General features: G+C 71.9%; 84 protein-coding genes and 2 tRNA genes (2 of these 86 running past the window's edge). 41 read left to right on the plus strand and 45 right to left on the minus strand.

Annotated elements, in window-relative coordinates:
- Together ACTMTU_RS03950 and ACTMTU_RS03955 are read left to right on the plus strand one after the other, a co-directional pair.
- Positions 1-31, plus strand: partial view of an ABC transporter substrate-binding protein gene (locus ACTMTU_RS03950; RefSeq protein ID WP_441262031.1) — the end only. 992 nt of this gene lie to the left of the window's left edge; the window shows 31 of its 1023 coding nt (coding positions 993-1023); the start codon falls outside the window, past its left edge; the stop codon is at positions 29-31.
- A complete protein-coding gene (locus ACTMTU_RS03955) occupies positions 28-873 on the plus strand; it encodes an ABC transporter ATP-binding protein (RefSeq protein WP_441262032.1) in 846 nt (281 codons plus the stop codon). The genes ACTMTU_RS03950 and ACTMTU_RS03955 overlap by 4 nt, the downstream gene beginning before the upstream one ends.
- Before the next feature lie 63 nt (positions 874-936).
- On the opposite strand, the gene ACTMTU_RS03960 is transcribed toward ACTMTU_RS03955, so the two are convergent.
- Complete coding sequence (locus tag ACTMTU_RS03960) at positions 937-1830, minus strand: sugar phosphate isomerase/epimerase family protein (RefSeq protein ID WP_441262033.1); 894 nt, start codon at positions 1828-1830, stop codon at positions 937-939.
- 14 nt (positions 1831-1844) lie between these two features.
- The gene (locus ACTMTU_RS03965) at positions 1845-5306 is read right to left on the minus strand and encodes a ThuA domain-containing protein (RefSeq protein ID WP_441262577.1); all 3462 of its coding nucleotides are present in this window, start codon (positions 5304-5306) and stop codon (positions 1845-1847) included.
- A 221-nt stretch (positions 5307-5527) separates the two neighbouring features.
- On the opposite strand from ACTMTU_RS03965, the gene ACTMTU_RS03970 reads away from it, so the two are divergent.
- Both ACTMTU_RS03970 and ACTMTU_RS03975 read left to right on the plus strand, forming a co-directional pair.
- Positions 5528-5893: an MmcQ/YjbR family DNA-binding protein gene (locus tag ACTMTU_RS03970; RefSeq protein WP_441262034.1), complete on the plus strand. Its 366-nt coding sequence runs from the start codon at positions 5528-5530 to the stop codon at positions 5891-5893.
- A gap of 137 nt (positions 5894-6030) precedes the next feature.
- A complete protein-coding gene (locus ACTMTU_RS03975) occupies positions 6031-6771 on the plus strand; it encodes a hypothetical protein (RefSeq protein ID WP_441262035.1) in 741 nt (246 codons plus the stop codon).
- Here the strand turns inward: ACTMTU_RS03975 and ACTMTU_RS03980 are convergent.
- Together ACTMTU_RS03980 and ACTMTU_RS03985 are read right to left on the minus strand one after the other, a co-directional pair.
- Positions 6756-7676 carry a transketolase family protein gene (locus tag ACTMTU_RS03980; RefSeq protein ID WP_441262036.1) on the minus strand — a complete coding sequence of 307 codons (921 nt, stop codon included), beginning with the start codon at positions 7674-7676 and terminating at the stop codon, positions 6756-6758. The two genes, ACTMTU_RS03975 and ACTMTU_RS03980, sit on opposite strands and share 16 nt — an antisense overlap.
- Before the next feature lie 35 nt (positions 7677-7711).
- Positions 7712-8479, minus strand: a complete 768-nt coding sequence (locus tag ACTMTU_RS03985; protein WP_441262037.1) for a transketolase — start codon at positions 8477-8479, stop codon at positions 7712-7714.
- A gap of 137 nt (positions 8480-8616) precedes the next feature.
- Here ACTMTU_RS03985 and ACTMTU_RS03990 point away from each other — a divergent pair.
- Positions 8617-8690: transfer RNA gene (locus tag ACTMTU_RS03990), tRNA-Pro, on the plus strand.
- A gap of 171 nt (positions 8691-8861) precedes the next feature.
- On the opposite strand, the gene ACTMTU_RS03995 is transcribed toward ACTMTU_RS03990, so the two are convergent.
- Positions 8862-11576, minus strand: a complete 2715-nt coding sequence (locus ACTMTU_RS03995) for a SpoIIE family protein phosphatase (RefSeq protein ID WP_441262038.1) — start codon at positions 11574-11576, stop codon at positions 8862-8864.
- Positions 11577-11932: 356 nt separating this feature from the next.
- Positions 11933-12880, minus strand: a complete 948-nt coding sequence (locus tag ACTMTU_RS04000) for a methionyl-tRNA formyltransferase (RefSeq protein WP_441262039.1) — start codon at positions 12878-12880, stop codon at positions 11933-11935.
- Positions 12881-13131: 251 nt separating this feature from the next.
- Between ACTMTU_RS04000 and ACTMTU_RS04005 the strand changes: the two genes are divergently transcribed.
- The 4 genes from ACTMTU_RS04005 to ACTMTU_RS04020 all read left to right on the plus strand — a co-directional run bounded on the left by ACTMTU_RS04005 (position 13132) and on the right by ACTMTU_RS04020 (position 31705).
- Positions 13132-14481: a lysine N(6)-hydroxylase/L-ornithine N(5)-oxygenase family protein gene (locus ACTMTU_RS04005; RefSeq protein ID WP_441262040.1), complete on the plus strand. Its 1350-nt coding sequence runs from the start codon at positions 13132-13134 to the stop codon at positions 14479-14481.
- A 92-nt stretch (positions 14482-14573) separates the two neighbouring features.
- On the plus strand, positions 14574-15611 hold the full coding sequence (locus tag ACTMTU_RS04010; protein WP_441262041.1) for an iron-siderophore ABC transporter substrate-binding protein: 1038 nt from the start codon (positions 14574-14576) through the stop codon (positions 15609-15611).
- 138 nt (positions 15612-15749) lie between these two features.
- Positions 15750-31499, plus strand: a complete 15750-nt coding sequence (locus ACTMTU_RS04015) for an amino acid adenylation domain-containing protein (RefSeq protein WP_441262578.1) — start codon at positions 15750-15752, stop codon at positions 31497-31499.
- Positions 31496-31705, plus strand: coding sequence for an MbtH family protein (locus ACTMTU_RS04020; protein ID WP_441262042.1), 210 nt, complete (start codon positions 31496-31498; stop codon positions 31703-31705). Before ACTMTU_RS04015 ends, ACTMTU_RS04020 begins: the two co-directional genes overlap by 4 nt.
- 304 nt (positions 31706-32009) lie before the next feature.
- Here ACTMTU_RS04020 and ACTMTU_RS04025 read toward each other — a convergent pair whose 3' ends face one another.
- A complete protein-coding gene (locus ACTMTU_RS04025) occupies positions 32010-33821 on the minus strand; it encodes an ABC transporter ATP-binding protein (protein WP_441262043.1) in 1812 nt (603 codons plus the stop codon).
- Between the two features lie 209 nt (positions 33822-34030).
- A complete protein-coding gene (locus tag ACTMTU_RS04030) occupies positions 34031-35728 on the minus strand; it encodes an ABC transporter ATP-binding protein (protein ID WP_441262044.1) in 1698 nt (565 codons plus the stop codon).
- Positions 35729-36009: 281 nt separating this feature from the next.
- On the opposite strand from ACTMTU_RS04030, the gene ACTMTU_RS04035 reads away from it, so the two are divergent.
- From ACTMTU_RS04035 to ACTMTU_RS04060, 6 genes are all read left to right on the plus strand, one after another.
- Entirely contained in the window at positions 36010-37080 is a 1071-nt protein-coding gene (locus ACTMTU_RS04035) for a FecCD family ABC transporter permease (RefSeq protein WP_441262045.1), read from the plus strand.
- Positions 37081-37229: 149 nt separating this feature from the next.
- Positions 37230-38198 (plus strand): FecCD family ABC transporter permease, encoded by a 969-nt coding sequence (locus tag ACTMTU_RS04040; RefSeq protein ID WP_441262579.1) that lies wholly within the window; start codon positions 37230-37232, stop codon positions 38196-38198.
- Entirely contained in the window at positions 38195-39025 is an 831-nt protein-coding gene (locus ACTMTU_RS04045; RefSeq protein ID WP_441262046.1) for an ABC transporter ATP-binding protein, read from the plus strand. Before ACTMTU_RS04040 ends, ACTMTU_RS04045 begins: the two co-directional genes overlap by 4 nt.
- Positions 39026-39038: 13 nt before the next feature.
- Positions 39039-40619, plus strand: coding sequence for an amidohydrolase (locus tag ACTMTU_RS04050; RefSeq protein WP_441262047.1), 1581 nt, complete (start codon positions 39039-39041; stop codon positions 40617-40619).
- Positions 40616-41362, plus strand: coding sequence for a 4'-phosphopantetheinyl transferase family protein (locus tag ACTMTU_RS04055; protein ID WP_441262048.1), 747 nt, complete (start codon positions 40616-40618; stop codon positions 41360-41362). Before ACTMTU_RS04050 ends, ACTMTU_RS04055 begins: the two co-directional genes overlap by 4 nt.
- A gap of 135 nt (positions 41363-41497) precedes the next feature.
- Positions 41498-42349: an MBL fold metallo-hydrolase gene (locus ACTMTU_RS04060; protein WP_441262049.1), complete on the plus strand. Its 852-nt coding sequence runs from the start codon at positions 41498-41500 to the stop codon at positions 42347-42349.
- Positions 42350-42502: 153 nt separating this feature from the next.
- Here the strand turns inward: ACTMTU_RS04060 and ACTMTU_RS04065 are convergent, their stop codons facing one another.
- From ACTMTU_RS04065 to ACTMTU_RS04075, 3 genes are all read right to left on the minus strand, one after another.
- Positions 42503-44926 (minus strand): SpoIIE family protein phosphatase, encoded by a 2424-nt coding sequence (locus ACTMTU_RS04065; protein ID WP_441262050.1) that lies wholly within the window; start codon positions 44924-44926, stop codon positions 42503-42505.
- A 217-nt stretch (positions 44927-45143) separates the two neighbouring features.
- Positions 45144-46778 (minus strand): fucose isomerase, encoded by a 1635-nt coding sequence (locus ACTMTU_RS04070; protein ID WP_441262051.1) that lies wholly within the window; start codon positions 46776-46778, stop codon positions 45144-45146.
- Positions 46779-46841: 63 nt separating this feature from the next.
- The gene (locus ACTMTU_RS04075) at positions 46842-48320 is read right to left on the minus strand and encodes an FGGY-family carbohydrate kinase (RefSeq protein ID WP_441262052.1); all 1479 of its coding nucleotides are present in this window, start codon (positions 48318-48320) and stop codon (positions 46842-46844) included.
- 235 nt (positions 48321-48555) lie between these two features.
- Between ACTMTU_RS04075 and ACTMTU_RS04080 the strand changes: the two genes are divergently transcribed.
- The 5 genes from ACTMTU_RS04080 (at position 48556) to cpt (ending at position 53602) form a co-directional block, all read left to right on the plus strand.
- Positions 48556-49647: a glycoside hydrolase family 172 protein gene (locus ACTMTU_RS04080; RefSeq protein WP_441262053.1), complete on the plus strand. Its 1092-nt coding sequence runs from the start codon at positions 48556-48558 to the stop codon at positions 49645-49647.
- Positions 49648-49765: 118 nt separating this feature from the next.
- The gene (locus ACTMTU_RS04085) at positions 49766-51130 is read left to right on the plus strand and encodes an extracellular solute-binding protein (RefSeq protein WP_441262054.1); all 1365 of its coding nucleotides are present in this window, start codon (positions 49766-49768) and stop codon (positions 51128-51130) included.
- Positions 51127-52089: a carbohydrate ABC transporter permease gene (locus ACTMTU_RS04090; RefSeq protein WP_441262055.1), complete on the plus strand. Its 963-nt coding sequence runs from the start codon at positions 51127-51129 to the stop codon at positions 52087-52089. The genes ACTMTU_RS04085 and ACTMTU_RS04090 overlap by 4 nt, the downstream gene beginning before the upstream one ends.
- Complete coding sequence (locus tag ACTMTU_RS04095; protein WP_441262056.1) at positions 52079-52921, plus strand: carbohydrate ABC transporter permease; 843 nt, start codon at positions 52079-52081, stop codon at positions 52919-52921. The genes ACTMTU_RS04090 and ACTMTU_RS04095 overlap by 11 nt, the downstream gene beginning before the upstream one ends.
- Positions 52922-53080: 159 nt before the next feature.
- Positions 53081-53602: a chloramphenicol phosphotransferase CPT gene (gene cpt, locus ACTMTU_RS04100; RefSeq protein ID WP_441262057.1), complete on the plus strand. Its 522-nt coding sequence runs from the start codon at positions 53081-53083 to the stop codon at positions 53600-53602.
- Positions 53603-54586: 984 nt separating this feature from the next.
- Here cpt and ACTMTU_RS04105 read toward each other — a convergent pair.
- On the minus strand, positions 54587-55648 hold the full coding sequence (locus ACTMTU_RS04105; protein ID WP_441262058.1) for a LacI family DNA-binding transcriptional regulator: 1062 nt from the start codon (positions 55646-55648) through the stop codon (positions 54587-54589).
- Between the two features lie 445 nt (positions 55649-56093).
- Between ACTMTU_RS04105 and ACTMTU_RS04110 the strand changes: the two genes are divergently transcribed.
- Positions 56094-56453: a DUF488 domain-containing protein gene (locus ACTMTU_RS04110; RefSeq protein ID WP_441262059.1), complete on the plus strand. Its 360-nt coding sequence runs from the start codon at positions 56094-56096 to the stop codon at positions 56451-56453.
- A gap of 149 nt (positions 56454-56602) precedes the next feature.
- The gene (locus ACTMTU_RS04115; RefSeq protein ID WP_441262060.1) at positions 56603-57304 is read left to right on the plus strand and encodes a formylglycine-generating enzyme family protein; all 702 of its coding nucleotides are present in this window, start codon (positions 56603-56605) and stop codon (positions 57302-57304) included.
- A 288-nt stretch (positions 57305-57592) separates the two neighbouring features.
- Here ACTMTU_RS04115 and ACTMTU_RS04120 read toward each other — a convergent pair whose 3' ends face one another.
- Positions 57593-58060: a DUF309 domain-containing protein gene (locus ACTMTU_RS04120; RefSeq protein ID WP_441262061.1), complete on the minus strand. Its 468-nt coding sequence runs from the start codon at positions 58058-58060 to the stop codon at positions 57593-57595.
- A gap of 147 nt (positions 58061-58207) precedes the next feature.
- Here ACTMTU_RS04120 and ACTMTU_RS04125 point away from each other — a divergent pair.
- A tRNA-Pro gene (locus ACTMTU_RS04125) sits at positions 58208-58281 on the plus strand.
- 132 nt (positions 58282-58413) lie between these two features.
- Here the strand turns inward: ACTMTU_RS04125 and ACTMTU_RS04130 are convergent.
- Positions 58414-58812: a winged helix-turn-helix transcriptional regulator gene (locus ACTMTU_RS04130; protein ID WP_441262062.1), complete on the minus strand. Its 399-nt coding sequence runs from the start codon at positions 58810-58812 to the stop codon at positions 58414-58416.
- A gap of 77 nt (positions 58813-58889) precedes the next feature.
- Between ACTMTU_RS04130 and ACTMTU_RS04135 the strand changes: the two genes are divergently transcribed.
- Entirely contained in the window at positions 58890-59843 is a 954-nt protein-coding gene (locus ACTMTU_RS04135) for a zinc-binding dehydrogenase (protein WP_441262063.1), read from the plus strand.
- Between the two features lie 112 nt (positions 59844-59955).
- Here the strand turns inward: ACTMTU_RS04135 and ACTMTU_RS04140 are convergent, their stop codons facing one another.
- Positions 59956-60480, minus strand: coding sequence for a hypothetical protein (locus ACTMTU_RS04140; protein WP_441262064.1), 525 nt, complete (start codon positions 60478-60480; stop codon positions 59956-59958).
- A 259-nt stretch (positions 60481-60739) separates the two neighbouring features.
- Between ACTMTU_RS04140 and ACTMTU_RS04145 the strand changes: the two genes are divergently transcribed.
- Positions 60740-61702, plus strand: coding sequence for a LysR family transcriptional regulator (locus ACTMTU_RS04145; protein ID WP_441262065.1), 963 nt, complete (start codon positions 60740-60742; stop codon positions 61700-61702).
- Positions 61703-61917: 215 nt separating this feature from the next.
- On the opposite strand, the gene ACTMTU_RS04150 is transcribed toward ACTMTU_RS04145, so the two are convergent.
- Together ACTMTU_RS04150 and ACTMTU_RS04155 are read right to left on the minus strand one after the other, a co-directional pair.
- Complete coding sequence (locus ACTMTU_RS04150; protein ID WP_441262066.1) at positions 61918-62637, minus strand: TetR/AcrR family transcriptional regulator; 720 nt, start codon at positions 62635-62637, stop codon at positions 61918-61920.
- Positions 62638-62783: 146 nt separating this feature from the next.
- Positions 62784-63542, minus strand: a complete 759-nt coding sequence (locus ACTMTU_RS04155) for an SDR family oxidoreductase (RefSeq protein WP_441262067.1) — start codon at positions 63540-63542, stop codon at positions 62784-62786.
- 238 nt (positions 63543-63780) lie between these two features.
- On the opposite strand from ACTMTU_RS04155, the gene ACTMTU_RS04160 reads away from it, so the two are divergent.
- On the plus strand, positions 63781-64347 hold the full coding sequence (locus ACTMTU_RS04160; RefSeq protein ID WP_441262068.1) for a GNAT family N-acetyltransferase: 567 nt from the start codon (positions 63781-63783) through the stop codon (positions 64345-64347).
- A gap of 231 nt (positions 64348-64578) precedes the next feature.
- Here the strand turns inward: ACTMTU_RS04160 and ACTMTU_RS04165 are convergent, their stop codons facing one another.
- The 5 genes from ACTMTU_RS04165 to ACTMTU_RS04185 form a co-directional block, all read right to left on the minus strand.
- Complete coding sequence (locus tag ACTMTU_RS04165; protein ID WP_441262069.1) at positions 64579-65181, minus strand: DinB family protein; 603 nt, start codon at positions 65179-65181, stop codon at positions 64579-64581.
- Positions 65182-65420: 239 nt separating this feature from the next.
- On the minus strand, positions 65421-66326 hold the full coding sequence (locus ACTMTU_RS04170) for a transporter substrate-binding domain-containing protein (protein ID WP_441262070.1): 906 nt from the start codon (positions 66324-66326) through the stop codon (positions 65421-65423).
- A 9-nt stretch (positions 66327-66335) separates the two neighbouring features.
- Complete coding sequence (locus ACTMTU_RS04175; RefSeq protein ID WP_441262071.1) at positions 66336-67073, minus strand: hypothetical protein; 738 nt, start codon at positions 67071-67073, stop codon at positions 66336-66338.
- Positions 67070-67519, minus strand: a complete 450-nt coding sequence (locus tag ACTMTU_RS04180; RefSeq protein WP_441262072.1) for a hypothetical protein — start codon at positions 67517-67519, stop codon at positions 67070-67072. The genes ACTMTU_RS04175 and ACTMTU_RS04180 overlap by 4 nt, the downstream gene beginning before the upstream one ends.
- Before the next feature lie 216 nt (positions 67520-67735).
- Positions 67736-70651: a glycoside hydrolase family 48 protein gene (locus ACTMTU_RS04185; protein WP_441262073.1), complete on the minus strand. Its 2916-nt coding sequence runs from the start codon at positions 70649-70651 to the stop codon at positions 67736-67738.
- A 523-nt stretch (positions 70652-71174) separates the two neighbouring features.
- On the opposite strand from ACTMTU_RS04185, the gene ACTMTU_RS04190 reads away from it, so the two are divergent.
- The 5 genes from ACTMTU_RS04190 (at position 71175) to ACTMTU_RS04210 (ending at position 76348) form a co-directional block, all read left to right on the plus strand.
- Complete coding sequence (locus ACTMTU_RS04190) at positions 71175-72914, plus strand: glycoside hydrolase family 6 protein (protein ID WP_441262580.1); 1740 nt, start codon at positions 71175-71177, stop codon at positions 72912-72914.
- Between the two features lie 234 nt (positions 72915-73148).
- Positions 73149-74156, plus strand: coding sequence for a LacI family DNA-binding transcriptional regulator (locus ACTMTU_RS04195; RefSeq protein ID WP_441262074.1), 1008 nt, complete (start codon positions 73149-73151; stop codon positions 74154-74156).
- A gap of 38 nt (positions 74157-74194) precedes the next feature.
- Positions 74195-74725 (plus strand): SigE family RNA polymerase sigma factor, encoded by a 531-nt coding sequence (locus ACTMTU_RS04200; RefSeq protein WP_441262075.1) that lies wholly within the window; start codon positions 74195-74197, stop codon positions 74723-74725.
- Positions 74725-75435 (plus strand): hypothetical protein, encoded by a 711-nt coding sequence (locus ACTMTU_RS04205; RefSeq protein ID WP_441262076.1) that lies wholly within the window; start codon positions 74725-74727, stop codon positions 75433-75435. The genes ACTMTU_RS04200 and ACTMTU_RS04205 overlap by 1 nt, the downstream gene beginning before the upstream one ends.
- Positions 75436-75538: 103 nt before the next feature.
- Positions 75539-76348: a pectate lyase gene (locus ACTMTU_RS04210; protein WP_441262077.1), complete on the plus strand. Its 810-nt coding sequence runs from the start codon at positions 75539-75541 to the stop codon at positions 76346-76348.
- An 88-nt stretch (positions 76349-76436) separates the two neighbouring features.
- Here the strand turns inward: ACTMTU_RS04210 and ACTMTU_RS04215 are convergent, their stop codons facing one another.
- The 16 genes from ACTMTU_RS04215 to ACTMTU_RS04290 all read right to left on the minus strand — a co-directional run bounded on the left by ACTMTU_RS04215 (position 76437) and on the right by ACTMTU_RS04290 (position 98460).
- The gene (locus tag ACTMTU_RS04215; RefSeq protein WP_441262078.1) at positions 76437-80858 is read right to left on the minus strand and encodes a caspase family protein; all 4422 of its coding nucleotides are present in this window, start codon (positions 80856-80858) and stop codon (positions 76437-76439) included.
- The gene (locus ACTMTU_RS04220; RefSeq protein ID WP_441262079.1) at positions 80858-81784 is read right to left on the minus strand and encodes a PGAP1-like alpha/beta domain-containing protein; all 927 of its coding nucleotides are present in this window, start codon (positions 81782-81784) and stop codon (positions 80858-80860) included. Before ACTMTU_RS04220 ends, ACTMTU_RS04215 begins: the two co-directional genes overlap by 1 nt.
- A 204-nt stretch (positions 81785-81988) precedes the next feature.
- Positions 81989-83116 carry a pectinesterase family protein gene (locus ACTMTU_RS04225; RefSeq protein WP_441262080.1) on the minus strand — a complete coding sequence of 376 codons (1128 nt, stop codon included), beginning with the start codon at positions 83114-83116 and terminating at the stop codon, positions 81989-81991.
- An 18-nt stretch (positions 83117-83134) separates the two neighbouring features.
- Complete coding sequence (locus ACTMTU_RS04230) at positions 83135-84442, minus strand: pectate lyase family protein (RefSeq protein ID WP_441262081.1); 1308 nt, start codon at positions 84440-84442, stop codon at positions 83135-83137.
- Between the two features lie 19 nt (positions 84443-84461).
- Entirely contained in the window at positions 84462-85262 is an 801-nt protein-coding gene (locus ACTMTU_RS04235) for a rhamnogalacturonan acetylesterase (protein WP_441262581.1), read from the minus strand.
- On the minus strand, positions 85259-86599 hold the full coding sequence (locus tag ACTMTU_RS04240; RefSeq protein WP_441262082.1) for an ABC transporter substrate-binding protein: 1341 nt from the start codon (positions 86597-86599) through the stop codon (positions 85259-85261). Before ACTMTU_RS04240 ends, ACTMTU_RS04235 begins: the two co-directional genes overlap by 4 nt.
- The gene (locus tag ACTMTU_RS04245) at positions 86596-88215 is read right to left on the minus strand and encodes a family 43 glycosylhydrolase (RefSeq protein ID WP_441262083.1); all 1620 of its coding nucleotides are present in this window, start codon (positions 88213-88215) and stop codon (positions 86596-86598) included. The genes ACTMTU_RS04240 and ACTMTU_RS04245 overlap by 4 nt, the downstream gene beginning before the upstream one ends.
- Positions 88212-89051 carry a PmoA family protein gene (locus ACTMTU_RS04250; protein ID WP_441262084.1) on the minus strand — a complete coding sequence of 280 codons (840 nt, stop codon included), beginning with the start codon at positions 89049-89051 and terminating at the stop codon, positions 88212-88214. Before ACTMTU_RS04250 ends, ACTMTU_RS04245 begins: the two co-directional genes overlap by 4 nt.
- On the minus strand, positions 89048-90238 hold the full coding sequence (locus tag ACTMTU_RS04255) for a Gfo/Idh/MocA family protein (protein WP_441262085.1): 1191 nt from the start codon (positions 90236-90238) through the stop codon (positions 89048-89050). The genes ACTMTU_RS04250 and ACTMTU_RS04255 overlap by 4 nt, the downstream gene beginning before the upstream one ends.
- The gene (locus tag ACTMTU_RS04260) at positions 90235-91131 is read right to left on the minus strand and encodes a carbohydrate ABC transporter permease (RefSeq protein ID WP_441262582.1); all 897 of its coding nucleotides are present in this window, start codon (positions 91129-91131) and stop codon (positions 90235-90237) included. The genes ACTMTU_RS04255 and ACTMTU_RS04260 overlap by 4 nt, the downstream gene beginning before the upstream one ends.
- Positions 91131-92081 (minus strand): carbohydrate ABC transporter permease, encoded by a 951-nt coding sequence (locus ACTMTU_RS04265; RefSeq protein ID WP_441262086.1) that lies wholly within the window; start codon positions 92079-92081, stop codon positions 91131-91133. Before ACTMTU_RS04265 ends, ACTMTU_RS04260 begins: the two co-directional genes overlap by 1 nt.
- Before the next feature lie 123 nt (positions 92082-92204).
- Positions 92205-93929 (minus strand): L-arabinonate dehydratase, encoded by a 1725-nt coding sequence (gene araD / locus ACTMTU_RS04270; protein WP_441262087.1) that lies wholly within the window; start codon positions 93927-93929, stop codon positions 92205-92207.
- The gene (locus tag ACTMTU_RS04275; protein ID WP_441262088.1) at positions 93926-94840 is read right to left on the minus strand and encodes a dihydrodipicolinate synthase family protein; all 915 of its coding nucleotides are present in this window, start codon (positions 94838-94840) and stop codon (positions 93926-93928) included. The genes araD and ACTMTU_RS04275 overlap by 4 nt, the downstream gene beginning before the upstream one ends.
- Positions 94837-95490 (minus strand): GntR family transcriptional regulator, encoded by a 654-nt coding sequence (locus ACTMTU_RS04280; RefSeq protein WP_441262089.1) that lies wholly within the window; start codon positions 95488-95490, stop codon positions 94837-94839. Before ACTMTU_RS04280 ends, ACTMTU_RS04275 begins: the two co-directional genes overlap by 4 nt.
- Positions 95491-95764: 274 nt before the next feature.
- Entirely contained in the window at positions 95765-97294 is a 1530-nt protein-coding gene (locus ACTMTU_RS04285) for an amino acid permease (protein WP_356622565.1), read from the minus strand.
- 140 nt (positions 97295-97434) lie between these two features.
- Positions 97435-98460 carry a hypothetical protein gene (locus ACTMTU_RS04290; RefSeq protein WP_441262583.1) on the minus strand — a complete coding sequence of 342 codons (1026 nt, stop codon included), beginning with the start codon at positions 98458-98460 and terminating at the stop codon, positions 97435-97437.
- Between the two features lie 424 nt (positions 98461-98884).
- On the opposite strand from ACTMTU_RS04290, the gene ACTMTU_RS04295 reads away from it, so the two are divergent.
- The 6 genes from ACTMTU_RS04295 (at position 98885) to ACTMTU_RS04320 (ending at position 105602) form a co-directional block, all read left to right on the plus strand.
- A complete protein-coding gene (locus ACTMTU_RS04295; protein ID WP_441262090.1) occupies positions 98885-100348 on the plus strand; it encodes an FGGY family carbohydrate kinase in 1464 nt (487 codons plus the stop codon).
- Complete coding sequence (locus ACTMTU_RS04300; RefSeq protein WP_441262091.1) at positions 100345-101742, plus strand: FAD-dependent oxidoreductase; 1398 nt, start codon at positions 100345-100347, stop codon at positions 101740-101742. Before ACTMTU_RS04295 ends, ACTMTU_RS04300 begins: the two co-directional genes overlap by 4 nt.
- The gene (locus ACTMTU_RS04305; protein WP_441262092.1) at positions 101739-103016 is read left to right on the plus strand and encodes an FAD-dependent oxidoreductase; all 1278 of its coding nucleotides are present in this window, start codon (positions 101739-101741) and stop codon (positions 103014-103016) included. The genes ACTMTU_RS04300 and ACTMTU_RS04305 overlap by 4 nt, the downstream gene beginning before the upstream one ends.
- Complete coding sequence (locus ACTMTU_RS04310; RefSeq protein WP_441262093.1) at positions 103013-104410, plus strand: DNA-3-methyladenine glycosylase 2 family protein; 1398 nt, start codon at positions 103013-103015, stop codon at positions 104408-104410. Before ACTMTU_RS04305 ends, ACTMTU_RS04310 begins: the two co-directional genes overlap by 4 nt.
- 105 nt (positions 104411-104515) lie before the next feature.
- Positions 104516-105082 carry a DoxX family protein gene (locus tag ACTMTU_RS04315; protein WP_441262094.1) on the plus strand — a complete coding sequence of 189 codons (567 nt, stop codon included), beginning with the start codon at positions 104516-104518 and terminating at the stop codon, positions 105080-105082.
- A gap of 52 nt (positions 105083-105134) precedes the next feature.
- On the plus strand, positions 105135-105602 hold the full coding sequence (locus ACTMTU_RS04320; RefSeq protein ID WP_441262095.1) for a nuclear transport factor 2 family protein: 468 nt from the start codon (positions 105135-105137) through the stop codon (positions 105600-105602).
- A gap of 87 nt (positions 105603-105689) precedes the next feature.
- Here the strand turns inward: ACTMTU_RS04320 and ACTMTU_RS04325 are convergent, their stop codons facing one another.
- Positions 105690-106577, minus strand: a complete 888-nt coding sequence (locus ACTMTU_RS04325) for an NAD(P)-dependent oxidoreductase (RefSeq protein WP_441262096.1) — start codon at positions 106575-106577, stop codon at positions 105690-105692.
- Between the two features lie 76 nt (positions 106578-106653).
- Between ACTMTU_RS04325 and ACTMTU_RS04330 the strand changes: the two genes are divergently transcribed.
- A complete protein-coding gene (locus ACTMTU_RS04330) occupies positions 106654-107013 on the plus strand; it encodes a winged helix-turn-helix transcriptional regulator (protein ID WP_441262097.1) in 360 nt (119 codons plus the stop codon).
- A gap of 446 nt (positions 107014-107459) precedes the next feature.
- On the plus strand, positions 107460-107846 hold the full coding sequence (locus ACTMTU_RS04335; RefSeq protein WP_441262098.1) for a DUF6223 family protein: 387 nt from the start codon (positions 107460-107462) through the stop codon (positions 107844-107846).
- A 53-nt stretch (positions 107847-107899) separates the two neighbouring features.
- Here the strand turns inward: ACTMTU_RS04335 and ACTMTU_RS04340 are convergent, their stop codons facing one another.
- Together ACTMTU_RS04340 and ACTMTU_RS04345 are read right to left on the minus strand one after the other, a co-directional pair.
- Positions 107900-109105 (minus strand): cytochrome P450 family protein, encoded by a 1206-nt coding sequence (locus ACTMTU_RS04340; RefSeq protein WP_441262099.1) that lies wholly within the window; start codon positions 109103-109105, stop codon positions 107900-107902.
- Positions 109106-109208: 103 nt separating this feature from the next.
- Positions 109209-109949 carry a VOC family protein gene (locus tag ACTMTU_RS04345; protein WP_441262100.1) on the minus strand — a complete coding sequence of 247 codons (741 nt, stop codon included), beginning with the start codon at positions 109947-109949 and terminating at the stop codon, positions 109209-109211.
- A 346-nt stretch (positions 109950-110295) separates the two neighbouring features.
- Between ACTMTU_RS04345 and ACTMTU_RS04350 the strand changes: the two genes are divergently transcribed.
- Entirely contained in the window at positions 110296-110748 is a 453-nt protein-coding gene (locus ACTMTU_RS04350; protein WP_441262101.1) for a YbhB/YbcL family Raf kinase inhibitor-like protein, read from the plus strand.
- A gap of 187 nt (positions 110749-110935) precedes the next feature.
- On the opposite strand, the gene ACTMTU_RS04355 is transcribed toward ACTMTU_RS04350, so the two are convergent.
- From ACTMTU_RS04355 to ACTMTU_RS04365, 3 genes are all read right to left on the minus strand, one after another.
- On the minus strand, positions 110936-111166 hold the full coding sequence (locus tag ACTMTU_RS04355; protein ID WP_441262102.1) for a hypothetical protein: 231 nt from the start codon (positions 111164-111166) through the stop codon (positions 110936-110938).
- Between the two features lie 107 nt (positions 111167-111273).
- Entirely contained in the window at positions 111274-111831 is a 558-nt protein-coding gene (locus ACTMTU_RS04360) for a hemerythrin domain-containing protein (protein WP_441262103.1), read from the minus strand.
- 595 nt (positions 111832-112426) lie between these two features.
- Complete coding sequence (locus tag ACTMTU_RS04365; RefSeq protein ID WP_441262104.1) at positions 112427-113293, minus strand: GyrI-like domain-containing protein; 867 nt, start codon at positions 113291-113293, stop codon at positions 112427-112429.
- Positions 113294-113652: 359 nt separating this feature from the next.
- On the opposite strand from ACTMTU_RS04365, the gene ACTMTU_RS04370 reads away from it, so the two are divergent.
- The gene (locus ACTMTU_RS04370; protein ID WP_441262105.1) at positions 113653-114216 is read left to right on the plus strand and encodes a rhodanese-like domain-containing protein; all 564 of its coding nucleotides are present in this window, start codon (positions 113653-113655) and stop codon (positions 114214-114216) included.
- Between the two features lie 195 nt (positions 114217-114411).
- On the opposite strand, the gene ACTMTU_RS04375 is transcribed toward ACTMTU_RS04370, so the two are convergent.
- Positions 114412-115343, minus strand: partial view of a PP2C family protein-serine/threonine phosphatase gene (locus ACTMTU_RS04375; RefSeq protein ID WP_441262106.1) — the 3' portion only. The gene runs 433 nt beyond the window's last position; the window shows 932 of its 1365 coding nt (coding positions 434-1365); its start codon lies beyond the right edge, outside the window; its stop codon occupies positions 114412-114414.

Below are 115343 nucleotides of genomic sequence, written 5' to 3' on the forward strand. Positions count from 1 at the left end.
CTGGGACAGCGCGACCGCGATGAAGGGATGACGATGCCCAGGAACACCACCGTGCGGGAGCCGGACGTGACGAACGACAGACAGGGCGGTCCGTCCGCCACCACTCCGGCGGTCGGCATCAAGGACGTCGCCGTTCGCTTCCGCACCAAGAACCGCGATGTCACCGCGCTGACCGACGTCGATCTCGAGGTCCGGGCAGGGGAGTTCGTCGCCATCGTAGGGCCCTCGGGCTGCGGCAAGTCGACCCTGCTCAAACTGGTCGCCGGGCTGCTCAAGCCCTCCACGGGCGATGTGCTCCTCGGCGGCGAGCGGGTGCAGGGGCCGCGCCACGACATCGGATACGTGTTCCAGCGCGCCGCCCTCCTCGAGTGGCGCTCCGCGCGCCGCAACATCCTGCTCCAGGCGGAGATGCGGAAGATGCCGGCCGAGCTCGGCCGCAGGCGCGCCGACGAACTGATCGCGATGACGGGGTTGAGCGGCTTCGAGGACGCCCTGCCGCACGAACTCTCCGGCGGCATGCAGCAGCGCGTCGCGCTGTGCCGTGCCCTGCTGCACGAGCCGCCCGTGCTGCTCATGGACGAGCCGTTCGGCGCGCTCGACGCGCTGACCCGTGAGCAGATGAACACCGAACTCAACCGGATCTGGCGGGAGACGGGCACCACGGTGCTCCTGGTGACCCACTCGATCTCCGAGGCCTGCTACCTGGCCGACCGGGTGGTCGTGATGAGCGCCAGGCCCGGCACCATCACCGAGATCATCGACGTGGGACTGCCCGCGGAGCGGGACTACACCGAGACGATGGGACGGCCCGAGTTCCGGGAGGCCACCACACACATCCGCGGCCTGCTCGGCGCGGCCTCCGCGCAGGACTGAGCGCCAAGGAGGAGCCCCGCACCACCCACGGGGGGTGGTGCGGGGCTCCTTCCGCGTGTGCGCTCAGTACCTGAGGTTCGCCAGGTGGGTGTAGCTGTTCTGCGCGGTGGCGAACGGGTCGGCCGGCGCGTCGTGTTCGACCAGCCACTGCTTCACGCCGCCGCTCCGGGCGGTGTCGAACATCGCGGCGAAGTCCAGGACCCCGGAGCCGACGTCGGCGAACCCGCCGCTCGGCGCCATGTCCTTGACGTGCAGCGCCGGGAAGCGCCGGCGGTGCTCCACGAACAGGTCCTGCGGATCGCTGCCGCCGCCCTTGGCCGCCCAGTAGACATCCAGTTCGAAGCCCACGAGCTCGGGGTCGGTCTCCCGCAGCAGGATGTCGTACAGGTTCTCCCCGTCCACCACCTGGTGGTCGGCTCCGTGGTTGTGGAACAGCACCGGGCCGAGACCCGCGTTGCGGGCGGCGAGGCCCGCCTTGTTGAACTCCCGGGCCGCCTCGCGGAATCCGGCGGGCGTGTGCATCGCCCCGGGCAGGCTCGGCACGACGATCCACCGTGCGCCGAGGGTGTGGGTGTCCTCGATCGCCTGCGGCAGTCCGCTGCCCCGCACGATGTCGTAACCCACGTGTTCGAGGACCGCCCGCAGACCCGTCTCGTCGAGCATGGAGCGGATCGAGGCCGCGCTGTTACCGTGCCGGCCGCTCACGCCGACCGTCGCGTAACCGATCTGCGCCAGCCGGGCGAGGGTCCCCTTGAAGTCCGCCGCGAGCGGGGTGCGCATGGTGTAGAGGTGCATGCCGATCCCGGAAGGCGGGATGCGGCGGCAGCGCTGCGCCGTCTCGGGAGCCGTCCCGTCCGCCGCGGCCGTGTACGAGAGCGGGCCTGTTGCGGTGGCCGCCGCTGCCGCGGCGGCGACGCCGAGTGCCCTGCCGAGGAATGCGCGTCTGGTGCCGTTCATTCGGATGTCCCTTCTCAACTGGCGTCGATGCGGACGAAGCCGCTGGTCGTGTCGCCCTTGTCGTCGGTGACGGTGAGATGCGCGGTGTAGGCGCCCGGGCGGGCGTAGGAGTGTGTCGCCGCAGCGGTCTCCTCACCCGCGGGCCGGGTGTTGTCGCCGAAGTCCCAGTGGTAGGAGGCGGCGGTGCGGCCCTCCGGCAGCTTCACGTTGCCGGTCAGCCGCACGGTGAGCGGCGCGTCGCCGGTGGCCGGAGCGGCGGCGACCGTGACGGCCGCACCCTGGCGCTTCTCCACCCCGTGGCCGTTGAAGTGCAGCCAGTCGACGGCGAAGAGGTCCGGCTTGTCGGCACTCCAGTCCGGGTTGGTGAAGACGGCGTACAGCTTCATGGTGCCGCCGGGGTCCGTCAGTGGCGTCGTGGGGGAGACGATGTTGCCCCAGCCGCCCGTGGCAGGGACCGCGACCTTGCCGAGCAGTTCACCGGTCGGGGATCCGGCCCGGAACTCGATACTTCCGCCGATGCCGCCGGAGGCCGCCCCCACGGTCACCGAGTCGATGCCCTTCAGGCCGACGGGGTCGAAGCTGATCCAGTCGCCGTGCTCGATCTCGGTGAGCCGCTTCCCGCCGGAAGCGTCGCCGCGGCTGCCCACGACGGCTCCTTGGTTCGCCCCACCGGTCGACGTCATGTGCTCGGCCTCGCGGAACGCCGTGCGCAGGGTCAGCGAGGCGGACCCGGTGAGGGCGGGGACGCCCGGTGCTCCCTCGTCCTCGTACTGCGCGGTGATGCCGTAGTAGAGGTTCTGGCCGGGACCGTGACTGTCACCGGCGTCGGTCGTGATCTCGCCGGCGCATCCCGTGTAGTTGTCCAGCGGGTGGAGATGGGAGTCATGGCCGAGCTGCGACTGGACGACCACCCGCGAGCAGTCGATCCCCTGTCCGTCCTCCTTGTCCTTGACCTTCACGGTGAAGGGGATGGTGTCGCCGAAGCCGAACATCCCGCCGTCCGGCGGCTGCTGGATGGTGACCTGCGGCCGGGTGTTGCCCACGGTGATGTCCTGGACGGCCAGCCCGGTGAGTCCTCCGGGGCCGGTGACGGTGAGCCGGGCGGTGAAGCGGCCCTTGTCCTGGTAGACGTGGGTCGGGTGGGCCTCCGTCGAGTCGGTCGTGCCGTTCCCGTCGAAGTCCCAGGCGTAGCTGACCGGTTCGTCGTCGGGCAGCCCGGAGCCCTCGCTGGAGAATGCCACGGTCAGCGGCACGGAACCGCTGTCCGGCGTGGCTGTGGCCTTGGCGTCGGGCAGCCGGTTGTCGCCGACGTGGTCGATGCGGTAGATACCGGAGCCCTCGTTGCTGCCGCCGCGTCCGGTACCGCTGCCGAGCCCGAAGTCGATGACGTACAGCGCGCCGTCGGGGCCGAAGTCGGCGTCGAAGGGCTGGTTCCACGCCATGTCGCCGAAGACGGGGTTGATCGAGTGCAGGTCGCCGGCTTCGACCGGGGCGAAGCGCGGGTCGGTGAAGGTCTGGTCCTGCTGCTGGATGGAGAAGGTCTTGAACCACTTACGGGTCAGTTCGTAGTTGAACCACTTGCCGTCGAAGGCCGCAGGGAACTTGCCCTGGTAGGTGTTGGCCTCGTCGTGGTCGTAGACCGGTCCGCTCATCGGGCCACCGCCGCCAGTGCCGAGCTCGGGGAACTGGGGGGAGGCCGAGTACGCGTACCAGACGGTGGCCGGCTTGGCCGGGGGCAGGTCGGTGAGGCCGGTGTTGTTCGGCGAGTCGTTGACCAGGTCGGCGCAGTCGAACTTCGGGCCGGATGTCCCGGTCGCGAAGTCGTAGTCGTTGAACGGGGTGTTGTTGCCCACGCAGTACGGCCAGCCGAAGTTGCCCGCCTCGGTGATGCGCATGTACTCGACGGTGCCCTCGGGGCCGCGGGCGGGGTCCGCGGTGCGGGCGTCGGGACCGTAGTCGGCCACCATCAAAGCGCCGCTGTCCGGGTCGGTGGTGATCCGGAACGGGTTGCGCATGCCCATCGCGTAGATCTCGGCCCGCGTCTTGTCCGTGCCGGGGGCGAACAGGTTCCCTTCGGGCACCGCGTACGTGCCGTCGTCCTTGGGCGTGATGCGCAGGATCTTGCCGCGCAGGTCGTTGGTGTTCCCGGAGGTGCCCTGGGCGTCCCAGGCGCGGCGGCCCTCACGCTCGTCGATCGGTGCGAAGCCGTCGGACGCGAACGGGTCGGTGTTGTCGCCGGTGGCGATGTAGAGGTCGCCGTTCTTGTCGAACGCGATCGACCCCGCCATGTGCGAGTTGGCCCGTCCTTCGCCCCGCAGGGTCGGCACGGTCAGCAGCCGCTTCTCCGATGCCGGGTCGATGGTGTTGCCGGTGACGGTGAAGCGGGAGAGGTTCAGCCGCTTCTCGGTCCTGTCGGAGTTGAGCAGGTAGAGCCAGTTGTTCTCGGCGAAGTCGGGGTCGAGGGCGAGTCCCAGCAGTCCGTCGGACTGGCTGGTCATCTCGGGGGTGTACTCGAAGTCGAGCGCGGTGGTGACCTTCAGCGTCGACTGGTCGATCACCTTCACCTTGCCGGTGCGCTCGATGAAGAAGACCCGGCGGTCGGGCGCCACCGCCAGCTCGAACGGGTCGGCGAGGTCGCTGGTGGCGAGCGGTGTCCGCTGGAAGGCGCCCGTCTTCGTCGCCGTGCAGTCCCCGGGCTTGTTGCCCGCGGCCCACTGGATGCCGCCGAGCAGGTGCTTCAGGAAGTCCGGCTCCTGGAAAGCCGACTTGGCGTGGCCGCCGGCGGTGAACCAGGAGCGTCCGCCGTCGTAGTTCTGGCACCACGACCACGGGTGGTCGACGCCCTCGTCGAGCCCGGTGATCCCGTCGCGCACCTTGATCTGGGCGAGCGTGTGGACCTTGCCGGTCGGGTTGGTGCGCCAGTTGTACCACTCCTCCGTGCGCTCCCAGAGCTCGGGAAGGCCCTCGGTGGACGGGTGCGACCGGTCCAGCACCTTGATCCGGCCCGTCTGCACGGCGGGGTGCTTGTCGAAGATGGCGCCGACCAGGCCCTCGTACCATCCCCAGTCGCGTTCGCTCGCGGAGGCGGCGTGGAGACCGACCCATCCACCGCCGCCGCGGACGAACTTCTGGAGTGCGGCACGCTGCGCCGCGTCCAGCAGATCGCCGCTCTCCGGTGTCGAGTTGGTGTTGTTGAAGACGATCGCCTGGAAGCGGGCGAGGTTCTCGTCGGTGAAGGCCGCGGCGTCGTCGGTGGCTTCGACCTCGAAGCCGTTCTCACTGCCGAGCTTCTTGATCGCCTCGATGCCCGCGGGGATCGAGTCGTGGCTGAAGTTAGTGACCTTGGAGAAGACGAGCACGCGATAAGGCGCCGCCTCTGCGCGGGGCGACAGGGTCACCCCGAGTCCGAGAAGCAGCGCCAGCAGCGCGGTGATGACGGGGACAGGGGAAAGTGCGGTGCGACGGGCTCCCGGCAGTCCGGACGTTCGCGGCCGCTGTGGCCGCCGTGGTCCGGACCGTTCTTGTCGAAGACTTCTCATGGCGCTCCCGGTGCTGGTAGGGCTGCGGGGTTAGAAAGCGCTTTCTGAGTACGCCGGACAGCGTAGGTTCAGCCGTCGCGAGGGGTCAATGGGTCGGAAGCGTGCAGTGTGGCGCGGCAGTTGGGCCACTGTCGGTGGCAGCGCTTACGGTGGTTGCCATGGCCACAGCCGACGACGTACGCAGGATCGCGCTCGCGCTGCCGGGAGCGATCGAGAAGCTCGCCTGGGGCATGCCCACCTTCCGGCTGGAGCCCCGCGGCCGGATCTTCGCCTCACTGGCCGACGACGACCAGGTCATGGGCGTGAAGTGCCCTAAGGAGGACCGCGCCGAGCTGATCGACGCAGAGCCCGCCAAGTTCTTCCTGCGCGAGGGCCACGACGACCACTACGCCTGGCTGCGGGTGCGGCTCGAAGCGCTGGACGATGAGGAGGAGCTGTACGCGATCCTGCTCGACTCATGGCGCCAGGCGGCCCCGCGCAAACTGCTCGACGCCCATCCGGAGCTGGCGCCGCCGCGGCCCTGACGGGGAGCCAGGCGGTCGGGCCGGATGGCCGCGCTTCCGGTGCCCCGGTCGGGTGAGCGGGCGCCCCGGGCAACCGCTTCCCGGCGGCGACGGGGTACGGATGGCCCGCCGTTCCACGACGCCGGGAGGATCCGCCCATGCCCGCCATCAAGAGCGCCGGGAGCGCGCTGGCCGCCACGGTCTGCGCAGCGCTGCTCCTCACCGGCTGCGCCGACACAGCGCCCGCACCCGCCGCTGCGAAGGGCCGCGCGACTCGAGTCGCGCCCGACCCGAAGGCGCTGCCGGTCCGTCAGATCCCCGGCCTCGGCCCCGACTTCCGCTCGAGGATCCCCGGCGGTACCCGCCAGGTGCTCGTCGTGTCCGGCCCGACGGCCGACACGAGCACGTCTCAGGGCGTGCTCTACGAGCGCGACGCCCGGGGTTCCTGGCGGCCCGTCGCCGGGCCGTGGCCCGCGCACAACGCCCTGCGCGGCTGGACGAACGACCACCACGCGGGCGACCTGCGCACTCCGATCGGGGTCTTCGGCCTCGGCGACGCCGGTGGCCGTTCCCCGGACCCCGGCACCCTGCTGCCTTACGACCAGGACGAGGAGTTCGTCGCCCCTGGGACCGGCTTCCTCGGCGAGCCCCTCGAAGGGTCCTTCGACTACGTGATCGCCATCGACTACAACCGCGTCCCGGGGACCAGTCCACTGGACAAGGAGCGGCCGCTCGGGCCGGAGAAGGGCAGCGGCGTCTGGATCCACGTGGACCACGAGGGCCCGACCCAGGCCTGCATCTCGTTCCAGGAGGAGCACATGCGCGGGCTGCTGCGCGCCCTGGACCCGGCGAAGCAGCCGGTGATCGTCATGGGGCCCGCTCCTCAGCTCCGGCGGTGAGCGACCCGGGCCTCCTGCCCGGCGAAGGCCGAGATCCGGGCCCGCAGGGACGCCGGGTCCAGGCCGTGCGCGGTGAGGTGCTCGTCGATCGTGCCGTACCGGCGCAGTTCGCGCCGCGCCACACCGAGGCCCAGCACCCGGTGCGGCACGTCCGCCAGGGCGTCGTTCGCGGCCGTGGTCGACGTGCCCTCGAGATACGGCTCGACGATCACCACGTCGCCCCGGCCGCCCGCCGCCGCCCGGACCGCCTCCTGGTCGAAGGGGCGCACGGTCGTCGCGTACAGGACGCTCACGTCGAGCCCTTCGGTAGCCGCGAGGACGTTGTCCAGCATCGGGCCGACCGCGACCACCGCCGGGCCGCTGCCCTCGCGGAGGGTGAGGAACCGGTCACCGGTGACCGGCCGGGCCTCGGCGTTGCTCTGCTGCGACAGGCGCACGTACACCCGGCCGTCGCCGGTCACCGCGTGCCGGAGCAGCGCCTCTGCCTCGTCCGGGTGACCCGGCACATGGACCGTCCATCCGTCGAGGGTGTCCAGCAGGGCGACGTCTCCCGGCGACATATGGGTGAAGCCCCCGGCCGGCCAGTCGTACGACGCGCCGGCGCTCACGAGCACCCCGCCGGTGTTCTGATGACCGAAGTCGAGTTTCACCTGTTCGAACGGTCGCTCGACGAGGAAGCTCGCGAACGTATGCATGATCGGCCGCATCCCGGTGAGGGCGATGCCGCCACCCGCGCCGATCAGCAGCTGCTCGCGGATGCCCACGTTGATCACCCGGTCGGGGTGGCGGCGCTGTGCCTGCTCGAAGCCGGCGGCGCTGATCTCCGCGAGGACGAGAGCCGTGCGCGGCTCCTCGTCCAGCAGGCGGGAGGTGGTGGCGATGAAACGGTCACGCATCGTGTCCATGGTGGAGAAGTCCCCTCTCGGCGGTGGCGGTGTGCTCAGGCGTTCTTGGGCTCGACGCGGGCGACGACCGCCCGTGGCCGTCCCGGGTGCGGCGCCGTGAACGCGGCGTACAACGCCTCGTGGTCCCTGCCGTCGACCGTCTGCGCCGACCAGCCGGCCGCCTCGAACCGGGAGGCGACGCCGCCGGGCCAGCCGTGGGTCGCGGACGCGTTGTCCACGACGAGCGTGTGCAGTTGCTCGAGACCGGCCGGACCGGCGTAGGCGATGGCCTCGTGGTTGCTGCCCTCGTCCAGCTCGGCGTCACCGATCAGGACCCAGACCCGGGGGTCGGTCAGCCCCTGGGCCCGCAGCCCGTGTGCGGTGCCCACGGCCAGCGGCAGACCGTGGCCGAGGGATCCGCTGCCGATCTCGACCCCGGGTACGAGCACGCGGTCGGGGTGGTGGCCGAGCGGGGAGTCGTACGAGCCGAAGCCCGGCAGCCACTCCGTCGGAAAGAACCCCTTGGCGGCGAGGACGGCGTAGTACGCCATCGGCCCGTGCCCCTTGGACAGCAGGAAGCGGTCACGCTCCGGAGCGTCGGCGGTCGACGGGGTCACGCGCAGTACACGGTCGTACAGGACCCAGAGCGCGTCGAGCGTGGACGTCGCGGCGGGACCGTGCTTCTCGTCGCCGGTCATCAGCGCCATCAGTCGGCCGAGGTCACCGAAGCCGGGCGAGGAGCCGGGCCGGGGGGCGCCGGGCAGCCTGCCGGACGCCTCGGAGTGCGCAGCGGCGGATACGGAGGAGAGAGCCGTGTTCGTCATGACACCCACCGTGCAACCTCAAGTTCACTTGAGGTCAAGCACGCCGAACCTGGAATACGGGTTCGTGACCAGCGCCCTGAGTGCGGTATTGTTCTCATGCGCGTTCGGCCAGGGGAAACCCCAGGTCAGGCGGGCATCGGGACGTGGCGCAGCTTGGTAGCGCACTTGACTGGGGGTCAAGGGGTCGCAGGTTCAAATCCTGTCGTCCCGACTCGAAAGAGTCGCAGATCAGGGGTCGGTTCAGAGCAATCTGAACGGACCCCTCGATCGTTTTTGGGCTACCCGTGGGGGCCGGCGCACTCAACTGATCCGACAGACGCTTGATCCGACAGACGCTCGCGCGCCTCCTGAGGGCGACGGCGGTCAGCGGAAGAACCGCACTCTAGACGAGGGTACTGCCGGCGGCCGGCAGGACCTGTTCGGCCCAGATGACCTTGCCTGCCGGTGTGTACCTGGTGCCCCAGACCTCGCTGAGCTGTGCCACCAGGAACAGTCCCCGGCCTCCCTCGTCCGTGGTGGCGGCGTACCGCAGGTGCGGGGCGGTACTGCTGGCGTCCCACACCTCGCAGGTCAGGGTGCGATCACGCACCAGTCGGACGCGGACCGGCGCGGCGCCGTACCGGATGGCGTTGGTGATGAGCTCACTGAGGATCAGTTCCGTGGTGAAGGCGAGTTCCTGCAGGTCCCACTCCTCGAGCTGCTCGGCCGTGAGGCTGCGCAGGGCACCGACCGCGCTCGGGTCGAACGGCACGTCCCACTGTGCGACCCGGCCGGCTCCCAGGGTCCGTGTGCGGGCGATGAGCAGCGCGATGTCGTCGGACGGGCAACTGGGGAGCAGGGCCTCGAGTACGGCGCGGCGGCTGGCGTGCGGGTCCCGGGCGGGGTGGCTCAGCGCCGTGCGCAGCTTTTCCATGCCCACTGCGATGTCCCGGCTCCGCTCCTCGACCAGCCCGTCGGTGTACAGGACGAGCTGACTGCCTTCCGCCAGGCGCAGTTCCATGGTCTCGAACGGCATGCCTCCCAGCCCCAGCGGGGGTCCGGCCGGCAGTTCCGAAATCGTCGTCGAGCCGTCCGGGGCGACCACGAACGGCGGCATGTGGCCTGCTCGTGCCATGGTGCAGTTCTGGGAAATCGGGTCGTAGACGGCGTACAGGCAGGTCGCGCCCAGGATGCCGCCGTTCGGGGCGGCGCTGTCGCCTTCCTGGTCCATACGCTGGACGAGGGTGTCGAGGCGGGCGAGGAGTTCGTCGGGCGGCAGGTCCAAGGACGAGAAGTTGTGCACGGCCGTGCGCAGTCGCCCCATGGTGGCCGCGGCGTGCAGGCCGTGCCCGACGACGTCTCCGACGACCAGCCCGACGCGGCTGCCCGGCAGGGGGATCACGTCGAACCAGTCCCCGCCCACTCCGGATTGCGCGGGCTGGTAGAAGTGCGCGACGTCCACGGCACTCTGCTCCGGCAGATCCTGCGGCAGCAGGCTGCGCTGGAGCGTGACCGCGAGATTGTGTTCGTGGGTGTAGCGGCGGGCGTTGTCCATGGCGACCGCGGCGCGGCCGACGAGCTCCTCGGCCAGGGACAGGTCCTCCTCGTCGAAGGGTTCCGGCTTCTGCGACCGCCAGAAGTTGACCACCCCGAGCACGACGCCCCTGGCCTTCAGCGGAGCGGCGATGAGCGAGTGGATCCCGTAGCCGACGATCGCTGATGTCCGCGGCGGGTCCTGGGCGTGCCAGCCCGGCGCGTCATGGAGATCGGGCACGAGTTCGGCTGCGCCCGTGCCGTATCCGCGGGCCTGCGGCGTGGACGGCAGGAAGTCGATCAGACTGCCGAGCGGGTACAGCGGGTGATCGGAGCGGATGCCGCTGACCGCTGTGCGCCGCATGTCGGCGCCCGGGCCGGGCTCGTCGCCCTTCAGCACCGGGTCGGCCAGGTCGACCGTGACGAAGTCCGCCAACTGGGGAACGGCGACATCGGCCAGTTCCTCCGCGGTGCGCACCACGTCGAGCGTGGTGCCGATGTCACCCCCGGCGTCGTAGAGCAGCTTGAGCCGCCTGCGGGCCGTCTCCGCCCGGCTGCTCAGCAGCTGCATCTCGGTGGAGTCGCGGATGGTGACCGCCGAGCCCTGCGGGCGGCCCTGGGGGCGGGTGGGCCGCTGATTGACCACGAGGAGCCGGTCCCCGGCCTCCAGCACCTCGTCGGTGGCCACCCGGCCGGACAGCAGCAGTTCAGCCATCCGGTGATCCATGCCGACCTTGTCGACGGGGCGTCCTTCGGCGTCGTCCGGCAGGCCGAGCAGCCGTCCGGCCTCGTCGTTCGCCAGGAGCAGCCGTCCTTCGCCGTCGGTGATCAGCACCCCTTCGCGGACGGCGTGGAGCACTGCGTCGTGGTGCTCGTACATGCGGGTCATCTCATGGGTGCCGAGGCCGTGGGTCTGGCGACGCAGTCTTCGGCTGATCAGCGCCGTGCCTACGGTGGCCAGTGCCAGAGCGCCGGTGATGGCCAGGAGGATGACCGGAAGCTGTCGCTCGGCGATGCCGGTCACGTTCTCCACCGTCAGACCCGCCGAGACCAGGGCGATGACATCGCCCTCGGGCGAGGTGACCGGCACGATCGCCTGGATCTCCTTGCCGAGCGGCCCCTGCACACTCTCTGTGTGCACCTGGCCGGCGAGCGAGGGCTCGATCGTGCCGACGAACCGCTCGCCGATGCGGTCCGGCTGAGGGTGGCTGTAGCGGATGCCGCGGGTGTCCATGACCACGATGAAGTCCACCCCCGCCGGCCCGCGTGTCCCCTCGGCGAGGGGCTGCAGGACCGCGGACGGGTCCGGCGACCTCAGTGCTTCCTGCAGGCCCGGGGATCGCGCGAAGGTCTGCGCCACGGAAACCGACCGGTTGCGTGCCTCACGGTCGATGTCGTACCGCGATTGGAGTATCAGGGACAGCAGGGCACCGGCCGCGAGCAGCACCACGATCGCCACCTGAAGGACGAAGACCTGTCCGGCGACGCTTCCGAATCTTCTGCCTAGCTTCGACCGCACCGGAACGCCGGGCACGGGAGTGGAGACGGGCTCACAACCCCAGTTGTAGCACCTCCCCGCGGCCATGCTTCCAGCGCTCACGCTATGCATCAGTGCCACCACAAGGGTCACCGTCCCCAGAGGTCGGGGAGAGGGCGTTGTTCGGGCACGCGCAAAGGTCCGGGTCCCCTGCTCGCGGTAGGTGAGCACGCGGGCAGCGAGCACGCCACCGGTGACGGGGGGCGTCCCTGCCGTCATGGCGACGGTTCACATCCTGTCGTCCCGCTGTGCGGAAACGCAGGTCGGAGGCCGTGTCGGAGCGTGATGGCACGGCCTCCACCGTGTTCGGGACCGGTGGGACGCTCGCCCCCTCGTGCGGCGTCGGCGCGCGGGCGCCCTGCCGCGGCGGGCTTCTCGTAGGCGGCGCGCGGCTCGTCCGGTAGTCAGGGGCGGCTCGTGAGGTACCCGCCCATCGACGTGAAGTAGTCGGTCGCGGCCATCTCGTCGCCGTCCTCCGTCCGTACCCGGGTGATCGCCAGACCGTGGTTGCGGCCGGTGCGGGCGTCGGCCCCGGCGACGATCACCACGCCGCCCGACTCCCGGTAGAAGACGCGGCCGGGGGTGCCGCCGTAGCGGCCCTGGGACACGACCGCGGCCAGGATCTCCAGGCGCTTGCCCTTGTGGAAGGTGAAGGCGCTCGGATACGGCGCCGACTGGGCGCGGACCAGCCGCTCGAGGTCCTCCGCGGGCCAGTTCCAGTCGATGCGGATGTCCTCGGCGGACCGCTTGTGGAAGAAGCTCGCCTGCGACCGGTCCTGCTTGGTGAAGTCGGTGCGCCCGGAGGCGATGAGGGCGAGCGCCTCGGTGGTGACCGGGGCGATGAGGTCGACGGTCCGGTGGAACAGGTCGGTGGCGGTGTCCGTCGGCCCGACCGGCACGGCGTGCTGGACGACGATGTCGCCGGCGTCGAGCTCGTCGTCCATCATGTGCGCGGTGACGCCCACTTCGGGTTCGCCGTTGATGAGCGCCCAGATCAGCGGGGAGAAGCCGGCGTACTTCGGCAGCAGCGAGTCATGGACGTTGAGGGTGCCGTGGCGGGGCAGGCCGAAGATGCGCGGCGGGATCCAGGTCCGCCAGTTGTTCGCGACGATGATGTCCGGGTCGGCCTCTTTGAGGCGCAGGAACAGCTCTTCGTCGTCGGGCCTGTTGCGGATCAGCACCGGCACGCCGTGCTCCTCCGCCAGGTCGGCGACCGAGTCGCTCCAGATCTTCTCGTACGCGTGCTCGCTCTTGGGATGCGTCACGACCATCACCACGTCGTGTTCGGAATCCAGGAGCGCTTGCAGGGTGCGGTGCCCCCAGGTCTGATACCCGAACATGACGACCCGCATGGGGTTTCCTCCTCAGAGCGGCGATGGACCGACGCCAGTTAAGCAAGGCTTACCTAAGCGCGCAACGGCCCCAGCGGTAAAGGGAGTTCATGCTCCATCGGCCGCCGGATTTTCTTTTTTGACCCCATCGACAGGCGGGGGAGATCAGGTTAGCTTTACCTAAGTTCCGCTCGCTCGCCGCTCCGTCGGCTTGGCCTGGTCCCGTTCTCCGCAACGCCCGACTGGCGGCTGTCCCGCATGATGGGAGTGACATGTCACAGGCTCTTCCTGGCGACGCACCACTGATCCACGACCTCATAGGAATCGGCTTCGGGCCGTCCAATGTGGCCATGGCGATAGCGCTCAGTGAGCACAACGCAGGCGTCGACAGGCAGGAGGCGGTCACCGCTCACTTCTTCGAGCGGCAGCCACGCTTCGGCTGGCACCGAGGCATGCTGATCGACGACGCCACCATGCAGGTGTCCTTCCTCAAGGACCTGGTGACACTGCGCAATCCGGCGAGCGAGTTCAGCTTCCTGTGCTACCTGAAGAGTCAGGGACGGCTGATCGACTTCGTCAACCACAAGAACCTGTTCCCGCTGCGGGTCGAGTTCCACGACTACTTCGAGTGGGCCGCGGCCAAGGTGGACGACATGGTGTCCTACGGGCACGAGGTCGTCGCCGTGCGGCCCGTCGTCGTCGACGGAGTGGTCCAGTACGTGGATGTGACGGCCCGGTCCGGCACCGAACTGGTCGTCCACCGGGCCCGCAATCTCGTGATCGGCACCGGCCTTCGGCCGCAGATGCCGGAGGGCGTCGAGCGCTCCGACCGGATCTGGCACAACTCCGACCTGCTCGCCCGTGTCGACGGCCTGGAGGAAGCGGATCCGACCCGCTTCATCGTGGTCGGCGCGGGGCAGAGCGCCGCGGAGAACGTCGCCTTCCTGCACCGGCGTTTCCCCCGGGCCGAGGTCTGCGCCGTCTTCTCCCGCTACGGCTACAGCCCCGCCGACGACAGCAGCTTCGCCAACCGCATCTTCGACCCCGAGGCGGTCGACGAGTTCTTCACCGCCCCGGAGGAGATCAAGCGCAAACTGATCGGCTACCACGGCAACACCAACTACTCCGTGGTGGACATCGATCTGATCGACGACCTCTACCGGCAGGAGTACCAGGAGAAGGTCCTCGGCACCGAACGCCTGAGGTTCCTCAAGGTGTCCCGGCTCACCGACGTCGTGGAGACGCCGGACAAGGTGCGCACCACCGTCGAGTCGCTGGTCACCGGTGAACGGACGCCGCTGGACGCCGACGTGGTCGTCTACGCCACCGGGTACCGGACCGCCGACACCCTCGGTCTCCTCGGCGAGGTGCGGCAGTTCTGCCACCGTGACGACGAGGGCCGTGTCCGCGTCGAGCGTGACTACCGCGTCGCGACGGACCCCCAACTGCGGTGCGGCATCTACCTCCAGGGGGGCACCGAGCACACGCACGGCATCACGTCGTCGCTGCTGTCCAACACCGCCGTCAGGGTCGGCGAGATCCTTCGGTCGATCCTCGACCGGGGCGAGGGGCCGGCCGCCGCGCCGCGGGCCGCCGCCGACGAGATCGGCTCGTCCCTCTGATCCGGACCTCTCTCACTCATGCCCGCCCGGACGACACGTCGGACCGGGCGGACGTGACGCGCACCGTGAAACCCCGTGAAAGGAACTGCCCCGTGTCCGTTGGTACACGCCCCGGTCCGACGAGGATCGTCAGACACATTCCCCGCCTGGTAGCGGCCGTTGTCGCCGCCCTGGTGCTCGGCGCCTGCGGCGGCGGCGCGGACGGGGACGCGGCCGAGCCGTCCGGGAAGGCGGGGGCGAGTTCGGCGGCCTTCCCGGTCACGGTCGAGCACAAGTACGGCAGCACGACCATCGAGTCGGAGCCGAAGAAGGTCGTCACCCTCGGCCTGTCCGACCAGGACGCGGTGCTGGCCCTCGGCGTGAAGCCGGTCGGTTCCGTCGACTGGTTCAAGGAGCAGCCGTACGGCAAGTGGCCGTGGACCAAGGACCTGTGGGGCTCCACGCCGCCGCAGATCGTCGGCGAGCGCGACGAGTACAACATGGAGAAGATCGCGGCGCTCCAGCCGGACCTGATCGTGGCCCAGTACTCGGGCATGAAGAAGGAGCAGTACGAGACCCTGTCGAAGATCGCCAAGGTGGTCGCCCAGCCGAAGGGCCACGAGGACTACCAGGCTCCGTGGCAGGTCATGACCGAGCAGATCGGCAAGGCCCTCGGCAAGGACGACGAGACCGAGAAGCTCATCGCCGGCATCGACGCGCGCTTCAAGGCCGTCCGCGACGATCACCCCGAATGGAAGGGCCTGACGGTCACCGTCGGCGAGCCCTACGAGCCGGGCAAGTTCTCCGCCTTCTCGCCCAAGGATCCCAAGGTCATCTTCCTGAGCGAGATGGGCTTCACCACCTCGGAGGAGTACCGCACCGCCCTCGGCAAGGAGAACATCGCCGACCTCAGCTCCGAACGCCTCGACGTCATGGAGGCCGACCGGACCGTCTGGCTCGGCACACCCGACACGGAGAAGGCCATGAAGGCCGACCCGCTCTACAAGAAGACCAAGGTCCACCAGGAGAAGCGGGACCTGTTCCTGCCGTACGACAGCCCGGACATCGGCGCCGCGCTCTCCTTCAACACGGTGCTGTCGATCCCCTACGCCATCGACCAGGTCGTCCCGATGCTCGAGGCGATCAAGTAGGAGCGCCTCCGCGTCCTCCCGCGACGCGGTCTCCCCGCCTGCCGCCCGTCCGGCGGCCGTCCTCCGCCGGGCGGGCGCGGCGTGCACGGTCACGCAACGACTCGCCATCGCACCATGAGGGAAAGGGCCATGCGCACGATGTCTGACGCCGAGTGGGACCCGACTTCCGCCGCCGGAGCACCCGTCACCGGTGGGCAGTCCGGGATCTGGCTCGCCCAGCAGCTCGACCCCGACAGCTCGGCCTACAACGTCTCCTTCGCCCTGGACCTGCGCGGAGACGTCGACGTCGACCGCCTGGGCGCCGCCGTGCGGCAGGCGCTCGAGGAGGCCGAGTGCCTGCATGTGCGCATTGGTCCGGCGGAGGGCGGACCGCGGCAGACGCTCGCGCGCCGTCCCTTCGACGTTCCCGTCGTCGACCTGCGGGGCGAAGCCGACCCCGAAGCCGCCGCTGCCGCCTGGGCGGAGGCCGACCGTGACCGCCCGGCCGATCTGGTGAACGGGCCGCTGTTCGGCCACGCGCTGCTGCGGCTCGCCGACGACCGTGTGGTGTGGCACCAGCGTTACCACCACATCGCCGTCGACGGCGTGAGCATCGTGCTCGTCTCCCGCCGGGCCGGCGAGATCTACACCGCCCGGGACACCGGCGTCCCGGCCGGTGGCACCGGCAGGGAACTGGCCCGGCTGCTTGAAGGCGAACGGGACTACCGCGGGTCGGAGCAGTACCGCGCCGACCGCGCCTACTGGCTGGAGCGGCTGGCCGGCCGGCCCGAGCCCGTGCGCCTCGTGGAGCGCGCGCCGGCGCCGATGACACGGCGGGTCCGCCGCACCGTCGAACTGCCGGCGGCCACGGCCGACAGGCTGCGTGCCGCCGCGGCGGCCGCGGGGGTCCGCCTGTCACGCCTGCTGGTGGCAGCCGTGGCCGCCTACCTGCACCGGGCCGGCGGCGAACAGGACCTCGTCCTCGGCCTGCCGGCCACCACCCGGCAGGGGGCCGCCTCCGACCAGGTCCCCGGCATGGTGTCGAACGTCCTCCCGCTGCGCGTCGCCGTCCACGGAGGCATGACGGCGGCCGAGCTCGCCGGCACCGTCGGGCGCCGGATCGCGGAGACGGTCGAGCACGGGCGCTACCGTGCGGAGGACCTGGCCCGGGACCTGGGCCTGGTCGAAGGAGTGGCGGAACTCGTCGGCCCCACGGTCAACATCCTGCCGGACGTGCGGGGACTGCGCTTCGGGGACCTGGACGCCGACCTCCGCCCCGAGTGGCTCGGCCCGGTCAGCGACCTGGCCGTCACCGTCAGCCTGCCGGGGCACGGCACGGGCCTGCGTGTCCACCTCGACGCCGACGCGGCCGTGTGCGACGAGCAGACCCTGAGCGACCACGAGCGGCGCTTCCGCATGGTCCTCGACGCCATGGCCGAGGACATGGACCGCCCCGTCGGCCGCATCGAGCTGACCTCCGGGGCAGAACGGGCCCGGCTGCTCGGCGAGTTCGCCGTCGCGCCGCGCGAGGCCCCCGAACTGACGTGGCCCGCCGCCTTCGAGCAGCAGGTCCGCCGCTCCCCGGACGCCGTCGCGCTCGTCTGCGAGGACAGGCAGCTGACCTACGCTGAACTCGACGCCGCCGCCAACCGGCTGGCCCGACTGCTCGTCGCACGCGGCGTGGGCCCTGAGGACATCGTCGCCGTGGCCGTCCCGCGCTCACCCGAACTGGTCGTCTCCCTGCTCGCGGTGATGAAGGCCGGGGCGGCGTACCTGCCGTTGGACGCCGACCACCCGCAGGACCGGATCGCCTACATGCTGTCCGACGCCGGCGCGCGGACACTCGTCACCACGCGGGCGTCGACCGGTGACCTGCCGGCCGTGCCGGCCGTCGCCCGGGTACTGCTCGACGACCCGTCCGTGGTCGCCGCGTGCGCCGCCCTGGACGATTCCGCCCTGAGCCTGCCGATCGCGCTGGACCGGGCCGCGTACGTCATCTACACGTCGGGATCGACCGGCCGCCCCAAGGGCGTGGTCGTCCCGCACGACGGCGTGGGCAGCCTGATCGCCACCGCGACGGACAGGATCGGCGTCGGCCCGGACAGCCGCGTCGTGCAGTTCGCGTCCGTCGGCTTCGACGTGACGGTCTGGGACCTGATCATGTCGCTGTGCGTCGGCGGGCGGATCATCGTCGTCCCCACCGAACGCAGGGTCGCCGGCCCCGCCCTGACGGACTACATCCGCGAGCACCGCGCCACCCACATGATCCTCCCGCCGTCGCTCGTCTCCGCGCTGCCGCAGGACTGCGAACTGCCCGAAGGGGCGGTGCTCGTGGTCGGCACGGAGGCGGTGCCCGGTGAGCTGATCGCCCGCTGGTCCGGCCGCCTGCGCGTCGTCGTCGCCTACGGCCTGACCGAGGCCACCGTCAACTCCACGCTGTGGACCGCGGAACCGGGCCTCCCCGGGCCCGCACCCATCGGCCGCCCCGACCCCAACACCCGTGCCTACGTGCTCGATGCGGCACTACGGCCCGTCCCCGTGGGCGTCGAGGGCGAGCTGTACGTCGGCGGGCGAGGCCTGGCCCGCGGCTACCTCGGCAGGGCGGCGCTGACCGCGGAGCGGTTCGTCGCCGACCCGTACGGCGTGCCCGGCGAGCGCATGTACCGCACCGGCGACCGCGTCCGGTGGCGGGCCGACGGCAACCTCGACTTCCTCGGCCGCGCGGACGGCCAGCTCAAGATCCGCGGCCACCGCATCGAACCGGGGGAGATCGAGAGCGCGTTCATGGCCTGCCCCGGGATCGCCCAGGCAGCGGTCCTCGTACGGGACGACCACCGGGGAGTGAAACGCCTCGTCGCCTATCTGGCCGGCGACGGCGGTGCGGACACCGAGGCGCACGTGGGGGCGGCGCGGGCGCAGGTGTCCCAGGTGCTGCCGGAGTACATGGTGCCCTCGGCCGTCGTCCTCCTCGACGGCCCGCTGCCCCTGACGCCCAACGGGAAGCTCGACACCCGCGCGCTGCCGGAGCCGCGGTGGACCGCGTTGACCGGCGACGCCGCGCCCACCACACCGGCGGAGACGGCCCTCGCCGCGCTGTTCGCCGAGCTCCTGCGCCTGCCGTCGGTCGGCGTCCACGACAGCTTCTTCGAACTCGGCGGCGACAGCATCGTCGCCATCCAGCTCGTCGGCCGGGCCCGCGCGGCGGGATTCGCGATCAGCCCCAGGGACGTGTTCCGCCACCGCACGGTGGCGGCGCTCGCACGCGCCGCGGCGCTCACCGCGGACGACAACGGGAGTCGGGGCGTGACGAGCGCGGTGCCCGCGCCGTTCTCGCTGGTGCGGCTGACGGAGGAGGAGCGGGCCGAGTTCGCTGCCGCCGTCCCGGACCTGGTCGACGTCGTACCCGCCACGCCGCTCCAGGAAGGCTTCTTCTTCCACGCCGCCGTGGACGAGAGCGGGGCGGACGGCTACTCCGTCCAGGACACCCTCGAACTCGCCGGTGACGTCGACGCGGACACCCTGCGGGCGGCCGCGCAGCGGCTGCTCGACCGTCATCCGCTGCTGCGCGCGGCCTTCCGCCAGTGCCGGGACGGACGGATCGTGCAGCTGATCGGCGAACACGTCGCCCTGCCGTGGCGCTTCGCCGACCTGTCGGAACTCGACGCGGAGCGGCGGCCCACGGCCGTCGACGACATCACGGCGGCGGAGCGGGCAGAGCGATTCGACCTCGGCGCCCCACCGCTGCTGCGGGCGGCGCTGGTCCGCCTCGGCGAGCGGCGCTCACTGCTGGTCCTGACGATGCATCACATCATCGTGGACGGCTGGTCGCTCCCGCTCCTCACACGGGAACTGCTGGACGGCTACCGTCCCGGCGCCGACACGGCACCGGCCTGCGAGCCGAGCGGAACCTACCGCGCGTACGCCGGGTGGCTCGCCGGACGCGACCGTGAACAGGCCCGCAGCGCCTGGCGCGAGGCGATGGCGGGACTCGACGCACCCGCCCGGCTGCCCGTCCGCGCGGATGAAAGCGCCGGAACGGGCCGGACCGGCAGCATCACCCTCGAGCTGTCCCCGCAGGACACGGCGGCACTCACCGCCCGCGCCCGGCAGCTCGGTCTGACCCTCGGCAGTGTCGTACAGGCCGGGTTCGGCCTGGTGCTCGGCGATGCCGTCGGCGCCCACGACCTCGTCCTCGGCACGACCGTCTCGGGCAGGCAGGCTCCTGTCGAGGGGATCGAGTCCCTGGTCGGCCTGCTGATCAACACCGTGCCGGCCCGCCTCCGATGGCGCCCCGAGCAGCCGCTCGCGCAGGTACTCACGCGATTCCAGGACGAACAGGCGGAACTGCTGGACCATCAGCACCTCGGACTCGCCGAGATCCAGCGGGCCGTCGGCCTGGGCGAACTCTTCGACGCGCTCGTCGTCGTGGAGAACCTGCCGGACGCCGGCGAGCCGGCCGACCCGTCGGGGCTGGTCCGCCTCGTCGGCTCGCACATACGCGACTCGGTGCACTACCCGCTGGCGCTCACCGTGCATCCCGGCGAGCGGCTCCGACTGCGCCTCGAACACGACCCCGCCCGGCTCGACGCCACGGCCGCAGGACGGTTCGCCGCCCGTCTGCGGGCGCTGCTCGACCAGGTCGTCACCGACCCCGGACTGCCGGCCGGCCGGCTTCCCGCGCAGACGGCCGACGAGCGCCGCGAGACGCTCGACCTCCTCGCCGGGGAGGACCGCGCGACACCCGCGGGCACGCTGCACGGGGCGTTCGCCGAACAGGTTCGCCGTACCCCGGACGCCATCGCCCTGGTCCACGACGGCGGGCGGACGACATACGCGGAACTGGACGCTCAGGCCCGTGAGTTGGCGGGCCGGCTCGTCGCGCGCGGGATGGGGTCCGAGACAGTCGTTGCCGTGGCCGTGCCCCGCTCGGCGGGGGCGCTGGTCGCCCTCCTCGGCGTCCTCCGGACGGGTGCCGCCTACCTGCCGGTCGACGTGGACCACCCGGCCGACCGAATCCGGTACATGCTCGCCGACTCGGGGGCCCGAGCGGTCGTCGTCACCGAGGAGTCATGGGCACGGCTGCCCGAGCAGGACGGCATCGCCCCCGTCTTCCTCGGCCGCGGTGCGGCCGGCCACGACGGCGAGCACGCCCTCCCGGCCGATGTCCATCCCGACAGTGCCGCCTACCTGATGTACACCTCGGGGTCCACGGGCCGACCCAAGGGCGTGGTGGTGACCCACGGAGCCGTCGTCGCCCAACTGTCCTGGACGGCCGAGCGGTTCGGGTTCGGGCCGGGGGAGCGCGTACTCCACCAGTACTCGACCGGCTTCGACCCTTCGGTACAGGAGATCTTCGCCCCACTGCTGACCGGCGGGACGGTCGTGATCGCCAGGGCCGACGGACATCGCGACCCGGCGTATCTCACGGAGCTCGTCCGCCGCGAGCAGGTCACCAACCTCGACCTCGTGCCGTCGCTGTACGCGGCGCTGCTGGCGGAGGACGCCCCGCACGGTCCGTGGTGGACCGGCCTGCGCAGGGCGTTCAGCGGCGGTGAGGCGCTGCCGGCTCCGCTCGCCAGGCGCTGGCTGGAGCGCACCGGTGTGCCCCTCTTCAACGTCTACGGGCCGACCGAGGCCGTCATCCAGGTCACCAGCTGGGAGGCGGGCGCCGAGCCGGACGGAGAGGCCACCGTGCCCGTCGGACGGCCGGTGTGGAACACCAGGCTCTACGTCCTCGACCGGTATCTGCGCCCCGTTGCCGAGGGCGAGCCCGGGGAGCTCTACATCGCGGGGGCGCAACTGGCCCGCGGCTACCACGGACGCGCCGCGCTGACCGCGGAGCGTTTCGTCGCGGACCCGTTCCGCGACCCCGCCGGGACCCTGTCCGACGGCGGGCAGGGCGGACGGATGTACCGCACGGGAGACATGGTCCAGTTCCGTGGAGACGGCGTGCTCACCTATCTGGGGCGCACCGACCACCAGGTCAAGATCAGGGGAAACCGGGTGGAACTCGGCGAGATCGAAGCACGGTTGCGTGAGGTGCCGGCGGTCGGCGACGTGGTCGTCGTCGCCAGGGACGACGACCGGGGGGTGAAGCAGCTGGTGGCCTACGTGACCCGCGCGGCCGGGGCGACCCTCGACATCGAGGCCGTACGCGGCTCGCTCGGCGCTTCCCTCCCGGCGCCCATGGTGCCGAGTCGTTTCGTGGAACTCGACGCACTGCCACTGACCCCGGGCGGAAAGGTCGACCACGCGGCCCTGCCGGCCCCAGGGATCCGGCGGCACAAGGGACCGACGGTCCGGGAGGGACGCGAACGGCAGCTCTGTGCGATCTTCGCCGACGTGCTCGGCCTCGACGAGGTCCACGCGGACGAGGACTTCTTCATGCTCGGCGGGGACAGCATCCTGTCCATGTCGGTGTCCGGCCGTGCCCGCAGGGCCGGACTGGCGGTCAGCCCCAAGGACGTCTTCGAGCACCGCACGCCGGCCGCGCTGGCTGCCCGGCTCGCCGGCGCCTCCGAGGAGGCGGCCCCCGACACGAGCACCGCCGCCTCCCCGACCACCGCCGCCTCCCCGGTGAGCGTCGCCGACGGCGTCGGCGACGTCCCGCTGCTGCCGATCGTCCACCAGCTCCGCGAGGACGGCGGGCCGATCGGCCGCTTCAACCTCTCGATGCTGCTCCAGGCACCCGCCGACGCCGACACGGGCACCCTGACAGCGGTTCTGCAGGCCGTCCTCGACCACCACGACGCACTGCGGCTCACGCTCTCCCGCATGGACCTCGGCCCGGCGATCCCCGCGCTGTGGTCGGCGCGGACGCTCGACGCGGGCGCGATCGACGCAGCCGCGCTGCTGAGAAGTGTCGACGTACGGGACCTGGACGACGCCGGACTCCGCGCGGTGATCGCCGCCGAATCCGACAGCGCGGCGTCCCGTCTCGACCCCGACGCCGGGGTCATGCTCCGGGCCGTCTGGTTCGACACGGGCGGCGCCCGGCCGGGCCGGCTGCTGCTCGTCGTCCACCACCTGGCCGTCGACGGCGTGTCGTGGCGGGTGCTCATGGACGACCTCGCCGCCGCGTGGGAGGCCGTCTCGCACGGGGCGCGGCCCGTTCTGGAACCGGTCCCCACCTCGCTGCGCCGTTTCGCCCGGGACATCGCCGAGCAGGCCACCTCTCCCCGACGGCAGGCCGAACTCCCCTACTGGGCCGAGGTCCTGGCACCCGGCGCCGAACTGGTCCCCGGCGCCGGCCGCACCGGTACCGCCGGGACCACGCGCGAGCACGTCGAGTCCCTGTCCACCGAGGAGACGCGTGCGCTGCTCACGGCGGTGCCCGCCGCTGCCGGGGCGGACGTCACCGAGGTGCTGCTCGCCGCCCTGCGCATCGCCGTGTCCCGCCGGCGCGGTGACGGGGACGGCGACCTGCTGGTGGATCTCGAACGGCACGGACGCGACGTTTCCGATCTGGACCTGTCGCGCACCGTCGGCTGGTTCACCGCCCTGCACCCCGTACGCCTGGCCGCCGCCGGCGACGCACTGGGCACCCTGGAGCAGGTCATGGAGTCCGTGCGGTCGGCACCGGACTCCGGCGCGGGATACGGCATGCTGCGCCACCTCAACCCGCAGCTCGCGCCCGCCTTCGCCCGACTGTCCCAGGCACAGGTGCTGTTCAACTACTTCGGCCGGATGCCCGCGGAGCAGACCCGCGACTGGGCACCCGCCGTCGAGAGCGACGCACTGTCCGTGGAACCGGACCCGGGCCTCGCCATGCCCTACCCGCTCCAGGTCAACGCCGTCTGCGCGGACACGCCCCACGGCCCCGAGCTGCGCGCCACCTGGACCTGGCCCGAGGGCGACGCGCTCACCGAGGAGGACGTGCGGGCACTGGGCGCCGCGTGGGCGGAGGCGCTGCGCGAACTCATCGCCGGCACCTCGGAGAACACCGGCCCCTCCCTCGTGACCGCCGACGCGCCGCTGGTCCGTCTGACCCGGCAGGAGACCGAACGGATCGAGAGCGTCAGCCCGTTCCCCGTCGCCGACATCTGGCCGCTGTCACCGCTTCAGGAAGGCATCCACTTCCACGCCAGCTACGACTCCTCCGCGGTGGACGTCTACACCGCGCAGGACACCTTCGACTTCGACCACCGCCTCGACATCGACCGGCTGCGCGCGGCGTGCGCGACGCTGCTGCGCAGGCATCCGAGCCTGTGCGCGGGCATCACCAGCGACGGGCTGCCCGGGCCGGTGCAGTTCGTCTGCCCCGCGGCCGAGCTGCCGGTGCCGGTCACGGAAGTGGACCTCACCCATCTGGACGAGCGCGAGCGGCAGAAGAGGCTCACCGAGATCGCCGACGCCGGCCGGCTGCGGCGGTTCGACCTCGCGGCGCCACCGCTGTTCCGGCTCGAACTGATCCGGCTGACCGGCACCACCGACCGCCTGATGCTCAGCCACCACCTGGTGGCCTGGGACGGCTGGTCGCAGTCGCTCTTCCTCGACGAACTCCTCTCCCTCTACGAGACGGGCGGCGACGACGCCGCCCTGCCGGCGCCCGGCAGCTACCGCGACCACCTGGCCCGGCTCGCCGAGCGGGACGTCGACGCGGCCCGCGACACCTGGCGCCGCGCCCTGGCCGGACTCGAGGAACCGACCCTCGTCGCGCGGGACCGCGGAGACCGGCCGGTGATCCCACGACGGCGCACCCTCGATCTGCCGCCCGGGCTCGGCGACCGTCTGCGGACGGCCGCCCGTGAACACGGGCTGACGATCAACGCGGTGCTGTCCACCGCATGGGCGCTCGTGCTGTCCGCGACCGTTGGCCGCCACGACGTGGTCTTCGGCACCACCGTCGCCGGACGGCCCGCGGACGTGCCCGGTGCGGAGTCGACGATCGGCATGTTCCTCAACACCGTGCCCGTGCGGGTCAGGCTCGAGCCCGACGAGCCGGTGGCCGGCCTGCTGCGCCGTGTGCAGTCGGAGCGTGCGGCGGTGATGGACCACGAGTACCTGGGGCTGGCCGAACTCCAGCGGGAAGGCGGCCGGGGCGTCCTCTTCGACACCCTGTACGTGCTGCAGAACTTCGCCGACGAGAACGCGTTCCGGAAGCTCAGGGAACGGCACGGCATCACCGCCGTGGAAAGCGTGGACGCCACGCACTACCCCATGACCCTCGTCGTCGACCCGGCCCGGACCGTTCGCGTGAAGCTGGAGTACCGCCCCGACCTGGTCGACGACGAGCAGGCCGCGACCGCGCTGGAACGCTTCGGCACCCTGGTGGAGCGGCTCGTCGGCGACATGTCGGGGCGCGTCGGCACCCTCGACCTGCTCCTGCCCGCCGAGCGGGCCGCCCTGCTCGCCGAGTGGGAGGCCGGCTTCGGGCCGGTGCCGGACGAGACCGTCGCCGACATGCTCGCGGCGCAGGTCGCCCGCACCCCCGACGCGGTGGCGCTGGTCTTCGGCGAGCGCGCCCTCACCTACCTGGAGCTGGACGCGCAGATCAACCGGGTCGCCCGGCTGCTGATCGCCCGTGGCGCGGGGCCGGAGAAGGTCGTCGCGCTCGCGCTGCCCCGTTCGATCGAGATGGTCGTGGCCCTGTTCGCGGTGCTCCGCACCGGCGCCGCCTATCTGCCGCTCGACCTCGATCACCCGGCCGACCGGCTGCGCCTCATGGTCGAGGACACCGGGCCGCTGTGCCTGCTGTCCACGACGGCGGTCGCGCCCACCCTGCGGGGGCCCTCCGGCCCGGTCGCCTTGGAGCTCCTGCTGGACGACCCGGGCGTCGCCGCCGAGCTGGCGGACCTCCCGGAGGGCTCGGTCACCGACGCCGAGCGGCCCGCGTTCGCGCACGGTGTGCCCGGCCGGCTGGAGCACCCCGCGTACGTCATCTACACCTCCGGTTCGACGGGCCGGCCCAAGGGCGTCGTCACACCGTACCGAGGGCTGACGAACATGCAGCTCAACCACCAGAAGGAGATCTTCGACCCGGCGATCGCCTCCGCCGGCGGACGCCGCCTGCGCATCGCGCACACCGTCTCCTTCGCCTTCGACATGTCCTGGGAGGAACTGCTCTGGCTCGTCGAGGGGCACGAGGTTCATGTCTGCGACGAGGACCTGCGCCGCGACGCGGAAGCCCTGGTGGCCTACTGCGACCGGCACCGGATCGACGTGGTGAACGTGACTCCCACGTACGCTCAACTGCTGATCGAGGAGGGCCTTCTCGACCGGGACGAGACCGCTCGGGACACGACGGACGAGGCCGCCGGCGGCCCCCCGGCCGCGACGTCCCGCGAACACGGCGGCAGGCACCGGCCCGCACTCGTCCTGCTCGGCGGAGAGGCCGTGTCCGACACCGTGTGGACCCGGCTGCGCCGCACCGAGGACACCTACGGCTACAACCTCTACGGGCCCACCGAGTACACGATCAACACACTCGGCGGATCCACCGCCGACAGCCCGACCCCGACGGTCGGCGTCCCCATCCGTAACACCCGGGCCCACGTGCTCGACGCGATGCTGCGCCCCGTGCCGCCCGGCTGCCCGGGGGAGCTGTACATCGCGGGCACCGGCCTCGCCCGGGGCTACCACGACCGGCCCGGCCTGACGGCGGAGCGGTTCGTCGCCGATCCGTTCGGCGACCCGGGGGAGAGGATGTACCGCACCGGCGACCTTGTCAGGCAACGGCCTGACGGGCTCCTGGACTTCCTCGGCCGTACCGACGACCAGGTCAAGATCCGTGGCCACCGGATCGAACTCGGCGAGATCTCCGCGGCCCTGGCCGCCCACCCGCACGTCGCCCACGCCGCCGTCGTCGCCGTGGCCGACAGCGCGGGCGCGAAGCGCCTGGCCGGTTACGTCGTGCCCGAGGACGACGCCGAGGACGGGACGGCGTTGGTGCGGAGCCTGCGCGACCACCTGCGCGCGGCCCTGCCCGACTACATGGTCCCGTCGGCGCTGGTGGCGGTGGACACGCTGCCGCTGACCGTCAACGGAAAACTCGACGTCAAGGCCCTGCCCGCCCCCGACGTCACCCCACAGGGCTCCGTCCGCCCGCCCCGGTCGCCGCAGGAGCGGACACTCTGCGCGCTCTTCGCCGAAGTGCTCGGCCTCGCCGAGGACAGCGTCGGGACCGACAGCAACTTCTTCGACCTGGGCGGTCATTCGCTGCTGGCCACCAGGCTGATCAGCCGTGCGCGCACCGCGCTCTCCGCCGAGCTGGCGATCCGCGACCTCTTCGAGGCGCCGACCGTCGCCGAGCTCGTCGAGCGGGCCGCCCGCCCGGCCGCCACCGACCGCCCGGCCCTCACGGCCGGCGCGCGGCCCGCGGAACTGCCGCTGTCCCACGCCCAGCAGCGGCTGTGGGTCGTCCAGCAGATCGAGTGCACCTCCGCCGCATACAACTTCCCGCTGGTGATGCGGATGCGCGGCACGCTCGACGTGCCCGCGTGGCGGGCCGCGCTGGCCGACGTGGCCGCACGCCACGAAGCGCTGCGGACCGTCTTCTCCGAGCGTGACGGCCAGGTCTTCCAGCGGGTGCTGCCCGTCGAGCGGGCGCAACCGGTGGTGGAGTGCCTCCGCGCCGACGAGGCGGAGGTTGCCGGCATCGTCGACGCCGCCGTCAACCGCCCGTTCGACCTCGCCTCCGAACTGCCGTTGCGCGCGACGGTCGTGGAAGTGGCCCCGGAGGACCACGTCGTCGTCCTGCTGCTGCACCACATCACCACCGACGAGTGGTCCGACCGGCCCTTCCTGCGCGACCTGGCAACCGCCTACGCCGCCCGCGCACGCGGCACCGCGCCCGAGCGGGAGCCGCTGCCGGTGCAGTACGCCGACTACGCGCTGTGGCAGCAGCGCCTGCTCGGCGACCCGGCCGACGCCCGGAGCCTGACCGCACGGCAACTGGAGTTCTGGCGTACGGCGCTGGAGGGCGCCCCGGAGGAGATCGAGCTGCCGGCCGACCGTCCCCGGCCCGCCCGGCCCGCCTTCACCGGCGCGGAACTGGACATCGCGTTCGACGCGGAGGTCCACCGGCGGCTGAAGCGGCTGGCCAGGGAGAGCGGCACCAGCATGTTCATGGTGGTGCACGCGGCCGTCGCCGCCCTGCTGCACCGCATGGGCGCCGGTACGGACATCCCCCTCGGCTCGCCCATCGCGGGGCGCGGCGACGAAGGACTCGACGACCTGGTCGGCTTCTTCGTCAACACACTGGTACTGCGGACGGACGTGAGCGGCGACCCGAGCTTCACGGAACTGCTGGCCAGGGTCCGCGCCACCGACCTGGCCGCGTTCTCCCACGCCGACGTGCCGTTCGAGGCCGTCGTCGAGCGGCTGAACCCGGCCCGCTCTCCCGCCCGCAACCCCCTGTTCCAGGTGATGGTCGGCTACCACAACCGGACCGCCGACGAGCTCCGGCTGCCCGGACTGCGGGTGGCGGACGTGCCGTTCCGGATCAGGTCAGCCAAGTTCGACCTGGTCTTCAGTTTCACCGAGCAGACCGCGGCCGACGGCGCGGACGGCACCCTCGGCTGCCGACTGGAGTACGCCACCGAGCTGTTCGACCCGGACAGCGCCGAGCAGCTCGCCGAGTGTCTGCGGCGGCTGGTCGCGGCGGTGGCCGACGCACCGGAACAGCCGCTCTCCCGGGCGGAGATCCTCACCGCCGGCGAACGGGAGACGGTCCTGGACCGCTTCAACGCCACCGGCCGCGCGGTCGAAGAGGCGTCGCTGCCCGCCCTGTTCGCCCGGCAGGCCGCCGAACGGCCCGACGCGGTGGCCGTCGTGGAACGCTCCGAATCCCTCAGCTACGCGCAGCTGGACGCCCGCTCCGACCGGATCGCACACCTGCTGGCCGCGCGGGGAGTGGGCACCGAGAGCGTGGTCGGCGTCGCCGTGCCCCGCTCGGCCGACATGGTCGCCACCGTGCTCGCCGCCCTCAAACTGGGCGCCGCCTTCCTGCCGCTGGACCTGATCCACCCCGCCGACCGGCTCGCCTACATGATCGAGGACTCCGGTGCCGCCGTCGTCGTCGGCACCGAGCCGGTGGCCGGGAAGATCCCCGAAGTGACGGGTGTCCCCGTCGTGCTCCTCGACGCGCCGGACGTCACGGCCGAACTCGGCCGGCTTCCGCACTCCGCCGTGAACCACCTGCCCTCGGGTCTCGACCAGGCCGCCTACGTGATCTACACCTCCGGTTCGACGGGCCGGCCCAAGGGCGTGGTCGTCCCGCACGAGGGCATCTCCAGTTTGGTCGCGACCGCGGTCGACCGGATGGGGCTGCAACGGGACAGCAGTGTCCTCCAGTTCGCCTCGATCGGCTTCGACGTCTTCGTCTTCGAACTGTCGATGGCGCTGTGCCACGGCGGCCGGCTCGTGCTCGTCCCCGACGAGGCGCGGGTGGCCGGGCCGGCGCTCACCGACTTCCTTGCGGAGCAGCGGATCACCCACATGATCCTGCCGCCGTCCCTGGTGTCGGCGCTGCCCGCCGGATGCGAACTGCCCGAAGGGTCCACGGTCCTCGTCGGGACGGAGACCGTGCCACCGGACCTCTTCGAGCGCTTCGGCGCCACCGCCGACCTGATCGCCGCCTACGGACTGACGGAGGCCACGGTGAACTCCACCCTGTGGTCCGCCCGGCAGGCCGGGGGTCCCTCCGGCAGAAGCCCACAGGGAGGACGGCCCACCGGACGCGTACCGATCGGCAGGCCCGACCCGAACACGCTCTGCTACGTCCTGGACGCCCGTCTGTGCCCCGTCCCGCCGGGCGTGGCCGGAGAACTGTACGTGGCCGGGAGGGGCCTGGCCCGCGGCTACCTCGGCAAGGCCCCGCTGACGGCCGAGAGGTTCGTCGCTGACCCGTTCGGCCCGCCCGGCAGCAGGATGTACCGCACCGGGGACCGGGCCCGCTGGCGCAGGGACGGCAATCTCGACTTCCTCGGCCGGGTCGACACACAGGTGAAGATCCGCGGCTTCCGGATCGAACTGGGCGAGATCGAGGCCGCGCTCGCCGGCCATCCGGCGGTCGCCCAGGCGGCCGTGGTGGCCGACCGCAAGGGCGACATCGTGCGTCTGGTCGGCTACGTCGTCCCGGAGAACGGCCCCGGCACCGGACCCGGACGCCCCGACACCGGACCCGGGACCGAGAGCCGCCTCGAGGCCGGCACGGGAGCTTTCGACCCGCAGGCGCTGCGCGCCCACGTCGCCGCCCTGCTGCCCGAGTACATGGTGCCCGCCCTCGTCGTACCGCTGGACGGTCCGCTGCCGCTGACCCCCAACGGCAAGCTGGACCGCAAGGCGCTGCCCGTACCCGACTGGTCGGGGATGACCGGTGACGCCCGGCCGGTCACCCCGGCGCAGGTCCGGCTGGCGGAACTGTTCTGCGAGATCCTGAAGCTGGAGGACGTGGGCGTCCACGACAGCTTCTTCGCACTGGGCGGCCATTCGATGGCCTCCATGCGGCTCGTGGGCCGGATCCGCACCGAGTTCGGGGTCGAGCTGAGCATCCGGGACGTGTTCGACGCACTGACCGTCGCCGGCCTCGCGGACAAGGTCGAGAGCGCGTCGGCCGCCCGCCCGCCGCTGCGACCGCTGGGGCCCCGCGCGGACGGCGCCCCCGCACCCGTCGCTCCCGTACAGCGCCCGCAGTGGTCGGCGTACCGGCGGCATGCGGCGTTCGACCACGCACTCGTGCTGCGCTCGCCCGGCGGGCTGGACCGCGAGGCGCTGTCCGCGGCGCTGGCGGACGTGGTGGCACGGCACGAACCGCTGCGCACCGTCTTCACCGAGCGGGACGGCGCCGTTCTCCAGGAGGCCGGCCCGCCGCCGCGGCTGGAGGCCGAGCAGTGCGCCGATCTCGACGCCCGGCTCACCCGGCTCGCCGCGGGAGCACCGGACCTGACGCGGGAGCCGCCGCTGCGGGCCAGGCTGCTCACGGGCGCGGACGGGACACAGGCGCTGCTGCTGACCATGCACTACCTGGCCGCGGACGAATGGTCGGTCGTCCCGCTGTTCCGCGACCTCACCACCGCGTACGCGGCCAGGACCTCGGGCGCGGAGCCCGGATGGCAGCCCCTCCCGGTGACGTACGGCGACTACACCCACTGGGCGCACGAGACGCTCGGCGACCTCACCGACCCGGACAGCCCTGGCGGGCGGCAACTCGCCTACTGGCGGCAGACGCTGAAGGACGCCCCCCGTTCCCTGGAGCTGCCGGCCGACGGGCCGCGCACCGACGCGGCGGACCGGTCCGGCCACGCCTGCGACCACATCGCCTTCGTCCTCGACGAACACCTCCACGCCGGCGTGGACGCGCTTGCCCGGGCCACCGGCACCAGCATGTTCATGGTGCTGCACTCGGCGCTCTCGGCCCTGCTCACCGCTCACGGCGCCGGCACCGATCTGCCGATCGGCACCATGGTCGCCGGCCGCGGCGACGACCGGCTGGCCGACCTGGTCGGCTGCTTCTTCAACACCGTGGTGCTGCGCACCGACACCGCGGGGGACCCGACCTTCACCGAGCTGCTCACCCGGGTGCGGGAGACGACCCTCGGCGCGCTGGACCGGGGGGACGTGCCCTTCGACGAGGTGGCGCGGGCGACCGGTCTGCCGGCCCGGGGACCGCAGGTCATGGTGATCCACCACGAGCAGGCGGACCTGGGTGAACTGGAGGGCGGCATGGGCTCCTTCCACGCCGTGCCCACCGGCTCCGCCAGGGCAGAACTGACCCTCAGCTTCTACGAGCCGCGCGGCGACGGACCGGTGCACTGCGAGCTGATCCACGCCACCGGACTGCTGGGACGGGCCAAGGCCCGGCGGCTCGCGGACGAACTCCGCACACTGCTGCGGAACGTGGCGGCCGACCCGGAACAGCCGCTCTCGGAACTGTTCACCGTGAACCCCATGAGGAGTGACGCGCTATGACGACCAACCCGTTCGAGGACCCGCAGGGCCGCTTCCTGGTCCTGGTCAACGACGAGAACCAGCATTCGCTGTGGCCCTCGTTCGCCGAGGTGCCCGCCGGGTGGCGCACCGTGTTCGGCGAGGACACGCGGGAAGCCTGCCTCGCTTACGTGGAGGCCAACTGGACCGATCTGCGGCCGGCGAGCCTGATCGCGCGGCAGGGCTGAATCCGCTCGGGGACGGGCCGGCGGGGTGGCGGGGCCTCCGCCACCTGCCCGCCGGCCGTCGGACGTCCCGTCGGGCACGGGAGTCCGCGGCCATCCACGCGGGACGGTGATCGCGCCCCGCCGCGCGCCGGGACCGGCTGACGGTCGTCCACGACGTCCGGTCGGGGCAGGGAAGCCGGCGGCGTCGAGGCGCGAGCTTGTGACGGTTGCCGCGCCAGGGTCCTGACGGCCGGCCTTCCACGCCCCTCGGGGAGTACGGAAGTCGGTGGCATCCAGACGCGGAGCCTCCCCGACCGCGCCCCGGTCAGGCCTTGGCGGCCGTCTTCGACGCCCCGCCGTCCCCCGGCTGACGGCGGCTGTCGGACCACGCCGACCACAGGGCGCCGTAGCGGCCGCCGGCCGCCACCAACTCCTCGTGCGTACCGGTCTCGACGACCCGGCCCCCGTCGAGGACCACGACACGGTCGGCGGTCGCCGCCTGAGGGAGCCGGTGGGCCACCATCAGCGCCGTCCGCCCCTCAAGTGCCTTGAGCGCGGCTGCTTCCAGGACGCGGGCGCCGGCGCTGCCCGCGTCCGCCGTGGCCTCGTCGAGGATCGCGATCGGCGGATCGGCGAGGACCAGGCGGGCCAGGGCCAGATGCTGGGCCTGGGTCACCGTGAGGCGGTGGCCGCCCTCACCGACGACGGTGCCGAGCCCGTCCGGCAGCGCCTCCACCCACCCCAGCGCGTCGACCCGGGCGAGCGCGCCGCGCAGCTCCTCCTCGGTGGCATCGGGCCGCGCCAGCCGCAGATCCTCCGCCAGCGGTCCGGCGAACACATGGACCTCCTGGCTGATCAGCGTCACCGCACGCCGGATGCCGGCCGGTCCGAGTTCCCCCGCGTCGACGCCGCCGAGGCTGAACGAGCCGCCGGACGGCGGATGGACACCGGCGATCAGCTTCGCCAGGGTGGTCTTCCCGGCCCCGCTGGCACCGACCAGGGCCACCCGCTCGCCGTCACGCACCTCGATGTCGACCTCACGCAGCACCGGATGCCCGGGCACGTACTCGTGGCTGAGCCCGTACACCTTGACGGAACCGTCGACCGGTACGGGGGCCCCGGCCGGGTCGTGCTCGGCCGGCAGGCTCGACACGCCGACCAGGCGGGCGAGGCTCGCACCGGCCGACTGCGCCTCGTCGATGAGGAAGAGCGCGGCGTTGACCGGGTTGAAGAGGCTGTGGAAGTAGAGCGCCGCCGCGGTCGCCGTGCCGATGCTCACGGAACCGTTGCCGACCAGCAGGAAACCGGTGACCAGTACCGACGCCAGACCGACGAACTCGGCGAGGTTCAGCCGCGAGAAGAAGCCGGACACGAGCCGGATGCCGCGCAGAGCGAGGTCGACCGCGTCCCCCGACCGCTGCTCCAGCAACTGAGCGTGCCTGCCGTTCAGCCGGAACGCCCGCACGGTCCGCACACCGCCGACGCTGTCGAGGAGCTGGTGCTGGAGCGCGCCGGTCGCCACCCGGTGTGCCGCGTACACCGGCGACGAGCGGGGGATGTACCACCGCACGGTGAGGACGTGGACCGGTACGGCCGGCAGGACGGCGAGCAGGAAACGCCAGTCCAGCACGGCGAGTCCGACAAGGGTGAGCACGATGGTGAGGACGGCGCCGCTGAACTCGGGAAGTGCCTGGCGCACCGCCTTCGTTATCAGCGTCACGTCGCCGGTCACCCGGGAGGTCAGGTCGCCGGAACCGGCCCGCTCCACCCGTTGCAGGGGCAGCCGCAGCGCCCGCTCGACGAACCGCTCACGCAGGCTCGCGAGCACGGTCTCGCCGAGCCGGGCGACGAGCGAGCTGCCGACCGCGGTGGCGACGCCCCTGGCCGCCGCCACCGTGACGAGGAGGAGCATCGGCAGCGTGAGGGAGCCGGGGCCGCGCTGTGCGACGACCAGGTCGACGATGCGGCCCAGCAGGGGAGCGGTCAGCATGCCGATGCCGGTTCCGAGGACGAGGACGGTCACCGCGGACACGGTCAGCAGCCGGTGGCCGCGCAGCAGCGTGCCGACGACGGCGAGGGTCCGGGCGCCGGAGGCGATCGGCAGAAGCTCACGGTCGGGTGTGCCGGTCGCACTCATCGTCGGGCCTCCGTCGTCTGCGGCTGCGCGTCCGGCGGCGGCTTCACCGGGTGCCGGTCCGCGTTCGGCGGCAGCTTCACAAGGGGCAGTTCTCTGTTCGGCCGCAGCTTCACCGGGTCCGGCTGCGCGTTCGGCGGCAGCTTCGAACCCTGCGGCCGGCTCGTTGTGCGGGGCCACCTCGTCGTGCGGGGCGCCGCCCTGCGCGGCCGTCACGCCAGCACCACCGAGCGGTACGCCTCGTCGGTGGCGACGAGATCGGGATGGCGGCTGTCCGCCGTGACGGCGCCCTCGTCGATCACCACCACACGGTCGGTCACGGCCAGCAGGGCCGGGCTGGTCGTGACGAGGATCGTCGTACGGCCACGGCGGAGTTCGCTCAGCCGGGCGGCGATCCGCGACTCGGTGACGGTGTCGACCGCCGTGGTCGGGTCGTGGACCACCAGCACCGGCGGATCGGCGGCGAGTGCCCGTGCCAGGGCGACCCGTTGACGCTGCCCGCCGGACAGTGACCGGCCGCGCTCGGTCAGCATCGTGTCCACCCCCTGCGGCAGGGCGCGTGCCACTTCGTCCGCCGCCGAGGCCGCCAGCGCCGGCCCGACGTCCACGGGGCCGCCGTCCCGCCCGGCCAGTACGTTGTCCAGCAGACTGCTCTCGAACAGGTCCGCGTCGTGGTGGGCGACGAGGATCACGCCGCGCACTTCGGCCGGCGCGAGCGACGCCAGGGGCACTCCGTCGAGCTCGACCGTCCCTTCTGCGGGATCGAGTTCGCGGCCGAGGCACAGCAGGAGGTCGCTCGCCGCGGCCGGGTCCCTCGTGACGACGCCGACGAGGCTTCCCGCGCCGATGTCGAGGTCGGTGCCGCGCAGCGCCCCGTACGTGACGCCGCGCAGCCGCAGTGCGCCGGTGACCGGGCCGGGCAGCGCGGCCGTCCCCGCGGGCACGGCGGGCGGCGACGCCAGCACCTCCGCGATCCGGTCGGCGGAGGCACGTCCCTGCGCGAACTCGCCGCTGACGTAGGTGAGCAGCTGGAACGGGCCGAGCAGGAACTGGGCGAGCCCCACGGCCGCCACCAGGTCGCCGATGCTGATCTCGCCCCGCATCGCCAGGTGCGCGCCGACCAGCCCGATGGCGGCGATGAAGACCCCGGTGAGGGCGAGGATCGCGCCGTCGTGCCAGGCCCGGCTGCGGGCCGAGCGCAGGGCCGCCGCCAAGGAGTCCTGGCTGGTGCGCCGGTACCGGGACACCGCGGCCTGCTCCGCCCCGATCCCCTTGAGCACCCGCAGGCCCGCCACCAGGTCGGCGGCGACGCCCGAGGCGTGGGCGGCGCGCTCCTGCTCTACCTCGCTGCGCCGTTCGAGCGGCCGGCTGATGCGGTGGCCGATCCACAGCAGGGGCGGGACGCCGAGCAGGATCAGCAGACCGAGGGGTACCGAGATCCGCAGCAGCACCACCGCGCTGACGGCCAGTCCGGCGACGGCCGAGACGCCGTACGAGAGCGCTGCCGCGACGGCGCCGACCCGCTCGGCGTCGCCGGTGGCGACGGCGGTCAGCGCACCGGGGAGCCGGCCCGTGTCGGCGCCGCCGCGCGGATCGAGCACCTTGGTACCGAGGTCCAGCCGGATCCGGTGCGCGGCGTGCTCGCCCGCTCCGTCGGTGATCCTCGCGGCGGTCCGGTAGCACGTGGAAAGGACGAGGAAGAGCGCGGCCAGCAGTCCGATTCCGGCCAGGAGGGCGCCCGACGATCCGGTCGCCACCGCGTCGTCGATGATGATGCCGATGACGACGGGGACCATCGCCTCGCACGCCTGGTGCGTCATGCCGAGCAGCGAAGCCGCGGCGATGTGGCGACGCCGGCCGCCGATCGCCCTTCGGAGGACCTGGCCCCCCGTCGGTCCTCCGTCGAGCATGCGGTACCTCCGAGGAGATGCAGGCAAGTCAGGTAAGGCTACCCTGATTCGCCTCCTGATTCGCCTCCCGGTTCGCCGGGCCGGGCCCTGAGTCTCCTTCGGTCCGCCTACGGGGCGCGCCGGTTCAGGCCGCTGTCCGAAGAGCGGCTCCCTCCGGGTGAAATGGCGGAAAGTACGGGGGCGTTGACCCTCCGGCGACAGTTGGTTAGCCTCACCTAAGTCACTGTGTGACTTCGTCACATTGCCTGCGTGCTACGCGATTTGCCACCAGGGGGTATCGCTTGTTGGTCGAGGCGCGGGCGCCGTCCGGAAGCGGTGCCGACGATCCGGCCGCGCCCCCGACCCGGCGGGCCGCGGTGGCGGCGCTGCGCGGCCTCGGACTCCTCGTGGCGCTCGGCGTGCTGGTCCTGATCTCGCTGCTCAGCGTCTGGGTCGGCACCAGGGACATCCCCTTCACCTCGACGTGGAGCGTGCTGTGGCAGCCCGACGGCTCGGACGCGGCGGTCATCATCCACGACTACCGGATCCCGCGGACCGTGCTCGGCGTGCTCGTGGGCACGGCGCTGGGCCTGTCGGGGGCGCTGATGCAGGCGCTGACCCGCAACCCGCTCGCTGATCCCGGTCTCCTCGGCGTGAGCCTGGGCGCCTCGACCGGCGTGGTCGTGGCCATCGCGTTCCTCGGTGTCGGGTCGGCCCTCGGTCATGTCTGGTTCGCGTTGACCGGCGCCGCGGTCGCCTCCGTGGTCGTCCACCTGCTCGGCTCCGCGGGCCGGACGCCGGCCACCCCCGACCGGCTCGTCGTCGCGGGAGCGGCGGTGACGGCCGTCCTCTACGCCTTCAACTCGGCGGTGCTGCTGCTCGATCCGCGGGCGTTCGACACGTTCCGGTTCTGGACGGTCGGCGCGCTCGCCGGCCGGGACTTCGGCAGCGTGCGGGTCGTCCTGCCCTTCGTCGTGGTGGGTGTCGTGATCGCCCTGACGCTCGCCCCGTCGCTGAACGCGCTGGCCATGGGTGACCAGCTGGGACGTGCGCTGGGGGTGAACGTCGGCCGGACCCGGGCGCTCGGCGCGCTGGCGGTGATGCTGCTGTGCGGCGCCGCCACCGCCGCCGCGGGCCCGATCGGGTTCGTCGGACTCGTGGTGCCGCACGTGGCGCGTCACTTCGTGGGCCCCGACCAGCGGTGGCTCCTGCCGTACTCGATGCTGCTCGCGCCGATCCTCGTCGTCGGCGCCGACACACTCGGCCGGGTGATCGGCGCCCCCGGCGAGGTCCAGGTGGGCATCGTCACCGCGTTCCTCGGTGCTCCGCTGTTCCTCGCGCTGTGCCGCCGACGGAAGCCGGCCATGCTGTGAACGCCGTACGCGAGTCCGGGACCCCGGCGACCGGACCGACCGGACGTGACGGGCGGGCCGAGCCGTCGAAGCCCCGCGTGATCAGCGGAAGTGTCGTCCGCACCCGCGGCGGACGCGTCTCCCTGCGCGTCCAGGGCCGTACGCTGGCCGTGACGGCGGTCCTCCTGGCCGCGCTCGTGGTGATCATGGGGGTCTCCCTGACCACCGGCGACTTCGAACTGTCGGTCGGCGAAGTGCTCCGGGCGCTCGCGGGCAACGGATCGGGCGGCGCGGACTTCATCGTCAACACCCTGCGCATGCCCAGGCTGGTGACCGCGCTGTGCGTCGGGGCGGCCCTGGCCGTCAGCGGCGCGCTCCTGCAGAGCCTGACCCGTAACGCCCTCGGCAGCCCGGACATCATCGGCTTCACCAACGGCTCGGCGACCGGGGCGCTGGTCGTCATCGTCGTGTTCCACGGCAGCATGACCCAGATCGCCGTCGGGGCGCTGATCGGAGGGCTGGCCACCGCCGCCGTCGTCTACCTGCTGGTGTTCGGCGGCGGGTTGCAGGGCTTCCGGCTCGTCGTCATGGGCATCGGGGTGAGCGCCCTGCTGCTCGCCGTCAACTCGTACCTGATCACCCGGGCGAGCTGGCAGGAGGCGCTGGAGGCGCAGGCGTGGCTGATCGGCAGCCTGGGCAACCGCGGCTGGGACCACGCGATCGCGATCGGCGTGGCCGTCGCCGTCCTGCTGCCCCTCGCCTTCGGCCTCGCCGGCCGGCTCTCCATGGTGGAGATGGGCGACGACACGGCGACGGCCCTCGGCGTCGACGTGACGCGCAGCCGGGTCGCCCTGCTGTTCGTCAGCGTCGCGCTCGCGGCGTTCGCCACCTCGGTGACCGGACCGATCTGGTTCATCGCGCTGGCGGCCCCTCAAGTGGCGAGGAAACTGATCCGGTCGCCCGGCCCCGGACTCGTCCCGGCCGCCCTGATGGGCGCCGTGATGCTGGCCGGGAGCGACCTCGCGGTGCAGCGCGTCTTCTCACCCGCCCTCCTGCCCGTGGGCACGGCGACCGGCACCATCGGCGGGCTGTATCTCATCTGGCTGCTCGTCACGGAGTCACGAAAGAGCCGCGTATGACAGCGACGACCGCCCCGACGGCCCGGCTCCGGGCCGAGGACCTCACCCTCTCCTACGACCAGCGGACCGTGGCCACCTCGCTCGGGGTCGTCATACCCGACCACTCGTTCACCGTGATCATCGGGCCGAACGCCTGCGGCAAGTCCACCCTGCTCAAGGCGCTGGCCAGGATGCTGCGGCCGACAGCCGGACAGGTGTACCTCGACGGGGCCGCCATCTCGTCGTACCGCTCCCGCGAAGTCGCCCGCAGGCTCGGCCTGTTGCCTCAGTCGTCGACAGCGCCGGCCGGCATCACGGTGGGGGACCTGGTGGCCCGGGGCCGCTACCCGCACCAGCGGCTGCTGAAGCAGTGGACGGCCTACGACGAGGACGCCGTGATCGCCGCGATGCGGCAGACCGGCGTGCTGGAACTCGCCGACCGTCCCGTCGACGACCTCTCCGGCGGACAGCGGCAACGCGTCTGGCTCGCCATGGTGCTGGCCCAGCAGACGTCCGTCCTCCTGCTCGACGAACCGACCACCTATCTCGACATCGCCCACCAGGTGGAGGTCCTCGACCTCTGCGCCGATCTGCACGAACGCAAGGGCCACACGATCGTCGCGGTCCTGCACGACCTCAACCAGGCGTGCCGCTACGCCAGTCACCTCGTGGTCATGAGAGCCGGCGGGGTCATCGCCGCGGAGGGCGATCCGGCGGCGATCATGACCGCGGAGCTGGTCGAGGACGTGTTCGGCCTGCCCTGCCGGATCATCGACGACCCCGAGACCGGCACTCCGCTGATGGTGCCCACGGCCCGCAAGCGCCGTGCCATGGCCCGGACATCCTAGGGACGGACCGCCCATGCTCTGCACAAGGCTGACGAACGCGAACATCGTCACCATGGACCCGCGGCATCCCGTCGCCCGTGAACTGGGCATCTGGCGCGGCCGGATCGTCGGCCTGGACGACGCGGTGTCCTCGCTGCCCGCACGCGAGGTGATCGACCTCCAGGGCGCCACCGTGCTCCCCGGATTCATCGACGCCCATGTCCACCTCGCCTGGGCGGGGTTGAAGGCGAGCACACCCAGCGTCGCCCCGTGCGAGCGGGTCGACGACGTGCTCGCGGTCGTGGCGGACGCCGTCGCACGCCAGGGCTCCGGCGGCTGGGTCGACATCGGCGGCTACGACCAGCGCGCCCTGGGGCGCCATCTGACCGCCGCCGAACTGGACAAGGTCAGCGACGGCCACAAGCTGTTCATCATGCACGACTCAGGACACGGCTGCGTGGTCAACAGCGCCGTCCTGGACCTGCTTCCGGCCGATGTCCCGCACCAGGACGGGTTTCTCGCTGAGAGCGCCATGACCGCGGCGCGCCGGCTGCGGCTGCCGTACGCGCAGGAGGAACTCGCCGACGCGATCGAACGCGCCGCCCGCACCTGCCTGGACGAAGGCGTCACGGCCTGCGCGGAGGCCGGCATCGGGGGCGGCCTCCTCGGCCACAGTCCCGTCGAGCTCGGCGCCTACCAACTCCTGCGGGACCAGGGCCGACTGCCCCTGCGGGTCCAGCTCATGGTGGCCGCGGACACGCTGCGCCCCGTCGGCTCCCACCGCTCCGACGGCATACCCCGCGCCCTCGACCTCGGCCTGCGTACCGGGTTCGGCGACGACTGGCTGTCCGTGGGCGCCCTCAAGGTCTACACCGACGGCGGCATGATGGCCCGGACCGCCGCGCTCACCGCCCCGTACCACGGCATGGAACACACCGGAGAGTTCCAGGACGATCCGGAGCGCATCGCGGACACCATCGTGGACGGTCATCTCGCCGGGTGGCAGCTGGCCGTCCACGCGATCGGCGACCGCGCTGCCGACCTGGCGCTCGACGCCCTGGAACGGGCACAGCGCCTCCGTCCTCGCCCCGGCGCCCGCCACCGCATCGAACACGCGGGCCTGATCCGGCCCGACCAGCTTCCCCGGCTCGCACGGCTCGGCGCGAGCGCCGTCGTCCAGCCCAACTTCCTTCGCTACTTCGGTGACGACTACGCGTCCGTCATGGGCGAGGACAGGGCCCCGTGGCTCTACCGAGGCAGGGCGTTCCTCGACCACGGCATCAACCTGGTGGGCAGCTCCGACCGTCCGGTCACCGACGGATCACCGCTGCGGGCCGTCCAGTTCATGGTCGAGCGCGCCTCCGTGTCCGGCCGGCTGATCGGCCCGGACGAGGGCATCACCGTGGAAGAGGCACTGCGCTCCTACACCGTCGACGCCGCCTACGCCTGCCACTGGGAGGACAGCGCGGGCACCCTCGCCCCCGGCAGACGCGCCGACCTGGTCGTTCTGGGGGACGACCCGCGCCGCGTCAGCACCTCGCGCATCGGCGACATCGAGGTCGTGGCGACGTTCGTCGACGGCCACGAGCGGCGCCCCGCAGCCTCCGGAGCATGACCGTGCAGGGTGTGCTCACGCGTGACCCGGCCCGCGGCGCACCGCCCAGCGATGTCCCGGTCCTCCTCGGCACGGGCACGGACCGGCTGCCCCGGGGCTGGGACGCCGGTCCGGGACCACGCCTGTGGTGCGTGCGGGCGAGCGAGTACGCCGCACGGGCCGCCGCGGACGAGTGGCTGCTCGACGCCGAGGAGCGGGCCCGGGCCCGGGCGTTCGTGCGGGATCGCGACCGCGACCGGTACCGCGTCGCGCACGTGGTGCTGAGGCGCCTGCTCGGCGCGTACCTGGACGAGGACCCGGCAGCCGTCGGCCTCGTCCGTGAGCCGTGCCCCGGCTGCGGCGAGCCGCACGGCCGCCCGGCCGTGGCGGACGCGCCCTTCCACTTCTCCCTCGCGCACTCCGGCGACCTCGCCCTCCTCGCCTTCGCGGACACCCCCGTCGGCGTCGACGTGGAGGCCGACCCGTCCCCGGAGGCGGCGGCCGAGATCGGCGCCATGCTGCACCCGCGTGAGCGCGCGGAGCTGGCCGCCGTACCGCAGGGGGCCCGTCCCGCCTCGGTCGGCCGCTGCTGGACCCGGAAGGAGGCGTACCTCAAAGGCGTCGGCATCGGCCTCGCCGAGGACCCCGCGGTCACATATGTGGGAGCCGGCCCCACCCCGGCGGCCCTGCCCGGCTGGTCGCTCACCGACGTCCCGGTCCCACCGGGCCACACGGCCGCCTGCGCCGTACGCCTGCCGGGGTGAGCCCCGGCGCCGCCGCGCACCCGCCGTCGCTCACCGAAGTCGGCCGTCACGCGTTCGACGCTTGACGACGGCCCCGGCACGGGGCTGCACTGGATTCATCGACGCTGCATCGACTCCACCCGAGGGAGAGCAGCGATGACCACCTTGGAAACGTTCAACCTTCTGCAGCCGTACAAGATCGCCGAGGAGACGTTCGTCATCCCGTGGGCCCTCGACGCCCCGCCGGTCGGCCACTTCCCGATGAACTCGATGGTGATCCGCGGAGCCGAACCGGTCCTTGTGGACACCGGGGCGCCCGCGGTGCGCTCCCAGTGGCTGGAGGCAGCCTGGTCGGTCGTGGATCCCCTGGACGTACGGTGGATCTTCCTCACCCACGACGACCGCGACCACGCCGGCAACCTTCTGGCGGCCCTCGCCCAATGCCCGAACGCGACCCTGCTGACGACATGGTTCTCCATCGGCCGCATGGCCGAGGAGTGGGAGACCCCCGTCAACCGGTGCCGCTTCATGACCGACGGCGACACCATCGACGCGGGCGACCGCACCCTGGTCGCCAAACGACCGCCCCTGTACGACAACCCCACGACCCGCGCCCTCTTCGACTCGAAGACCGACGTCCTGTGGGCCGTCGACACCTTCGCCACCAACGTGCCGGCCCCCGTGCCCGAGGCAGCGGCGCTGTCCCCGGACGAATTCCGCGACGGCCAGCTCTTCGGCGGACGGCTGGTCTCCCCGTGGGTCGCCCTGGCGGACACCCGGAAGTTCGGGTCGGTCGTCACCGACTTCCAGCACCTGAACGCCGAGGTCATCGCCGGCTGCCACACCCCGGTCCTCCGCGGCCCGCAGATCCCCGAGGCCTACGACCTCCTCCGCCGGCTTCCCGAGATGCCACCGTGGACGGAGTTCACCCAGGCCGACCTGGACCAGTGGATGGAGGCGGCAGAGAGCTCGGTCCCGCCGGAGCAGCCGCGGCCGTCGGGGACGTGAGGGGCGACGCCCGCGTCGCTATCCGCTGAACTCCGGCGTGGCAATGCCGCGGGGCGGCTCCGTTCGCGGACCCCCTTCTCCCCTGCGCCGGCGGCCGACCGGCCCGAACGGCCCTGGCCGGGAGGTGGGTTCGAGAACCTGTCGGCCCCGATGTCACCTCCCGGTGCCCGACACCTCGATCTCCGCCCACACCTGCTTGCCGCCGCTCAGCGGCAGCGAGCCCCAGGATGCCGTCGTCGCCTCGACGATGAGCAGACCGCGGCCGCCCGTCGCCTCCCAGTCGAGGTCCGCCGGGATCACCGGGGAGCGGGGCGAGGTGTCGTTCACGGCGATCCGCAGCCGGTCCGACGACAGCGTCAGGTCCAGTCCCACTTCGCCCTGGGTGTGGGCGATGGCGTTGGTGACGAGCTCGGACACCACCAGCAGCGCGATGTCCACCTCGTCCGCCACCCCCCAGGAACGCAGTGTGCGCGCGGCGAAACGCCGGGCGTGGAGCACGGCGTTCGTGAGACGCCACACCGTCCAGTGGGTCCGAAGCGGACGCACCCGGGACCCGTCGTAGCGCATCAGCAGCACCGCGACGTCGTCGTCGCGCCCGTCGGCGGTGCCGAGGAGTTCGTCGGCCACCCGCCCGATGTCCGACGGGTCCGCGGCGCCGAGGGCTTCGCCCACGCGGCGCATGCCGTCCTCCAGGGGAAGCTGCGACGACTCCACCAGGCCGTCGGTGAGCAGCGTGAGCAGGGTGCCGGGGGCCAGCCCCGCCTCTGTCATGGTGAACTCGGCGTCCGCGAGCACACCCAGCGGCGGCCCGCCCTCCACCACCAGCTCCTCCGTCCTGCCGTCCGGATGGCGCAGCAAGGGCGGCAGGTGCCCGGCCCGGACGAAGATGGCGATGCCCTCCTCCATGTCCAGATCGACGTACAGGCAGGTGGCGAAGAGGTCCGTCTCCATGCCGACGAGCAGCCGGTTGGCGCGCGAGACGACCACGTCCGGGGGATGGCCCTCCACCGCGTAGGCGCGGACCGCCGTACGCATCTGGCCCATGATGGTGGCGGCTGCGGCGCTGTGCCCCTGCACGTCGCCGATGACGAGTGCCACGTGCCCGTCGGACAGCGGGATCACGTCGTACCAGTCGCCGCCGACCTCCAGCCCCACGGTCGCGGGCAGATAGCGGGCGACCGCGACGCCGCCGGGCAGCACCGGAAGCTTGCGGGGCAGCAGGCTGCGCTGGAGCATCCTCGCCAGCTCGTGCCCCGCGTCCAGGGCGTGGGCACGCCTGAGGGCGTTGCCGACCAGTCCGGCGACCGCCGTCAGCAGCGACCGCTCCTCAGGGGCGAACTCGTGCTCGGTGTCCCAGCCCACCAGGCACACGCCGATGAGGCGTCCGTCGGCCGGGAGCGGGACGACCGCCAGTCCGCCGGGGCCGATGCCGATGAGACCCTGTTCCAGGTCGGCGCCGGGCGGCCACAGGCTCATATGGCCGTCCCGCAGCGCGTTCTGCAGCGTGGGCAGCGAGTGGCACGACGCGTCCGGCCACTCGGACCGCCACTCCGTCTGCCACACGCCCGGCCACGCGTCGGGCTCCGGCGGGTCGAGGATGGTGACCAGCAGCCGGTCGGCGTCCAGCTCCGCGACGGCGATCCGGCTCGCGTCCAAGGGCTGACGCAGAGCGTCGACGACCATGCGGCTGACGTCCCGCACGGTGCTCGCCCCCGCCAGCCGGGCGGACAGCCCCTGCACGATGGCGACCTCGTCGTCGGTGGGGCGCAGATAGACGGCGTCCGCGACGACGCCGAGCACCCGTTCGGGCATGCCGTCGGCGCCGAACCGCAGCCGGCAGCGCAGACCCAGCCAGCGCAGCTCACCGCCCGGCCTGCGGATACGGAACGCCAGCTGCTCCCCGGAGGACGACAGCCTGCCCGGCTCGACCACCGCCATCAGCGCCGGAATGTCGTCGGGGACGGCGCAGGACAACAGTGTCTCCACTCGCGAGTCGAAGTCCTCCGGGGCGATCCCGAGGAGCTCCAGCACGCGCTCGTCCGCCTCCATGTGCCCGGTCTCCAGCGTCAGGGTGAACGCGCCGCCGTGGAGCGGTACCAGCGTGGGTCCCGGGTGCGTCCTGGGCCCCGAGCGCCCGACGACACGGGCCGGCACGGACTCGAGCCCGGCGGCCACCTGATCGGCGTAGAGCTCCAGCAGGCTGCGGCGGTCCGCGTCGAACCCGTCCCCCGTCTCGCCCGCGACCAGCAGACAGCCCAGTTTGGCGGCCCCGTGTCCCAGCGGCAGGGCGCCCAGCGAGAACTTGGGGGGCAGCGTCCCGGGGCCCACGGGGGTCACTCCACGGGGGTCGCCGGAGGCGTACGCGGCCAGCTCCGCGGGGCTCAGCCACAGGGGCCGGGCGGCGCGGTAGGCGTCCGTGGCGGGGGAGCGGCTGCCGAGGCCGATGACGGCCGGCATTGCGTACGCCGCGCCGCGGTCACCGACGACCTCGGCCAGCCGCAGCTCGTCGCCACCCTCGGTGAGGACGTAGACAGCGGCCAGCTCGGCCCCGCAGAACGCAAAACTCGCCCGTGACAACGCGCACCGCCTCCGTACGCGGTCATGTACCGCGCTGTTCCCCATGCTGCCGTTGTTCGCGGGGTCGGAGCTAGTCAGAGGACGAAGATGATGCGCCGGGCGGGCCTCCCCGGCCCCGTGGCGCCCGGGCGACGCGGGGGACGGAGGCCGGGGAACGCCGAGGAGGGGACTGCCGCCGGACAGCCCCCTCCTGGCGTGAGCACCCGGCGAACCGCCGCTAAAGCGCGACGTCCCCGCACAGGTGAACCTCGAGGCCGAGCTCGGCGAAGAGCGCGGCCTTGGCACGCAGCGCCTTGTCCGCGGTCTCCGCGTCCGGCGCGTATGCCACGTTCAGGTGGTTTGCGCGGTGGCGGGCCATGAACTGGTCGCGGCTGACGCCGTGCAGTACGGCGTGCATGATCGGCCACTGCCGGTTCGTCGCCTCGAGCCTGCGCTGCGTCTCCTCCTCCGGCAGTTCCACCGCGCTCGCACGGCCCATGTCCACGTGGAGCTTCCCGTCCATCAGGAAGACACGCGACCAGACGACCTCACCCGGCTTGGAGACGCCGCTGAGCGTGCCGCCGCCGAGCGGGAAGAACATGGGCGGCTGGCGCATGCTCCACGACTTGTCGTATCCGCCGTTGTGGGACGCGGGCACGGACCCCGAGATCTCGAAGACCCACACGAAGCGGCCCTCGTACTCCTCGCCCCACCGGATGTCGTGCAGCGTCGTGGCCGGGTCGAGCCCCATCGCCCTCCAGATCCGGTTGGTGACCAGGGAGTCGACGGCCACGCCCTCGTCGACCTCGTTGAAGTGCGGCAGCGGCGCCCCCGCGTACAGCTCGCGCGCGCCGTCGCGGCTCAGCACCGGCGGCCGCTGGACGTTGTTGAGCAGGCCCTCCGCCAGGTCGCTCGCCGGGACCATGTCCTTGAGGCCCTGCTGGTACTGGATGCCGACGGCGTCGAGACCGAAGTCGTCGGAGATGCGCAGCGCGGCTATGTACATCTTGAACTGGCTGAGCAACTGGGCGTCGGTCAGCTCCGTCGCCTCGTCCGTGCCGGTGTGGAAGGTCATCCCCGCCTTGTCGAGCCACACCCGCACGGCCCGGGCCTCCTCGTCGGAGACCTTGCGCATCTCGGCCACCAGGGCGCTCTGGGACAGGCGCTCCTTGTAGATGCCGAGGGGGTTGAGCAGCTCGTCGTCGATGATGGCGTTGTACATGCCCATGCAGCCCTCGTCGAAGACGCCGATGATCGCCTTCTCCTCGCGCAGCTGCCGGGCCAGCGCCACACCGAGCTCCGTCTCCGGGTCCTCGGGGAGGGCCGGCAGGTCGCGGACGTGGCCGGTGTCATGGACGAGGGTGCCGGTCTCCAGCCAGGTGCGCAGCCCCTGCCGCGCCCACTCGTCGGTGAAGTCGACGCTCCACAGGACCGAGTAGGCGATGTCCGCCTTGGTGAGGCTGCCCGCGAGGTTCAGCAGGCCGACCAGGCCCGGGTACTCGCCGTTCCAGTTGGCGACGATGAGGATCGGCCCGCGGTGGCTGCGCAGGCCGGCGATCACGTGGTGGCTGTACTGCCAGACGCCCTCGACGACGATCAGCGGGGCGTCCCTGGGGATGTTCTTGAAGACCTCGATGCCGGCGCGCTGGCTGTCGATGAAGCCGTGGCCCTTCTCCGGGTCGACCTCGTGCCCGCGCCGGACCTGCCGGCCGAGATCGGCGAGCGCCGCGGCCAGGTCGCTCTCGAGCTTCTGCTGGGCGGGCCAGCAGGTGGTGTTGGCGCTGGGGCGCAGGTCGCCGCTGGCCACGGTGTAGACGGTGCCGGGCTCCGCGGCGGGTGCCCGGTGCGGCTCGGGGAGGGTGTAGGAGGTCATGCGCTCTCGGTCTCCGTAGTGTGTTGCGGGAGGTACGGGTCGGGCCGGGTGGGTTTCCCGGGTTCAGCGGTCCTGAAGTGCGGCGAGTGAGTGGACTACAGCAGCCGTGTCCGGGTAGAGCCGGCGGTAGAGCGTGTACAGCTCGTCGTACCGTGCGGCGTTCTCCGCCCTGGGCGTGACGGTCCGCCGGACGGGATTCCAGTCGTCGACGGACGCGTCGGTGACCAGCTGCGCGGCGAGCAGCGCGCCGCCGTAGCTCGCTCCGATGGAGGTGGACCGCAGCTCCTGCGGTCTGCCCGTGATGTCGGAGACGATCTGGGTCCACAGGGCGCCCTGGGTGCCGCCGCCGACGGCCACCACCCTGCGGATGTCGCCGCCGGCGGTCTCGAGGACCTCGATGTTGTGGCGGACGCCGAAGCCGGTGGCCTCGAGCGCGGCACGGTAGAGGTCGCCGCGGGTGTGGGACAGGGTGAGCCCCGCGATGACGCCACGGGCCTCGGGGTCCATGACGGGGGTCCGTTCGCCGGAGAAGTACGGCAGCATCAGCAGACCGTTGGCGCCGGGGCCCGCCGCCTCCGCGAGGCTCAGCAGCTCGGGATGGTCCGCGGCGCCGACCAGGTCGCGCAGCCAATTCGTCACGGCGCCGGAGGTGGCCATGCCGCCGGCCAGGTTGCGGGTGCCGGGAAGCGCTCCCACGGTGCCCCACAGGGACGGGCTGGTCAGCGGCTTCGGCACCGTGTGGATCAGGAACATCGTCGTGCCGTACATCAGCATCAGGTCGCCGGTCCGCTGCGCGCCGACGCTCAGCGCCTCCGCCCAGGCGTCGATGGTGCCCGTGGTGACGGGGATGCCGGCGGGCAGGTTCGCCGCGCGTGCCGCCTCGGCGGTGAGCACGCCGGCCGACTCGCCGGACCAGGCGAGGGCGGGCAGCTCGATGCCGGGGGCCACGGCCTGTGCCCAGGGCGCGTACCACTCCTGGGCCGTCGTGTCGTACAGCGGTGTGCACTGGCTGGCCGAGTGGTGGTCGAGGACGTAGGCGCCGGTGAGCTTGCGCACCAGCCATGAGCTCGGCATGTACAGGCGGCGTGCCCGCGCGTACAGCTCGGGCTCCTCCTCGGCCACCCACGCGATCTTGGGGCCGGCCGCCTGCGTGGTGAGGGCGGAGCCGCAGCGGGCGAGGATCTCCGCGCCGCCCAGTTGCTCGTCGAGGCGTTCGATCTGTCGGACCGCGCGGGTGTCGACCCCGTAGAGGACGGCCGGGCGCAGGGGCTCGTCGTTCTCGTCGGTGAGCAGGACGCACGGGCCCATGCCGCTGACGCCCACGGCGATCACGGCGGCGTCGGCCGGGGCGGTCAGCTCCCGCGTCAGCTCGGTGAACTCACGCCACCACACGGCGGCGTCCATCTCGAACCGCCCGGGACCCGGGCGTGCGGGGGTGTGCTCCCTGACAGCGGAGCGCAGCAGCGTGCCGTCGAGTCCGACGAGGACCCCCTTGCTGCTGGACGTGCCGATGTCCACACCAATGACTGCGTTGCGAAGCATGGCGTGCACGCTGGCAGAAATCGATTTCAGCGTCAAGGCCTGCGCATCGGATCCCTGCATAATCGAAGAATCTTGCCCTGGGTGCCTTGACACGGTGCGGGGCTGTACCTACTTTGCCGTGAAATGGATTTCAGGCGTCGCAGCGACGTACTCGGTCCTTTCCCGCGTCCCCCGCCGGCAGTGCGGCACGCGGTGCACATCCAAGAACCTCACCCCCGCGAGAGCAGACAGAACCATGACGACCTTTGGACTCGACGGCCTCTCCCGTAAGGCACGTGCCGTCAGCCGCTCCATCAGCGCCGAGAACTTCACCGGCGCCAAGTCGGGCGGCGGCAGGGCCACCGAGGGGACGGGGGCGGTCGCGGCCTCCCGGCTCGGACCGGGCTGGAAGATCTCGCCCAGCATCGACATCGCGGCCGGCGGGACCGCGACCCTCGCCGACATCGAAGGCCCCGGCACCATCCGCCACCTGTGGTGCACCACCGCCCCGCACGCCGCGTGGCGCAGCACCCTGCTGCGCATCCACTGGGAGGGCGAGGAGACCCCGGCGGTCGAGGTGCCGCTCGGCGACTTCTTCTGCAACGGGTGGAACACGTTCAGCCAGGTGTCGTCGGTCCCGGTCGCGGCCAACCCCAACGGCGGGTTCAACGCCTACTGGCCGATGCCGTTCCGCCGCGCGGCCCGCATCACCCTGGAGAACCTCTCCGCCGAGACGGTGACCCTCTACTACCAGGTCGACTACGAGCTCGGCGAGGTCCCCGAGGACTCCACGTACTTCCACGCGCAGTGGCGCCGCAGCCACCCCGTTCCCTTCGGCGAGGAACACACCCTCCTCGAGGGCGTCACCGGCGCGGGCAGCTACGTCGGCACCTACCTGGCCTGGGGCGTCAACAGCCCCGGCTGGTGGGGCGAGGGCGAGCTGAAGTTCTTCATGGACGGTGACGAGGAGTTTCCCACGATCTGCGGCACCGGGACCGAGGACTACTTCGGCGGCGCCTGGAACTTCGACGTCCCCGGCCAGGGCTACACCGCCTACACCACGCCCTACCTCGGCCTGAACCAGATCCTGCGCCCCGACGGCCTCTACAGCAGCCAGCAGCGGTTCGGAATGTACCGTTGGCACATTCTCGACCCCGTCCACTTCTCGGAGGACCTGCGGATCACGGTGCAGAGCCTGGGCATCGGCCCCGGTCAGGGCAACGGCCTGCCGCACCGCTACCGCCACACGAGCGACGACATCGCGAGCACCGCCCTGTTCTACCTGGACGCGCCGAGCAGCACCTCGCTGCCGCAAACCCCTGACCTGCTCACCCTCGAGGTCGACTGACGACCACGGTGAACGACGGGGCCGACAGCCGCGCCCCCGACCCCCCGTACGACCCGCACCAGGAACACAACCCCCCACGCTCCCACCTCTCCCTCTCACCTCCGACAGGAGCGCGCGCATGCTCCAGCACGGCAACGACGCCGGGCATCCGGCCCCGACACGCCGCCGTTTCCTCACCGCGCTGGCCGGCGCGGGCGTCGCCACCGCGGCGTCCGGCCTGCTCAGCGGCTGCGGCACGGCCCAGGCGAAGGACGGCCCTCTGCAGTTCTGGAACTTCTACGGACCGCAACGGTCGCCCGACCCGGCCGTCAACGCCCAGTCCAAGTGGTTCGTCGACATGGTCGACCGGTGGAACGCCACCCATAAGACCAAGATCGAGCTGGTGTACCTCCCCCAGCCGACCTACCTCAACGGTTTCAAGCTGCCCTCCGCCTTCGCCACCGGCCAGGGCCCGGACATCTTCCTGCTCAGCCCCGGGGACTTCCTGCGCTACTACAACGGCGGCGTCCTCGCCGACCTCACCCCGCACATGGACAAGGAAGCCGTCGCCGACTTCGGTACCGCGCTCGACAGCCGTACCGTCGACGGCAAGGTCTACGCCCTCCCCATGGAGGTCGAACCGCTGTCGATGTTCTACGCCGTCGACGCCTGGGAGAAGGCCGGACTGTCCGAGGCCGACATCCCCACCACCTGGGACCAGATGCTCGACATCGGGGACAAGCTGCGCACGAAGACCCGCGCCGGCCTCGTCTTCGAGACCAACCCCGGCTACTACCAGAACTTCACCTGGTACCCGTGGATGTGGCAGGGCGGCGGCGACGTCCTCGACAAGCAGGGCAACGTCGCCTTCGACTCCCCGGCCACCCGCCAGGCCCTTCAGTTCTGGCAGGACTCGGTACGCCACGGCATCACGCCGCGGACCCTTCCCGCCGCCGGCGACGTCATCAGCGCCTTCAAGGCGGGGAACGTCGCGATGTGGCAGCAGGGCATCTGGCAGGTCTCCAGCTTCAAGGCGTACGCCCCCGACTACCGGTACGGGGTCTTCAAGCTCCCCGCACCCGAGGGCGGCGAGTACACCACCGCACTCGGCGGCTGGTCCTTCTGCGCCAACGCGCAGGGCCGCAACCCGGACGCCGCGGCCGAGTTCTGCGCCTGGGCACTCGGAACCATGAGCGACGACTCCATCGACCGGATGGTCGACTGGTGCACCCGCGCCAAGTCGGACGTGGCGCCCCGCGCCACCGCCCTCCAACGCGGCGCCGCCAAGGGCGGCTACGACTCCGAGGCGATGAAGAAGTTCAAGGACGAGGTGTTCCCGGGCGGCCGCGCCGAACCGCGCTACCCACCGGTCGTCTACAAGGCGATCTCCGACGCCATCCAGGGCACCATGCTCGCCGGCCGCAGCGTGGCGAGTGAGACAGAAAGAGCCGCCGAGTCGATCGCGGCCTACGCCAAGAGCTACCAGGGGGCGAGCCTGATATGAGCAGTGTCGCCGCACAGGACCACCGGCCCGCCGCCGCGCCCGCGGCCCCGGCGCCCGCACCGCCCCGGCGCGGACTCGGCCGCAAGCAGCGCGAGTGGATCGCCGCCGGCCTCTTCCTGGCGCCGGACGCCATCGGCCTGACGCTCTTCGTCGGCATCCCGATGGTGCTCTCCATCTTCCTGAGCTTCTTCCAGGTCAGCGGCTTCGGCAGCTACGAGTGGATCGGGCTCGGCAACTACGAGCGCATGATCGACGACCCGCTGTTCTGGGACTCGATGAAGGTCACCGGCCTCTACGTCGTGATCCTCGTCCCCGTCCTGTTCTGCGTGAGCCTCGGCCTCGGGCTGCTCGTCAAGCAGAAGCTCCCCGGCATGGGTGCCTACCGCACCGCGCTCTTCCTGCCGTACGTCGTCAGCCTGGTCGTCGTCGGCGTGCTCTGGAAGTTCCTCCTCGACGAGCAGGTCGGCGCCGTCAACCCGGCCATGCGGGCCATCGGCCTCGAGGGCGAGTCGTGGCTGGGAGATCCCACCCTCGCACTGGGCTGCGTCATCGCCGTCATGGTGTGGGTGATGATGGGCTACTACATGATCATCTTCCTTGCGGGGCTCCAGGAGATCCCCAAGGAGTACTACGAGGCCGCGAAGATCGACGGCGCCGGGCCGTGGACCACGTTCCGCACCATCACCTGGCCGCTGCTGCGCCCCACCAGCTTCTTCGTCCTGCTGATGTCGACGGTCGCCGCCATCACCGGCGGACTCGACCTGATCTTCGTCCTCACCAACGGCGGCCCCGCCAACGGCACCTCGCTGGCGATCTTCTACATCTACCAGCAGGCGTTCGGATTCGGGGAGTACGGCTATGCGTCGGCCATGGGCTCGTTCCTGGTGCTGATCATGGTCGTCTGCTCCGCGGTGATCTTCAAGCTCACGAGAGGCGGGAGGTTCGACGATGGCGAGTGAAGTGAACGCGGTGGGCGGCCGGCGGCTGCTGTCCGGACGCGTCGGCCTGACCGCGCTGGCCGCCTTCGCGGCGGTCATCAGCGTCCTGCCGGTGCTGTGGATGGTGTCCGCGGCCTTCAAGTCCCGCTCGACGGTGACCGACGGCAACCTGATCCCCACGGAGTTCACGGTCCAGAACTTCGTCTACGTCTTCACCGAGGTCCCGTTCGTCCGCTACCTCTGGAACAGCTTCTTCATCTCGGCCGTCATCACGATCGCCGCGCTGCTGTTCCACTCGATGGCCGCGTACGCGCTGGCACGGCTGCGGTTCCCCGGCCGCGAGAAGATCTTCATGGCGATCTTCTCCACCCTCCTGGTCACCGCGCCCGTGGTGCTCATCCCGCTGTTCATCGTCGCCCGTGAACTGGGCCTGCTGGACAGCTACGCGGGACTGATCGTCCCGGCCATCTTCAACGCCTTCGGCATCTTCCTGCTCCGCCAGTTCTATCTGGGGCTGCCCAAGGAACTCGAGGAGGCCGCGGTAATCGACGGCTGCGGGCACTGGCGCGTCTACTGGAACATCGTGCTGCCGATGTCCCGGCCGATCCTCTCCGCGCTGGCGGTGTTCTTCTTCCTCGCCAACTGGAACGCCTTCGTCTGGCCGCAGGTCGCCACCAGCGACCAGAGCCTCACGGTGGTCCAGCTCGGGATCGCCTCGTTCCAGACGCAGTACCTCTCCAACTGGAACTACATCCTGGCGGCGGCGACGGTCGCGGCCCTCCCGATGCTGGCGCTGTTCTTCACCTTCCAGCGGCAGATCGTCGAGTCGATCAAGACGTCCGGCATGAAGTAGCAACACCTGTCACGCCACGCGCCCCGGCCCCCGGCCGGGGCACGTGCGTTCCCGGGGCGAGCGCCGGGAGGAACCCGCCGCTCCCCGTGATCGACGCGCATCCGAAATTCGTTTCGCGTCCCCGGGAGGCGCCCCTACTGTGGCGCGGTGACAACTCGAATGATCATTCTGAATGGCGGTTCCAGCTCGGGGAAGTCCGGGATCGTGCGGTGCCTCCAGGCCGTACTGCCGGATCCCTGGCCGGCGTTCGGGGTCGACTCGTTCGTCGACGCGCTGCCCGCGAAGGTGCAGGCGTCGGACGCGGGGCTCGAGATCGCGGCGGACGGCCGAGTGAGCGTCGGCGCGGACTTCAGGGCGCTGGAGGCGGCCTGGACCGAGGGCATCGTGGCGATGGCCCGCGCAGGCGCGCGAATCATCGTCGACGACGTCTTCCTCGGCGGAGCGGCGTCACAACAGCGGTGGCAGAAGGCACTGGGCGGTCTGCCCGTGCTGTGGGTGGGCGTCAGATGCGAGAGCGCGGTCGCCGCCGGCCGTGAGATCGCACGGGGAGACCGGGTCCAGGGCATGGCCGCCTCACAGGCGGACGCGGTTCACCGGGGGGTGTCCTACGACGTGGAGGTCGACACGACGCACACCGAATCCCTGGCGTGCGCGAGGGCCATCGCGGCCCACGTCAACTGATCTCCGCTGCGCGGAGCCATCCCCCACCCCGCCCCTTCCCGCCGCACCGATGTGCGGCTCCGCCGCGTGGCGGGGCAGGCCCCGGGCCCCACGGGGGCCGACGCCCCTTCCCCTTCCCGGTGCTGACGCCCTCGCACCTCCCCACAGCCATACGCGGCGCGGCCCCTTGCCGCCGCGCGGGCCTTTCCCCACCCCGCCCCTTCCCCGATACCGGGGCAGGCCCTGGACCCCATGGGGCTGACGCCGCCAGCCCCCTCCCGAGGAGAGGGAGAAGGTTTGGCGGGGGCCGGCGCCCCCCACACCACCGAGCGGCAGCTTCGCGCCGCGATATGGGCCCCTGCCGCGTGCCGCGTGCCGCCTGCCGCCTGCCGACGGACCGGACACCGGCCCGGCTCAGGGGCCTGCACCACTCGCGGCCCGACCTGAACTGCCGCCGCTGCGTTGCGCCCCTGCGGGGCGGATCCGGGCCGGCCGGGGCCCGTCGTGAGCGTGGCGGTCCGGGGGTGCGCACGGGCCGCCGGTGTGTTGCGCCCCGTGCAGGGCGGATCCGAGCCGGACGGGCCCGGGGCGTGGCCCCTGGTGAACGTGGCGGTCCTGGGTGGGGCATGGCCCCGGTAGGGGGTGCGTTGCGCCCCTTGCGGGGCGTGGCTGCGCGGGTGGGTGGTGCGGGGGGCGGGCCCTCCGGAGGGGGTGTCCGGAATGGCTGTCCTCACCGCGCTTCGCGCGAGTTGCGACGCTTTACTTCCGGACACCCCCTCCTACGACCCCACCCCCCTGACGTCCGGTGCCGCCCGTACCGGCCGCTGGTCCCTCCGTGCGGCACGGCGGTCGGGCCTCTGGGCGGGGACAGCTCCACGCTGGGGCGGCGAGTCGGCCTTGGGCCGCGGCTCCGGTCGGCCGGGCGGCGAGTGGTGGGTCTCCCTGGGCCCGGGCCTGTGTCCCCGGTCCGACGCCGGGCCCGTGCACACCACCGGACCGCCACGCTCACGACGGGCCCCGGCCCGGGCCCGTCCGGGTCGGACCGCCCGGGCGCCAGGCCGGCCCCGCCGTGCTCTCGCGCGGCTTGAGGGTCGTACGCAGCACCACCGTCTGAAGCAGCGCCGTGCTGCCCGCCATCCGCTGGAGCAGCAGGTCCGCCGCCGTGCGCCCGAGGTCGTAGGACGGCAGCTCGACCGTCGTCAGCGAGGGCCGCACGAGCGATGCCCAGGGCACGTCGCCGAAGGACAGGACGCCGACGCCCGGCGGCGCCTGCCCCGCTTCACGCAGGGCCTCGAGCGCGCCCACGGTCATGAGGTTGTTCGCCACGAAGACGGCGTCCGGCGGCTCGGGCAGGGCGAGCAGTTCCTGCATGGCGGCCCGGCCGCCCTCGACGCGGAAGTCGGCGTGGCGGATGTAGGACGCGGCCCGCGCCGGGTCGCCGGAGTCGTTGCCCAGTTCGCCGCGGAGGGCGGACCGGTAACCGGCGAGGCGCTCTTCGGAGGTGGAGGCCCCGGCGGGGCCGGTGATGCAGGCGACCCGCTGGTATCCGGCCCGGAGCAGGTGCCGGGTGGCGACCTCGCCGCCGTGCTGGTTGTCTACCATGACGGCGTCCACGTCGGCGTCGTGGGGCCGGCGGTCGACGGCCACGACCGGCATGCCTCTGGCCATGAGCGGGCTGAGGTCGGTCCGGTCGCGTGAGGCGGCGGCGACGATGACTCCGGCCATCTGCTCGCCCATGACGATGTCGATGTAGCGGCGTTCCTTGTCGACGTCCTCGTCGGAGTTGCACAGCACGACCGACATGCCGGTGCGCTGTGCGGCGTCCTCGACGCCGCGGGCGAGCGAGGTGAAGAAAGGGTTCTCGATGTCGGGGATGATCAGGCCGATCACGCTGGACTGCTGTTTGCGCAGCGACCGGGCGAGCCGGTTGGGCGCGAAGCCGAGCTCGGCGGCGGCCTGCCGTACGGACTCGGCGCGGGCGGCTGTGACGTTGCCGCCGTTGAAGACCCGCGACACCGTCGCCGGCGACACTCCGGCCGCACGCGCCACGTCCTGAATCGTCACCACTGTCGTGTCCACACCTTTCGTCCGCTGCGCAGACCCGCGCAGCCCGCCGCGCGGCCACACGCCACGCATCCCGCCGCCGGCCTGCCGCGCCGGGCCGGCGCGTAGCCGCGGGGTGGTGCCGCGCCAGCCGGTTCGCCGTGGGTTTCCTTGACTTTACCCGCCCCTGAAAAGGATTTCTCGCCTGGTCCGGGAGAAGCGTCCACCTCAGGTGTTTCCATGCGGTCCGCTCTGTCGTCGCCTCATGTCCACACCACCGGCGATGCCGCACGGAGCAGGAGCTTCATAGGTCTTTGTATGCTGCACGAGTACTTTCTGCAATCGATTTCACGCCACTCCTCGCTGTGCGACTCCGGGCACGGGCGGCGTCAGGAGTGGAGGCCCGGACGCGGCCCGGCCCGGCGGGCCGTCGGTCGCCAGGGCGGCCCGGTCCTGTGACCCTGGGGACATGCGACGAGGAAGTGGCACGACGAAGGTTCGCAGGATCTACGAGGAGCCCGGCCCGGACGACGGCCTCCGGGTCCTGGTCGACCGGCTCTGGCCCCGTGGTCTGAGCAAGGACGCGGCGCACGTCGACGAGTGGCCCAAGGCGCTGACGCCGTCGTCGGAGCTGCGGCGCTGGTACCACGGGCCGGACGGGGAGTACGAGGAGTTCCGGCGACGCTACGAGGCCGAACTCGCCGAACCCGCCGCCGCCGAGGCGCTGCAGAAACTGCGCACCCTCGCCACGGAAGGGCCGGTGACGCTGCTGACGGCGTCCAAGGAGCCGGACCGCAGCCACGCCGCCGTGCTGCGCAGCCTGCTCTGACGCACAATCAATCATCGGATCATGGGCGGGACTTGGGCCCGAGCCCCGTATCGTGGACCCGGCGCCGCTCCATCGACGGTCCGGCGGTCGCCCCGGAACGAGAGGCCCACCGAGTGCACCCCTCCACCGACGACCCGGCGGCCCCTTGGATGACTCCTGTGCCCGGTGGTGCCGTGGAACTCCGCGACGACCGGCGCGGCACCCGCTGGCGCACCGAGCTCGCTCCGTTCCTGCTCGGCACGTATCCCGTCACCAGGGGCCTCCACCGCGCCGTCACCGGAGCCGATGCCGCTCCCCGGCCCGATCCCACGGCCGGCCCCACTGCCGGGCCCGTGGTCCTTCCCGCCGCGAGCGAAGCCGCCCCCGTGACGTACATCAGCTGGTTCGACGCGATCGAGCTGTGCAACCAGGTGTCGGCCCGGGCCGGGCTCGGCAACGCCTACTCCCATGACGCGCGCAGCGGCGAAGTGACATGGGACCGGGCGTCGGACGGCTACCGGCTGCCGACCGAGGCGGAGTGGCAGTACGCCTGCAAGGCAGGCACCAGCGGTTACCGGTACGGCGAGATCGACGACATCGCCTGGTACGCGGACAACTCCGGCGGCCTGGCCCACGACGTCGGCGGCAAGAAGCCCAACCCGTGGGGTCTGTACGACATGCTGGGCAATGTGTGGGAGTGGTGCTGGGACCTCTACGACGAGGAGGTCTACGGCTCCTACCGCATCTTCCGCGGCGGCGGCTGGGCCGAGTCGGCGCGCGGCTGCGGAGCCTCCGTGCGACGCCGCAGCCACCCCACGTTCGCGATCGACGACCTCGGCCTCCGGCTCGCCCGGACCGTGCGGAGCGCCTGAGCCGGACCGACCGCGCTCTCCCGGCCCGCCGACGACGGCGAGGGCCCCGGGCCCGCCGACTTCGGCGTCCGAGCCAGGGGGCTGTCCCGCGGGTGGCGGCACCTCCTCGGGACATGCGCGCCGCACTCTTCGTCCCCTGCCTCGGGCGGCGTGCCGCTCTCCGTCCAGGCGCCCGCGCGGCTCCTGGCGCGACTCGGTGACGAGGTGGGCTCCCCGGCCGCCCGGGCGCCTGCCGTGGGCCCCGGCGGCCCCGCTTCTGCTGCGGCCCGCAGGCGCGATGTGATCCAGCTAGAGGCACAGCCGCGGGGCCTCCGCGGCCGGGTCCACCGGGCCGGTCAGCCGGCCCGCCAGCTCACGGGCCCAGCCGGTCAGTCCCGGTACGTCGATGGCGTGCGGCGCGGGGAAGCCGGCGATCCGGTCCGCCCCGCGCAGCAGCAGGCGGGCGCCGCCCGCGGTGTTGCCCCGTGCCGCGTGTGTGAGACCCACCGCGAGCTGGGCCATGCCGCGCCACAGCTCACGCTCCTCCTCGGGGCCGGACTTCCACGCGTCCTCGAACACTTCGTGCGCATGGAACGGCATCCCGGCGTCGAGCAGCCGCTGAGCCTCGGAGAGCGTCTCGGAGGGAGTGCGCAGCACTCCCTCCGACTGGCGTTCCACGCCGGGCGCGCCATGGGGGAGGGGGCGCCCCAGCCCGTCCCGGGGACGGGCGTTGCGCGCCCGGCCCTCGGCGTCGCGGTCTCTGCGTGCCTTGTCCATGCCGTAATTGTCCCTCGTACGCCTCCACCGGCGACGGGCGGTGTGCCCCGCGTGCCACCGCGCCGCAGGCCGGGCGTCCGACGACCCCGCAGAGTGCGGTAATGTTCTCTTGCGCGCTCAGCCAGGGAAACCGGCGGAACCGCGCACCGGGACGTGGCGCAGCTTGGTAGCGCACTTGACTGGGGGTCAAGGGGTCGCAGGTTCAAATCCTGTCGTCCCGACTCGTGAGAGTCGTAGAGCAAGGGGCCGTTTCAGAGAAATCTGAGACGGCCCCTTGGTCGTTCGGACCCGCCCGGGCCGGCGGCATCTCATCGACCTGCGGGAGGCGGCCGGCGGAGCCGGTCCGGGCCGTCTCACCCGGCGCCGGGGTCACGCTTCGCCGCATCGTCGTAGGCGGCGCGGGCCTCGGCGACGGCGGACCGGTGGCGCTCGGCCCAGCTCACCAGTCCGGTCAGCGAGGCGTGCAGTTCTCGGGCCATGGGCGTGAGGCTGTACTCCACTTTGGGCGGCACGGTCGGATGGACGGTGCGTACGAGCAGCCCGTCCCGCTCCAGCCTGCGCAGGTTGAGACTGAGCATCCGCCGGCTGATGCCCCTGATGGGGCGCTCCAGTTCGGTGAAGCGGACCGGGCCGTGGGCGGCGGCGATCAGGATCCCGATGCTCCACTTGCCCGCCACGCGGTCGAGCACCTCTGTGACCGGGCAGGCTTCGTCCCTCAGTGCGTCGGTAACACGGGTGGGACTGCGTGACATGAAAGTGCCTCCTTCCGACGAGCGGCAACGTTATCGATGATGACTGCTGTTACAAGTCGTGAACCAAGGGGGAAGACATGCCTGTTCGTGCTCTCGTCGTTGATCCGTCCGCACCCGAATCTGTCCGCCTCGCCGAGGTTCCGGACCCGGTCCCCGGATTGGGCCAGGTCCTTGTGGACGTCTCCCACGCCTCGTTGAACTACGGCGACCTCAACGACGCCCGCTCCGGTCGCCTCCCTGTGGGGGCGGTGCTCGGTTCGGACGCCGCCGGGGTGGTGGTTCGAGCTGCCGCTGACGGAACCGGCCCGGCGGTGGGCACCCGGGTGGTGGCCCTGACCTCGGGGGCGTTCGCCGAGCGTGTCGCCATCGACACCGGCGCGCTCGCCGAGGTGCCGAAGAGCCTGGACCTGGCGCAGGCAGTCGCTCTGCCGGTCGCCGGAGTGGCCGCACTGCGCTCGCTGCGGGCCGCCGGACTCGGTCCGGAGAAGAGAGTGCTGGTCACCGGTGCCTCCGGCGGAGTCGGCCGGTTCGCCGTCCAGTTGGCGGCGCGGGCCGGTGCTCACGTGATCGCTTCCGTGGGATCGACCGCCCGTGGGGAGGGGCTGCTCGAGGCCGGCGCCGACGAGGTGCTGATCGGCCTGGAGGGGCTCGAGCGACCGGTCGACATGGTCATCGACAGCGTCGGCGGCCCCCAGTTGGTCGCGGCATGGAACCTGCTCGCTCCCGGGGGCAGCGTGCAGAGCGTCGGCTGGACCTCTGGGGAGCCGGCGGTCTTTCCCCCGTACGCGACCGTCGGCCCGGCCAAGTCGCTGACGTCCTTCGTCATCGAGGGCGATGCGGGCACGGACCTGGCCGTTCTCACCGAGCTGGTCGCTGAGGGATCCGTCACCGTCGAGATCGGCTGGCAGGGGTCCTGGGAGCGCTTCGCCGAGGCCGCCGAGGCCCTCCGCGGACGCCGTGTCCCCGGAAAAGCGGTCCTTCATGTGTCACGCGACGAGCCGCACGCGCCGGCGCTGCCTCCGCAGGACTAGGACCTGCCCCGCGAGAGTCGTCCGGGGCAGGCCGCGTGAGAAGCCCGACAGCCCGGACGCGGACGGCCCCGGTCGTCCGGCTCCGCACCTGGCCGCCCGGACAGGACGGGTCCTAGGAGGCCGTTGGGGACGGCCGCGCGGATTCCGTGCGGGGTGACGACTTCGTGCGGCCGCCGTCGCACATCAGCGTGATCACGATCATCGACGTGGGGGACGCGTCCGCACCCGCGGCGCCGGGAAGCACGGTCGCAGCCGTCCAGTTGCCCTTGCGCAGGCTCAGCCATCCCTCACCCATGTCATGTCCGGGCTGCCACCCGTGGTCCGACCGCGCCCGGGTGAACCCGGCCTTCAGGGCCGTGTCCGCAGTCGCCGACTCGTGCTCGCCCGTGAGGCGTTCGTGGCACTCGGTCGGGATCAGCTCCTGCGGCGTCCGCTCCAGCGTGATGCCCTCGGCCTCGAGAGCCGAGGTCAGATCCGAGACCACAGCGTCCGCGGGCAGCGGCGGACCCGAATGGCGCGGCGGGAGAGGGCCCTTGTCCTCCAGGAGCAGAGCGCCGCAGCCGGTCGTCGCCGTCATCGTCAGCACCGTCATCATGGCCAGGCCCGTCAGGCCTGTGCGCCCCCGTCGCAGTCGCACGGTCTCGTCCGCCCCCTTCTGTACCGTTCACGGCCGCTCAGTCTTCCACCCTGCCGGATCACGACGGACGGTGGCCCGACCAGGGGGCCTGCCCCCGGGGCGCTGGGGTGCCGGGCGCATGCGGAGGGGTCGGCACCTGGAACGCGTCGTCACGCGGTCCAGGTTGCCGCCCTGGATCCACGGAGATCTTCGCGAGGCTCAACTCCCAAGTCAATCCTAGGATTTCCTCGCAGCAGCCCAAGGAATATCTTGGACCCCCATGACTCTTGATGATCTGCGCGTCTTCGTCGCCGTGTGCCGCGCCGGCAGCCTCAGTGCCGTCGCCCGCGAACTGTCCTGCACCCAGTCCGCCGTCAGCCAGCACGTGAAGCGGCTCGAGCGGGAGATCGGGACCGACCTGGTGGAACGGCATCCCCGCGGCGTCGTGCCCACTCGGGCGGGCCGACTCCTTCAGGCGGCCGCCGCCGACGGCATCGCCGGCCTCGACGTCGCACTGCGACGCCTCGCGGACCTCGTACGCGGTGACGGCGGCTCGGTACGCATCACCACCGGCGCCACCACCGTGCGCCACTTCATGTCGGCGGCGGTCGTCGAATTCCGGCGCCGGCACCCCCGGGTCAGCCTGGAGTTCCAGACGGAGAACTCCAGCCGCAGCTGCTTCGACGCGCTCGCGGCCCACGACCTGGACCTGGCATGGATCACCATCGGCGCGCCCGTGCGCGGCGTCGAGCAACACCGGGTGATCGACCTGCCCTGGGTGCTGGCCGTCCACGCGGACGACCCGCTCGCCGCCCGCAGCCGGATCGAGCCGCAGGATCTCGCCGGCATCCGCCACATCCGGCTGCCCGAGAATTCCACGTCGCGCGCCCGGCTCGACGCCGCCTTCGCCGAATGGGGCATCCACGCCACCTCGGACACCGGCGTCGCCGACTGGGACACCGCCATCCTCCTCGCCGAACTCGGCCTCGGCCACGCCGTCGTCCCCGCCCTGCCCGGCTGGAGCGGCTCCGCCCATCCTTCGCTGCGCTTCGTCCCGATCCCGGATCTTCCCGCCCTCTCGGCGGGCTGGGCGGTACGGAAGTGGGACGCCCTGTCGCCGCAGGCCCGCGCCTTCGCGGACATGGTCGCCACCAGGAGCGGCCGAGAGTCGCTCCCCGGCCCCGGCCACGGGCCCGCCGGGGCCGGGACGGCGCGCCGGGGCACCGGGGCTCGCACCACCTGACGTACGGGCCGGGAGCGCGGCGGCTGATGGTGTCCACGGGACCCCGGACCATCAACTGCTCGTACGGGGGCTCGGCTTCCGCGCCCACGGCACCGTCCACGACGATGTCTTCCGTTGGCTGACGAGCCGCCGGCGGGCAGCCTGGTGAACCCCGACGGCGCCGCCCCTCTCACGCCGGTCCGAGCGCGGAGCCCGGTGGACAACCCCCGCCGTGCTCAAGAAGTGGCGGACAGACGTCCCAGCCACTCGCTCAGCAGACCGCTCTCCGCGCCGGTCAGTGCCGGGGACGGTGCGTGGGCGAGCAGGGCGTCGAGTTTCGCCGCGGTCGAGGGGATGTCCGCCCCGCTCCGCCCGTCCGCCGGTCCAACGGCCGGCGTGGCCTCGGCGTAGGCGTCCGGGGTGAGGATCGCGGCGTGGACGGCGTCGCGGACCCGGGTGGACAGGGCCGCGTCCTCGAAGGTGGTGGGCCGGGACACCAGCATCAGTGCCACCCCCACGTTCGCCGCCATGACCATCTGCGCGGCCACGCGCGGCGCGAGCCGCAGCTTGCCGAGTGCCGCCGCGCGTTCCAGGTCCCGGGTCAGGATCCGATGGGACTCCAGGGCCGCGGCGGGCGGGGTGCGCATGGCGGGGGAGTTCATCAGTCGGTACAGGTTCGGGTTGGCCAGGGCGAAGGCCACATGGGTGTCCCATCCGTCCCGCAGGTCCTGGACGGGGTCCGCCCCGGGGCTGCGCTCACGCTTCGTGGCCAGATATTTGTCGAAACCGTGGTCGACGACCGCCGAGAGCAGGCCTTCCTTGTCCCCGAAGTGCCGGTAGAGCGCCGGCGCTCCCACATGGGCCCCCTCGCACACGGCGCGGGTGGAGATGTCGCCGTCGGGGGAGGCCGCGACCAGGTCGGCGGCGACTTCGAGGATGCGGTCACGGGTGCTCATGGCGGCGACGCTACCAAGCCGGGTAGCGGCGCTACGCGCCCTCGGCACGGGAGGTCACCTCCCTCGGCGACGGCTGACGAGGGCGGTCTCGCCGATGGCATGACGTCCGGCATGAGCGCGGCCGGGGCCGACCGGCGCCACGGGGCTCAGATCGCGCCGCCGTTGGCGCGCAAGACCTGGCCGTTGATCCAGCGGGCGGGGCCGGCGAGGAAGGAGACGACCTCGGCGATGTCGGCAGGGGTACCGAGTCGCTCCAGCGGGTTCATCTTCGACATGCGCTCGATGGTCTCGGCGTCCTTGCCGTCCAGGAACAGCGCCGTGGCGGTCGGCCCAGGGGCGACAGCGTTGACGGTGATGTCCCGGCCCCGCAGCTCGCGGGCGAGAATCAGCGTGACGGCCTCGACGGCGCCCTTGGTGGCGGCGTACGCGCTGTAGCCGGGGAGGGCGAGGCCCAGGACGGACGTCGAGAAGTTGATGACGGCGCCGCCGGAGCGCAGTCGGCGGGCGGCCTGCTGGTTGACGACGAACGTGCCGCGGACGTTGGTGCGGTGCATCCGGTCCAGCGCGTCCAGGTCGAGGTCGACCAGCGGCGCGAGCGTCATGACGCCTGCCGCGTGGACGACCACGTCCACGCCGCCGTAGGTGTCCTCGGCGAGATCGAAGAGGGCGGCGACCGCCTGCTCGTCGGCCACGTCGGCACGGAAGGCGACGGCCTGCCCGCCCGCAGCGGTGACAGCGGTGACCGCAGCCTCGGCCTCGGCCCGGTTGCCCGCGTAGTTGATCACGACGGCGAAGCCGTCCGCGGCCAGCCGCTCCGCGCTCTCACGGCCGATGCCCCGGGAGCCGCCGGTGACGATCGCGACGCGGCGGGGGTTGGGGGTGGGGGTCCGGCTCTGCTCGGTCATCGTGTCGCTCCTGTCGGGAGGTGTGAAGGGTCGGTACCTCGAACTCGCGTAATCAACGCTAACACGTATGGCGTAGCAACGCTACTGCGATCCGGTAGGGGCGCTGCCGTGTTCGCGTCGCTGCCCGCACACCCCGAACGTCCGTACCGGAGCACCTCTTTGCCCCCCGTACGCCTCCCTGCCCACGGACAAGGACCCCGCCCCTCCACTCAAGATCATCGAGTGCAGAATGGTCCGTATGGCGATAACGAACATGCCGAGAACGGCAACGATCGACGATGCTCCGCAGATCAGCCCGATCCTGGCCCGTGCCTTCGACGACGACCCGATGATGCGCTGGTTCTTCCCCGACGACGATGCGCGCGAGGCGGTGCTGGGCCGCTATTTCGCCACGATCTTCACCCGGCAGTACGGGCGCCACGGCGTGTGCGAGCACACCGAGGCTGCGGCCGCGTTCTGGGTGCCGCCGGAGGCGCAGGCCAAGGCCGTTCCCGACGCCGGGACCATCCAGGAACTCCTGGCCATTCTCGGTGACCGGGCTCCGCTGTTCAGGGACGCTGTCGAGACGGCCGCGAAGCACACACCTCAGGAACCGCACTGGTACCTGGCGATGATCGGCGCCGACCCGGCCGCCCAGGGCCAGGGACACGGTGCGGCCCTGCTGCGCTCGGGGCTGGCCAAGGCCGACGCGGCAGGTCTGCCCACCTATCTGGAGTCCTCCAAGCCGTCGCGCGAGGAGGTACGGCTGCCAGGGGGCGGGCCGGTGCTGTGGGGGATGTGGCGCAGGCCGGCCGACTCCCGCTGACCGCCCCCGGAACCGGGTCGGGGGGACGGCGCGCGAGGCGCCGAGCGTGGCGGTGACGCGGCGGCGACCCGGGAACGGCCCCCGCCCGGGGGCGTACCCGGTCCCGCCGCCCGCCGCCCGCCGCCCGCCGCCCGCCGCCCGCCGCCCGCCGGCGACGGTCAGGACAGGAGCCCGATGAGACCCCGCGCCGCCGCGTCGGGCGTGACGGTCAGGCGCGAAGCGTCTCCGTCTTCACCGGGACCCGCGCGCTCGGCGGTCGGCCTCCTCGGCCGTGCGCTCCAGCCGGCTACGGTGGTTCTCCCACCACGCCGAGTCCCCGGGCGCCATGCCGCGGTTGTTCTCGTTCATGCCGACGGCACCGTCCGTGAGTTCCCGCAGGATGTCGGCGTGACCGGCGTGCCGGTGCGTATCGGCGATCACACGCACGACGGCATGATGCAACGTCACCTCGTTCTTTCTGGGCCACCACGGCACCTTGCCGACCGTGTCCAGCGGCAGCGCGTCGATCGTCGCGTCCGCGTGCGCCCATGCCCGGTGGTAGAGCTCCACGATGTACTCGCGTGATTCGTCGGCGGTGGCCCACATGTCCGCGTTGGCCTCTGCGCCGTCCTCGAGCCAGGGCAACGGCTCGCCGGACGGCCGCCCGAAGGTGTCGCCGAGGTAGCCCAGCTCCACGCCGGCCACGTGCTTGACGAGGCCCAGGAGATTGGTGCCGGTCGGCGTCAGCGGGCGGCGGACGTCGTACTCGGAGAGCCCTTCGAGCTTCCACAGCAGGGCGTCACGGGCGGACTGGAGGTAGAAGTGAAGGTCAGCCTTGGGGCTCGATGCGTTCATCGGAACAGTCTGCCGCTCGCGCGATCTTCGTTCACCATGTTTGTCGACCGCTCCCGGTGAACGGAACCGGTGGGCCCGGTTCGCCGACTCGGCGGGGAACTTGGGGGACCGTCCGGGCCGCGGCGAGGTGTTCGGTGGGCCGCCACGCGCCGCTCGTGGGCGCGTCGGCGCACACGACGACCCGGCGCCGACCGGAGCGGCTGCGGGCCGGGACGCGGGGCGGCCCGGCCGCCCCCCGCTCACGGGCTGGTCGTGTCCCGGCAGGACCGGGCCTCGATCGCCGCGGTGCTCGGCTTGTGGCTGCTGATCCAGCCGCGGTTCTCCTCGGTGAGAGCCGGCAGGGACGTCTCGACGTCCCGGATCCAGGTGCTGGTGCCCACGTGCTTCTTCAGCCATGCCTCGAGGCGCCGGCAGTCCTCCTTGTGCCCCTTCCGCAGCCCGATGCCGTAGTGCTGCGGTGCTCCTATCGTCACGTCCGGCACCACACGCAGCCCGTCCTTCTCGTGCTGACGGGCGAAGCCGTACAGGATCGCCTGGTCGGTGGAGACCGCCTGGACCCGGCCGGCGACGAGTTCGTCGATGCAGTCGGACGCGTCGTCGAGGGTGACCGGGTCCGCGCCCACGGTGTCCTTGATGTCGTCCAGCGCTTCCTGGGACGTGGTCCCCTCCCAGGTGCAGATGCTGGTGCCGCGCAGGTCGGCCAGGGTCTCCACCTCGGTGCCCGACGCGACGAGGAACCCCTGCCGGGTGGTCAGATAGGGGCCCACGAAGTCGACCTCGTCCATGCGTTCGGCGGTGATGGAGAACGAAGCGATCGTCATGTCCGCCTTCTTCCCCAGCAGTTGGGTCACCCGGTCGCCGGAGGAGACGTCCACGGGCTCGCTGAACGCGACGTCGAGCTCCTCCTCGATGTGCTGGAGCAGCAGGAAGTCCAGCCCCGAACGGTCGTAGTTCGCGGAGTAGGACAGGCCGGGCAGGTCGTTGTGCATCGCGACGGTCACCCGGTTCACCCCGAGGAACGTCGGCTCCGGTTCATCGGTGGAGCAGGCCGCCAGACTCACAAGCGTGGCGACGGCTGTCGCCGTGCCGATCAGGCGCTTCGGCACGCGTACGGTGGAACGCCAGGATTCCGGGATGTCGGACACGGTGTCCTCTCAGTCGTGAAGTACGACGTCCGCGACGGAAAGGCTCATCCGGCAGCCTTCGTCGGTCAGCAGGGTGATCCGGGCCTCGATCTCGCCCTCCAGCCCGCCCAGAGGGAACTCGACCGCCTCGCCGCTCCGCACACCCTCGACCCGGGTGTTCGCGTTGCCCGGCAGTTCGGCGGTGTAGGTGGTCTCCGGGCCGCAGAACTGCGAGCCGCGGGCCGCGTCCCTGATCGTGAGGGTCAGGCGCAGACGTGAGCGGTCGGCGGGGCTGTCCACGACGAGCCGCAGCCGTGAGCCGTTCGTGGCCGTGTCCGGGGTGATCCGGGTCCGCCCGGTGACATCGATCTCGCCGTGTTCCGCGAGGTGGTCCATGCCGATGGTGCCGGCGACCGCGCAGATCACCGCAGTCGCCGACATGAGCACCCGCCAGCGGCGGGCCCTCCGCTCGCCCGAGGGGGCTATCAGCCGTGCCAGCGCCAGCGCGACCGCGGAGCCGATCGCGGCGTAGACCCACACGAACTGGTGGAGCGGCCCGTCGGGCGCGGTGATCAGGGCGATGCTGCCGAGCGAGAGCACCAGCAGGAACGGCGGCCAGTTCCAGCCGCCCCAGCGCTTGGCCTTGTCGGCGAACTCGACGACGTCTCCGACGAACACGCTGAGGAACAGTTTGCTGACGAACCCGATCGCCGGGGACTGGTCGCCGCTGGTGCTGGCGCGGCTGTCGACCGGGTGCTCACCGGTCAACTACCGGCCCCCTGACCGGGACGCGGGTTGAAGTAGAAGTTCGCGGTCTCCAGTTTGCCGATCGCCGGTGAGCCGTCGCCGTGCGACGTCACCTCGATCCGGTCGGCGCTGTGAGTGGTGCGACGGGCCAGCTCGATGTGCGACCGCAGGGACTCCGCGCTCAGGTCCTTCCCGGTGGTCAGCCAGGTGCCGATCGCTTCCTCCAGGACCTGCCGGTCGTCGGCGGAGAGTTGCTCGATGGCCGTGGCCGCGACCGTGTCCTCTTCGGTCTCCGGCGGGTCGTCGGGATTCCTGCGCAGCACCCTGCCCAGCAGGACCCGGCCTCTCTCCACCGCGCTGTCCGCCAGCCTGGTCTGCGCCGAATCGACGACGGCGCCGGCGAACGACGTCGCGGCGGTGCTGACGAACGGGGCGATGACAGCGGCGGCTGTCAGTAATTCGGACATGCGATCTCCCTCCGGATCAGCCTGAACTCTACTCAACGTTGCGTGTGGCGGAAGTGACTCAGCGCTACTGAGAAATCCGGTGCGGGAGCACGACGGAGCCGGGCGGCATCACTCTGGATGCCGGCCCGGCTCCGCCGTCAACGACTGCCCGGTCCGGTGACCGCCCCGTGGCGACCTGCCCCAACAGGTCGCGGGCGGGCACTCACCGGTCGTGCGTCACTCGAGCAGCTCCGCGTACGCGCCCATGGCGAGGGCGATGTCCGCCTGCGCCCAGAAGCGGTGGTACGTGAACTCCGGTGCGGCGCCGCCCGCCAGGTAACTCTCGATCTTCGACCAGGCAGGGTCGTCCTCGTAGAAGGAACGCAGCGACGCGAACGTCGACGACGAGTTGATGGTGTCGCCGTTCGGCATCGTGCCCGTCCAGCCGCTGGGCACGTACACCGGGTCGTCGAACCGGCTGTAGTCGGTACGCGTCTCGGGCACCGCGATGCCGAGCGCGTCCTGGTGGTGGTCCCACATCCCGTCGAGCAGCGCCTTGGCCACGGACTTGGCCTCCGCGTCACCCGAACGTGCGGCGTAGTACGTCAGCACCTTGGCGTACGCGCCGGCCACGCCCACGTCCTGGGTGTAGTCGGCCACCGTCACGTGCAGACCGGCGTTGGCGCCCGGGTTCGCCGCGTTCCACGTGTCCGGCTTGCCGGACCACTGGAGCGTGGACGGGATCCGGAACGTGCCGTCGGGGTTGACGGTCGTCTCGGAGAGCGCCCAGTCGACCCACTTGTCGAGCACCTCCTTCGCCTGCGCGTCGCCCGTCTGCTGGTAGTACTCGGCGACCCGCTCCATGGACCACGCCTGGAAGCCGAACCACTGGTTCGACGGCGGGTCGTGGTACACCGGCTTCTCGTCGTACGCCATACCGTAGAAGGTGGGCGTACCGGCCGCCGGCGCCTCGTAGCGGCCGCCGACACTGTTCGTCGCACCGCCCGCGATGGCTCCCTCGTCGGCCTGCAGCCAGCGGTAGAACTCGATCTGCCGGTCCAGGCTCTTCGCCCAGTCCGCCTGCGCCGTCGGCGACTTGGGCTTCAGCGGGGCGTAGGCGCTGAGCGCGTGGGCCGCGAGCGGGTTCTGGTAACCGCCGTGCGCGTGGCTGGAGCCGATCCGCCAGGCCCAGCCCGCCGAGGAGTCGGCCGCGCCACCCCAGGCGTAGTACCAGGACAGCAGGTAGTGCGAGCTGTCCTTGCCGGTGCCGGCCGGGCAGGTCGTCGGACCCACGCAGTTGCCGACCTTCTTGAAGTACTTGTCGAACATGGCGTAGCGCAGGTAGTCGCCCATCTTGGCGGCCTTGGCGACCGTCCCGGAGACCTGGGAGCCCTTGCCCTGCTCCTTGGCCCACAGGTCGGCCCAGTAGGCGGCCTGCACGGCGCGGGCGTCCGCGTCCGGGGCGTTGGTGTACTTCCACTGCTTGGCGTAGGACGCGTCCTTGGTGAACAGGTCCAGGTAGCCGTTGGGGCCGCCGTAGGCGAACCGGTCACATGTCGGCTGCGGCACCGTCTCCCACACCGATTCCTGCGGACCGCGCTGGAAGGTGTTGATGTACGAGGGGCCTGTCGCGCTCGGCCCGGCCTCGCACTTGCCGGGCTCGTTGCCGTACCCGTAGACGTTGTCGACGTCCTGGAGCCAGTGCATGCCGTAGACGTCGTCCGTGCCGTACGCGCTCTTCAGCTCTGCCGCGATCGGGTCCTTGCCGGATGTCACGGAGGGCTGGAGCTCGGCCGGGTACTGGGAGGGCTGGTCGTGCTCCGGCGCGTAGGTGGCCGGCTTGTTCGGGTCGTAGTAGGAGCCGGTGGCCTGGTCGGCGTGCGTGGGGATCATGTACTTCTCCATGATCTCCCAGGCTCCGTTGAACTTCGTCCAGTCACCGCTGATCCGGCCGTACATGGCCTGGAGCCAGATCAGGTAGCTGTACGCCTCCGACGTCGTCTCGTGCCCGTGGTCGGGGGCCTCGACGATCAGCGTCTCGACGGAGTGGTACGGGATGCCCTCGGGCGAGAAGTAGCCGTTGGCCGGGTCGGTGATCTTCCCGTACAGCTCGAGGAAGCGCCCGTCGTACTCCTTCGAACCGCCCAGTTGCGTCACCGTCACCTCGGCCGCCGTGTGGCCGGGGGCGGTCACCCTGAAGGTGGCCGCGCCGGTGCCCTGGCTGTCGGCGGCGATGGTCACCTTCTGCGCCGTGTTCCAGTTCGACGGGGTGAAGGTGAGACTTCCGCCGCTGCTCACGCTCAGGCCGGTGTTGCCCGCCGTGCGGGCCACGGACACCGTGACGTTGGAGGACGGCTGGGTGGACAGCTTGACGTCGAACGCTCCGGAACCGCCCTGCTGGACGCCGAGTTGCGTGGGTGAGGCCACGAGCGCGGGGCCGGTGGCCACGGTGATGCCGACCGGGGGCGACTCGGCCGAGGCGCCCTGGCTGTCGTAGGCCTTGGCGTAGAGCGAGTAGTCACCTGCCGCGAGGCCGGCGGCGCTGAACGTGTACGGGGAGCTGGTGTCCGTGCCCAGCAGGGTCGTGTCGCTGTAGAACTCGACCTTGGTGACACTCGCGCCGTCGGCCGCGGCGGCCGTCGCGGCCAGCGGGACGGGGTCGCCGGCGGAGAAGACCGCACCGGCCGTCGGGCTGGTGAGCACGGCGATCGGCGGCTGGTGGGCGCCGGTGCATCGGGTGCCGTTGACGGCGAAGGAGGTGGGCGCGGCGTTGGTGCCGCTGTAGGAGAACTGGGCGCCGGTGCTGACGGCGGCACCGGCGGCGATCGACCGGCTCCAGGTGGGCGCCTTGACCGTGACGGTGCTGCCCGACTGCGACCAGGTGCCGTTCCATCCGTTGCTGAGCTTCTGGTTCCCCGAGTAGGCGTACGTCAGGGTCCAGTCGTCGATCACTTCGGAACCGCGGTTCGTGATGGTGAGGTCGGTGGTGAAGCCGGAACCCCAGTCACTGGTCCGGTAGTCGACGCTGCACTGCACGGCGGCGGCGTGGGCCGGCGCCGTGCCGGTCGCGGTGAGGGTCAGGGGGAGCGAGAGGACGGCGGCCAGCGCCGTCAGTACGCGCCTCAGTGGGCGCCGTCTTCCTGGTGGAGACATGGGGGTGACTCTCCTAGCGGCTCGGGGAGTTGAGCACGGGCATGCTGAGCACAAGCCTTGAACCAGTGGGAGCGCTCCCACGGTGAGGTGGTGCGGCGGAGCTGTCAAGAGTTGTCACAGAAACCGGGGTGGAGAAGTGCGCTCCGTCAAGAAATTTGCCAAGTCCCCTTCTCTGCCCCGCCGTTCGGCGCTAGCCTCCGGTGCAACCAGTGGGAGCGGTTCCATCACGGGACACGCCGTTTTCGGCGCGTCCGAGCTGCAAGGAGTCGCTCATGCGTCACCCCCCGCACCTTGCCGTCGCTCCGCCCGGTGTCCTGCCCGCACCGGGCGCAATCGCGCTGCGACGGTTCACGTATCCCCGTAAAGAGTCTCCGGAAGGGGACAGAACCGCCCCCCGTTTTCGGTCACTTGGCTGGGAGCGCTCCCACTGGCAGGCCGTGTGCACACGGCTGCTCGACCAGCGCAATGCCCCCACCCCCGATTCGCCGACGAGAGGACACGTCACCCCATGAGCCGCGACATCATGAGCCGTGCCACCGCACCACCGCTGCGACGGAAGCGCACCGCCCTGCTGGCCGCCTGCAGCCTTCTGGCCACCGGCGCCGGCGCCGTCACCCTCATGCAGACGCCCGCCGCCGCCGCGGCGATCGCATGCAGCGTCGACTACCAGACCAGCGACTGGGGCTCCGGCTTCACGACCACGGTCAACGTCAAGAACACCGGCACCACCGCGATCGAGAACTGGACGCTGACGTACGCCTATACGGGCAATCAAAAGCTCAGCAGCGGCTGGAACGGCACCTGGTCGCAGTCAGGCAGCACCGTCACGGTCAAGGGCACCGACTGGAACCGGTCCATCGCCGGCGGCGCGACCGTCTCACCGGGCGCGCAGTTCTCCTACAGCGGCACCAACACCGCGCCGACGTCCTTCGCGGTCAACGGCGTGACCTGCAACGGCGGCACCACGCCCACCGACCCGCCCACCGACCCTCCGACCGACCCCCCGGCCGGTGACAAGGTCGACAACCCGTTCGTCGGTGCCAAGATGTACGTCAACCCCGAATGGTCGGCGAAGGCCGCCGCCGAACCGGGCGGCAGCCGCATCGCCAACACCTCGACCTCCGTGTGGCTCGACCGCATCGCGGCGATCGAGGGCGTCAACGGCGGGATGGGTCTGCGCGACCACCTCGACGAGGCGCTCAAGCAGGCCGGCGGCAGCCCGCTGGCCATCAACCTCGTCGTCTACGACCTCCCCGGCCGCGACTGCGCCGCACTCGCCTCCAACGGCGAGCTCGGGCCCGAGGAGCTCCCGCGCTACAAGAGCGAGTTCATCGACCCGATCGCGGCCGCCGTCGCCGACCCGAAGTACGCGAGCCTGCGCATCACCACCGTCATCGAGATCGACTCGCTGCCCAACCTCATCACCAACGCGGGCAGCCGGCCCACCGCCACCCCGCAGTGCGACGTGATGAAGGCGAACGGCAACTACGTCAAGGGTGTCGGCTACGCGCTGTCCAAGCTCGGCCCGATCCCCAACGTCTACAACTACATCGACGCCGGTCACCACGGCTGGCTGGGCTGGGACGACAACTTCGGACCCTCCGCCGAACTGTTCGCCCAGGCCGCCAAGGCCGAGGGCAGCAAGCTGGAGTACGTCACCGGCTTCATCACCAACACCGCCAACTACGGCCCCCTCAAGGAGCCGCACTTCACGATCAACGACGCGGTGGGCGGCACCTCGGTGCGCCAGTCGAAGTGGGTCGACTGGAACCGCTACGTCGATGAACTGTCCTACGCCCAGGCCTTCCGCCAGCGCCTGGTCCAGGCAGGCTTCGCCTCCAACATCGGCATGCTGATCGACACCTCCCGCAACGGCTGGGGCGGCACCGCACGGCCCACCGGACCGGGGCCGCAGACCAACGTCGACACCTACGTCAACGGCGGCAAGCTCGACCGCCGGATCCACCTCGGCAACTGGTGCAACCAGGCGGGCGCGGGCCTCGGCGAGCGGCCGAAGGCGGCTCCCGAGGCGGGCATCGACGCCTACCTGTGGGTCAAGCCCCCGGGTGAGTCCGACGGCTCCAGCTCGGAGATCCCGAACGACGAGGGCAAGGGCTTCGACCGGATGTGCGACCCGACCTACACGGGCAACGTGCGCAACGGGAACAACATGTCCGGCGCGCTGGGCGGTGCCCCGGTCTCCGGCCACTGGTTCTCCGCGCAGTTCCAGGAGCTCATGAAGAACGCCCACCCGGCGCTCTAGGGTCTTGCGTTCGGATCGGGCCGGATCCGGACGAGAGGCTTTAGGGTCCTCGTTCGGATCGGGCACGGCCGGATCCGGACGAGAGGTCCCGGCAGCGGGCACACCGCGCGAGCGGTGACCCGCGGGCGCTCCGACGCGCCTCGGCCGACCTGGACAGGCCATGACCCGCAACTTTAGGGTCATGGCTCTCAGGACGCCGAGGCGCGTCACAACGTTCCGCCGTGGAGTGCACGAATGGTCACCCTTGCTGATGTCGCCCGCCACGCAGGCGTCTCCGCCAGCACGGTCAGCTATGTCCTCAGCGGCAAACGCTCGATCTCCCGGAGTACCCGCGAGCGGGTCGAGCGGAGCATCGAAGAACTCGGCTACCGGCCGCACGCCGGCGCCCGCGCACTCGCCAGCAACCGGTCCGGCATCATCGCGCTGATGGTGCCGCTGCGCACCGACATCTATGTGCCCGTGATGCTCCAGATCGCCATGGCCGTCACCACCACGGCCCGCGCCCACGGCTACGACGTCCTCCTGCTCACCGGGGAGGAGGGGCCGGAGGCCGTGCGGCGCATCGAGGGCAGCGCGGTGGCGGACGCGATGATCGTCATGGACGTGGAGCTCGACGACGAACGGCTGCCGCTGCTGCGGGCCGCCCGGCGCCCCGCCGTGCTCATCGGACTGCCCGCCGACACCGGTGGCATCGGCTGCGTCGACCTCGACTTCACGGCGGCCGGGGCACTGTGCGTGGAACACCTGGCCGGGCTCGGCCACCGGGAGATCGCGTTCATCGGCGAGGCCCCCGGGGTGTACGAACGCCACACCGGCTTCGCCGAGCGCACCCTCGCCGGACTGCGCTCCGCCGCCGGGACGCACGGCATGCGACTCCTGCACCGCCCCTGCGCGAGCGGCTGGACCGCGGTCGCCGCCACCCTCGGACGGATCCTCGAGGAACGCCCCGGCACGACGGCCTTCGTCGTGCAGAACGAGGCCGCCACCGACCCCCTGCTGGCCCTGCTGCGCCAGCAGCGGCTGGCCGTACCGGAGGACGTGTCCGTCGTCGCCATCTGCCCCGACCAGGTCGCGGCGCAGGCGCCGGTGCCGCTCACCGCCGTCGCGGTTCCGGCGCAGGACATGGGCCGGCGCGCGGTCGAGCAGGTGGTGGCCGTGCTGGACGGCGGGGAGGCGGCGCGGACCGTGCTCCTCGCACCCGAACTCACCGTGCGGGCCAGCTCCGGCCCCGCTCCCCGCTGACGCGCCGCACCGCGCCGGGACCGGAGGGAGAGGACATCATGGCCACAGCCGCCGATGAGGCGCGCGCGGAATTCCAGGCGTTCTTCGAGCGCCACTACGCCGAACTCGCCCGTCTCGCCCATCTGCTGACCGGCGAGGCCGACGCCGCCGACGACCTCGCCGCCGACGCGATGCTCGCGCTGTGGGACCGCTGGGACCGTGCGCGCGCCGCCGACCATCCCGTCGCCTACGCCCGTGGCGTCGTCGCCAACCTCGCCCGCAGCCGCATCCGGAGCGCCGTCAGGGAACGGCGCCGGGTGGCGCTGTTCTGGTCGCAGCGCTCCGAGAAGACCGACGGGCCCGACGTCCCCGTCGTCGTCGACGTGCGGGAGGCGCTGCGCGCCCTGCCGTTCCGTAAACGCGCCTGCGTCGTACTGCGCCATGCTTTCGACCTGTCGGAGCGCGATACGGCCCTGGCGCTCGGCGTCTCGGTCGGCACGGTCAAGAGCCAGACCTCCAAGGGCATGGCGGAACTGCAACGGCTGCTGGGTCCCATGGCAGCCTCGGAGCTGGTCGGAGGCCGGAACTGATGGACGAGGTGCGCAGGCGGCTGCGGGAGGCGGCGGCGTCCCACCGCCCCGACCGGGAGCGGATGCTCGCCCGCGTCGAACGCGGCATGGCGGAGGACCGGCAGCCGGCCGGGGCGGTGCCGGTGTACCGGCCGGGCCGCGCGAGCCGGCTGGCGATCGCCGGAGCGACGGCGGCGGTCGTGGCGGTCCTGGCACTCGGCGGCCACACCGTGGCGACCATGGGCCGCGACGGCGACGGAGCGGTGGCCGGTGCGGCCTCGCCGCCCGCCTCCCCGGCACCGGGCGGCACCGAACGGCCGTCACCGGCACGGACCGAGGACGGCCACCTGTGGTCCGACGGCTCCGTGGACCCGCACAGCAACAGCTACTGGGCGCAGAGCAACGTCACGGTGAAGAACCGCAAGGCGCTGACCTCGCTCACGGTGGAGCTGCGGATCACCGACACCGGCGGCGTGGCGAGCACCGGCGGCTGGCGCACCCGTCCCGCCGGCGACTTCGACTTCTCCGTACGGAAGGAAGGCGGCGCCCTCGTCTACCGCTGGACGCTGCGGCCGGGGCGTACGGTCCCGCCGGGGCAGCACGTCTTCGCCGGCCAGTACAACCATGCGGAGGGCGGCCGTGACGCGGCCGGGGACACGTACACGGTCCGTTCCGAGGCGTCGGGGGAACCGGCCGCGGTCCAGGGCGACTTCGCCCGCACACCGTCCTGACGGGTCGGGGAAGAAATCGCGCGGCGGCGGCAACCTGGGGCCTTTCTGTGGCGACCTTCCGGCGTAGGTCTTCAAACCCCCCATGCGAAAGGGCCCAGAACACATGAGCCGACACAAGCGGAGCCTCCGGCGCCGCAGGACGGTCGCCGCGCTGGGAGCGGCGCTCGGGCTGACCGTGACCGGGATCGTCACCACGAGCATGCTCAACACGGCCGGCGCGGCGACCGCGTGGCCCAAGCCCAACGGCAGCTCGCCAGTGACCGCCACCATCGAGGTGTCCGGCACGTACGACGGCGGGCTGAAGCGGTTCTACGGCAGTGGCGACCTCGGCGACGGCGGCCAGGGCGAGGGACAGCCTCCCATCTTCAAGCTGAAGGACGGCGCCGTACTGAAGAACGTCGTCCTCGGCTCGCCGGCCGCCGACGGCGTCCACTGCATGGGCAGTTGCACGCTGCAGAACGTCTGGTGGGAGGACGTCGGCGAGGACGCCGCCAGCTTCAAGGGCAAGTCCGCGGGCTCCGTCTACACCGTGTACGGCGGGGGCGCGCGCAAGGCGTCCGACAAGGTCTTCCAGTTCAACGGGGCGGGCAAGCTGGTCGTCACCAAGTTCCAGGTCTCCGACTTCGGCAAGCTGGTCCGTTCCTGCGGCAACTGCTCCACGCAGTACAAGCGGTCGATCATCGTCAACGACGTGGACGTCACCGCGCCGGGGAAGTCCCTCGTGGGCATCAACACCAACCACGGTGACACGGCGGCCCTGCGCAACGTCCGTATCCACGGCGACAGCAGCCGGAAGATCAAGCCCTGCATCCGCTACACGGGCAACGACTCCGGCGACGAACCGGTCGAGACGGGCAGCGGTCCGGACGGCACGTACTGCCGGTACGGCTCCTCCGACATCAGCTACAACTGACGCGCGGATCCTGAGGCCCCGGTAGGAAGGGGCGGCCCCTGCCGGCAGCACGTCGGTGGGGGCTCCCCGGCACGGTCCGGGAGTGGCACTAGCACTTGAGGTCCGGCCCGCCCTCGGCGGCGAAGGCGTAGACGTCCTTGTTCGCGCAGAGAACCAGCCGCCCCTCAGGGGCGAACTCAAGAGCGCCGGCGCCGACCGGGTCGGGCAGGGTGAAAGTGTCGACGGGAGGGCCGGCGAAGACCAGCGGCCATGCACTGCCGTCCGTCTCCCAGAGGGTCACCCGGCCTGTTCCGTCGCCCGTTGCCAGCAACAGACGCCCGTCCACGAGCCGTCCCGCGAGGGCGGATATTCCTGGTTCCTGCTCCGCGACGACGGTGTCCTTGACTCCGTCCCAGGCTCTGACCGTGCCATCACCGCACGCCACAAGGGCGACGGGCCGGCCGCCGGGGCGGACGCAGGCGACCGCGCTGACGTCCCAAGTGTCGCGGGAATCCGGGACCCCGTGGCTGCCCGGGGTGCTGCCCCACATGTGCACGGTCCCGTCCGACTGGGCGGCCACCACTGTCAGCCGGCCGGCGTGCGGTGCGCATGCCATGTCGGTCACCCGGCCCGTGGCTCCCGCCAGTTCGCGCAGCGTGGTGCCGGTGACCATGTCCCACACCTGCAGGCGGTGTGTATGGTCCGCCGTCACGGCGACAGGGCCGCCGGCGTGTCGGCCGACGGCAGCGGCCGTGGCCCAACGCGGCCAGTGGCGTTCCATGGTGGTGCCGCTCGTCAGGTCCCAGACCTCGGTGGGCCGGTTGGCCGCCTGTGTCAGGGCGAGCGTACGACCGCCCGCTTCGGCGGCTACGACGCCCTCGAACCCGGAGACGCCGTCGGTGATGTGGTCCAGGGCGGGCGCACCGTCGTCCATCCGCCAGACGCGGATGGTTCTGTCGCCACCTGTCGTCACCACCACCGGCCGGCCCCGAAGGTGTGCGCAGCTAACGGCGGCGACGGCCCGGGTGTGACCGTCGCTGGAGGCGCCGGGCGGCGGGGTGAGATCGCACACGTGTACGGAGCCGTCGGCCGCGCCCAGGACTGCCGTGGCGACGCCGCCGTCGGATGTGTACGTGTGGACGGCGGTGAAGGGCCATGACCGGGCGGCGGTGGGGCCCCCGACTTCGCTCGGATGCCGGGGTGCCGACGAGGCGACGAGCCGGCGGCTCTCCAGGTCGAGCATGTGCACCGAGCCGTCCGCGCAGGCGAGTACCGCGGTGGGACGACCACCCGGCTCCGTGCAGGAGATCGCCGTCGCGGGTGACGGCAGGGCGAGCGTGCCCACTTCGCGCGGTGAACGCAGACCGCGCAGGGACCAGATGCGTACGGCCTGCCGGTCGGCGGTGACCGCGACGGGCATCCCCCGCACGACCGAGCAGCTCACGGCGTCCAACGGCGGACGGCGTGCGTCCGCGAGGGAGGCCGCGGTCCTGCGCCGGGCCGGGTCCCAGATGTGCAGGGTGCCGTGGCTGCCGCCGGCCACCACGATGTCCCATCCTCTCCGCGCGGCCGGGGTGGCTGCGTGGGGGTCCGCCTCGACGGTGGCCGTCGCCGGTCCGCCGACGCAACCGTCCGGCAGGACGATCCGGTGCGGAAGCGGCGCGGCGTCGGCGAGGTCCCAGGCCTGCAGAGCGCCGTCCGCGCCGGCGCTCACCGCGACTCGGCGCCCGTCCAGGACGAGCGTGACGAGGCCCTTCACCGGCGAGGGGTCCGTGTCGGCGAGGCGGCCGGATGCCCGCGTACTTCCGGCGGTGAGGTCGTGGACGTGCACCGTACCCGCTTCTGTGGCGGTGACCAGGAGGTCGTGGCCGTCGATGGCGGTGACAGTCAGCGCGGTGAGGGGAGCGCAGGCGGCGGGCACGGGCAGGTCGAGCGGGCGTCCGGTCGCGACGGCCCAGGCGCGGACCGCGGTGCCGTCGGTCGTGACCATGGCATCCCGTCCCGCGACGCCCACGCGGTCGGCCGCCGACACGGGCCCGCCGCCGTCGGCGAGCCGCTGCACGTGGAGAACGGCGCGGGAAGTGCCCGCCGCTGCCCAGAGGGGTCGCCAACGGCCCTGACGGCCTTCGGCGTTCAGCCCGTCGAGGAGGCTCCTGTTCCGGTGCCGGGCGGCGTCGCAGGCGAGGATGTGGCGGCGGTCCTCCGGACTCAGCTGCCGGTGCCGGTCCAAGTGTTCGCGGTAGACGGCCGCAGCCGACCGCGCCTTGCCGGAGCGCAGTCCGTGCAGCAGGGAGGCCAGTCCCGAGGGGTGCGCGTGGACCAGGAACTCGCAGTCGGTGACCAGTTCGTCGAGACGTCCGGCCGCGGCCGCCTTGGCGGCCAAGTGACGCAGCACGTACGGGTCGGCCTCGCGCCAGAGCCTGCTGCCGCCGGCCGAGCGGGGGACCGTGCCCATCAGCCGCCGGTACCACCGGTCCTCGGCGTCGTGGGGCGCGTCACGGCGCAGGTCGTCGGCGAGTGCCTGGTGGTAGAGCCGGTAGACCGACCGGCCGTCCTCGTCGAGGGTCTCAACGAGGTACGGCCCCACCGCGTCGTTGCGCAGCAGGCCGAGCAGCCGTTCGGCGGTCTGGCCGGTCCGGTTCGGGGCGGACGCCGCGAGGGCGGCCCAGATGTGGGGGAGGGGCATTCCCTGCCCCTCCGCGTAGGCCAGCGGCAGCAGCAGCGACCTGACCTCTGCCACCTCTTCCGGCCCCAACTGCTGGGCGAGCGCCCAGCGGAAGGCCCGGCCGATCGCGGTCGAGGGACTCCGCGACGTGTCGAGGACAGGGAGACTGGGAGGCCGCGTGTCGTCGTGTGCCGCGGCGCCGGCCGTCGCACGGGCCACGAGGCGGGCCACCAGGTAGAGGGGATGAGCGGCGCGGGCGATCGCATCGGCGGCAGGGGTGACGAAGGAGTCCGGCAGGTTGGTGCCGCTGTCCGGGCCCAGCGGTGCGCGCAACAGGCGTTCGGAATAGGCGACGAGATCCTCGACACCGGTCCAGGCGGGCTCGGCCAGGTCCATGACCTGGACGTTTGGTGCCGTCTCTGTGACGGCGCGGACGATGTGCTGCCTGGTGCCGAGCAGGAGGCGCAGCCGCGGCGAGACGGCCGCCAGGTCGCCGAGGAAGCGGGCGATGCGGCGCTCCTCGTCGCGGGCGACGCCGGACTCGTCGAGCGCATCGACGACGATGGTGGCGACGGAGTCCAAGGAGGCGAGGCGTTCCCGCAGCCCGGACTCGGTCGGCTCGGGCGCTTGGACCGCGGCGGCGAGGGCGGTGACGACCTGGGCCAGGGTCAGGGCCCGCGCGTGCACAGCGACGGTGACGGATCCGATGGGCGGCCGAGTGCCCAGGGCGACGGTGTCGGCCGGGATGCTGTCCCGCGCCACAGGATCGGACAGGGTGACGAGCCGGCCGAGGACGGCGGACTTGCCGACGCCGGGCGGGCCGGTCACGACGAACACCCGGGTGTCGCCGTCGTTGTCGCCCCGTAACCAGCCTGCGATCCGCCGGAGGGCCGGGGCCCGGCCGGTGAAATAGTGCCCGATCTCCCTGACGGTCTGCCGGCCTTTGCCGCGCGGGGAGAAATGCTCGGCGAGGTCCACGTGCCTCAGGCGATGCTGGGTGCGCTCGTAGGCGGAGAGGGCGCCGAGACGGCGTACGAAGTGTCGCTGTTCCGCGACGTCGAGATCGCGTCCGTCAAGGCGCAGTTCGGGCACGTAGTAGGGGTTCGGGAAGAACCCGGACGTCGGGTCGCCGTCCTCGGTGTCGTCGAACAGCTGCGCCCACTCCGCCCGCTGGTCCACGCCGCGCCGCCGGAACTCCGCGTTGAGCGCGCCAACGAGGTCGGACAGGGAGATATGACTGGCGCGGTGGCCGAGGCGTGCCTCGTCGGAGAGTACGTGGGCGAGGGCGGCGCTGAACGCGCCGTCGTGGGCCTCCTCGGTGATCCGGGCGGCACTGAGTACCCCGAAGGACTTCAGGAAGCGGTGGTCGGCGCCGGGTGCGTGGGCGAGGGCGAGCTTGGCCCGTACGGCCCGCTCCATGGCGTCCACCGCGCCGCGGCCGGCGTAGCACGCGTCGAGGACGAGCAGTAGACGGCGGACTCCCTGGAGGGTGGGGAGCTCAACGAGATGGTGGGCGGCGACCGCGCTGAGGCGGACCTCCGCAGGGCCTGGGGCGGAGTCGGAGCACATCAGGTAATGCGCCGTCCCCTCCGCCTGGCCGTGGCCGCTGTAGTAGACGAGCAGGGCGTCGTCGTCCCCGAAGCCGGACGTGAGCCAGCGCAGCACGGGCCGCAGGACGTCGTCGGGTGTGCGGGGATCCAGTTTTCCTTCGGGGAAGACCGGAACCGGTTCGTACCCGACGGCCGCCAATGAGCCGATGACGGCAGAGAGGTCTGCGGCCACGCCGGGCAGTTCGGGCAGTTCGTCGTGCGTGTAGTGCGCGGCGCCGAAGGCGAGTGCGTAGCGCCGCGGTGTTGCCTCGCCCATCAGCGCGCCACGAGCCCCTCGCCGATCGCCGTTCCGGTCTCGCGGGCGGTCAGATGGCGCAGCAAATCGTGCACCTTCCAGCCGTTGTCGACGGGCACGTCACGGAGGGCGGGACGGTGGGCGCCGGCCGCGGCAGGGGAACCGGCGGGCAGCGGGCCGGGGTGACGGGGCCCGAACAGACGAGCCAGTTCCTTCACCGACGCGACCACGTCGTGCCGGTCGGCAAGATTGGTCCAGCGCTCGAGACCGCCCGGCCAGTGACCGCGCCCCGCAGCGGGGGCGGGGCGTAGACGGTCGAAGACGAGTGAGGGCATGCCGAGCGGCGAACCGAGGGTCACCAAAGTACGGACTGGCCACTCGGGATGGTCGCACAGCGTCTCGTACGCGACGACGGAGCCGAGGGAGTGGCCCACGAGCACGGTGGTCTCGGGGCCGATGCGGGCACCAACGGCCGCGGCGGCACGGGCGCGGACGGCGTCGTCGGTGAAGTAGCGGCGCACTTGGCGCAGGACTCCCAGGAGAAAACGCTCGGCCACCGGCCCGGGCAGGCACGGCGAGCGCAGCAGCATGTTCATGGCCCGCTGGAGGGTCCGCGGCGTGGGGGCCTTGGTCGGGACGGAGCCCGGCCCGGCGGGCTCGGCCGCGACACCGGCCGCCCACGCTTCGAGGAGGGCCTGTTCGTACGGGTCGGTCAAGTCGGCGGCGGAACGCGGTGCGGGCGGTTCGCCCTTGGTCCCGGGGGCACGGAAGACGTCTCCGTAGAAGGCGACGTCAACAGCACTCGGCTCCGGGGCGGGACCGCTGACGTCCCCGGCTTCGACTGCCAGTGCCACCCCGTCGGCGAGCGCGGCGGCGATGGGATCCCGAAGAGACCGCCGCCCGAGGTATTCCTGTCCGATTCCGTGCACCACCACGACACGCGCCATGTCGTCCCCCTCGATCGCATGCGGCCGGTGACAACATGATCTCCCAAGTGGCCGTCGAGGAACACCTGTTGAGGAATTTCCGTGTTCGCGAGCGCCCGGTCGGAGCATCAGCCACCTCGGAGAGCCCGTCCGTCGAAGCGTCCCGCGAGGCTCCCCGCCGGTCGTGACCGGCGGCAGCCCCGCGTCGTACCGGTACCGGCGGTGTCAGCCGGTGCTCCGCCACGGCGCCCAGTCGCCGAGATACACCTCGCGCGTCGCCGACCTCGCCTGGACGAGGCTCAGTTGGGGACGGTTCTCCGGCACGGTGATCCGGGCTCCGGGACCGGTGTTGCGGTACTCGGCGTACCGCTGCGCCTGCCACGGGTAGGTGTCCCGCATGTTCGTGTACGGCTCCACCGCGTCGATCCCCGGACCGATCACGCTGTCGCGGACCACCAGCGATGGCCACGCGCCCGGGTCCGAACTCGGCACCCACGGCCGGGAGAGCTTGTACGCGCCGTCCTCCGCGCCGCTGCTGATCCGGCACCGCACGGCGAGGTAGCCGTACGGGTTGTCCCGCGCGGTGGACGGGGCGAACACCATGCCCTTGGGTGTGAAGTCCACGTCCCTGGCGAGGGTGTGGAAACGGCAGTGCTCGAACACGGCTCGCCCGCGTCCGAAGACGAAGTCGACGTCCCCCTCCGCGTAGCAGTGCGAGAAGAACTGCCGGGCGACGGCGGACACGGAGGGCGAGTCGGCGTACAGGGTGTCCTGGTGGCCCAGGAAGCGGCAGTGGTGGAACGCGGAACGGTCGCCGCTCACCTTGATCGCGACGGCCTGGGTGGCGCTGATCTCCGGATGGTCCGCCCGCAGCCAGTCGTTGGCGAAGGTGATCCGGCGGGCGGTGAACCCGGCGGCGCGGACCGTGGTGGTGGCGGAACCGCTGGTGCCGTACGTACCCGAGCCGTCCGGCTTCGCGGTGCCGTCCGCGTTGTCGTACACGACGACGGTGTCACGGGGGTCCGGGCCCGCCCCGATCAGCGTGAGACCCGCGAGGGCCTCGCCGATCGTCACCACCTCGCGGTAGACCCCCGGGGCGACGACGATCGTGAAGCCCGGACCGCCCGCCGCGGCCACCGCGCCCTGGACGGTGGTGTGGTCGCCGAGCCCGCCCGGGTGGACGTACAGCGTCCGGCTGCCGCGCCGGGCCGCCGGCGAACCGAACGGCCCGAAGGGGGAGCGGTCCGTGACGGCCCGGGCGGGACTGTGCACCACCGCCGCGAGTGCCGCTCCGGCCCCGGCGGCGAGCAGGGCGCGGCGGCCGACCGCCGCGCCCGGGGAGTGCGTGGCCATGATGAGGCTCCTTCCGTCTCAGCGCAGCCGGCCCGCGCCCGCCCGGTGGACGACCAGCCCGGGCACCGCCCGCGGGTGGTCGAGGCGGGTGCGCAGCGTCGGCGTCCAGCCGGCGCCCGACCGCAGCGCCTCCTCCGGCAGTTCCGCGTTGTGGACGGCCACCAGGTCGACCGGCAGGCCGTTGACGTGGTTGCGCTCGGCGGTGACGGGGGAGTCCTTCCATTTCTTGAGGATCCGGCCCGCGCCCACACCGGCCGGGAGCGTGAACGAGTTCGCCTCCGCGACGAGCTGGGACTCCGCGCCGATGCCGAAGCTGTAGGCGTAGGCGTCCTTGTCGACGATGTAGTGGTTGTTGTACGTGTCGACCTTGCCGAAGCGGACACGCGGCGCGCGCTCGACGATGTCCCGGAACAGGTTGTGGTGCAGGGTGACCCGCAGTTTGCCGCGGTCCGTGTCGCCGGCGCTGTCGCTGTTGCCGATCATCAGGGTCTTGTCGTGGTCGGCGAAGACGTTCCAGGAGGCCGTCACCAGGTCGGCGCCCCTGACGATGTCGAGCTCGCCGTCGTGCTGCTGGTACACCTCGCCGTAGTAGGACGGCAGCGAACTGTCGGGGTGACGCCCGTCGGTGAACGTGTTGTGGTCGATCCACACATGGGTGGACCCGTACACCACGAGGCTGTCGTACTCGGAGTTCCACGCGCCCGTCGCGCCGTCCGTCGGGTCCCACTGCGGGAAGCAGTCCAGCGGGCTCTCGAGGGTGAGGTTGCGGACGATGACGTTGTCGACGTCCTTGACCTGGAGACTGGCGCCGACGATGGCCGCGTCCCGGCCGACGCCGACGATGGTGGTGTTCGCCGGTACGTACGCCTTGATCGCCTGCGCCTGGTTGCCCGCCGACGCGGCGCGCAGGTCTTCCTGGGGGCCGCTGACGGGGGTGTCGTAGCCCCATACCGCGGGGTCGTAGTCGGCGAGGTAGGTGTCGAAGTCGTAGCCCTCCTCCTCGAACGCGGCGCAGCCGGACGCGGTGGCGTCGAGGGTGCCCTTGACCTTGATGATCCGGGGTGCGTCGCCGTCGCCGGCGAGCGCGGCCCGGAACTCCTCCCAGGTGGTGACGGTGTGCACCTGTGCGGGGCGGGCCGCGGCGCCGCCGGTGGTGCCGGTGCCGAGCGAGGCCCAGCCGTCCCGGTCGGGCAGGGTCTGGCGGGCGGGGTCCCGGTGGGGAGTGGCGTTCGCCGCCGCGGTGGCGGTCAGGACCAGTGCGGTGCATCCCAGGGCCGTTGCGACGATGCGTCCCTGACATCTCAGCGTGTGCGCGGTGCGGTGCATGGTGCGGCTCTCTTCCCGTTCAGTCGGCGGCGGGCCAGGTGATCCACGACTCGGGGACCTCGTCCTCGAGCCGGCGGACGTCGCGCGGCGCGATCACGCCGGCGCTCAGCAGTGCTTCGGTGACCATCCGTGCCACGGCGATCGCGCCCGGCGGATTGAAGTGCGTGTTGTCCTGCTCTTCCGGCGTCCAGTTGAAGTACGCCTTGGTGCCCTCCGGACCCAGCTCCTGCCAACGGGCGATCGACAGGGTCTGCACGTCCAGCAGCGCCGTCCCCTCCTCGGCGGCCAGCGCCCGCATCGCGGCCGGGTAGTCGCCGTGCGTCGGGACCGCGGTCCCCTGCGCGTCGAACCGCCGCCGCTCCACGGACGTCGCCAACACCGGCCGGGCGCCACGTTCGCGGGCCCCTTCGACGTAACGGCGCAGATGTGCCTGGTACGTCGACCAGGGCTCGGTGTACCGGGCGGGGTCGGCGCTCTTCGCGTCGTTGTGGCCGAACTGGACGAGCAGCAGGTCACCGGGCGTGATCCGGTCCAGCAGGACGTCCAGCCGGCCCTCGTCGACGAAACTCTTGGAACTCCGTCCGTTCACCGCGTGGTTGGCGACGCGCAGCCGCTTGTCCAGGAAGAAGGGGAGGGCCATGCCCCACCCGGTCTCCGGCGCGGCGTCCGCGTACTTCTGCGCGGCCGTGGAGTCTCCGGCGATGAAGAGCGTGCGGCTCCGGCCGCCGGCGGACTGCCCGGCCGCGGCGGCGGGGGCCGCCGCGGCGGCGAGCGGAAGGCTCGCCGCCGCCGCGACCACCTGACGACGGGTCGGCCTCACCCGTTCTGCTGCTTCCACTCGGCCTGGGCCTCGTTGAGCTGCTCCGCCAGGGAGTCGAGGAAGTCCTTCGCCGACATCTTGCCGAGCAGCACCTTCTGGAAGGCCGGCTCGTTCTCGGCCTTGGAGATGGTGTTCCAGTCGGGCAGGTAGTAAGGCAGCTGCACGATCTTCGTCGAACCGCTGGACAGCGCCTCCGCCGCCAGCCTGGTGGGCTCCGCCTTCTGCACCCAGGCGTCCTTGGCCGCGTCGGTGTGGGCCGGGATCGCGCCGGCCGACTCGTTCCACCGGCTGTTGGACTCGTGGGACGCGGCGAACTCGATGAACTTCCAGGCGGCCGTCTTGTTCTTGCTCGACTTGAACAGGCCCAGACCGTCGACCGGGTTGGAGACCTGCACCCGTGTGCCGTCGTCGGTGGTCGGCAGCGGGATGCCACGGAACTTCTCCGTGCCGAGCGCCTTCACATGGTCCTTGTAGGAGCCCAGGTTGTGGTTCAGCATGCCGATCTCGCCGCTGTCCCACTGGGCGACCATCTTGGTGAAGTCGTTGTTCACGTCCGCGGCAGGGGTGTTCTTCTTGAACAGTGCCGCGTACTTCTCCAGCGCCGCCACGTTCTCGGGGGCGTTGACCGTGGTCCTGTCGCCCTGCCAGAAGGTGTCGATGCCGCTCTGGCCGTACATCGCGTCGAGCGCCTGCGCGATGGACCCGGCGCCGCCGCGGATGGTGTAGCCGAAGCGGTTCTTGTCCTTCGCCGTGAGCCTGTCCGCCGCCGTGAAGAACTTCGCCCAGGTGGTGGGCGGTTCCAGACCGGCCTCCTCGAAGAGGTCGGTGCGGTAGTACAGCACGCCGTTGCTGGCGGACGTGGGCACGGTGAACATAAGGTCCTGGCCGCCCGCGGCCTTCACGTTCTCCACCATGCCGGCGTTGAGCTTGCCGCCCAGAGGACTCGCGGCGATGCGCTCGTCGAGCGGCTCCAGCGCGTCCTGTGCGGCGATACCCGCCAGCATCGCCGCCCCGACGCCGCCGACGTCCGGCAGGCCGCCGCCCTGGATGGCGGTGTCGTACTTCGACTGGACCTCCGTCGAGGCGACCCCGACGTAGTTGACGTCGATGTCCGGGTGCTTCTTCTCGAACTCCGCGATGATCTCCTTCCACACGTCGGTGCGGACACCGCCGTTGTTGTCCCAGAAGGTGATCTCGCCCTTTCCGGACCCCTCGCCGCCCTTGTCCCCGGCGCCGCCGCTGCCGTCGTCGCCGCAGGCGGTGGCGGTCAACAGGAGCGCCGTGGTGAGGGCGAGGAAGGAGGCGGCTCTGCCCCGTCCCCGGTGGAAGATCGTCATGGTCGGCTCTTTTCTGCTCGTACGGGTGTGCGTGTCCGTGCGGGTGTGCGTGTCCGTGAGGAGGCGCTGGGAGAGGTGATGCGGAACTGTGTGAACGTCGCGGCGCCGGTGTGACCCGCCGCCGCTGTCCGCTCCGCGGCGGGCGCGGTGGCGAACAGGCCGAGGAGGGCACCGGTCCAGCGCCAGGGGGTTGCGGTGAAGACCCGGCCGGACGGCACGAACCCGTCCTGGCCGGCTCCGGGCACGGCGGCAGAGAAGCGGCACCTGGCACCTGCCCCGGTCCCGATCCGCAGCAGCGCCCGGCCGTCCGGCGCGGGCCGCGGGCGGGCCGCGTCCCGTTCGCGCGCCGCGGCCGCCTCCGCGAAGCGGTGCACCAGCTGGACCGTGCCGTCGGCGTCCCGCTCCAGGCCGATCCAGGCGTACGCGTCGCCGAGCACCGCGAGGCCCGCCCGAGCGCCCGGTTCCTCGTCGTCCAGGCGCAGTTCGACCTCGATGACCGCGTCGGTCGCGGGCAGCCGCTGGGTGAGGACGTTCGGCAGCCTGCGCAGGTCGTGCGCGTCGTCGCCGCGTAAGCACGTCAGCCGCAGACCGTCGCCCGAGTGCAGCGGGGCCCAGCCCTCGCCCGGGTTAGCCGCCCACTGCCACTGGCGGCCGAAGCGCCCTCCGGGGAAGCCGTCGTCGGCGGCGGGGGCGGACCGCGGCTGCTCCGGCAGGTCGGGTTTGGGATGGAGGAGGACGGGCGAGCCCCCGTCACCGAGCACGGGCCAGCCGTCGTCGTCCCACTGCATCGGCTGGAGGTGGACCACGCGTCCGTAGGCCCCGCGGTCCTGGAAGTGCAGGAACCAGTCCTCGCCGTACCGGGTGCGTACCCAGCCCCCCTGATGCGGCCCGTTGACGGGCGTGTCGCCCTGTTCGAGGACGACTCGCTCCTCGTACGGGCCGAAGAAGTCCCGTGAGCGCAGCGCGCCCTGCCATCCCGTCGCGACACCGCCGGCCGGGGCCAGGATCCAGAACCAGCCGTCGTGCCGGTACAGCTTGGGGCCCTCGAGGGTGAACCAGCCCGGAATGCCGTCCCCGTCGACGACGGTCTTCCCCTCGTCGAGCAGCGCGCTGCCGTCGGGCCGCATCCGATGGCCGGTGAGCCGGTTGTTGATCCCCGACCGGGACCGGGCCCAGGCGTGGACGAGGTACGCCTCGCCGGTCTCCTCGTCCCACAGCGGGCAGGGGTCGATCAGCCCCTTGCCCTCCTTCACCAGGTGCGGACGGCTCCAGCCCCGGCGCACGTCCGTCGAGTTGACCTGCCAGATCCCGTGGTCCGGGTCGCCCCAGAAGATCCAGAAACGCCCGTCGTGATGACGGATCGACGGCGCCCACACCCCGCTGTCCTGCCGGGGCAGCGCGAAGGCGGCCGCGGGCTCCAGCCGCTCCAGCGCGTGCCCGATCAGGGTCCAGTTGACGAGGTCCCGTGAGTGCAACAGAGGCAGCCCGGGGGCCCGGCCGAAGCTGGACGCGGTGAGATAGAAGTCGTCGCCGACCCGGACCACGTCGGGGTCGGACCAGTCGGCGGCGAGAACGGGATTGCGGTACGTCCCGTCGCCGAGGTCCCCGGTCCTCATGCCGTCACCGCCTTGTGGACCAGGGCCGCGGCGCCGTCCCGGTCCAGGCGCCCGTCGGCGACGACGGTGACGACGCGGCGCACCAGCGTCTCCTCCGGTCCCAGCGGCAGCCGCTCCACCGGGGCGAGCGACGAGCCGACGCCCGGGTACTCGCCGGCCCGGACGAACCAGGGGTCCTCCCGGGTCCGCGCGGTCGCCCCGGCGAAGACCAGCGTCCAGCCCTGCCCCGCCACGGCCAGCCAGTCGGCCCGCGCTCCGTGCACCGCGCTCTCGCCCTCCGCGTCCGCGGTGAACACGTCCGGAGCTGCCGGCTCCTTCGGCGCCCGCCAGAAGAAGCCCCCGTAACCGGCGCCGTCACGTCCGTTGGTGGCGGGACTGCCCACGGACAGCACCGCACCGCTCGCATTGGTCAGGGAGAACGTGAGGTCCAGCGCCCAGGCGGTGTCGGTGAGAGGCGTGACCGCCACCGTGCGGTGCTCGCGCAGCAGCCGGCGACCGCCGGCCACCCAGCTCAGCTCCTCCACGAAGCCGTCCGGGTCGCGGAGCTTGAAGCCGTCGTGGCGCTGCTGCCCGTGGTTGTCGAGCTCGGTGGGGCCCTGCCCGCGTACGAAGGTCCGTCCGCCCCAGAAGTTGTGGCCTTCCACATCCGGTACGGCCACCCCGGCGCCCAAGTGGTGCGGATGGTCCGGCGGCGCCAGTTCGGTCACCGGGACGCCGGCCAGCGTGGTGACGGGATGAAGACAGGGACGGGGGGAGGATCGCCGGTCCAGGTCGGCGGGGAGCGAGTAACGGCCGACGGGCCGGCCCGCGCAGTACAGCTGCGTCGTGGAGCTCATGGTGTGGTGACCTCCGTCGACAGGGCCCAGGGCGCGCCGAGTTCCGAGTACAGGCGGAGCGACTCGGCGCCGGCGGCGACCAGCGCGTCGATGCCCGGGACCACCCGGCGCGGGGCGTTCCCCTCCTCGGCCTGCCGCCAGGCGTCCGGCGGCAGCCGGACCGGTTCCGGGGCCGTGCGCACCGCCTCGACGACGCGCATGAACGCGCCGCAGACATCGGGCGGCACCAGCAGCGCGTCCCCCCGTGTCAGGTGCCGGACGAGGTTCTCCAGCAGATCGGTCCTGCCGTGAACGGTCTCGTGCGGGCCGTGTCCGGACCGCTGGACCAGCACGCGGTCCTGCTTGTACCAGAACGTGATGCGCCCGCTGCTGCCGTGCACCACCACGTACGGCTCGGAGGCCACCTCGGCGCAGAGCGTGGCGGCCACGGTGACCCGGCCCCCGCGTGACGTCGCCACCCGGACGCACGACGTGTCGTCGGACTCGATGTCGTTGGCGCGGAACAACTCCGCCTCCACGCCCGCCACTTCCTCGGCCCGTGTGCTGCCGTCCAGCGCCAGAGCCGTCGACACCGCGTGGGCGAGCGGATTCGTCAGCACCCCGTCGACCACGTCGACACCGTCGAGACGCCGTCGGCCGGCCCACGGGGAGCGCCGGAAGTACGCCTCGCCCCGCACCCATGCACCGGCCGCCCCCACGCCGCGAACCTCGCCGATCACGCCGTCCTCGACGAGCGCGCGGACGGCCGGCAACGCGTGCGAACCCAGGGACTGGAACCCGACCTGGCAGACCACGCCTGCCCGGGCGACCCCGTCGGCCATCCGCCGGAACTCCTCGTACGAGGGGGCGGGCGGCTTCTCGAGCAGCAGGTGCGCACCGTGCCGGGCGGCGGTCAGCGCCAGGTCCGTATGCGTCTGGATCGGTGTGCAGACCACGACGATCCGGGCGCCGGTCGAGGCGAGGAGCGCGTCCAGGTCCTGCCCCTGCTCCGGCGCGAGGTGCGTCGCGGACCCGTCGAAGCCGTCGAGACCGGCGAGTTCGTCGGGCGACAGCGGGCGCAGCTCGCAGACCCCGGCCAGGCGCACCAGTCCCTCCTTCTGGAGCCGGGCGATGTTGGTCAGGTGCTGCCGGCCGTGACCCCGGGCGCCCGCCAGCACGACGGGCAGCGGCTCCTCCACGGTGCTCATCCCTTCACCGCCCCGGCGCTGAAGCCCGTGATCAGCCACTTCTGGATGAACGCGAACACGATGACGACGGGAACGGCGGCGATCACACCGCCCGCGGCCAGGGCGCCGAGGTCGACGCTGTCCGCGCCCATCAGGGTGTTGAGACCGACCGGGATGGTCTGCTTGTCCTGGTTGTTGAGGAACATCAGCGCGAACAGGAAGTGGTTCCAGGCGTGGACGAACGCGAAGGAGCCGACGGCGACGAGACCCGGCCGCAGCAGGGGCAGCACCACGATCCGGAAGGCGCTGAAGCGGTTGCAGCCGTCCACCCACGCCGCCTCCTCCAGGGAGTACGGCACGTTCCTGATGAAGCCGCTGATCAGGATCATCGACAGCGGCAGCTGGAAAACGGTCTCCGCGATGATGACGCTGACCAGTGAATTGATCATCTGCAGGCCCGCGAAGATCTCGAAGAGCGGTACCAGCAGCAGCGCGCCCGGTACGAACTGGGAGCACAGCAGGGCCAGCATGAAGCCCCTCTTGAGGCGGAAGTCGAAACGGGCGAGGGCGTAGCCGCCGGCCAGCGCGACGACCGTGGTCATCACCAGGACGGCGACGCCGGTGATGAGACTGTTCTGGAAGAAGGTCGCGAAGCTGCGCTCCGTCCACACCTTCTCGAAGTGCTCGCCCGTCATCGGCCACGGCACCAGCGAGGTGGAGCCGGTCGGACGGACCGCGAACAGCAGGATCCAGTAGAAGGGGATGAGGGTGAAGAGGAGGTAGACGCCGAGCGGCAGATAGATCTGCCACCGCGGTACCTCGTCCCACGCGCGCCGGCGCTTCGTGGGCGCCGACCGGGCGGGGGGCGGGACGACGGGCACGGGCGCCGCGCCGCGTGTGGCCTGTGTGGTGATCACTTGTCCTGGCCTCCGAACTTGCTCAGGCGCAGATAGACCATCGAGAAGAAGAGCAGGATCACGAACGCCACCGTCGTCAGCGCGGAGGCGTAGCCGAAGTCATGGGCGTCGACGCTGGTGTTGGCGATGTAGAGCGGCAGCGTGGTCGTCTCGCCGGCGGGTCCGCCGCCGGTGAGGGTGTACAGCAGGTCGACGTTGTTGAACTCCCAGACCGCCCGCAGCAGCGTGGAGAGGATGATCGCGTCCTTCAGGTGCGGCAGGGTGATGTGGAGGAACTGCCGCACCCGGTTGGCGCCGTCCACCTCCGCCGCCTCGTACAGGTCCTTCGGCACGGACTGGAGGTCGGCGAGGATGAGGATGGCGAAGAAGGGGACGCCGCGCCACAGGTCCGCGACCACGGCGGCCGGGAAGACGGTGGCGGTGTCGGACAGCCACGAGGTGCCGTACTCGCCGATGCCCAGGTCCGCGAGGTAACGGGTGATGCCGGTCTGGGAGTTGTAGAGCAGCACCCAGATGGCGGAGGTCAGCACCCCGGAGACCGCCCAGGGCGAGAAGACCAGTGCGCGCCCGAGGGCCCGGCCGACGAAGGTCTGGTTGACGATCAGGGCGAGCGCCAGTCCGAACAGCAGCTGGAGACTCACCTCGACGACGACCCACTTGAGGCTGAACGTCAGTGTGTCCCAGAAGTGCGGGTCGTCCGTGAAGATCGTCGTGAAGTTCGACAGGCCCGCGAAACCGTTCCGCCAGGGCTTGGTCGGGTTGTACTCCTGAAGGCTGTAATAGAAGACGCTGAGCACCGGATAGGCGATGAAGCCCAGCATCAGCAGCCCGGCGGGGGCTATCAGCAGATACGGCAGCCGGCGGGGCGCCGCTCCCGTGCGGCGGCCGCGGGCTCCGGGCCGCCGGGCCGGTGGCCCTGGCGATTTCTGCGCCACAGCGTGGGCCATGACTGCATCTCCGATCTGGGGTAAGCGCTTTCTCCGGCGCTGTGCGGATGTCGGGCGAAGAAGAAACGGGCTGGGCGAAGAGGAGAGGAAGGGGCGTGCGAAGAGGGGCGGGGGCCGCGGGGCTCAGCCCGCGTAGGGATCCGGCACTTCGCCGGGCCTGGCCAGGAACGCGAAGTCGCATCCCGTGTCGGCCTGGGTGACCTGCTCGCTGTAAAGGGCTCCGTAGCCACGCTCGTAGCGGGCCGGCGGCGGCGTCCACTCGGAGCGGCGACGCTCCAACTCGGCGTCGGTGACCTCCAGACGGAGGGAACGCGCCTCGACGTCGAGGGTGATCAGGTCCCCGGTGCGGACCAGGGTCAGCGGCCCTCCGACGTAGGACTCGGGCGCGATGTGCAGGACGCACGTGCCGTAACTGGTGCCGCTCATGCGGGCGTCGGAGATCCGGACCATGTCCCGCACACCCTGCTTGAGCAGATGGTCCGGGATCGGCAGCATCCCGTACTCCGGCATACCGGGACCGCCCTTGGGGCCGGCGCCCTGAAGCACCAGGACATGGCCCGCGGTGATGCCGAGCGACGGATCGTTGATCGTGCGCTGCATCGTCCGGTAGTCCGGGAACACCACGGCCGGTCCGGTGTGCTTCAGCAGATTCGGATCGGCGGCGATGTGCTTGATGACCGCCCCGTCAGGACAGAGGTTCCCGCGCAGCACCGCGACCCCTCCCTCCTCCGCGACGGGATTGTCACGGGGGCGGATCACATCGTCGTTGTGCACCTGGGCGCCCTCGAGCTGCTGCCGCAGGGTGGCGTGGGCGACCGTGGGCCGGTCCAGGTGGAGCAGGTCACGGATCCGGGACAGGAAACCGGGCAGCCCGCCCGCGAAGTGGAAGTCCTCCATCAGGTAAGGCCCGCCGCCCGGACGGACGTTGGCCAGTACCGGCACCGTACGGGCGATCCGGTCGAAGTCGTCCAGGCGCAGTGTCACCCCCGCACGCCCGGCCATGGCGATCAGATGGATGACGGCGTTGGTGGAGCCGCCGAGACCGAGGACCGTGGTCACCGCGTCCTCGAACGCCTCGCGGGTCAGGATCCGCGACAGCCGCAGGTCCTGGCGCACCAGCTCCACGATCCGCATCCCGGACGCCGCGGCCATGCGGTCGTGCCCGGAGTCGACCGCGGGGACGGACGAGGCGCCGGGGACCGTCACCCCGAGTGCCTCCGCCGCGGCCATCAGGGTCGCGGCGGTCCCCATCGTCATGCACGTGCCGGGGGAGCGGGCGAGACCGCTCTCCAGCTCGCTCATCTCGCAGTCGCCGATGAGCCCTGCCCGCTTGTCGTCCCAGTACTTCCACATGTCCGTGCCGGAGCCCAGAACTTCGTTGCGCCAGTGGCCCGGCAGCATCGGCCCCGCGGGCACGAACACCGTCGGCAGGTCCGCGCTCGCGGCACCCATCAGCAGCGCGGGCGTGGACTTGTCGCAGCCGCCCATCAGCACCGCGCCGTCCACCGGGTAGGAGCGCAGCAGCTCCTCCGTCTCCATCGCCAGCATGTTGCGGTAGAGCATCGGCGTCGGCTTCTGGAACGTCTCCGACAGTGTGGAGACCGGGAACTCCAGCGGGAACCCGCCCGCCTGCCACACCCCCCGCTTCACGGCCTGGGCCCGGTCACGCAGATGCACATGGCACGGATTGATGTCCGACCAGGTGTTGAGGACCGCGATCACGGGCTTGCCGAGATGCTCCTCCGGCAGATACCCGAGCTGACGGGTACGGGCCCGGTGGGAGAACGAGCGCAGCCCGTCGGTCCCATACCACTGGTGGCTGCGCAACTGCTCCGGCCGCAGGCTCATATGCCCCACCCGGCCACGAGCCCGGCGACCTCGGCACGCCGCTTCTGCGGGAGCGGACTGCTGGGCGGGCGCACGTCACGGCGGCACAGTCCGAGCGCGGCGAGGGCCTCCTTGACGACCGTGACGTTGTCCGCCGACCGGTGGGCGGCACGCAGGTCCTCGAGCGGCCGGATGCGCTCCCACACCTTCATCGCCGCCGCGTGGTCACCGGCGCGCAGCGCGGTTAGCATCTCCAGCGAGACCGACGGGGAGATGTTGACCAGCCCGGAGGTGAAGCCGGTGGCGCCGGCGGAGAAGTAGGCGGGCGCGTACAGCTCCGCGAGACCGGCGATCCACACGAACCGCTCGAGGCCCGCGTCGCGGGCGAACGCCGCGAACTGCGCCGCGTCCGGCACCGCGTACTTCACCCCGACGACATTGGGGCACAGCTCCCCGAGGCGCGCCATGCGCTCGCCGCGCAGATGCGGGCTGCGTACATAGGGGACCACGCCGAGCTCGGGCACGGCCTCGGCGATCGCCCGGTGGTAGTCGAGCCAGCCGTCCTGCGAAACATAGGGGTGCACCGGCTGATGCACCATCACCATCTGCGCGCCCGCCTCCCGCGCATGCCGTGCGGAGGCGACCGCGGTCGGCACGTCCAGACCGACGCCGACGAGGACGGCGGCCCGGCCGGCGGACTCCTCGAGGGTCAGCTCCGTGACGGCGCGCCGCTCGTCGGGGTCGAGCGCGTAGTACTCGCCGGTGTTGCCGTTGGGGGTGAGGGTGCGCACCCCGCCGTCGAGCAGCCGCCGCACCAGCGCCCGGTGCGCGACGGTGTCGACGGTGTCGTCGGGGGTGAAGGGCGTGACCGGGATGGCCACCACGTCGGCGAGGGCCTCGCGCAGCGTGCTGAAGCCGGGATCGGTGCTCATGCCTGGTCCTCCTCGGCCTGCTCGGGGAACGCCCGCTGCACGAACGAGTCGATGTGCTCGTGCAGCGCGCGGGCCGCGGCGTCGGCGTCCCCGGCGAGGGCGAGCTGAAGGATCTCGCGGTGCTCGTCGGCCTCCCGCTGCCAGGACGGGTCGGCGGCCCACGCCACGGTGGAGACCAGGGCCGCCTGGTCCCGGACCTCGTCGAGCATCCGGGCCAGCAGCGGATTGCCGCAGGGCAGATACAGGGCCCGGTGGAACTCCCGGTTGGCCAGGGACCGTTCGGCCTGATCGGCCGCCTCGTCGGCCCTGACGAGTGCCGTCCGCGCGTCCTCGAGCGAGGCGTTGCGGGTGATGGAGCGCCGCAGCGCCTCCGGCTCCAGCAGCAGCCGCACGTCGTACACCTCACGCGCCATGTCGGCATCGACCATGCGGACGGTGGCGCCCTTGTACTGGCTCATCACCACGAGCCCCGTGCCGGCCAGGGTCTTGAGCGCCTCCCGCACCGGGGTCTTCGACACACCGAACCGCGCGGCCAGTTCGGTCTCGACCAGGGACTGGCCCGGGCTGAGGCCGCCGGTGAGGATGGCGTGCTTGATCGCCTCCAGCACGAACTGGGTGCGGGAGGGGATCGGGGTGGGAGCGAAGGTCATCAGCACTCTCAGATCTCGCGTATCGCGTCTCATATATGACGTACGAAGTGCAACGCGCCGAACGTAGGGCCGACTTGGTGCGCCGTCAATGCTTCGGACAGGATTCGATGCGAAGTCTGGTTTGCTTCGGTGAAGCGCTTGCATCGGTCGCGGTATCGGCGAGGACACTCCGGCACACGACGCCCCACGGCCGCCCGGGCCGTGGGCCGCCGCGCCCCTGAACGCGCGAGGGCCCGGCCGTCACGGCCGGGCCCTCGCGAGGGACAGGGGAGCGTCAGACGATGTTCTCCGCGATCTCCGCCTGCTCGCGGGCGGTTCCGTACGCCGCCGGCGTGCCGTACGAGCGCCGGGCGACGAACCACCACACCGTGGCCAGGATCAGCACCGCCGCCAGCGCGATCGAGGCGTAGTTCATCGAGTCGACGGTCACCGGGTTCGACTGGGGCAGGCAGAACAGCACGGTCACGCACGCGACCCACACCACGGCGGTCCAGCCGATCGGCCTGCTCCAGCGGCCCAGCGACCACGGACCGGGCTGGAAGCGGTCGCCGGCACGCAGCCGCAGGTAGATCGGGATGGCGTACGCGGGCGTGATGCCGATGACGTTGATCGCGGTGACCGCTCCGTACGCGGTCGCCGAGTACAGCGACGGGACGGCCAGCAGGCAGGCGAAGGTCACCGACAGCCACACCGCCGGGACGGGCGTCTGCGTCCGACTGCTCACCTTGCGCCACAGGGCGGAACCGGGCAGCGCGTTGTCCCGGCTGAAGGCGAACACCATCCGGCTGGCCGCGGCCACCTCCGCGTTGCCGCAGAAGAGCTGCGCGACGATCACCACGAGCAGCAGCGCCGTGGCGGCACCGGTGCCGAGGGCGTCGATGAAGATCTGCGCCGGTGGTACGCCCGTCGCGGTGTCCTGGGTGCCCGCGTAGTCCTGGATGGCGAAGGTCAGGCCCGCCAGCAGCGCGAACCCGGCGATCCACGAGACCCAGATGGAGCGCACGATGCCCTTGGCCGCGGCCACGGACGCGTTGGAGGTCTCCTCCGAGAGGTGGGCCGAGGCGTCGTACCCGCTGAAGGTGTACTGCGCGAGCAGCAGGCCGATGGCGGCGACGTAGACCGGGTTGTCCCAGCCGGTGCCGTTGACGAACTCGCCGAAGACGAACTCCGGGGACTGGTGGTCGGACGGCACGATCGCGAGGGCGCCGACGATCAGGGCCACGCCGCCGAGGTGCCACCACACGCTGACCGAGTTGAGCAGGCTGACGAGCCGTACGCCGAAGAGGTTGAGGGTGGCGTGCAGCAGCAGGATGCAGATGAAGATGATCATCGTGGAGCCGGGTGTGGGCTCGATCCCCCACTGGAGGTTCAAGAACGCGCCGGTGAACAGGGCGCACCCGTAGTCGATGCCGGCGATGGCGCCCAGCAGACCGAGCAGGTTGAGCCAGCCCGTGTACCAGCCCCACTTACGGCCGCCGAGCCGGTCGGCCATGTAGTACAGCGCGCCCGACGTCGGATAGGCGCTGGTCACCTCGGCCAGGGCCATGCCGACGCAGAGGACGAAGAGACCGACGCCCAGCCAGCCCCACAGCATCACCGCGGGGCCGCCGGTGCCCAGCCCGAATCCGTACAGCGTCATACAGCCGGACAGGATCGAGATCACGGAGAAGCTGATGGCGAAGTTGCCGAAGCCGCCCATCCGGCGGGCCAGGACGGGCTGATAGCCGAGCTCCCTCAGCCGTTCCTCCTCGTCCTTGGGAGGGGTCCGGCCGGAATCCGACCACTTCGGCGGGGATATGGACATCGAGGTACCTCCGGGGAAAGGCGATGTACTTGAGCGGACAAGGCAAAGGGGTGGTGCGGCGGGCAGGGCACAGCGCGACGGGGGAGTACGCGCCAGGAGGAGTCCGGGGTGGGGACGTGGCCCGGTCGGGCGGCGGCGGCTCAGCCGTAGGGGCCCGCAGCCGGGCCGGGGCCGGGCCCGGCGTCACGAGCCGCCGCGAGGCAGCGGGCCCGTGCGCGAAGGAACACCTCCTCCGCGAGCGTCGCGTCAGCGGGATCGGGCGTCCGGTACGCCCACGGCAGCGTCGCGTAGAACGGGCCCAGCGCCTCGAACACCCGGGCGGCGTCGGCGAACTGGAGCGCCCCCCACAGCGCGTGGGCCAGGTGGCTGAGATCGAGCAGCGTGCGCGTCGCCGTGGGCGCGACATCGAACCAGTCGTGCAGGGCCAGCCGGCCGTCGCGGGCCGCGTCGTCCGTGACCCAGTGCAGGTCCAGCGCCTTCTCCTGGCCGTTCTCCCGGCGGTAGCGCTCCACCCGCACATAGAGCGGCAACACTTTGAGCGGCGATCCCAGGGGCGCTGACGAGGACGCCCACTGGACGAAGTTGACCGCCTCGGAGAGATGGGTGCCGGAGCGCCGCGCGTACACGAACTGCAGCATCCGGTGGTACGCCTCGCGGTTGTGCGGATCCCGCTTGTCCGCCTGCGCCAGCAGGCCCCACGGGCCGGGGAAGAGCATCGGCCCGGGCGGTGCCATCCGGTGCTCGTCGAGCCGCTGCCCCTCGTCGAGCCGGGCGAGCGCCAGCAGGCAAACCCACGGCACGGGGTCCTCGGGCGACCGGTGCGCCGCCGCCCGGCATGCTTCCCAGGCCTCGTGCCACAAATCCTGGGTGTGCCGGTGCGCCTCGCGGTACGCCCGTAACGCGCGTTCGACCGCGACCCTGCAGTGCATCACCGCGGCGGCGGCACTGTCGGGTTCCTCCGCACGCCACGTCTGCACCGTGTCGGAGCCGGCGGCCACCGCCGCGAGCACCTGGGTGCGCTGGGTCCACAGGGCCCAGTCGGCCGTCGCCTCGAGAAGGTTCCGCATCGACAGCCAGCGGCCCGTGCGTAAGTCCTGGAGGGCGCTGCGCAGTTCCGTGTCCTGGCCGGCCGGATGGTAGACCGGGCGGAAGGAGTCCGGGGCCATCAGCACGCCACCCTTCCGGGACATGCCCGGGAGAGGTCGCCTAACACGGCTGCCGGGCCGTCGGGCCCGTCATCTCGCCGGCCGGTCCGCCGACCGTCGCGCGGTCCGCTCCGTGTTCCGTCGCAGGGTGGAGCCAGGGGGGAGCACTGGTCGTCATCGGGCCTCTTGGGGCAGTGGGGGCTGAGGCGAGCGTCGACGGCGGTTGGTCGGCCGGGCATCGACGGGGTCGGGCACGTACGGGGAACCGCGCCGTCCCCCGCATCGCTTCCGCGTGCGGGCCGATCTTACTCAAGCCGCGCCACGCGGCAACCGGTTGACCAAGTCGCCGCCCGGCGGCCCCAGTTCCGCTCTTGACGGCGGCCGCGGCCTGCCCCACGCTTTCGTCTGCGATCAAGGTTTCTTCTACCGGAGAGCGGGGTGGCCGATGACGGGCCCGGTGCTTGCCGTCGACCAGGGCACCTCCGGCACCAAGGCGCTCGTCGTCTGTCCCGAACGCGGCGTGATCGGCACAGGTTTCGTGCCCGTGTCCCCCCGCTACGGCCCCGGCGGACGCGTCGAGGTGGACCCCGCCGAGCTGCTCGACTCCGTCCTCGGCGCAGGGCGCAGGGCTCTCGCCCACGCCGGCGAGCCCGTCGAGGCCGTCGGACTGGCCAACCAGGGCGAGACCGTCCTCGCCTGGGACCCCGCGACCGGCGCGCCGCTCACCACGGCCATCGTCTGGCAGGACCGGCGCGCCGAACCACTCTGCGCCGAACTCGCCCCGCACGCCGATGAGTTGACGCAGCTCACCGGGTTACCGCTGGACCCGTACTTTGCCGCGCCCAAGATGGCGTGGATCCGCCGCGAGCTCACCCGCGACGGCGTCGTCACCACCAGCGACTCCTGGCTCGTGCACCGGCTCACCGGCGCGTTCGTCACCGATGCGGCCACCGCGGGCCGCACCCAGCTCCTCGACCTCGACCAGGTCGCCTGGTCGCAGCGGGCACTCGACCTGTTCGGCCTGTCCGGCGAACGGCTGCCCGACGTCGTGGACGCCGCCGGCCCCGTGGGCGTCACCACCGCCTTCGGCCCCGGGACACCGCTCACCGGACTGCTCGTCGACCAGCAGGCGGCCCTCCTCGCCCAGCGCGTCACCGAACCGGGAATCGCCAAGTGCACCTACGGCACAGGGGCGTTCCTGCTCGCCCACACCGGCCGGCGGCCGCACCGCTCCACCACCGGGCTGGTCGGCTGCGTCGCCTGGCGGCTCGGCGGAAAGGCGAGCTACTGCCTGGACGGCCAGGTCTACACCGCGGCCTCCGCCGTCCGATGGCTCACCGACCTCGGGGTCGTCTCCGGCGCCGCGGACCTGGACACCGTCGGCTCGACCGTCCCCGACAGCGGCGGCGTCACCTTCGTGCCGGCGCTCGCCGGCCTCGCCGCGCCCTGGTGGCGCGGCGACGTCAGAGGCTCGGTCACCGGGCTCGGACTCGACACGGGGCCCGGCCACCTCGTGCGCGCACTGTGCGAGGGCATCGCCGCACAGGTCGTCTCCCTCACCGACGCCGTCGCCACCGACCTCGGCTCCCCGCTCACCGTGCTCCGCGTCGACGGCGGCCTCACCCGGTCCGCGCTCCTCATGCAGGCCCAGGCCGACCTGCTCCAGATGCCCGTGGAGGTCTCCGCACTGCCCGACGCGACCGCACTGGGAGCCGCCGCCGTCGCCCGGCTCGGCATCGACCCGGGCCTGGCGCCGGAGCAGGTGGTCCCCGACCGGAAGCCGTCCGCCGTCTACGAGCCCCGCATCAGCGCCGACCGGGCCGCCGAACGGCTCGGCGTCTTCCGCGCCGAGGTCGAGGCCCTCCTCGAGCGATCCCCGTCCGCCGCCGGGAATCACAGCACGCGATGACCGTCACCACCAGCGGCGAACCGCCCGACCGGCTGTACGACGTGATCGTCGTCGGCGCCGGAGTCGTCGGCACCGCCGTCGCCCGCGAACTCGCCCGCCACCGGCTGCGCGTCGCGCTCGTCGACGCGGGCGACGACGTCGGCAACGGCACCTCCAAGGCCAACACGGCCATCCTGCACACCGGTTTCGACGCGGTGCCCGGCACCCTGGAGTCCCGGCTGGTACGCGAAGGCCGGCACCGCCTCGCCGCCTACGCCGAACAGAGCGGCATCCCCGTCGAACCCGTCGGCGCGCTCCTCGTCGCCTGGGACCGGGAACAGCTCGCCACCCTGCCCGCGCTCGCCGCAAAGGCCGCCCGCAACGGCTACCACGCCACCCGCCTGCTCGACGCCGTCGAACTCGCCGGCAGGGAACCGCACCTGGGCCCCGGCGCGCTCGGCGCCCTCGAGGTCCCCGACGAGTGGATCATCTGCCCCTGGACGACGACGCTCGCCTACGCCACCCAGGCCGTCCGCGCCGGCGTCGACCTGCACCTGAACTGCCAAGTACAGTCCGTCACCACCGGCACCCATCACGAACTGGCCACCTCCCGCGGCCTGTTGCGCACCCGCTACCTCGTCAACGCGGCCGGACTGCACGCCGACGAACTCGACCGCCGGCTCGGCCGCCAGGACTTCACCGTCACCCCCCGGCGCGGCCAGCTCATCGTCTACGACAAGCTCGCCCGCCCCCTCGTCGGGCACATCCTGCTCCCCGTGCCCACGGCGCTCGGCAAGGGCGTCCTCGTCGCACCGACCGTGTACGGGAACGTGATCCTCGGCCCGACCGCGGAGGACCTCGACGACAAGCGGGCCACCGGGTCGAGCGCCGAAGGCCTCGAGGCCCTGCGGGCCAAGGGCCGACGCATCCTGCCCGCACTGATCGACGAGGAGGTCACCGCCGTCTACGCCGGACTCCGCGCCGCCACCGGGCAGGACGACTACCGCATCCGGGCGCACCCCCGCCTGCGGTACGTCACCGTAGGCGGCATCCGCTCCACAGGACTGACCGCCTCCATGGCGATCGCCGACTACGTCACCGGCCTCCTCGGCGACGCGGGACTCCACCTCGGACCCGCCCGCGACCTCGAACCGGTACGGATGCCGAACATCGGCGAGGCACGGCCACGCCCGTACCAGCGGGCCGACCTGATCGCCGCCGACCCCGCGTACGGCACGATCGTCTGCCACTGCGAACGCGTCACCCGCGGCGAGATCCGCGACGCGCTCACCAGCACCGTCCCGCCCGGATCGCTCGACGGACTGCGGCGCCGCACCCGGGCCCGCGGCGGCCGCTGCCAGGGCTTCCACTGCGGACCCGCCGTGCGCGCGCTGTTCGAGGACGGCCGCCGATGAGCCGCACCGAGCGGGCCGTGGACGTCCTCGTCGTCGGCGCGGGACCCGCGGGCCTCGCCGCCGCGGCCCACCTGGCCGCGTCAGGCGCCGGCCGGGTCGAGGTGCTCGAACGCGAACAGGAACCCGGCGGCATCCCACGCCACAGCCACCACCGGGGCTTCGGACCACGCCACCGCCCGACCACCGGCCCCCGCTACGCCGAGCGCCTCGCCGACGCGGCCCTCGCCGCCGGAGCCGTGGTGCGCACGGGCGTCACCGCGACCGGCTGGGCGGATCCCCGCACCCTCGACACGACAGGCCCGCACGGCCTCGAACGCCTCACCGCACCCGCGGTCGTCCTGGCGACCGGCGCCCGCGAACGGCCGCGCAGCGCCCGGCTGGTCCCCGGCACCCGGCCGGCCGGCGTCCTCACCACCGGCGAACTCCAGCAGGCCGTCCATGTCCACGGCCAACCGGTCGGCAGCCACGCCGTCGTCGTGGCCCCGGCGGGCGCCGACGCCGTCGCCCGTGCCGCCGTCGACACGCTGCGGACGGCCGGGGCCCACGTCGTCGCCCTGGTCACCGCAGACACCCGCGGCCCCCTCCGGTCACCGCGCCACCGGTTCCCGCTGCTCACCGGGTCGACCGTCGTGGAGCTCACCGGCCACGGCGGGCTGACGGGCGTCCGAGTCCGGGGCGACGACGGCCGCACCGCACTCCTCGACTGCGACACCGTCGTGTTCACCGGCGACTGGATCCCCGAGCACGAACTCGCCCGTCGCGGCGGCATCGCCCTCGACCCCGGCACCCGTGGACCGGCCGTCGACACCGCGTTCCGCACCGCCGTGCCCGGCGTGTTCGCCGTCGGCAACCTGCTGCACGGCGGCGAGCCGGCGGTGAGCGCCGCTGCCGAGGGCCGCGGCGTCGCCGGCCCGGTCCTCGCGCACCTGGCCGGCACGGACCCCTGGCCGGGCGGGGGAGTGCCGCTACGGGCCGAACCGCCGCTGCTGTGGGTCGCACCGAACCGTGTGCGCCCCGACGGACCGCCACCCCTCGGAGAGCGCTTCACCCTGCGCACCGCGGAACGCCTCCCCGCGGCCGTCCTCGTCGTCCACCAGGACGGCCGGGTACTGGACCGCCGGCGCCTGCCGCACACCGCCCTGCCCGGCAGGCCCCTCCACCTGTGCGCCCGCTGGACAGCCGCGGCCGACCCCGACGGCGGCCCGGTCGTCATCAGCGTCATGTCCGATTCCCGCCGGTCCGGCGCCTTGGGGCCACCCATACTGGCCGTATGACCACCGAGGCACGCACGGTAGAGGACAGCCGTTACCAGGCGGTGAGCAGCCGGGACGCACGCTTCGACGGAGTGTTCTTCTTCGCCGTCTCCACGACCGGCATCTACTGCCGGCCCAGCTGCCCCGCCGTCACACCCAAGCGCGAGAACGTGTCGTTCCACCCCACCGCCGCGGCCGCCCAGAGCGCCGGCTTCCGCGCCTGCCGCCGCTGCCGGCCCGACGCGGTCCCCGGCTCCGCCGAATGGAACGTCCGCGCGGACGTCGTCGGCCGGGCCGTGCGGCTGATCGGCGACGGCATCGTCGACCGGGAAGGCGTCGCGGGCCTCGCCGACCGGCTCGGCTACAGCGCCCGCCAGGTACAGCGCCAGCTCAACGCCGAACTCGGCGCGGGCCCCATCGCGCTGGCCCGCGCCCAGCGCGGCCACACCGCACGCGTACTCCTCCAGACGACGACCCTGCGGGCCACCGAGATCGCCTTCGCGGCCGGTTTCGCGAGCGTGCGCCAGTTCAACGACACCATCCGGGAGATCTACGCCGCCACCCCCACCGAACTGCGCGCCCTCAGGCCCGGCCGCCCCACCGCCGACAAGGGCGCCGCCGGGATCCCGCTGCGGCTCGCGCACCGCGGCCCGTACGCTGCGGACCGGATGTTCGACCACCTCGCCGCCCATGCCGTCACCGGTGTGGAGGAGGTCACCGGCGCGCCCGGCGGCCGCACCTACCGCCGCACCCTGCGGCTGCCCGGCGGCGCCGGGATCGCCGAGGTCCGCGAACGCCCCGGCGGCGGCCACTGGCTGGACTGCCGGCTGCATCTGACGGACCTGCGCGACCTGACCACCGCCAACCAGCGGATGCGTCGCCTCCTCGATCTCGACGCCGACCCGTGCGCCGTCGCCGAGCGCCTCGGCGCCGACCCCTCCCTCGCCCCCCACGTCGCGTCCCGCCCCGGTCTGCGCATCCCCGGTGCCGCGGACCCCCATGAGACGGCGATCCGCACGGTGGTCGGAACGCCGGCCGCGAGCACACTCGTGACCGCGCACGGCGAGCCGCTGCTGGAACCGAGCGGCGGCCTCACCCACCTGTTCCCCCGCGCCCGGGACCTGACCGGCACCGGACACCCCGCGCTGCGCGCCCTGGCGGAGGCGCTCGCCGAAGGCGACGTCGTGCTCGACCCCGGCGCCGACCGCGAGGAGACGGAGCGCAGGCTGCTGCGACTGCTCGGCATGGACGCCCGGACCGCCGCCCGGATCCGCATGCACGCCCTGGGCGACCCCGACGTCCTGCTGCCCGGCGACCCGGCGGTCCCCGCCGGCGCGGACACCGGGCGCTGGCGGCCGTGGAGCTCGTACGCGATGCACCACCTGTGGGCGGCCGCCGGCGACCCGGCGAGCTGACCCGGCACCACCCGCCTCACCCGGACGGTCCAGCATCGCAGCGGCTCCGGCCCCCGTCGGCGCGAGAGTGGATGACGTCGCCATCCTCACGCCCCGGGAGTACCGATGACCACCCTCAACCGACGTGACCTCGGCCTGCTCGTCCTGCGCGTCGGGACCGGCGCCGTCCTCGTCGCCCACGGCACCCAGAAACTGTTCGGCTGGTTCGGCGGCGGCGGCCTGGAAGGCACCGCCAAGGGCATGGAGGCCATGGGCTTCCACCCGCCCAAGCAGAGCGCGATGGCCGCGGGCATCGCGGAGGCGGGCGGTGGCGTGCTCCTCGCCCTCGGCCTCGCCACTCCCGCCGCGGGCGCGGCGGTGACCGGCAACATGGCGGGCGCCGTCTCCGTCCACGCACCGGCCGGGTTCTTCGCCCAGTCCGGAGGCTTCGAGTACCCGGCGTTCCTCGGCTTCACCGCGGCCGCCATCGGCGTCATGGGCCCCGGCCGCTACTCCCTCGACCACGTGACCCGCCACCGCTTCGACGGCCCGTGGATCCTCGCGGGCGCCTTCGCCGCCAGCGCGCTCGCCGCGTCCGCGGTCGTCGGCAAGCGGGTGAAGGGCCAGATCGGGGCGGACGTGGACCCGACGGGCTCCGAGAAGGACCAAGGGGTCGACACCCTGGAGGACTAGGGAGCCCGGCCCGTCGGAGTCCCGTGGCCGGGTCATGACAGGATCATGTGTCATGACCCAACAGCGCCCGCCTTTCCCGCCGTTCGACCTCGACAGCGCTCTGGCCAAGGTCCAGGCCGCCGAGGACGCCTGGAACACCCGCGACCCGCACAAGGTCTCCCTCGCCTACACCGAGGACTCCGTCTGGCGGAACCGGGACGTCTTCCTGACCGGCCGTCAGCAGATCGCGGAGTTCCTCACGGCCAAGTGGGAGCGTGAGCTGGACTACGTACTGCGCAAGAGCCTGTGGTCCTTCCACGAGAACCGCATAGCCGTCCGCTTCCAGTACGAATGGCACGACGCCGAGGGCCGGTGGTTCCGCAGTTACGGCAACGAGCTGTGGGAGTTCGACGAGCGCGGCCTCATGAGCCGCCGTGAGGCGAGCATCAACGACGTGGCCATCCAGGAGTCCGACCGCCGCTACTTCGGGCCGCGCCCCGAGGACGAGCGCGGCCAGGGCCACGACATCCCCCTCCGGTGATCCGGGTCCGCCGGTACGGCCCGGCGGACGTGAGGGCCGAGGGCACGGTGTTCCGCCGCGCGCCGGCCCTCACGTGGCCGCAGGGCCTCACTCGCCCCTGAGCAGGTCGACGGTCCCGGCCAGGCCCTCGTCGCCGTGGCCCTGGGCCACCCGCCTGCGCATCAGCTCCATGTAGGGCGTGAGGAGCCGGGGATCGACCGACTGGCCCTCGGCCGCGGCCAGGAGCGCGTCGTTCCCCGCCGACATCATGGCGAGATTGGAGGTGACGCCCTCCGTGTAGTCGCCGCTCTCCAGTTGGGCGGCCATCTCGTGGGTCATGCCGGTCATGGCGCCCAGCCATTCCGTGAGCAGGGCGGCGAAACCGGCCAGGTCGAGGTCCTTCTCGGGGCGCACCAGGGCGAAGGCGTGGGTGACGCCCGCGAACATCCCGGTCATCGCGCTGAGCAGGGCGATGTCGTGCAGTGCCGCGTGGCCGGCGTCCTCGCCGACGTACTTCGCGCCGGCGGGAATCTCCAGCACCTCCCGATGGCGTTCGAACAGCGCGCGATCACCGCTGTAGAACACATAGCCGCCGGTCTCCGGCCGGCCGATCATCGGGGGAACGGCCATGATCCCGCCGTCCAGGAACCGGGCCCCGCGTTCCTCGGCCCGGGCCGCCCGCAACCGGGACCGGGCGGGCGTGTTGGTGGTCAGGTCGATCAGGTCCTTGCCGGTCAGGTCGACGCCTTCCAGGGTCTCGCCCACGGAGGCGTCGTCCAGGAGGCAGAGCACGACGGGACCGGTGGCCGAGGCCAGCGCCTCGGCCGGCGTCGCCGCCACCCGGGCGCCCTCGGCCGCCAGACGTCCGGCCTTGGCCGGAGTGCGGTTCCAGACGGTCAGCGGGTGCCCTGCGGCGAGCCAGGCGCGGGCCAGGGCGGTGCCCATGTCACCGAGGCCGAGGAGGGTGACGGGGGTTTTGGAAGAAGTGTTGTCCATGTCCATCAGCCTCGTACGGGCACAGACCTTGATCAAGTACGCACTTTTTAGTGGGTGGTTACCTTATGGTGAGTGCATGACCAGGCGCGACGCGTACGTGTGCGGCATCGACGCGGCGATCGACGTGGTCGGCGGCAAGTGGAAGGTCCTCGTCCTGTGGGCGCTGGAAGCCGGCCCCTGCCGGTTCGGTGAGCTGCGGCGCGGCATCCCCGGCGTCAGCGAGAAGGTTCTCGCCACCCACCTGCGGGAGTTGGAGTCCGACGGCATCGTCGCCCGTGAAGAGGACCGTCAGGGAGCGGTACGCCGCGTCACCTACGCGCTCACCCCGCTGGGCGTCTCCCTCAACGAGGCGCTCGGCCCTCTCGGCGCCTGGGGCAGGAAGCACCTGCTCGATGACCGGAGCCCGCACGACGACGTGTCCGACCGCTCGCGCTGACGGCCGGCTCCCCGTACGTCTCCCTCCGCCGTGCGCGGCGTGCTTGGGGGCGAAACTCCAGAGGTGGTTCGAGGCCTGAACAGTGGTCTCTTCCACGGCCCACCACAAGGCCCCCGCTGTGCGGAGCGGTTCGACGTCGCCAGGGAACACCTCGCGGGGCCTCGCCGGCGGCCGTGACCTCGCCTGCGGCACGTTCACCCCACCGGCCTCGGACTCGCCACGGCCGTCGACGGGTGCCGGCGGGGCGGTCCGAGGAGGCCCCGACGCTGCGGCCGGCCTACGGGTCCGCCCCGAGGACCAGCAGCCGTGTACCGCGGGCGCAGTACCTCCACGGCCACTGCGGCATCGGCGGCAGCGCGAAGTGTCTGCGTCCGCCGGACGACCGGTGGCACGTCCGGCGGACATGATCGGCGGACAGCGAGCCGTAACAGCAGAAGGAGCACCTCATGTCAGTTCGGTCCGTGCTTGCCGCACCGGCGGTCGCGCACATCTCCCTCCCCGTCGCCGCCGACGCCTACACCATGAGCTCCGGACGCCTCGGGGCCGTCGTGGCCGCGCTGCTGGGGCTGATGGGCGTGGTCGTCGGCGGGCTGGCGCTGGCCCGCCCCGCGGGTCGCTCCGGCACCCGCGCCGGCACCGGGCGGAGCAGGGCCGTCGTGGCCCTGGGAGCGGGTCTGATCAGCACGGCCCTCGGGGGAGTGGTCATGGCCACCGCAGAAGGCGGACTCGGCACCGGCAACGGGCTGGGCGGAGCCGTGGTGGCCGCGCTGCTGGGGCTGATCGGCATCGTCCTCGGCGGGCTGGCCCTGGCCCGCATCCGCCGCACCGGCTGACGGGGGCCCGCCCGCCGAGGGTCACCATCGGACGGGCCCGGGCCTGCCCGCCGTCACCACCGCACGGGCAGCCTGCGCACGCCCCTGATCAGCAGCCCCGGCATCCACGGCAGATCCGCCTCGTCCGCGTCCTGCGCCAGGTCCGGGCAGCGTTCCAGCAGTGTGCGGAACGCGATCCGGCCCTCGAGCCGCGCGAGCGGCGCGCCCAGGCAGTAGTGCAGACCGTGACCGAAGGCGATGTGGCCGCGGGCGTCCCGGCGGATGTCGAACCGGTCGGGGTCCTTGAACCGCTCGGGATCCCGGTCGGCGTCCGCCATGGTGATCAGGACGGTGGAGCCGGCGGGAATGGTCACCCCTCCGATCTCGACATCCTCCAGCGCGAGGCGGTCCGTACAGGTCTCCACCGGACCGTCGTAACGGAGCATCTCCTCGATCGCTCCGTCGAGCAGCCCGAAGTCGGCCCGCAGCGCGGCCAGTTGCTCGGGGTGCGAGAACAGCGCCCGCATGCCGTTGCCGATCAGATTGACCGTCGTCTCGTGCCCGGCGATGAGCAGCAGGACGGACATGCCGATGAGTTCCTCCGGCGACAGCCGGTCCCCGTCGGCGTCCGCCGCGTGGATCAACGCGCTGAGCAGGTCGTCGCCGGGACGCGCCCGCTTGGAGCCGATCAACTCGGCCAGATAGGCGGGCATCTCCTCGTAGGCCCGCGCCTCCGCCTCCGGGCTGGTGCGCGCCACCATCTCGTTGGACCAGCGCCGGAAGGCGTCCCGGTCGAGCTCAGGCACACCCAGCAGGTCGCAGATGACGGTCATCGGCAGCGGGAAGGCGAAGGCAGCGATCAGATCCGCACGCCGCGACGGTTCCGCCAGCATGGCGTCGAGCAACTCGTCCGTGACCTGCTGGATGCGCGGCGCCAGCGCGTCGATGCGGCGCGGGGTGAAGCCCTTCGTCACCAGCCGCCGCAGCCGGGTGTGGTCCGGCGGGTCCGACATCAGCATGTGGGCGAGGGCGGGCTGGTCCTGGTCGGTGTTGATGATCTGGCTGACGTCCCCGGACTTGACCCAGTCCCGGCTCAGCCGCGGATCCGTGAAGGCGGCCCGAGCGGTGTCATGACCTAGGACGAGCCAGATCTCCTCGCCGTCGGGATCGAGCACCCGGTGCACGGGCGCCTCCGCCCGGAGCCGGGCGTAGACCGGATAAGGATCGCGGACGAAGTCCGGGCCGAATTCCCGCAGATCGACGATGGGCGTGGCCGCCATGTAATCCCCCAGTTCACGAGTCGAATCGCACGCTAACGCGAACGAGGGACGGACGGACATCGGGTTTCGGTCAATGATCCGCCCCTGCCGTCAAGGCTCCGCGTCACGCTCGGGCGAGGACACAGAACTCGTGGCTCTCCGGATCGGCCAGGCACCTCCACGGGACGTCGCCCTGGCCGACGTCGAGGTCGGTGGCGCCGAGGGCGTGCAGCCGGGCCACCTCCGCCTCTTGGTCGTCGACGGGGTACCGCAGCAGGTCCAGATGGACGCGGTCCGGCCCGGTCCGCCCGCCGGGCGTGCGGAGGAACTCGAGATACGGGCCGACCTCCTTGGCGGAGCGCCACACCGCACGGTCGTCCGTGACCTCGTGCAGGGTCCAGTCCATCGCCTCGCCCCAGAACCGGGCCATGGCCCGCGGATCCGCGCAGTCGACCACCACCCGGGCGATCGGCCCGGTGTCCCGGTAGATCTCCCGAGGCTCCAGCACGCAGAACTCGTTGCCCTCCGGGTCGGCGAGGACCGTCCACGGCACGTCGCCCTGGCCCACGTCGGCGGGCGTCGCACCGAGAGACCGGAGGCGCGCGACCAACTCCGCCTGATGGGCCACGGAGGTGGTGGCGAGATCGAGGTGCACACGGTTCTTTGCCGTGGTCCTGGGTTCCGGGACGGCGATGACGTCGACGCAGACGGTGACCGGGTCCAGCCAATCGAAACCGACGGGTTTGACGGCGGTCGCGCCGGGTTCCTCGTCGATGACGCGCCAGCCGAGCGCCTCCCCCCAGAACCGGCCGACCGCCGAGCAGTCAAGAGCCTTTATGTTCACCAGAACGGGTCGCAGTGCCATGCCGGCGATCCTATGGACCCGCTCGGGGACGACCTCCGTCGGCCGCCGGGCAGACATCCACTCGCTCACCGGCCGGAAGGCTCAACCACGTTGGTCACCAGCCGCGACGCTCAACCACGCTGGAGGGGAGCGTGCCCGACGGCCGTCCCTTCACGGGGCCGTGCCGTCCCCCGATTCGGGATCTCAGCGGGACTGCCGGCTGGAGCGCCGTACGACCAGCCCGGTTCCGGCACCAGCCGCCTCCGGACGACCGCTGACAGGCCCCGCCGCCCGGGCGAGCGTACGGACCTCCGCCACCTGGGCCCCAGAGCTGGCGGACGGCGCCGTCGGGGGATACCGCTGAGGCATGGCTGGGATCGAACTGCACACAGCAGCATTCAACGACCACGCACTCGTCCCGAGACGCTACGCACGGGACGGCGACAACATCTCCCCACCGCTGACCTGGTCCGGCGTGCCCGACGGCACGGCAGAGCTGCTCCTGCTCTGCGAGGACCCCGACGCTCCCTCCGGCACCTTCGTCCACTGGCTCGTCACCGGCATCGACGCGGCCGACGGTTCTGTGGAAGCCGGCGAAACACCCCCAGGCGGTACGCCCCGGACCAACGGCTTCGGGGAAACCGGCTGGGGCGGACCGCAACCACCCGTGGGCGACGAGGCACACCGGTACTTCTTCCGCCTCTACGCCCTGCCCGAGCCCGTGACACTCCCCGACAACGCCACTGCCGACGACGTCCACCGCGCCGTCGACAAGGCACAACTGGCCAGCGGCACCGTCGTCGGCCTCTACCAGCGCTGACCGGAACTGCGCGCCGGCACACACGGGACCGGCCTCCGGCAACGGGGGGCCGGTCCCGAGTGTGTGCGCGAGCCGTTCCGCCGACGGCCCACGGCGTCGAGGTGCTCCCGCGGTACGCACGGCCGGGCCCCGCCGCGGGAACGGCGAGGCCCGGGAGCGACCGGCCGGCCGAGGCGCCCGGACCGGCTCAAGTGCCGAGTCGCGAACGCAGCAGTTCCTTGCCGAGCTCGGCCCCCTTGCGGCTGTCGGCCTGCGCCTTGCGGAACAGCTCGGCGATCTCGGTGTCGTTGTCGCGTTCCGCGTCCTTGATGTAGGTCTCCATCCGCAGCGCGTTGCTCAGGCACGCCTCGATGTACCAGAACAGGTTGTAGTGCTTGTCCTTCGTGCCGGTGATGTCGCCGGTCTCGCTGGTGCTCATGGTGTCGGTTCCCTTCTTTGTGCTGTGTGCGATTCACATGGCGCATGTGGTTCATGCGGTTCGTGCGGCCGGTGAACGGGGGGAGGCGGTGCGGCCGGGGTCCGGTCTCAGTGGTGCCTGCCGGTGATCAGGTCCCGGGCCCGGTCCACCAGGCCGGCTCCGGGGGCGAGGAACTTGTTCGCGGGAGGCGTGTCAGGAGCGGCGGGATGCGGCCGGGTCGGCGCCGTATTCTTCGCCCGGCGGATCTTCTCCCCCAGGTCGGCCAGCGTTTCGGGGGTGCAGGCGCTTTCCAGGAGGGGGAAGAGCCTGTTCTCCTCGTCCCGCACGTGTTCGGCGACCTCGAGTTTCAGCTTCGCGACCAGGTGGTTGAAATCGATGTGGTCGGGTTCGAGGCCCTCGAGCTCCTTCAGCATCCGCTCGACGCCGGCGTGATCCTCGAGCTCCTTGTCGGCGAGACCGTCGCCCCCGTCGACGTGGCGGCGCACCGCCGGATACAGGTACTCCTCCTCGGCGACGGCGTGCCGCACCAGTTCCACCGTCAGCTCGTCCACGAGTTCCCGGCGGCGCGAGTCCGCGACCGGCTGCATCTCGATCCGGGCGAACAGCGCATCCACCTCGCGGTGGTCCGCCGTGAGTTCCTCGATGACGTTCCCGCCGTGTCCCATGCCGGTCCCTTCTTGATCTCGGCCGGAGCCGAGCAGATCGGTTCACCGTGGCAGCGCGAGTACCCATAGTCCTGGCCGACACGCACGTGACCGGTGAAGCAGGGCAATTCGGGCGACATCGGCATGCGGGCGGAAGCGTCGCCGGCTCCTGCCGGAGCCCGCGACACGCCCGTCACCCACTTGCCTGGGGCCTGTTCATGACCGGGCTGTTCGCGGTGTGGACCGGCGACCTCGTGGCGGCGGCCGAGCGGTTCGAGGAGGCAGGCGAACTGGCGAAGCGCTGCGGCGAGGAATGCGTGGCGCTGTTCGCCGAGCCCTGCCGCGGAGCGATGCGCGCGCTGTACGGCGAGGTCGACGAAGGACCCGCCGCGCTGGAAGAGGGTCGCACCGGCGGATCGTCGCCCGCGGGGAGGCGCAGATGCGCGCGGCCGGCATCGTCCCGGCGGACGGCCGTCCGGTTCCGCCGACTCCGCGGGTGGCCACTGTCACCACCCGCGGAGCCGGAACCGCTGTTCCGTCCCGCGGCCGGGCCCACCTTGTGCTCCCGGCTCCGGCTCCGTCTCTGGTCCCGGCGTCCGCGGCCGGCACGGGACGCTCAGAGCGCGGAGCGCTCCACGGGGATCCACAGCTCCGCGTCCGCATGCGCCCCGTCCGCCGACACGCTCACCCGCAGGATCTCGGGCCCCGGCCTGCTCCGGTACGGGTTCGAGGGGAACCACTGAGTGAACACGTCCCGCCACAGGAACTGCAGAGCCTGCGGAAACGCGCCCGAACTCTCGAACACGGCCCACGTCCCCGCCGGAACGGCGAGGACGTCCGTGCCCTCCGGCGCCGCGGCGCCGGTCACCACGCCGTGGTAGTAGTCGAGTTCCGTCCCCTCCGCCCGGCTCGGGTCGAGATCGTCGCTCACCGCGACGATCCCCTTCGGCTCCTGGTCGGACAACTCCGCGAGCCGCCGGACCATCTCCTTGTCGAGACCCCGGATGAACTCGGCGATGGCCGGGTTCATCCCCTCATGGACGAGAGGCACGCGGGCCTTCATACCGACCACACGGAACTCGTCCCTGTCCACGACCCTGTACCGCATACTGCCGCTCCCTTCGACGGTGAGACGGAAGGACAACCGCTGCTGGGACCGCAGAGCCGCACCGGTCCGCCGGGCCTCGCCCGGACCGACGCCGTGCACGGCGCGGAACGCCCGCGCGAACGCCTCCCCGGAGCCGTAGCCGTAGCGCACCGCGATCTCCAGGAGCGTCCGCCTGCCGGCGAGCACCTCGGCCCCCGCGACGGTCAGCCGCCTGCGCCGGACGTACTCCGACAGCGACATCCCCGCGAGCGCGGAGAACATCCGGCGGAAGTGGTACTCCGACGTCATCGCGATGCGCGCCAGGTCGGCCACGTCGATCTGCTGATCGAGACGGCTCTCGATGTGCTCCATGGCCTGGTTCAGCCGCTCCAGCACCCCGGTCTCCCTCCCTTGACGACACTCACGCTAGGAGGGCCCCATCCTGTCGGACCCGACATCCTGTGCCCGGTCCGGTCGGGTACGGCGAGCCCTGACGGGCCGTGGGCCCCGCCCACGGCGGACCGGGCGCGGGTGCGGGCCCCTTCGGGACCTGGCAGGTCAGGACAGTGACGTGCGGGTGGATTTCTCGAACTGTCGTGCGGCTCATGCCTATTGGCGCGGCGAGGAACGTAGGTATGCCCCCGGGCGGGCGCGAAGCCGTGCGGGAGCAGGCGCGTGCGCAAGGCCGACGGCGTACGCCGAGCAGTCCCGTATCCTGGCGCAGCGGTAACCGCAACGAGCAAAGGACAGCGCCAGTGGCACCTACCGCTCTCTCCGCCGACGAGGCTCGGGCCCGCCTTCACGAGCTGACCGTCATCGACGTGCGCACGCCCGGCGAGTACGCCTCCGGCCATCTGCCCGGCGCCCACAACATTCCGCTCGACCATCTCGACGAGGCGTTGCCCGCGCTGAAGGCCGCCGCCGACCGGGGTGATCTCCTCGTCGTGTGTGCCTCCGGCTCCCGCTCCGAAACCGCCTGCCGGCGGCTCGCCGTCGACGGCATCACCGCTGCCACCCTCACCGGCGGCACCACCGCCTGGGTCCAACGGGGCCACGACACCCACCGCCCCGCCGGGACCCGCACCCCGTGGGCCATGGAACGGCAGGTCCGCCTCGCCGCCGGATCGCTCGTCCTCACCGGTCTCATCCTCGGACGAGGCATGCCCCGGGCACGGGGCATCTCCGCGGCCGTCGCAGGCGGCCTGGTGTTCTCCGCCCTCACCGACACATGCGGCATGGCGCGCGTACTCGCCAAGCTCCCTCACAACCGGCCCAAGACCGCAGACCTCGAGGCCACCCTCGCCGGCCTCTCCCGCTGAGGGCCGGCGGGCACAACCGGTCGGCGAGGCCGACCGACGGCACGGGGGTCGTCGGCGGCCCGGTGCTGCGGCTCAGCGGCGCCCGCACCAAGAGGCCGGAGGGCCGACGTCACGGACCCGTCAGCGCTTGACCGAAACACGGTCAGCACCAGCAGCGCGGACGGTGTCCGGTCCTCGGTCCGTGATCGGGACCTGTCATGCGGGCAAGCGTGTGGCGAGCACGGCGACGTCGTCGGTGGTCTGCGAGGCGAGACCGGTGAGGAGTTCGTCGCAGAATTCTTCCAGCGGTTCCCGGGCCACGGCGGCGGCCTGCTGGCGCAGCCGTGTCATGCCGCGGTGGACGGGTTCGCCGCGGCGTTCGATCAGCCCGTCCGTGTAGAGCACGAGGGTGGAGCCGGCGGGCAGCGGGCAGCGGGCGCTGTCGCGCGGAAGGTCGGGCAGGGCGCCCAGGAGAGGGCCATGGCCGTCTTCGAGGAAGAAGGTGTCGCCGTCGTGGGTGACGAGCAGCGGCGGCGGGTGGCCGGCGTTGGAGTAGTGCAACTCCCACGGCCCGTCGTCGCCGCCCTTGAGGACGCCGTACACACAGGTGGCGGTGACGTCGGGGTAGAGCTGGTGATGTGCGACGTCGAGGCGGTTCAGGATGTGGCCGGGGGGCTCCTCGCGGTCGAGGGCGATGCCACGGAGCATGTTGCGCAGTTGCCCCATGGTGACCGTGGCACGCAGATCGTGGCCCGCCACATCGCCGATGATCATGGCGATGTTCCCGTGGGGCAGCGGGAAGCTGTCGTACCAGTCGCCGCCCACCTCCGCGGTGGCCTGCGAAGGCGTGTAGCGGGCCGCACGCTGCGGGGTGCCCGGACCTGACAGGTTCGGCAGCAGCGAGCGCTGAAGACGTTCGGCGATGCGAGAGGTCTCCCGGTAGAGCCGGGCGTTGTCGACCGCGAGCGCGACCCGTCGGGCGAGATCCTCCACGAGGGCGCAGTCCGCTTCCGTCAGCGGCCACTCGCCGCTCGTCCGGCCGACCGTGATCGCGCCGAGGATGTCGGGCCTGGCCCGCAGCGGGGCCACGATGGCCGTGTCCGTGTCCAATTGACGGAACAGTTCCAGCGGCCGGGCATGGAACGGGT

It is taken from the genome of Streptomyces sp. OZ13, from assembly GCF_052068155.1.
Taxonomy (GTDB): Bacteria; Actinomycetota; Actinomycetes; order Streptomycetales; family Streptomycetaceae; genus Streptomyces.

Excerpts from the sequence above, each read along its gene's own strand:
- ACTMTU_RS03955 (WP_441262032.1), top strand. The coding sequence starts at position 28 with ATGACGATGCCCAGGAACACCACCGTGCGGGAGCCGGACGTGACGAAC.
- ACTMTU_RS03960 (WP_441262033.1), bottom strand. The coding sequence starts at position 1,830 with ATGAACGGCACCAGACGCGCATTCCTCGGCAGGGCACTCGGCGTCGCC.
- ACTMTU_RS03970 (WP_441262034.1), top strand. The coding sequence starts at position 5,528 with ATGGCCACAGCCGACGACGTACGCAGGATCGCGCTCGCGCTGCCGGGA.
- ACTMTU_RS03975 (WP_441262035.1), top strand. The coding sequence starts at position 6,031 with ATGCCCGCCATCAAGAGCGCCGGGAGCGCGCTGGCCGCCACGGTCTGC.
- ACTMTU_RS03980 (WP_441262036.1), bottom strand. The coding sequence starts at position 7,676 with ATGGACACGATGCGTGACCGTTTCATCGCCACCACCTCCCGCCTGCTG.
- ACTMTU_RS03985 (WP_441262037.1), bottom strand. The coding sequence starts at position 8,479 with ATGACGAACACGGCTCTCTCCTCCGTATCCGCCGCTGCGCACTCCGAG.
- ACTMTU_RS03995 (WP_441262038.1), bottom strand. The coding sequence starts at position 11,576 with ATGGCCGCGGGGAGGTGCTACAACTGGGGTTGTGAGCCCGTCTCCACT.
- ACTMTU_RS04000 (WP_441262039.1), bottom strand. The coding sequence starts at position 12,880 with ATGCGGGTCGTCATGTTCGGGTATCAGACCTGGGGGCACCGCACCCTG.
- ACTMTU_RS04005 (WP_441262040.1), top strand. The coding sequence starts at position 13,132 with ATGTCACAGGCTCTTCCTGGCGACGCACCACTGATCCACGACCTCATA.
- ACTMTU_RS04015 (WP_441262578.1), top strand. The coding sequence starts at position 15,750 with ATGTCTGACGCCGAGTGGGACCCGACTTCCGCCGCCGGAGCACCCGTC.
- ACTMTU_RS04020 (WP_441262042.1), top strand. The coding sequence starts at position 31,496 with ATGACGACCAACCCGTTCGAGGACCCGCAGGGCCGCTTCCTGGTCCTG.
- ACTMTU_RS04025 (WP_441262043.1), bottom strand. The coding sequence starts at position 33,821 with ATGAGTGCGACCGGCACACCCGACCGTGAGCTTCTGCCGATCGCCTCC.
- ACTMTU_RS04030 (WP_441262044.1), bottom strand. The coding sequence starts at position 35,728 with ATGCTCGACGGAGGACCGACGGGGGGCCAGGTCCTCCGAAGGGCGATC.
- ACTMTU_RS04045 (WP_441262046.1), top strand. The coding sequence starts at position 38,195 with ATGACAGCGACGACCGCCCCGACGGCCCGGCTCCGGGCCGAGGACCTC.
- ACTMTU_RS04050 (WP_441262047.1), top strand. The coding sequence starts at position 39,039 with ATGCTCTGCACAAGGCTGACGAACGCGAACATCGTCACCATGGACCCG.
- ACTMTU_RS04055 (WP_441262048.1), top strand. The coding sequence starts at position 40,616 with ATGACCGTGCAGGGTGTGCTCACGCGTGACCCGGCCCGCGGCGCACCG.
- ACTMTU_RS04060 (WP_441262049.1), top strand. The coding sequence starts at position 41,498 with ATGACCACCTTGGAAACGTTCAACCTTCTGCAGCCGTACAAGATCGCC.
- ACTMTU_RS04070 (WP_441262051.1), bottom strand. The coding sequence starts at position 46,778 with ATGACCTCCTACACCCTCCCCGAGCCGCACCGGGCACCCGCCGCGGAG.
- ACTMTU_RS04075 (WP_441262052.1), bottom strand. The coding sequence starts at position 48,320 with ATGCTTCGCAACGCAGTCATTGGTGTGGACATCGGCACGTCCAGCAGC.
- ACTMTU_RS04080 (WP_441262053.1), top strand. The coding sequence starts at position 48,556 with ATGACGACCTTTGGACTCGACGGCCTCTCCCGTAAGGCACGTGCCGTC.
- ACTMTU_RS04085 (WP_441262054.1), top strand. The coding sequence starts at position 49,766 with ATGCTCCAGCACGGCAACGACGCCGGGCATCCGGCCCCGACACGCCGC.
- ACTMTU_RS04090 (WP_441262055.1), top strand. The coding sequence starts at position 51,127 with ATGAGCAGTGTCGCCGCACAGGACCACCGGCCCGCCGCCGCGCCCGCG.
- ACTMTU_RS04095 (WP_441262056.1), top strand. The coding sequence starts at position 52,079 with ATGGCGAGTGAAGTGAACGCGGTGGGCGGCCGGCGGCTGCTGTCCGGA.
- cpt (WP_441262057.1), top strand. The coding sequence starts at position 53,081 with ATGATCATTCTGAATGGCGGTTCCAGCTCGGGGAAGTCCGGGATCGTG.
- ACTMTU_RS04110 (WP_441262059.1), top strand. The coding sequence starts at position 56,094 with ATGCGACGAGGAAGTGGCACGACGAAGGTTCGCAGGATCTACGAGGAG.
- ACTMTU_RS04115 (WP_441262060.1), top strand. The coding sequence starts at position 56,603 with ATGACTCCTGTGCCCGGTGGTGCCGTGGAACTCCGCGACGACCGGCGC.
- ACTMTU_RS04120 (WP_441262061.1), bottom strand. The coding sequence starts at position 58,060 with ATGGACAAGGCACGCAGAGACCGCGACGCCGAGGGCCGGGCGCGCAAC.
- ACTMTU_RS04130 (WP_441262062.1), bottom strand. The coding sequence starts at position 58,812 with ATGTCACGCAGTCCCACCCGTGTTACCGACGCACTGAGGGACGAAGCC.
- ACTMTU_RS04135 (WP_441262063.1), top strand. The coding sequence starts at position 58,890 with ATGCCTGTTCGTGCTCTCGTCGTTGATCCGTCCGCACCCGAATCTGTC.
- ACTMTU_RS04145 (WP_441262065.1), top strand. The coding sequence starts at position 60,740 with ATGACTCTTGATGATCTGCGCGTCTTCGTCGCCGTGTGCCGCGCCGGC.
- ACTMTU_RS04150 (WP_441262066.1), bottom strand. The coding sequence starts at position 62,637 with ATGAGCACCCGTGACCGCATCCTCGAAGTCGCCGCCGACCTGGTCGCG.
- ACTMTU_RS04155 (WP_441262067.1), bottom strand. The coding sequence starts at position 63,542 with ATGACCGAGCAGAGCCGGACCCCCACCCCCAACCCCCGCCGCGTCGCG.
- ACTMTU_RS04160 (WP_441262068.1), top strand. The coding sequence starts at position 63,781 with ATGGCGATAACGAACATGCCGAGAACGGCAACGATCGACGATGCTCCG.
- ACTMTU_RS04165 (WP_441262069.1), bottom strand. The coding sequence starts at position 65,181 with ATGAACGCATCGAGCCCCAAGGCTGACCTTCACTTCTACCTCCAGTCC.
- ACTMTU_RS04180 (WP_441262072.1), bottom strand. The coding sequence starts at position 67,519 with ATGTCCGAATTACTGACAGCCGCCGCTGTCATCGCCCCGTTCGTCAGC.
- ACTMTU_RS04185 (WP_441262073.1), bottom strand. The coding sequence starts at position 70,651 with ATGTCTCCACCAGGAAGACGGCGCCCACTGAGGCGCGTACTGACGGCG.
- ACTMTU_RS04190 (WP_441262580.1), top strand. The coding sequence starts at position 71,175 with ATGAGCCGTGCCACCGCACCACCGCTGCGACGGAAGCGCACCGCCCTG.
- ACTMTU_RS04195 (WP_441262074.1), top strand. The coding sequence starts at position 73,149 with ATGGTCACCCTTGCTGATGTCGCCCGCCACGCAGGCGTCTCCGCCAGC.
- ACTMTU_RS04200 (WP_441262075.1), top strand. The coding sequence starts at position 74,195 with ATGGCCACAGCCGCCGATGAGGCGCGCGCGGAATTCCAGGCGTTCTTC.
- ACTMTU_RS04205 (WP_441262076.1), top strand. The coding sequence starts at position 74,725 with ATGGACGAGGTGCGCAGGCGGCTGCGGGAGGCGGCGGCGTCCCACCGC.
- ACTMTU_RS04210 (WP_441262077.1), top strand. The coding sequence starts at position 75,539 with ATGAGCCGACACAAGCGGAGCCTCCGGCGCCGCAGGACGGTCGCCGCG.
- ACTMTU_RS04215 (WP_441262078.1), bottom strand. The coding sequence starts at position 80,858 with ATGGGCGAGGCAACACCGCGGCGCTACGCACTCGCCTTCGGCGCCGCG.
- ACTMTU_RS04220 (WP_441262079.1), bottom strand. The coding sequence starts at position 81,784 with ATGGCGCGTGTCGTGGTGGTGCACGGAATCGGACAGGAATACCTCGGG.
- ACTMTU_RS04225 (WP_441262080.1), bottom strand. The coding sequence starts at position 83,116 with ATGGCCACGCACTCCCCGGGCGCGGCGGTCGGCCGCCGCGCCCTGCTC.
- ACTMTU_RS04230 (WP_441262081.1), bottom strand. The coding sequence starts at position 84,442 with ATGCACCGCACCGCGCACACGCTGAGATGTCAGGGACGCATCGTCGCA.
- ACTMTU_RS04240 (WP_441262082.1), bottom strand. The coding sequence starts at position 86,599 with ATGACGATCTTCCACCGGGGACGGGGCAGAGCCGCCTCCTTCCTCGCC.
- ACTMTU_RS04245 (WP_441262083.1), bottom strand. The coding sequence starts at position 88,215 with ATGAGGACCGGGGACCTCGGCGACGGGACGTACCGCAATCCCGTTCTC.
- ACTMTU_RS04250 (WP_441262084.1), bottom strand. The coding sequence starts at position 89,051 with ATGAGCTCCACGACGCAGCTGTACTGCGCGGGCCGGCCCGTCGGCCGT.
- ACTMTU_RS04255 (WP_441262085.1), bottom strand. The coding sequence starts at position 90,238 with ATGAGCACCGTGGAGGAGCCGCTGCCCGTCGTGCTGGCGGGCGCCCGG.
- ACTMTU_RS04265 (WP_441262086.1), bottom strand. The coding sequence starts at position 92,081 with ATGGCCCACGCTGTGGCGCAGAAATCGCCAGGGCCACCGGCCCGGCGG.
- araD (WP_441262087.1), bottom strand. The coding sequence starts at position 93,929 with ATGAGCCTGCGGCCGGAGCAGTTGCGCAGCCACCAGTGGTATGGGACC.
- ACTMTU_RS04275 (WP_441262088.1), bottom strand. The coding sequence starts at position 94,840 with ATGAGCACCGATCCCGGCTTCAGCACGCTGCGCGAGGCCCTCGCCGAC.
- ACTMTU_RS04280 (WP_441262089.1), bottom strand. The coding sequence starts at position 95,490 with ATGACCTTCGCTCCCACCCCGATCCCCTCCCGCACCCAGTTCGTGCTG.
- ACTMTU_RS04285 (WP_356622565.1), bottom strand. The coding sequence starts at position 97,294 with ATGTCCATATCCCCGCCGAAGTGGTCGGATTCCGGCCGGACCCCTCCC.
- ACTMTU_RS04290 (WP_441262583.1), bottom strand. The coding sequence starts at position 98,460 with ATGGCCCCGGACTCCTTCCGCCCGGTCTACCATCCGGCCGGCCAGGAC.
- ACTMTU_RS04295 (WP_441262090.1), top strand. The coding sequence starts at position 98,885 with ATGACGGGCCCGGTGCTTGCCGTCGACCAGGGCACCTCCGGCACCAAG.
- ACTMTU_RS04300 (WP_441262091.1), top strand. The coding sequence starts at position 100,345 with ATGACCGTCACCACCAGCGGCGAACCGCCCGACCGGCTGTACGACGTG.
- ACTMTU_RS04305 (WP_441262092.1), top strand. The coding sequence starts at position 101,739 with ATGAGCCGCACCGAGCGGGCCGTGGACGTCCTCGTCGTCGGCGCGGGA.
- ACTMTU_RS04310 (WP_441262093.1), top strand. The coding sequence starts at position 103,013 with ATGACCACCGAGGCACGCACGGTAGAGGACAGCCGTTACCAGGCGGTG.
- ACTMTU_RS04315 (WP_441262094.1), top strand. The coding sequence starts at position 104,516 with ATGACCACCCTCAACCGACGTGACCTCGGCCTGCTCGTCCTGCGCGTC.
- ACTMTU_RS04320 (WP_441262095.1), top strand. The coding sequence starts at position 105,135 with ATGACCCAACAGCGCCCGCCTTTCCCGCCGTTCGACCTCGACAGCGCT.
- ACTMTU_RS04325 (WP_441262096.1), bottom strand. The coding sequence starts at position 106,577 with ATGGACAACACTTCTTCCAAAACCCCCGTCACCCTCCTCGGCCTCGGT.
- ACTMTU_RS04330 (WP_441262097.1), top strand. The coding sequence starts at position 106,654 with ATGACCAGGCGCGACGCGTACGTGTGCGGCATCGACGCGGCGATCGAC.
- ACTMTU_RS04335 (WP_441262098.1), top strand. The coding sequence starts at position 107,460 with ATGTCAGTTCGGTCCGTGCTTGCCGCACCGGCGGTCGCGCACATCTCC.
- ACTMTU_RS04340 (WP_441262099.1), bottom strand. The coding sequence starts at position 109,105 with ATGGCGGCCACGCCCATCGTCGATCTGCGGGAATTCGGCCCGGACTTC.
- ACTMTU_RS04345 (WP_441262100.1), bottom strand. The coding sequence starts at position 109,949 with ATGGCACTGCGACCCGTTCTGGTGAACATAAAGGCTCTTGACTGCTCG.
- ACTMTU_RS04350 (WP_441262101.1), top strand. The coding sequence starts at position 110,296 with ATGGCTGGGATCGAACTGCACACAGCAGCATTCAACGACCACGCACTC.
- ACTMTU_RS04355 (WP_441262102.1), bottom strand. The coding sequence starts at position 111,166 with ATGAGCACCAGCGAGACCGGCGACATCACCGGCACGAAGGACAAGCAC.
- ACTMTU_RS04360 (WP_441262103.1), bottom strand. The coding sequence starts at position 111,831 with ATGGGACACGGCGGGAACGTCATCGAGGAACTCACGGCGGACCACCGC.